At 43.2% G+C, this 115,343-nt stretch carries 73 protein-coding genes and 5 pseudogenes (2 of these 78 running past the window's edge); 34 read left to right on the top strand and 44 right to left on the bottom strand.

Annotation, left to right across the window (positions count from 1 at the left end):
* Positions 1-1,562, bottom strand: partial view of a phage tail sheath family protein gene (locus NSTC745_RS19740; protein WP_445632447.1) — the 5' portion only. It extends 97 nt beyond the left edge of the window; the window shows 1,562 of its 1,659 coding nt (coding positions 1-1,562); the start codon lies at positions 1,560-1,562; its stop codon lies beyond the left edge, outside the window.
* Positions 1,563-1,592: 30 nt separating this feature from the next.
* Positions 1,593-2,438, bottom strand: a complete 846-nt coding sequence (locus tag NSTC745_RS19745) for a Pvc16 family protein (protein WP_445632448.1) — start codon at positions 2,436-2,438, stop codon at positions 1,593-1,595.
* Positions 2,439-2,836: 398 nt separating this feature from the next.
* On the opposite strand from NSTC745_RS19745, the gene NSTC745_RS19750 reads away from it, so the two are divergent.
* Entirely contained in the window at positions 2,837-6,121 is a 3,285-nt protein-coding gene (locus NSTC745_RS19750; protein WP_445632449.1) for a hybrid sensor histidine kinase/response regulator, read from the top strand.
* Between the two features lie 428 nt (positions 6,122-6,549).
* On the opposite strand, the gene NSTC745_RS19755 is transcribed toward NSTC745_RS19750, so the two are convergent.
* Positions 6,550-7,854, bottom strand: a complete 1,305-nt coding sequence (locus NSTC745_RS19755; RefSeq protein ID WP_445632450.1) for a hypothetical protein — start codon at positions 7,852-7,854, stop codon at positions 6,550-6,552.
* 138 nt (positions 7,855-7,992) lie between these two features.
* Positions 7,993-9,066 carry an undecaprenyldiphospho-muramoylpentapeptide beta-N-acetylglucosaminyltransferase gene (gene murG / locus NSTC745_RS19760; protein ID WP_445632451.1) on the bottom strand — a complete coding sequence of 358 codons (1,074 nt, stop codon included), beginning with the start codon at positions 9,064-9,066 and terminating at the stop codon, positions 7,993-7,995.
* Positions 9,067-9,150: 84 nt separating this feature from the next.
* Here murG and NSTC745_RS19765 point away from each other — a divergent pair, with 84 nt between their 5' ends.
* Positions 9,151-9,981 carry a nuclear transport factor 2 family protein gene (locus NSTC745_RS19765; RefSeq protein WP_445632452.1) on the top strand — a complete coding sequence of 277 codons (831 nt, stop codon included), beginning with the start codon at positions 9,151-9,153 and terminating at the stop codon, positions 9,979-9,981.
* A 444-nt stretch (positions 9,982-10,425) separates the two neighbouring features.
* The gene (gene fni / locus NSTC745_RS19770) at positions 10,426-11,475 is read left to right on the top strand and encodes a type 2 isopentenyl-diphosphate Delta-isomerase (RefSeq protein ID WP_445632453.1); all 1,050 of its coding nucleotides are present in this window, start codon (positions 10,426-10,428) and stop codon (positions 11,473-11,475) included.
* Between the two features lie 365 nt (positions 11,476-11,840).
* On the opposite strand, the gene NSTC745_RS19775 is transcribed toward fni, so the two are convergent.
* Entirely contained in the window at positions 11,841-15,458 is a 3,618-nt protein-coding gene (locus NSTC745_RS19775; protein WP_445632454.1) for a HEAT repeat domain-containing protein, read from the bottom strand.
* 256 nt (positions 15,459-15,714) lie between these two features.
* Positions 15,715-17,874 carry an NACHT domain-containing protein gene (locus NSTC745_RS19780; protein WP_445632455.1) on the bottom strand — a complete coding sequence of 720 codons (2,160 nt, stop codon included), beginning with the start codon at positions 17,872-17,874 and terminating at the stop codon, positions 15,715-15,717.
* Positions 17,875-18,245: 371 nt separating this feature from the next.
* Here NSTC745_RS19780 and NSTC745_RS19785 point away from each other — a divergent pair, with 371 nt between their 5' ends.
* The 3 genes from NSTC745_RS19785 to NSTC745_RS19795 all read left to right on the top strand — a co-directional run bounded on the left by NSTC745_RS19785 (position 18,246) and on the right by NSTC745_RS19795 (position 21,215).
* Entirely contained in the window at positions 18,246-18,386 is a 141-nt protein-coding gene (locus NSTC745_RS19785; RefSeq protein ID WP_445632456.1) for a hypothetical protein, read from the top strand.
* A complete protein-coding gene (sppA, locus tag NSTC745_RS19790; RefSeq protein WP_445632457.1) occupies positions 18,379-20,214 on the top strand; it encodes a signal peptide peptidase SppA in 1,836 nt (611 codons plus the stop codon). Before NSTC745_RS19785 ends, sppA begins: the two co-directional genes overlap by 8 nt.
* A gap of 221 nt (positions 20,215-20,435) precedes the next feature.
* Positions 20,436-21,215 carry a hypothetical protein gene (locus tag NSTC745_RS19795; protein WP_445632458.1) on the top strand — a complete coding sequence of 260 codons (780 nt, stop codon included), beginning with the start codon at positions 20,436-20,438 and terminating at the stop codon, positions 21,213-21,215.
* Positions 21,216-21,382: 167 nt separating this feature from the next.
* On the opposite strand, the gene NSTC745_RS19800 is transcribed toward NSTC745_RS19795, so the two are convergent.
* Positions 21,383-21,913 (bottom strand): pentapeptide repeat-containing protein, encoded by a 531-nt coding sequence (locus tag NSTC745_RS19800; RefSeq protein WP_096534255.1) that lies wholly within the window; start codon positions 21,911-21,913, stop codon positions 21,383-21,385.
* Positions 21,914-22,167: 254 nt separating this feature from the next.
* Between NSTC745_RS19800 and NSTC745_RS19805 the strand changes: the two genes are divergently transcribed.
* Entirely contained in the window at positions 22,168-23,058 is an 891-nt protein-coding gene (locus NSTC745_RS19805) for a hypothetical protein (protein WP_445632459.1), read from the top strand.
* Positions 23,059-23,666: 608 nt separating this feature from the next.
* On the opposite strand, the gene NSTC745_RS19810 is transcribed toward NSTC745_RS19805, so the two are convergent.
* Both NSTC745_RS19810 and NSTC745_RS19815 read right to left on the bottom strand, forming a co-directional pair.
* Positions 23,667-24,038 carry a response regulator gene (locus NSTC745_RS19810; RefSeq protein WP_445632460.1) on the bottom strand — a complete coding sequence of 124 codons (372 nt, stop codon included), beginning with the start codon at positions 24,036-24,038 and terminating at the stop codon, positions 23,667-23,669.
* Between the two features lie 176 nt (positions 24,039-24,214).
* The gene (locus NSTC745_RS19815) at positions 24,215-25,756 is read right to left on the bottom strand and encodes an ATP-binding response regulator (RefSeq protein WP_445632461.1); all 1,542 of its coding nucleotides are present in this window, start codon (positions 25,754-25,756) and stop codon (positions 24,215-24,217) included.
* A gap of 205 nt (positions 25,757-25,961) precedes the next feature.
* Between NSTC745_RS19815 and NSTC745_RS19820 the strand changes: the two genes are divergently transcribed.
* The 4 genes from NSTC745_RS19820 (at position 25,962) to NSTC745_RS19835 (ending at position 29,271) form a co-directional block, all read left to right on the top strand.
* Positions 25,962-26,414 carry a cupin domain-containing protein gene (locus tag NSTC745_RS19820; protein ID WP_445632462.1) on the top strand — a complete coding sequence of 151 codons (453 nt, stop codon included), beginning with the start codon at positions 25,962-25,964 and terminating at the stop codon, positions 26,412-26,414.
* A 106-nt stretch (positions 26,415-26,520) separates the two neighbouring features.
* Positions 26,521-27,045, top strand: coding sequence for a hypothetical protein (locus NSTC745_RS19825; RefSeq protein ID WP_445632463.1), 525 nt, complete (start codon positions 26,521-26,523; stop codon positions 27,043-27,045).
* 249 nt (positions 27,046-27,294) lie between these two features.
* Positions 27,295-28,218 (top strand): FTR1 family iron permease, encoded by a 924-nt coding sequence (locus NSTC745_RS19830; protein WP_445632464.1) that lies wholly within the window; start codon positions 27,295-27,297, stop codon positions 28,216-28,218.
* Between the two features lie 114 nt (positions 28,219-28,332).
* Positions 28,333-29,271, top strand: a complete 939-nt coding sequence (locus tag NSTC745_RS19835; RefSeq protein ID WP_445638647.1) for a 1-aminocyclopropane-1-carboxylate deaminase/D-cysteine desulfhydrase — start codon at positions 28,333-28,335, stop codon at positions 29,269-29,271.
* A gap of 374 nt (positions 29,272-29,645) precedes the next feature.
* On the opposite strand, the gene NSTC745_RS19840 is transcribed toward NSTC745_RS19835, so the two are convergent.
* The gene (locus NSTC745_RS19840; protein WP_445632465.1) at positions 29,646-30,305 is read right to left on the bottom strand and encodes a class I SAM-dependent methyltransferase; all 660 of its coding nucleotides are present in this window, start codon (positions 30,303-30,305) and stop codon (positions 29,646-29,648) included.
* A 218-nt stretch (positions 30,306-30,523) separates the two neighbouring features.
* A complete protein-coding gene (locus tag NSTC745_RS19845) occupies positions 30,524-30,916 on the bottom strand; it encodes a VanZ family protein (RefSeq protein ID WP_445632466.1) in 393 nt (130 codons plus the stop codon).
* A gap of 918 nt (positions 30,917-31,834) precedes the next feature.
* Between NSTC745_RS19845 and NSTC745_RS19850 the strand changes: the two genes are divergently transcribed.
* Positions 31,835-37,258, top strand: a complete 5,424-nt coding sequence (locus NSTC745_RS19850; protein ID WP_445632467.1) for an ATP-binding sensor histidine kinase — start codon at positions 31,835-31,837, stop codon at positions 37,256-37,258.
* Between the two features lie 56 nt (positions 37,259-37,314).
* On the opposite strand, the gene NSTC745_RS19855 is transcribed toward NSTC745_RS19850, so the two are convergent.
* Entirely contained in the window at positions 37,315-37,452 is a 138-nt protein-coding gene (locus NSTC745_RS19855) for a hypothetical protein (protein WP_445632468.1), read from the bottom strand.
* Positions 37,453-37,855: 403 nt separating this feature from the next.
* Between NSTC745_RS19855 and NSTC745_RS19860 the strand changes: the two genes are divergently transcribed.
* Together NSTC745_RS19860 and ftsH4 are read left to right on the top strand one after the other, a co-directional pair.
* Positions 37,856-38,071, top strand: coding sequence for a DUF2949 domain-containing protein (locus tag NSTC745_RS19860; RefSeq protein WP_445632469.1), 216 nt, complete (start codon positions 37,856-37,858; stop codon positions 38,069-38,071).
* Positions 38,072-38,156: 85 nt separating this feature from the next.
* The gene (ftsH4, locus tag NSTC745_RS19865; protein WP_445638648.1) at positions 38,157-40,028 is read left to right on the top strand and encodes an ATP-dependent zinc metalloprotease FtsH4; all 1,872 of its coding nucleotides are present in this window, start codon (positions 38,157-38,159) and stop codon (positions 40,026-40,028) included.
* A gap of 160 nt (positions 40,029-40,188) precedes the next feature.
* Here ftsH4 and NSTC745_RS19870 read toward each other — a convergent pair whose 3' ends face one another.
* From NSTC745_RS19870 to NSTC745_RS19880, 3 genes are all read right to left on the bottom strand, one after another.
* Entirely contained in the window at positions 40,189-41,388 is a 1,200-nt protein-coding gene (locus NSTC745_RS19870; protein WP_445632470.1) for an MFS transporter, read from the bottom strand.
* Between the two features lie 110 nt (positions 41,389-41,498).
* Entirely contained in the window at positions 41,499-42,671 is a 1,173-nt protein-coding gene (moeB, locus tag NSTC745_RS19875; RefSeq protein WP_445632471.1) for a molybdopterin-synthase adenylyltransferase MoeB, read from the bottom strand.
* A gap of 71 nt (positions 42,672-42,742) precedes the next feature.
* Entirely contained in the window at positions 42,743-43,201 is a 459-nt protein-coding gene (locus NSTC745_RS19880) for a Mov34/MPN/PAD-1 family protein (protein WP_445632472.1), read from the bottom strand.
* Positions 43,202-44,554: 1,353 nt separating this feature from the next.
* On the opposite strand from NSTC745_RS19880, the gene NSTC745_RS19885 reads away from it, so the two are divergent.
* From NSTC745_RS19885 to NSTC745_RS19925, 9 genes are all read left to right on the top strand, one after another.
* Complete coding sequence (locus NSTC745_RS19885) at positions 44,555-46,243, top strand: beta strand repeat-containing protein (RefSeq protein ID WP_445632473.1); 1,689 nt, start codon at positions 44,555-44,557, stop codon at positions 46,241-46,243.
* Between the two features lie 1,127 nt (positions 46,244-47,370).
* Positions 47,371-49,254 carry a calcium-binding protein gene (locus NSTC745_RS19890; RefSeq protein ID WP_445632474.1) on the top strand — a complete coding sequence of 628 codons (1,884 nt, stop codon included), beginning with the start codon at positions 47,371-47,373 and terminating at the stop codon, positions 49,252-49,254.
* 2,174 nt (positions 49,255-51,428) lie between these two features.
* Positions 51,429-53,795 (top strand): beta strand repeat-containing protein, encoded by a 2,367-nt coding sequence (locus NSTC745_RS19895; RefSeq protein ID WP_445632475.1) that lies wholly within the window; start codon positions 51,429-51,431, stop codon positions 53,793-53,795.
* Positions 53,796-54,633: 838 nt separating this feature from the next.
* Complete coding sequence (locus tag NSTC745_RS19900; protein ID WP_445632476.1) at positions 54,634-57,174, top strand: beta strand repeat-containing protein; 2,541 nt, start codon at positions 54,634-54,636, stop codon at positions 57,172-57,174.
* An 839-nt stretch (positions 57,175-58,013) separates the two neighbouring features.
* The gene (locus NSTC745_RS19905) at positions 58,014-60,053 is read left to right on the top strand and encodes a beta strand repeat-containing protein (protein ID WP_445632477.1); all 2,040 of its coding nucleotides are present in this window, start codon (positions 58,014-58,016) and stop codon (positions 60,051-60,053) included.
* Positions 60,054-60,412: 359 nt separating this feature from the next.
* Positions 60,413-62,890: a beta strand repeat-containing protein gene (locus tag NSTC745_RS19910; RefSeq protein ID WP_445632478.1), complete on the top strand. Its 2,478-nt coding sequence runs from the start codon at positions 60,413-60,415 to the stop codon at positions 62,888-62,890.
* A gap of 788 nt (positions 62,891-63,678) precedes the next feature.
* Positions 63,679-66,453, top strand: a complete 2,775-nt coding sequence (locus NSTC745_RS19915) for a beta strand repeat-containing protein (RefSeq protein ID WP_445632479.1) — start codon at positions 63,679-63,681, stop codon at positions 66,451-66,453.
* Positions 66,454-67,178: 725 nt separating this feature from the next.
* Positions 67,179-68,897, top strand: a complete 1,719-nt coding sequence (locus tag NSTC745_RS19920; protein WP_445632480.1) for a calcium-binding protein — start codon at positions 67,179-67,181, stop codon at positions 68,895-68,897.
* Positions 68,898-69,790: 893 nt separating this feature from the next.
* Positions 69,791-69,970 carry a hypothetical protein gene (locus NSTC745_RS19925; protein WP_445632481.1) on the top strand — a complete coding sequence of 60 codons (180 nt, stop codon included), beginning with the start codon at positions 69,791-69,793 and terminating at the stop codon, positions 69,968-69,970.
* Between the two features lie 89 nt (positions 69,971-70,059).
* Here NSTC745_RS19925 and NSTC745_RS19930 read toward each other — a convergent pair.
* Both NSTC745_RS19930 and NSTC745_RS19935 read right to left on the bottom strand, forming a co-directional pair.
* Positions 70,060-70,872 (bottom strand): annotated as a pseudogene (locus tag NSTC745_RS19930) (IS701 family transposase); the annotation flags it as partial.
* A gap of 38 nt (positions 70,873-70,910) precedes the next feature.
* On the bottom strand, positions 70,911-71,249 hold the full coding sequence (locus tag NSTC745_RS19935; protein WP_445632482.1) for a hypothetical protein: 339 nt from the start codon (positions 71,247-71,249) through the stop codon (positions 70,911-70,913).
* A 1,272-nt stretch (positions 71,250-72,521) separates the two neighbouring features.
* Between NSTC745_RS19935 and NSTC745_RS19940 the strand changes: the two genes are divergently transcribed.
* From NSTC745_RS19940 to NSTC745_RS19950, 3 genes are all read left to right on the top strand, one after another.
* Positions 72,522-76,835 carry an SDR family NAD(P)-dependent oxidoreductase gene (locus NSTC745_RS19940; protein ID WP_445632483.1) on the top strand — a complete coding sequence of 1,438 codons (4,314 nt, stop codon included), beginning with the start codon at positions 72,522-72,524 and terminating at the stop codon, positions 76,833-76,835.
* Complete coding sequence (locus NSTC745_RS19945; RefSeq protein WP_445632484.1) at positions 76,832-77,956, top strand: thioesterase domain-containing protein; 1,125 nt, start codon at positions 76,832-76,834, stop codon at positions 77,954-77,956. The genes NSTC745_RS19940 and NSTC745_RS19945 overlap by 4 nt, the downstream gene beginning before the upstream one ends.
* Positions 77,957-78,084: 128 nt before the next feature.
* Complete coding sequence (locus tag NSTC745_RS19950; protein ID WP_445632485.1) at positions 78,085-79,341, top strand: glycosyltransferase; 1,257 nt, start codon at positions 78,085-78,087, stop codon at positions 79,339-79,341.
* Positions 79,342-79,393: 52 nt separating this feature from the next.
* Here NSTC745_RS19950 and NSTC745_RS19955 read toward each other — a convergent pair.
* The 3 genes and pseudogenes from NSTC745_RS19955 to NSTC745_RS19965 form a co-directional block, all read right to left on the bottom strand.
* A pseudogene (locus NSTC745_RS19955) lies at positions 79,394-79,537 on the bottom strand (IS4 family transposase); the annotation flags it as partial.
* A gap of 40 nt (positions 79,538-79,577) precedes the next feature.
* Positions 79,578-79,754, bottom strand: coding sequence for a hypothetical protein (locus tag NSTC745_RS19960; RefSeq protein WP_445632486.1), 177 nt, complete (start codon positions 79,752-79,754; stop codon positions 79,578-79,580).
* A 264-nt stretch (positions 79,755-80,018) separates the two neighbouring features.
* Positions 80,019-80,528: a helix-turn-helix domain-containing protein gene (locus tag NSTC745_RS19965; RefSeq protein WP_445632487.1), complete on the bottom strand. Its 510-nt coding sequence runs from the start codon at positions 80,526-80,528 to the stop codon at positions 80,019-80,021.
* A gap of 209 nt (positions 80,529-80,737) precedes the next feature.
* Between NSTC745_RS19965 and NSTC745_RS19970 the strand changes: the two genes are divergently transcribed.
* Complete coding sequence (locus NSTC745_RS19970) at positions 80,738-81,226, top strand: ParA family protein (protein WP_445638649.1); 489 nt, start codon at positions 80,738-80,740, stop codon at positions 81,224-81,226.
* A gap of 307 nt (positions 81,227-81,533) precedes the next feature.
* Here the strand turns inward: NSTC745_RS19970 and NSTC745_RS19975 are convergent, their stop codons facing one another.
* The 17 genes from NSTC745_RS19975 to NSTC745_RS20055 all read right to left on the bottom strand — a co-directional run bounded on the left by NSTC745_RS19975 (position 81,534) and on the right by NSTC745_RS20055 (position 100,542).
* Positions 81,534-82,130 carry a nucleotidyltransferase family protein gene (locus tag NSTC745_RS19975; protein WP_445632488.1) on the bottom strand — a complete coding sequence of 199 codons (597 nt, stop codon included), beginning with the start codon at positions 82,128-82,130 and terminating at the stop codon, positions 81,534-81,536.
* On the bottom strand, positions 82,109-83,269 hold the full coding sequence (locus NSTC745_RS19980) for an XdhC family protein (protein WP_445632489.1): 1,161 nt from the start codon (positions 83,267-83,269) through the stop codon (positions 82,109-82,111). The genes NSTC745_RS19975 and NSTC745_RS19980 overlap by 22 nt, the downstream gene beginning before the upstream one ends.
* A gap of 57 nt (positions 83,270-83,326) precedes the next feature.
* Positions 83,327-85,594, bottom strand: coding sequence for a xanthine dehydrogenase family protein molybdopterin-binding subunit (locus NSTC745_RS19985; RefSeq protein WP_445632490.1), 2,268 nt, complete (start codon positions 85,592-85,594; stop codon positions 83,327-83,329).
* 18 nt (positions 85,595-85,612) lie between these two features.
* The gene (locus NSTC745_RS19990) at positions 85,613-86,605 is read right to left on the bottom strand and encodes an FAD binding domain-containing protein (protein ID WP_445632491.1); all 993 of its coding nucleotides are present in this window, start codon (positions 86,603-86,605) and stop codon (positions 85,613-85,615) included.
* Complete coding sequence (locus NSTC745_RS19995; protein WP_445632492.1) at positions 86,583-87,434, bottom strand: 2Fe-2S iron-sulfur cluster-binding protein; 852 nt, start codon at positions 87,432-87,434, stop codon at positions 86,583-86,585. The genes NSTC745_RS19990 and NSTC745_RS19995 overlap by 23 nt, the downstream gene beginning before the upstream one ends.
* A gap of 157 nt (positions 87,435-87,591) precedes the next feature.
* Positions 87,592-88,146 (bottom strand): hypothetical protein, encoded by a 555-nt coding sequence (locus NSTC745_RS20000; protein ID WP_445632493.1) that lies wholly within the window; start codon positions 88,144-88,146, stop codon positions 87,592-87,594.
* Between the two features lie 80 nt (positions 88,147-88,226).
* Positions 88,227-89,489 (bottom strand): RNA-guided endonuclease InsQ/TnpB family protein, encoded by a 1,263-nt coding sequence (locus NSTC745_RS20005; RefSeq protein ID WP_099070185.1) that lies wholly within the window; start codon positions 89,487-89,489, stop codon positions 88,227-88,229.
* 233 nt (positions 89,490-89,722) lie between these two features.
* Positions 89,723-90,283 (bottom strand): HdeD family acid-resistance protein, encoded by a 561-nt coding sequence (locus tag NSTC745_RS20010; protein WP_445632494.1) that lies wholly within the window; start codon positions 90,281-90,283, stop codon positions 89,723-89,725.
* Between the two features lie 105 nt (positions 90,284-90,388).
* Positions 90,389-93,010, bottom strand: coding sequence for an ATP-dependent chaperone ClpB (gene clpB, locus NSTC745_RS20015; protein ID WP_445632495.1), 2,622 nt, complete (start codon positions 93,008-93,010; stop codon positions 90,389-90,391).
* A gap of 44 nt (positions 93,011-93,054) precedes the next feature.
* Positions 93,055-93,372 (bottom strand): chaperone modulator CbpM, encoded by a 318-nt coding sequence (locus NSTC745_RS20020; RefSeq protein WP_445632496.1) that lies wholly within the window; start codon positions 93,370-93,372, stop codon positions 93,055-93,057.
* Positions 93,369-94,376 carry a DnaJ C-terminal domain-containing protein gene (locus NSTC745_RS20025; protein WP_445632497.1) on the bottom strand — a complete coding sequence of 336 codons (1,008 nt, stop codon included), beginning with the start codon at positions 94,374-94,376 and terminating at the stop codon, positions 93,369-93,371. Before NSTC745_RS20025 ends, NSTC745_RS20020 begins: the two co-directional genes overlap by 4 nt.
* Before the next feature lie 356 nt (positions 94,377-94,732).
* Positions 94,733-95,689, bottom strand: coding sequence for a YfdX family protein (locus tag NSTC745_RS20030; RefSeq protein WP_445632498.1), 957 nt, complete (start codon positions 95,687-95,689; stop codon positions 94,733-94,735).
* A 456-nt stretch (positions 95,690-96,145) separates the two neighbouring features.
* Positions 96,146-97,048 (bottom strand): YfdX family protein, encoded by a 903-nt coding sequence (locus tag NSTC745_RS20035; protein ID WP_445632499.1) that lies wholly within the window; start codon positions 97,046-97,048, stop codon positions 96,146-96,148.
* A gap of 329 nt (positions 97,049-97,377) precedes the next feature.
* A complete protein-coding gene (locus tag NSTC745_RS20040; protein WP_445632500.1) occupies positions 97,378-98,217 on the bottom strand; it encodes an aldo/keto reductase in 840 nt (279 codons plus the stop codon).
* Positions 98,218-98,375: 158 nt separating this feature from the next.
* Positions 98,376-98,519 (bottom strand): hypothetical protein, encoded by a 144-nt coding sequence (locus NSTC745_RS20045; protein WP_445632501.1) that lies wholly within the window; start codon positions 98,517-98,519, stop codon positions 98,376-98,378.
* Between the two features lie 85 nt (positions 98,520-98,604).
* Entirely contained in the window at positions 98,605-99,276 is a 672-nt protein-coding gene (locus NSTC745_RS20050) for a BON domain-containing protein (protein ID WP_445632502.1), read from the bottom strand.
* 96 nt (positions 99,277-99,372) lie between these two features.
* Positions 99,373-100,542 (bottom strand): alcohol dehydrogenase catalytic domain-containing protein, encoded by a 1,170-nt coding sequence (locus NSTC745_RS20055; protein WP_445632503.1) that lies wholly within the window; start codon positions 100,540-100,542, stop codon positions 99,373-99,375.
* A gap of 233 nt (positions 100,543-100,775) precedes the next feature.
* Here NSTC745_RS20055 and NSTC745_RS20060 point away from each other — a divergent pair, with 233 nt between their 5' ends.
* Positions 100,776-100,901: a hypothetical protein gene (locus NSTC745_RS20060; protein WP_445632504.1), complete on the top strand. Its 126-nt coding sequence runs from the start codon at positions 100,776-100,778 to the stop codon at positions 100,899-100,901.
* On the opposite strand, the gene NSTC745_RS20065 is transcribed toward NSTC745_RS20060, so the two are convergent.
* The 6 genes from NSTC745_RS20065 to groES all read right to left on the bottom strand — a co-directional run bounded on the left by NSTC745_RS20065 (position 100,874) and on the right by groES (position 107,631).
* A complete protein-coding gene (locus NSTC745_RS20065; RefSeq protein ID WP_445632505.1) occupies positions 100,874-101,647 on the bottom strand; it encodes a ChaB family protein in 774 nt (257 codons plus the stop codon). The two genes, NSTC745_RS20060 and NSTC745_RS20065, sit on opposite strands and share 28 nt — an antisense overlap.
* Before the next feature lie 185 nt (positions 101,648-101,832).
* Positions 101,833-103,722: a molecular chaperone DnaK gene (gene dnaK, locus NSTC745_RS20070; protein WP_445632506.1), complete on the bottom strand. Its 1,890-nt coding sequence runs from the start codon at positions 103,720-103,722 to the stop codon at positions 101,833-101,835.
* 271 nt (positions 103,723-103,993) lie between these two features.
* Positions 103,994-104,536: a DsbA family protein gene (locus tag NSTC745_RS20075; protein ID WP_445632507.1), complete on the bottom strand. Its 543-nt coding sequence runs from the start codon at positions 104,534-104,536 to the stop codon at positions 103,994-103,996.
* A 45-nt stretch (positions 104,537-104,581) separates the two neighbouring features.
* On the bottom strand, positions 104,582-105,052 hold the full coding sequence (locus NSTC745_RS20080) for an Hsp20/alpha crystallin family protein (RefSeq protein WP_322721359.1): 471 nt from the start codon (positions 105,050-105,052) through the stop codon (positions 104,582-104,584).
* A 477-nt stretch (positions 105,053-105,529) separates the two neighbouring features.
* Positions 105,530-107,167 (bottom strand): chaperonin GroEL, encoded by a 1,638-nt coding sequence (gene groL / locus NSTC745_RS20085; RefSeq protein WP_445632508.1) that lies wholly within the window; start codon positions 107,165-107,167, stop codon positions 105,530-105,532.
* A gap of 152 nt (positions 107,168-107,319) precedes the next feature.
* Positions 107,320-107,631: a co-chaperone GroES gene (gene groES, locus NSTC745_RS20090; protein WP_445632509.1), complete on the bottom strand. Its 312-nt coding sequence runs from the start codon at positions 107,629-107,631 to the stop codon at positions 107,320-107,322.
* 779 nt (positions 107,632-108,410) lie between these two features.
* Between groES and NSTC745_RS20095 the strand changes: the two genes are divergently transcribed.
* Positions 108,411-108,860 carry a DUF1931 family protein gene (locus NSTC745_RS20095; protein ID WP_445632510.1) on the top strand — a complete coding sequence of 150 codons (450 nt, stop codon included), beginning with the start codon at positions 108,411-108,413 and terminating at the stop codon, positions 108,858-108,860.
* A gap of 45 nt (positions 108,861-108,905) precedes the next feature.
* Here the strand turns inward: NSTC745_RS20095 and NSTC745_RS20100 are convergent.
* Positions 108,906-110,031, bottom strand: a pseudogene (locus NSTC745_RS20100) (RNA-guided endonuclease InsQ/TnpB family protein).
* Positions 110,032-110,289: 258 nt separating this feature from the next.
* On the opposite strand from NSTC745_RS20100, the pseudogene NSTC745_RS20105 reads away from it, so the two are divergent.
* The 5 genes and pseudogenes from NSTC745_RS20105 to NSTC745_RS20125 form a co-directional block, all read left to right on the top strand.
* Positions 110,290-110,397 (top strand): annotated as a pseudogene (locus NSTC745_RS20105) (IS982 family transposase); the annotation flags it as partial.
* Positions 110,398-110,871: 474 nt separating this feature from the next.
* Positions 110,872-111,384 (top strand): flavodoxin FldA, encoded by a 513-nt coding sequence (gene fldA / locus NSTC745_RS20110; RefSeq protein WP_198123750.1) that lies wholly within the window; start codon positions 110,872-110,874, stop codon positions 111,382-111,384.
* 170 nt (positions 111,385-111,554) lie between these two features.
* The gene (locus NSTC745_RS20115) at positions 111,555-113,777 is read left to right on the top strand and encodes a response regulator (protein WP_445632511.1); all 2,223 of its coding nucleotides are present in this window, start codon (positions 111,555-111,557) and stop codon (positions 113,775-113,777) included.
* A gap of 434 nt (positions 113,778-114,211) precedes the next feature.
* Positions 114,212-114,595, top strand: coding sequence for a response regulator (locus NSTC745_RS20120; RefSeq protein ID WP_445632512.1), 384 nt, complete (start codon positions 114,212-114,214; stop codon positions 114,593-114,595).
* A gap of 348 nt (positions 114,596-114,943) precedes the next feature.
* Positions 114,944-115,343 (top strand): annotated as a pseudogene (locus NSTC745_RS20125) (hypothetical protein); its annotated part runs 5 nt beyond the window's last position; the annotation flags it as partial.

Here is a 115,343-nt window from a genome sequence, read left to right on the forward strand (position 1 = left end):
CCTAAAATTATGGTTTCTGGTGGATTCAGTTCGGCATCGCATTTCACATAAAATGCTTGTTCTGGTGAATCGCCAAATAAAGCACCTTCACGCCAAATTCGTTCTAAAAAGTTGCTGACGGTACGTCGGACACGCGCCCATAAATCTTGGTCGTTGGGTTCAAAAACTACCCATTGAGTACCTAGTTCAATTGATTTTTCTAGGTAACTAATTAACCGCCGGACGCTGATATAACGCCACTCTGTTTTATCTGGTTCGACTAAAGTACGCGCACCCCAGATGCGGATACCCCGATTTGGGAAGCTGCGAATGCAGTTGATACCAAGGGGGTTCAATAGTTCCTGTTCGCGGAAGTTGGTGTCGTAACCCAGACCTATTACACCTCTGGGTACTTCGTTTGCAGGTGCTTTGTAAACTCCTCTGGTTTCATCGGTGCGTGCCCAAACACCCATCACGTGACCGCAAGGAGGTACTAAAATAGGATTGCCGCGATCGCGTGGATTTGGAACTTTGATCCAAGGATAATAAAGGGCACCAAACATCGAACGACGGTTAAATCTATTCAACCAATCCACCGCTTGTTGCGGTTTCACAGCATCGGGTGGTGTATCAAGCACAACCATGCGGTTGGGTGGATTGGGAATATCGCCACTGGCGGAACCTTCGCACATGCTAATCATCAGTTCCATGATGCCGTGGACTTGATCCAAATTTAGGATTTGCTCTTGATAAGCCCGCATCAAGTCAGGGCAAGCCAGCATCGTGATTTCATCAATTTCAAAGATACCGCGTACCCCGGTGCGATCGTCCCTTACCCCTTCTAAATCTCGTGAAAATCTGTCTGGTGTGGCAGCAACTATTGGCGGTGCTAGTTCGTACTGACCGTTAACCGGACGGCGAGTTAAAGGCTGTCCGCTTTGAGTCAAGTCTTCTACGGTGACATACATAGAATTTCTCAAAGCCGCCAACGCATAAGTCGCAACCTGACCGGGTTCGCGGTTCATGGTCAAGTTTTCGTATTGCTCTAAAACCTCATCTCCCCGACGAATTTGGACGGTGAAGTATTCTCCGGTATTTGGAGGAGCTTCTCCTTCAGTACCTTCAGGTAAAGCACGAGGAGAACCGTCAGAAATTATAATATTTACTAATCCGCCTGCTGCTTGTTCGGGACGCAAAGTAAGGCGTAAGGCTGGACGATTGCCACGAGAGTTGATTCGGAGATTAGCCGGTTCTGGAGTTGCGGGTTTGGGTGCGCCTGGTAATTCAGTACCGATGCTTGTTACCCAGCAGCGACCACCACCATTCATGAAATAGCCATAAACTGCAAAGGGTAAGTAGGCATTAAAATCGGTGAAACCATCAGAATTAGGACGAGCAAAATAATTAAGATATTGCGTCCAATTGGTCACCAACATCGGCTTAAATAGCTCAGCATCATCTCGAATAGCTTCTGTAAAACCTACAAATCCGGCAACTGCTGTGCTAACACCTTCAATCGGTCGGCTCCCTCGGTCAAATTCTTCGATATAAACACCAGGAGCAAAGTAATCAAGTCGAGCCATGAAAATGCCTCCAAGTCTGTAAAATCTTAATTATTCAGGAGTTAGAAATATTTCTTTGAAAGTATGGCTTTGGTCATCTACCAATGCATTAACATTCTGGGGTAAATAGCCAGGACAATCTATATTTAAAACATAGTTACCCATCTCAAGGTTTTCAAAAAAGAACAGCCCTTCTTTATTGCTTTCCATGAATTTTTTACTTCGCAGCAGAGTAACTTTTGTCCCCATTAATGGCAGATTTGTGGTTGCACTCTTGACAACACCTGCAATTACAACTCGCCGAGTCATAATTTGGGTGCTACCATTACCACTGCCGTGCATTTGATTTCGCAGATCGAAAATTCGTTCCCAAACTAAAGGTACTGTAGTTGCTTGGGTATCAAGAGGCACGGTAACTGTTAAATATAAAGCTGAGCGCAAAGGTACATTGAGAGCGCTCCATAAACTGCCCGGTTCGAGTGACGGCTGTAATCCAACCATCATTGGTAAACTACCGTAACCCCGCAATTCCGGAACTAAAAACTCCTCCTCTAAAGCTCGATGGCGCATAAGTACCGTCAATGCTTCACCGAGGAAGTGATGCTCGCCTAAAGTCGTCCTATCCCAAGCTGTTAATAGCAGCGAAACATCAAACCAAACAGGTGCCCAATTGACGATGCCGGCTTGCAAATGGCGTGTAATATTACGTTCAACTTGCCTGCCGGCCTGTTGGAACTGCTTACTCTCACGAATATCATAAATATATAAATTGAGAGTCGGACCGGCTCCTTCTTCCCTGCGATTACTGGGATGGCTGAAGTCAATCTGCTCCGTACTGGTAAGTGAAGTTCCTCCAGCTAGAATTTCCGCTAAAGTTTGAAGAACGAAGATAAGCATGAAGGTGTTGTGCTGGTAACTAAATCCAGATGCATCTAGGTTATCTGTATCACCCTTGTAAAGTAATTAGACTTTTGTCGATATTTTTTTATTGGGCATTGGTCATTTGTCATTGGTCATTTGTCATTGGTTATTTCTCTCCATCTCCCGATCTCCCCACCTCCCCATCTCCCCGTGTCCCCTCGTCCCCCGAAGTTCTGATCGGCGGAAGCCGCCGCTCAGACTTCTCTCCGTGTCTTTGCGTCAGCCTTAATGATAAGTCTTCAACTTGATACCATATAAAAGGTAAATAACAGCTTTAAAAACACAATTTTGTCACTAAAAAATCATCCTTTTGATATATTTATTTTGATATATTAGGATGCTAGGTCAATCTATGAGAGTAGAGTAAAAATATCATGAACCGTTCCACTCCCATGAGTGACCCGGAGTATGCAGCGATTCGACGGAGCGAGGAGCGATCGCGGCTGGCAATTCGTATCGCTCAACTTGGGACGTGGTACTACGATCCTGGCACGAATATCGTCGAGTTAGACGAACGGATGCGGGAAATTTGGGGTGAATCAGAGGATGTTGTGGTGTTGCCGCTGTCGCGGATGATGCAGCGTATTCACCCAGGCGATCGCCCCCGGGTGGCCAATGCCATCAGTGCTGCCCTCGATGCGAGATCGTCGGGAACTTACGAAATTGACTACCGCATCGTTTGGGATGACGGTACGGAGCGGTGGATATCCGCTAATGGGCAAGCAATATTCGCCGGTGAAGGAGAGTTGCGGCAAGCTGTTGAGTTTCTAGGAACCGTCCTTGATATTACCGATCGCCAACGAGCCAAAACCGCACTGGAAGAAAGTGAAGCCCGATTCCGAACTTTTGCCGAGAACAGCAAGGATGTAATTTGGATTACCGATGCCCGTGAAAATCGGCTAATTTATATCAGCCCTTCCTACGAGCAAGTGTGGCATCGCTCGGCCGCACAGATTTATACAGACTTAACTTGTTTTATTGAATTTATTCATCCCGACGATCGCCAAGCCATTCAAGCTGGATGGCAGCGGCGCATTCAAGGCGGATTGAGCCAGGAGTATCGGGTAATTCGTCCGGATGGATCGATTGTCTGGATTCGCGATCGCGGTTTTCCCATACATGACGCCCAAGGTGAGTTGCTGTATCTGGGCGGAATTGCTGAGGATATTACCGAACGCAAACAAACAGAACTGATGCTGGTGGAGCAGAAGAAACTGCTGGAGTTAATCGCATCAGGGCATCCGTTGGATGAATGCCTAAAAGCCGTGTGTGTCTCGGTTTCCCATCTCAATCCCCGCACCCGTGCTTGCATCCTTGTGACCGATGCTCAACGAAAGAGGTTTCAGTATTCGATCGCTTCAGACTTTCCCCCATCTTTCGGCCAGGGGCTTCAGGATACCCCCATTAATAACGTGTGTTTGAGCACCTGCGCTCAGGCGGTCTTTAGCGGACAACCTATTATCTGTGCAGATATCGCCAACGACAAAGGATGGTCGCGGGAATGGCGGAACTTATGTATGGCTCATGGTGTGTTGGCGTGCTATTCTCAGCCCGTGCTGGACGCGAACAACGCTCCAGTCAGTTCCCTGATGCTTTGCTTCGACGAAGCGCGAATGCCGAGTGATTGGGAACACCAATTAGCTGACTTCGGCACTCAAGTCGCTAGCATTGTATTTGAACGCGATTGCTCTATCCTGGCACTACAAGAAAGCGAATATCGCTATCGCATCTTGTTCGATTCTATTGATGAAGGCTTTTGTTTTTGCGAAATGTTGTTTGACGAGAACGGTAAACCACATGACTATCGGTTTCTCGAAGTCAATCAAGTATTTGAAAAGCTGACGGGACTCAAGGAAGTAGTGGGGAAAACAGCGCGGGAACTCGTTCCCAATTTAGAAGAGTCTTGGTTTGAGATTTACGGCAGAGTCGTACTCAAAGGCGAACCCGTGCGGTTTGAGGATCGATCGGTGGCAATGAACCGCTGGTTTGATGTTAACGCTTTTCCTGTCGGCGACCCACACAACCGTAAGTTTGCGATTTTGTTCGCCAACATTAGCGATCGCAAACAAGCAGAGAAAGCACTCTTGGAAAGCGAAGAACGCTTCCGCAACATGGCAGACAACGCTCCTGTGATGATCTGGGTCACCGATGCTACAGGTTATTCCACCTACCTCAGCCAAAGCTGGTATGAGTTTACAGGTCAGACCGAGGAAATAGGTCTGGGGTTTGGCTGGACTAATGCCGTACATCCCGAAGACCGGGAATCCGCCAGAAACATCTTTCTGGGCGCAACCGACCGCCACGAGGCTTTCAGCTTAGAATATCGCTTGCGGCGCAAGGATGGTGAATATCGTTGGGCGATTGATGCTGCAAGTCCTTGGTTCGGGGTAGATGGTGAATTTAAAGGATACATCGGTTCGGTCATTGACATTAGCGATCGCAAACGTGCCGAACAAGAACGAGAACAGCTTTTGGTACTCGAACAAGCGGCACGGGAAGAAGCCGAACGAGCCAACCGCGTCAAAGATGAGTTTCTCGCTATTGTCTCCCACGAATTGCGATCGCCTCTGAGTCCTATTCTTGGCTGGTCAAAGCTGTTGCAAACTCGAACGCTAAATCCAGCTAAAACTGACCAAGCCTTGAGTATTATCACCCGCAATGCCACATTACAAGCTCAACTGATTGAAGACTTACTAGATATCTCCAAGATTCTGCGAGGCAAACTGAGCCTGAATTTTTCTCCGGTGGATTTAGCATCGACGATTCTAGCGGCAATGGAAACAGTGCGGTTGGCTGCGGAAGCTAAGTCCATTGAAATTCACACAATACTTCAACCGGATTTAGAGCTAGCATTGGGTGACGCCAGCCGATTACAGCAAGTAGTTTGGAATCTACTCTCGAATGCTATCAAGTTCACGCCAACAGGTGGTCGGGTTCAAATCAAGCTGTCATCGGTAGCAGACGAACGATCGCAAATCACAAATGAAAAATTTGCCCAAATTATCGTCAGCGATACGGGTAAGGGAATTAACCCAGACTTTCCGCCTCATGTGTTTGAACACTTCAGCCAAGAGGATGGCGCTACAACTCGAAAATTTGGGGGACTGGGGTTAGGATTGGCCATCGTTCGTCAGTTGGTGGAGTTGCATGGCGGAACTGTCCAGGCACAGAATCTAGGGCAAGGGCAGGGGGCAACTTTTACAGTGAAACTGCCCCTGATGGTAACCTCACCCCAAATCCATCGGGATATTGGAGTGTCTGAGCCAGCTTTGGATTTGACTGGTATCATGGTTTTAGTCGTGGATGACGATGCCGATACACGGGAGTTTATAGCTTTTCTCATTGAAGAGTATGGAGCAAAAGCGATCGCCGTTAACTCGGCAATAGAGGCGCTGATTGCTTTAAAGCACTCCCAGCCAGATGTGTTGCTCAGCGATATCGCAATGCCAGAGGTAGACGGCTATATGCTAGTGCGACAAATCAGAGCTTTACTACCAAACCAAGGCGGACAAATTCCAGCGATCGCTCTGACTGCATACGCAGCGGAAATCGACTATCAACAGGCAATGTTAGCAGGTTTTCAACGCCATATTCCCAAGCCAGTCGATCCAGCCAACCTCGTTGAGACAATTGCAGATCTAGTTAGACATAAATATTAAACAGCGTTGCTGAATTGCGGTATACCCCGCATTTGAAGACAGCAAACGCTCCCCTACCCTTGCTAAGAAGAGGGGTGTTAAGGAATTTTGTAAGAGGTCTAATGTGTCAACTTACAGCAATTTGCAGTTGAATAGACCACAGTAGGGGCTTTAGCATTGTTCATTGGTGTCAACTTAACGTAAAACCCTTATAAAGATGTGATATTCAGTTCTCTCACTTCGCATCAAGATCCGCGTTACCCCACCCCGATTTTGTCTAAAGCCAAAATCGCCCCTCCCCTTGCCAAGGGGAGGGGTTGGGGGTGGGGTAAAACGCTTGTGGGATAAGTGTTTGAACTTAAGTTGACACCAATGAACAATGCTAAAGCCCTTACGATAATTTAGTATTCAAGCATTTATTCTGACTTCTGAATTCTGAATTCATTAGCTTACTTTTTCACTAAAAAATATGCTGTAGCATAATCAGGTAATTGGCTGACATACTGCCCAAATTCTTTTTGATTCTTAAAAATGCCTGCCAAAAAATCGAGCTGATAAAGATTGGGTAAAAATGCTCCGCCTGTATCAGCCATTACTCCCATTTGTAGATGTTTGCGCCCTCCCCTAGTCTGCTCAATTACAATCACTCTACCTAAACCAACATTTAGAACATCTCCAGCAAAGGTAACTCCTGGTTTGATGGAAATTTTGGCATCTATTTTGTATCCATAGCCTTTAATGGCATCAACTTCTCTAAAGTACCAATAACGTTTTTGTGCTGTTGGTTTTAATCCGCGGATATAAGCCATACCATTATTTCTGTCTACATTAAAAAATGCCTTATAACCATCTGTAAAATTAATCAGAACTGTTCCCTGCATCAGGGCTTCTTCTAAGCCAGTTCTGGTGAGATAAGCAAGACTTTGAACTTTACCAAATTCTCTACCGCCTGGTTCGTAAATACCTGACAACACATCTTGCTTTGTGTATCTAGTGTAGAATTTATCGTTATTAGAGTTGTCTTTGAGGCTATAAATTCCTGTGTTGAAAGTAGAAGTTTTCTTCCGAGAACCAGTATGAGTAAAAACGGCGTATTTAGTAATTCTTAATTGTTTTTGTTGTTTATTTTTGGGGTTGTAGGCAGTCCATTTAATAACTTTAAAATTGGCATTGATAAACTTAGGATCTTGTAATCTAGTGGCTCGACCATTAGCAATATCTTCTTTTAAGATAGCACTCATGAAGTCCAAGGTTTTGAGGACATCTTCGACAGTAACTCCCTGAGTAGCAAGGACTCCTGTACGCTGAATATCTGGATCTTGGGAAGCGTAGTCTTGAAAATATTTTCTAGTATTTACGAGAACAGTTAATAAATCTTTTTGATTGAAGTTAACTTTATTACCTGGGAGTTGGACTGAAGAAAAAATTTGGCTGGCTTGAACGCTATATTTATATTTTTTAAATTCATCAACAACTGGATAGGGTGTAGATGCGGCTAACAAATCTTCTGGAGAAGAAAGAGCATTTTGATTGTTTATTTTTTCTTTAGTAACAAAAGAATTTGGAAACTTAGAGGTGAGTGCTTGAGCAGTTTGATTTGAAGCCAAAGAAATATGTGGCTGTGAAGCCGGATTTTCTTGTGGGACTAGCTGTTTAGTTTTTGATTGAGTGTATAGATAGCTACTGGCTAAGCTGACAAGTATTAAACCAGCACAACCTAATGTCAGCCGGAATTTTTGGTTAAATAATACCATTTTGAGATTTTAAATTTTAAATTATGCAAGAGTTAGCAAATCAGGTTTTTGGCGATTTATTTTTGTACAAGATATCCCTAATTTTGAAAATACATTTTTCTTGTTTGTTACTATTCTCAACTTTTAGTTTTGAGTTTTTTAGGTTTCTACCACCTCACGCACTAACTGTGCCAATTTTTCGGCACTATCGGGAACTGCGATCGCCTTTGCTTTTTCCCCCATCTTGGCTAACTCTTGGGGCGATTGCAATAAATTCAACACATTACTTTGCAATTCTTGGGCTGTCAACTGCGATTGCTTGAGGGTTATGGCCGCACCAGCTTTGGTGAATACTTCTGCATTGTAGGATTGGTGGTCTTCTGCGGCAAAGGGATAAGGAATCAAAATCGCTGGCGTTCCACACACTGCCAATTCTGTCAAGCTACCAGCACCAGAACGACTAATGGCAATAGTAGCCCGCCGCAACAATGGCGCCATATTGTTGTAAAAAGGTAAGGCAATGTATTGTGGATGTTTGAGGCTATCAGCTTCGGGATCGCGATCGCCAGTTAAGTGTACTACATAAGCACCAGCATCAAACCAAGCATTGGCCGCTTCGCGCACTAATTTATTGATACCAACTGCGCCCTGGCTGCCACCAAAGACGACAATTAAAGGAACGTTTTCGGGAATCGTTAAATCCAACGCTGCATTGATTCCGCCATCGAGGAATTGCGCCCTCACAGGAGTGCCAACGCAGACATTTTTAGCACGGGGTAAATACTTAGCTGCAACTTCAAATCCCAAGGCTACCACACTACACCAAGGGCCAAAAAAGCGAGTTACTTTACCAGGCAAAGCGTTAGATTCGTGAAAGATCGCGGGTAAACCAAGCGAACGCGCCGCAATTACCGCAGGGCCAGCAATATAACCGCCTGTGGTAAACACTCCTTGAAAATTTCCCTGTTTGAGAATTCGCCTGACTTGGAAAATCGAACCCGCGAGTCTGACTAAAGTGCGAATCGAAGCAATGCTAAACCCTTGCTGAAACCCTTCAACTGCAATAGTATTCAAGGGATACTCTTTAGGGACAAGTTCAGTTTCTAGCCGATTGGGTACTCCCAGCCATTCTATTTGATAATCTGGCAGTTTTTCGGCTAGTGCGATCGCTGGAAACAAATGTCCGCCAGTTCCACTGGCAGCTATTAATAATTTGATTGGTGTGTTTGCCATCAAACCTCTACCGTTTAGCGTCTAGGTTAACTAAGATAAAGCAATTTCCTTACCTTCTCTAATCAAATCAGTAAACTCTTACCAATGAGTAACATTTTAGTGAAACGCAAACTTAGATTATCAACCAGCATCGGGCTGATTTCATTCCTGCTGACACTTGGTTTAACAAATGCTTGGCAAGCCACTCAAGCCAGTACACCACAACAATTAGCCCAAGCAACTACAGCCCAAAATGCACCAGCCGAACTGAAAAACTTGTTAACACAAGTTGATGCTGCTGCAAGCAAAGGCGATGCCAAAGGCGTGTTACAGTTTTACGCCCCCAATTTCACTCATGGAGATGGGTTAAATCTCCAAACCTTGGAAAAATCGCTGGTTTCACTCTGGCAACGATATCCAAAATTGCAATACAGTACTAAACTGCTGTCTGCAAAATCTGAGGGTAACGCCATTATCGCCGAAACAGAAACCAAGATAATCGGCTCACCCTCGGCAAATAGTAAGAATTTGGCTCTTAATGCCACAATTAAATCGCGTCAGCGCGTCGTTGGTGGCAAAATTGTCCGCCAAGAGATTTTATCAGAACGCACGCAACTTACCTCTGGAACCAACCCGCCGCAAGTTGATATTAAATTGCCACAGCAAGTGAAAGTCGGAGAGAAGTATAATTTTGATGCGATCGTTCAAGAACCACTTGGTGATGATTTTCTCTTAGGAACGGCACTAGAGGAACCGATTCAACCAGATAAATATCTCAGCCCTACATCCGTGGATTTGCAATTACTCACATCTGGTGGAGTGTTTAAAGAAGGACAAGCACCATCTATTCCTGGGAACCAATGGGTTTCTGCCGTGATCCTACGAGGTAATGGAATGACGATGGTAACTCAGCGCCTGCAAGTGGTGAAAAAGTAGTTAGCAGTTAAGAGTTAAGAGTTAACGTAAATTCGACGAACCTCACCCACCCAGCCTCCCTCTCCTTCAAGGAGAGGGAAGAGTAACGAAAGATTAGGCTTTTTACTCCCCTCTCCTTGAAGGAGAGGGGCTGGGAGTGAGGTCAAAATCCTATACATCGAATTCACGTTTTCATATCGTGTTCGGGTAATTAGTTATGATTTTGGTAATCATTAGACCCCACCCCTTAATCCCCTCCCCGCTTGCGGGGAGGGGAGACAAAGCACCGCTTTGGCGGGGTGGGGTTCTTCGGGTTTAGTAAGTAATTAACTGGAAATGATATCATTAAAGCCTTTGGCGAGTAGCGATCGCTCTTTGATTCTCGGATATTGCCTATTCCCTGCTATACCTTAGGCTGTAACAATGTAACAATAGCGATCGCAACCCAACAAATCGTCATCACCAGTGAACGCACCTACCAACGTCTCCGCCCAAACTCAAAATCGCAAAGCAGATCACATTCGCATCTGTTTAGAAGAAGATGTCCAGTGTCATGAAGTCACCAACGGACTAGAACGCTATCGCTTCACCCATTGTTGCTTACCGGAACTAGACTACACCGACATTGACATCAGTACAAATTTTTTGGGCAAACACCTCGGCGCACCTTTGTTAATTTCTTCCATGACTGGCGGAACCGAACAAGCAGGAACGATTAATCAACGCTTGGCGGAAGTCGCCCAACACTACAAAATTGCAATGGGTGTCGGTTCCCAGCGAGTAGCGGTGGAAAAACCCCAGGTAGCTGATACTTTTGCTGTCCGTAAGTATGCACCAGATGTTTTACTGTTTGCCAACTTGGGCGCTGTGCAACTTAACTATAAATACGGCTTGGATCAATGTCTGCGGGTAGTCGATATCCTAGAAGCTGATGCGTTGATTTTACATATTAACCCCCTGCAAGAGTGCATTCAACCAAAAGGCGATATTAATTTTAAAGGTTTAATTGACAATATTTCTAAAGTATGCTCTAAAATGCCAGTACCAGTAATTGCTAAAGAAGTGGGTAATGGCATTTCAGCTGCGATCGCCAAGAAACTTTTAGATGCTGGAGTCACGGCCATTGATGTCGCTGGTGCGGGCGGTACTTCTTGGGCGAAGGTAGAAAGCGAACGGGCTGAAAATGCCTTGCAACGTCGCTTAGGCAGGACATTTGCCGATTGGGGTTTACCGACAGCAGAGTGCATTACGAGTATTCGAGCGATCGCGCCCGATGTGCCTTTGATTGCTTCGGGAGGATTGCGTCATGGATTAGATGCAGCAATGGCGATCGCTTTAGGAGCAGACATTGCCGGTTTTGCCATGCCCTTCCTGAAAGCCGCAGCAGTTTCACAGACAGCAGTTGCGGAACTCGCTGAAGTATTAATTGCCGAAATCAGCACAGTATTATTTTGTACAGGCAATGCCACCTTGTCTGAGTTAAAGCACTCTGACAGTTTACAGCGTATAAAATAATTCGTAATTCGTAATTACGACTTACGCATTATATAAATTGGCTATGATGTGCATGATGATTGGTTAACAACACAAGTTCGTAGCGATCGCGTGAAGAAACCCTAATACAGTTCAGATAAAACCAAAACACTTGTAGAGAGGGCGATTTATCGCGTCTGGTAAAACCCACAATTTTGTAGAATTAGCCTTTAACTGAACCGTATTGGAGTAAAGCCACCATTACCCGGTCTGAGACAACCAAATATCCTTATGCACATAATAGACAATTTGTACAGTGCGTAAGTCCTAGAATTATGTTTTTTATCTCCATCAATAAACTCAGTAGCTTGTACCATTAATTACGAATTACGGATTATGATTTTTATCTACCCACACACCAAATCCCACAGCAAATTAATTGCATTTCCTACATATTTTGAATTTTCGTGTTTTCTAATCCATTCGGCAAGAATAGTGACCAAACTAGAAGTTTTTTTGCCGATTTTACCCAGCGCATCTGCGGCACTAGAACGCACATCGGATTCTCGGTGTTCTATGAGTTTAATTAACCCAGGAATTGCCGCTTCTAAACCGATTTGACCCAGCGCATCTGCGGCACGAGAGCGCACAGAGTATTCTGGGTGTTCTATGAGTTTAATTAACCCAGGAATTGCTGCTTCTGAACCGATTTGACCCAGCGCATCTGCGGCACGAGAACGCACATCGGATTCTCGGTGTTCTATGAGTTTAATTAACCCAGGAATTGCCGCTTCTGAACCGATTTGACCCAGCGCTAATGCGGCACGAGAACGCACATCGGATTCTCGGTGTTCTATGAGTTTAATTAACCCAGGAATTGCCGCTTCTGAACCGATTTGACCCAGCGCTAATGCGGCACGAGAACGCACATCGGATTCTCGGTGTTCTATGAGTTTAATTAACCCAGGAATTGCCGCTTCTGAACCGATTTGACCCAGCGCTAATGCGGCACGAGAACGCACATCGGATTCTCGGTGTTCTATGAGTTTAATTAACCCAGGAATTGCCGCTTCTGAACCGATTTGACCCAGCGCTAATGCGGCACGAGAACGCACATCGGATTCTCGGTGTTCTATGAGTTTAATTAACCCAGGAATTGCCGCTTCTGAACCGATTTGACCCAGCGCTAATGCGGCACGAGAGCGCACATCGGATTCTCGGTGTTCTATGAGTTTAATTAACCCAGGAATTGCCGCTTCTGAACCGATTTGACCCAGCGCTAATGCGGCACGAGAACGCACATCGGATTCTCGGTGTTCTATGAGTTTAATTAACCCAGGAATTGCCGCTTCTGAACCGATTTTACCCAGCGCTAATGCGGCACGAGAGCGCACATCGGATGCTGGGTCTTCTATGAGTTTAATTAATCCAGGAATTGCCGCTTCTGAACCGATTTTACCCAGCGCTAATGCGGCACGAGAGCGCACATCGGATGCTGGGTCTTCTATGAGTTTAATTAATCTAGGAATTGCCGCTTCTGAACCGATTTGACCCAGCGCATCTGCGGCACGAAAACGCACATCAGATTCTGGGTGTTCTATGAGTTTAATTAATCCAGGAATTGCCGCTTCTGAACCGATTTGACCCAGCGCATCTGCGGCACGAAAACGCACATCGGATTCTGAGTGTTCTATGAGTTTAATTAACCCAGGAATTGCCGCTTCTGAACCGATTTTACCCAGCGCATCTGCGGCACGAAAACGCACATCGGATTCTGAGTGTTCTATGAGTTTAATTAACCCAGGAATTGCCGCTTCTGAACCGATTTTACCCAGCGCATCTGCGGCACGAAAACGCACATCGGATTCTGGGTCTTCTATGAGTTTAATTAACTCAGGAATTGCTGCTTCTGAACCGATTTGACCCAGCATAAATATGGCACGAGAACGCACATCGGATTTTGGGTGTTCCATGAATTTAATTAACGCAGCAATTGCCGCTTCTGAACCTATTCTACCTAGCGTAAATATGCTATCAAAATGCCTATCATAGCTAGTGTTTTCTATGAGTTTAATTAAGCCAGCAATTGCCGCCTCCGAACCGATTTTACCCAATGCATCTGCGGCACGAGAACGCACAGAGTATTCTGGGTCTTCTATGAGTTTAATTAACCCAGTAATTGCCGCTTCTTTCTCTCCCAATGCTGCACGATATTCTTGAAATCGTACTTGATTTATTTGTTTTTCTCTATCTTTTAATAATTGCAAAGCTTGAGTTTCAAATGCTGTTTCATTCAAACTACAAAGAATTTGAAAAACTTGTAATTTAATCTTAGAACTGATTTGTGGTGAATCGCTTATTTCCAGTTCTACTAAAGCCTGTAAAATTTCATCTGCCAGTTGGTTATCTGCAACTTTCAAGTCTTTGGGATTTTCGGCAAGGCAATTGCCAGCAAAAAACAAATCGCGGTGTAGCCACTGCTCATATTCGCTATGCTGGTTTAAAATTGCCTGAATTGCTTTGGCCGCTGGTTTTGGTTTTTGTTGAGCAATTAGCAGCAACAATACTTCTCGCCAATGAGCATCGTGAAGATGGTCTTTGATATGGTTTAGAACAATGCCGAAATCATCCTCATTGTACCGCTGGTAGATAATTTCTTGGCTGCAAAGATATTCTTGAAAAGTTTTATGCACAAAGGCGTAGCAGTCTTGTCCTTGTTCGTTTAGCAACCCTGTGCGCTCTCTAATAAACTTTACGAAGCGTTCTGCTTCATATTTAGCTTCATCACTTGCAACTTGTTTTAGTGTTTCTATATGTCTGGTTAATTGAGATATTAGCTGATCGCAATCTATTAGCGTACCGCCTTCTTTATCTCCTGTATTTCCTTGGGTATGAATCCAGTAAGCTAGACTTTCTAACAAACGACGCAAATCATCTAGCGATAAATATTTAAAGACCAAATGATTGGTAAATTCTTTGTTTGAATCCCAAGAAGTTAATAAAGTTTCTACTGCTTTTTCATATAGCTTATGGCGCTCTTTTGGTAAAATAGCTTCGTAGCGATGAATTAAAGCAATAATCGTTAATAGTAACGGATTTCTTGCTAATAGCTTAATCCGGTCATTATCAGAAAGCGCCTTTTTCAGGCTATCCTTGCGTCGTTGCGCCTCTAGGGAATCTACAATGCGGTTATCATACCAACGTTTAATAAACTCTTCTATTTTAGGATCGTCAAATGGCTGGAGTTGATAGTGAGGAAAATCTTCTGTGTGGAAAAAGTCACGTCTGTAGCCAGCAGGACGAGAAGTAATAATTGCTTGATTTTGAGGAAATTGTCCTAAAAATTCTTCAATCTGCCTAACAACTTCATACCGCTTGACTGAATCTGCAACTTCATCCAAACCATCTAATATAATTAAAGCTTGTCCATTTTCGAGCCAATGCTCAAAAAAATTAGGTGGTAGCTGTTTTTTAATGAAATTGCGTTGGGTAAACTGATTTACATACTCTAAAATGTTGCTATTCTCTTGTCTTGCAAAGTCACGAATTTTAATCAAAATTGGCAGTAAATCTGTATCTCCTTTTAGTCCAAGCTTTTCTCGGTTGTTTTGAGCCAGCATCACAGCAAAATAACTCATCAAAGTAGTTTTACCCGAACCTGGTGCGCCTAATAAAACTAATTTACGAGAAGAGGTTGTGCTTAATAGCTGTTGTGCAGAAAACTTTTTTCCGGTTTGATTTTCTAATTGCGCTAGTTGACGTTGCTGGCGGATTAATTCTAGCTGACGCTTGCTTGATAATTCATCAGCTACAGATAAATCAATATCCGTTTGAAAATCTATTTGTTTCTGACTAGTTTTGATTTCCTCCACTACATCAGGCATGACAAAAATCTGGCTAGATTTTGCAGATTTATCCACCTCTTGACCAGCAACCGCAATGCCAGCAAACTTAATATCATCAAACCAGTTTGCCAGTTGTCTGCAATATTCTTCTTTGGTATGTTGAAATATTTCTATACTCATGCTGCCCTTATTCATCTATTGTGGACTGCATTCTGACTCATCATTAGAGGATGTTTGAAAAATTATCTTGTTGGTATCAAAAGTTTTAGATCCCTCTAAATCTCCCTTTTTAAGGGAGACTTTGATTCCGGTTCCCACCTTAAAAAGGGGTGTGACTTTGATTCCAGTTCCCCCCCTTTTTAAGGGGGTTAGGGGGGATCTAGAAGTGCCTAAAGTCACAGCAAAATCTTTTTGAAACAACCTCTTAGTGGGAGTATTAAACTTTTGATTTTTCCAGTTTATTTCGATATTGCTGCATTCTCTCTTCATCTATACGATCTTCCTTTTCCTCTAAAACTTCAAGTGCTAATTGTGCAAACTCTGTTTGACTCAAATTACAGAAGGTTGAAAATACCTCTAAACGAATTGTTTCATCCAAGCCAGGTTTGATTTCTAGCTTTACTAATTCCCTCAAAATATGCAACGAGGGGTCATTGTCTGCTGTTTTTAAATTATTTGGATCTTCAGCTAAACAGCTACCAGCAAACAATAAATTATGATAATACGATTTTTCGTTATTTTTATCCTGCTCTAGAATAGCCCAAATTGCTTTAGCGATGGGTTTGGGTTTTTGAATTGCAATCAACAGTAATAATACTTCTCGCCAGTGAGGATTATAGAGATGTTCTTTGATATGATATAATACTATTTCTTCATAGCTACCTTCGTCGTCTTGATAACGATAATCTATTTCTTTAGCGCATAGGTATTCCTGAAATGTTTTATGCACAAATGCATAGCAGTTTTTTCCTTGTTCATTTAGCAAACCAGAACGAGCAGAAATATAGTCGATAAAGTTTTCTGCTTCTTGCTTCGCCTCATAAAGTTCAATCTTTTTCAGATTTTTAATATCTTTAGTTAATTGCTCAATGATTTCATCTCGTTCAACTATTGTACTGCAATTCTTATCTTGCGTTGCAATTTGCTGGCAATGAATCCAATATGCCAATTTTTCCATCAACCGTTGCAAGTTTGTAAATTTTATATGTTCTAATTTTTTATAAATAGGTGCTTGTTTTTCTTCAAATCGAATCATTTCCCAATTCAAGAGTAGGGTTTCTATTGCTGTTTCATAAAGTTTGTCGCGCTTTTGAGGCAAACGCACTGCATCATATCGGTGAATTAAACAAACAAGTGTTAATAGTAGCGGATTTTCTACCAAGATTTTAATCCGTTCCTGCTTGTTTAATAGCTCTTTTAGGCTAGATTGCCGACGCTGTGATTCTTCTGAGTCTGAAAAACGACTATTATACCATTTATCGATAAATAAATTAATTTTAGGCTCGTCAAATGGCAGTATAAAATAGTGGGGAAATTTTTGAGTCTCAAAGAAATCTCGCTTATATTCCGCAGGACGAGATGTGATAATGACTCGGTTTTGAATATACCGATTATTTGTGACAAAATAAGAAAGATGCCGTGCAACTTCTCTTTGCTTATTTTCATCGGCAATTTCGTCCAAACCATCAAGTAATATTACTGTTTTTCCTTGTTTGAGCCAATAATCAAAAAATCCCTCTGGTATATCTAAAGTGTATTTGCGAGGAATACGGTCTTGTAAATATGTCAAAATATTAATTTCTGGTTGATTTGCTAAATCACGAATCCGAATTAAAATTGGTAACAAATCTTCCGGTAACCCTAACTCTGCGAACTTCTGCTGAGCGACTTTAGCAGCAAAATATTGCATTAAAGTACTTTTACCGGAGCCAGGATCGCCCAAAATGACCATTTGTTGTGAGAGACTAGAATTCAACAATTTATTTGCTGAAATCATATCTTTGGAATTTAATGAAACTCTATTAGCTTTTTGTTCCTCATTAATTACATCTGGAATAACAAAAATTTTTTCTAAAGGTTCGGGAATATCCCAGTCCTGCCCTTTCATTTTAATTCCAGCAAAATGTATCTTTTCGGAATCTTTAATTATTTGATTTAAATAATTATCTTTAGCAGCCTGATATCTTCCATAAACTGGAAGTTCTTGAAAATATGTATTACTAAATGTCCATAACCAAGGTTCAAGATCGGGTTCATTCAGTTCAATGTTTTGCTTTTGCGCTACCTGCTTAAATGCCTCAATTAGATTCTGTATATCTGGAAATCTATCTTTTAGCGCTTTCTCTAATTCTGTCTGAACTCCTGAATATTCAACTACTTTAGCAAGAAATGTATCAATTTGCTTATCATCACAAGCAGACAAAAGCCCTTTTTGTTTCTTACTATCTGCATCTTGAGCAGCTTTTATCCCTGTTTTGATAGCTTTCTCTAACTCTGTTGGATTTAATTGACTTTGAGCTTTTTTAATAATTTCTTTTACAACCGTGGGTAAAGTAGCTTTGAGTGCAATTGTGCCAAAACCCAAAATATCTATCATATTATTTTTTTGCTAGAGAAATATAACTGTTTTTGACTTCATAATAAATAGTACTACAATATTATTTAATTTGTATTACAAAATAGACACGATTATGCTTCATAATTTGTAAACATGTGGCTTCAAGTAAAAGCTAGCAAAGTTCAGAGTCTAACTGGAGTACTCTTTCAGGCTCCGATCGCCTAATCGCCAATGGAAGCGATCGCAAATATCAATTAAGCCTAAAATTCACCGCAATTATCTTTTGCTTCGATCAAAATTAGCACTATCTAAAATTAAAATAATCTTAAGAAGATGCTTTTAGAAATCCTCAGAGCAGTTTACTTTGCTTAGCTACTCTTGTTTAATGAATTGAATTATTATGTAAAATTGTGCCTTACTACTGCGATCGCAACGTAGTTGATGCTGAGTATCCTGATTTGCGATCGCCAGACAAGACAAGCTGCAACTTAAATGCTACTTATAAGAAAATGAATAAACCAGTAGAACATAGATTTACGGGATATGACTAACTTTATTAAACAAACTGTTGCTAGTTTAATTGGCACCGTACTAGGGCTAATTGTTTTCTGCGGTTTGGGAACCACTGGACTGTTCCTGCTGCTGTTGGCTGCTACTTCCACCAAAGATACCGGGCCGGAAGTGAAAGATAAGTCAGTGCTGGTTTTTGACTTGTCGATGAAAATTACTGATGGCGAACCCAATTCTGGCGAATTCTTTCAAAATGCATTCTCCGGTGCAGGTGAAGAGAGAATGACACTGCGTAAAGTTGTGGAAACCTTGGAAAAAGCGCGGCGCGATCCGCGAATTGTGGGTATCTATCTCGATGCTAGCCGCGAAAGCGCAACTAGTGATGTCGGCTATGCCTCTCTCAAAGAAATCCGCAAAGCCTTAGAGGAATTCCGGGCTAGCGGCAAAAAAGTTGTTGCCTATGGCAGCAATTGGAGCGAAAAGGAATATTATATCAGTTCAGCGGCAAATTCCATCGTCCTTAATCCCTTGGGATTGATGGAAGTCAACGGTTTGAGTTCGCAAATGATGTTCTTAACGGGAGCATTGCAGAAATATGGTATTGGCGTTCAAGTCGTGCGGGTGGGAAAATTTAAGGGAGCAGTTGAACCGTTGATTCTCACAAAGCTGAGTCCAGAAAACCGCGAACAAACTCAAAAATTATTGGATGATGTTTGGGGAGAGTGGCGTGATGCTGTTGGTAGCAGTCGGAAAATTCAACCGCAACAGTTACAGGCGATCGCAGATAATCAAGCTTTGTTAGAAGCAACACAAGCAAAAGATAGCGGTTTGGTAGACCAAGTAGCATACCCTGATGAAGTGGTAAGCGACCTGAAAAAGCTTACAAAGAGCGACAAAGACGACAAAACATTCAAGCAAATTAACTTGAATGATTACGCACAAGTTTCCGGTAAATCTTTGGGTGTAGAACGCGACTCAAAAAATAAAATTGCCGTTGTTTATGCTGAAGGTGAGATTGTCGATGGTATAGGTGAAGATGGACAAGTAGGAGGCGATCGCTTTGCTAAAATCTTTAATAAACTGCGACAAGATAAAAATATAAAAGCAGTTGTGCTGCGAATTAATAGCCCCGGTGGTAGCGCCACCGCAGCCGAAGTCATGCAGCGAGAAGTGAAATTAACTCGCCAAGAAAAGCCAGTTGTAGTATCGATGGGCGATACCGCAGCCTCCGGTGGTTATTGGATTGCTAGCGACTCTAACCGGATTTTTGCCGAACCAAATACAATTACAGGCTCAATTGGCGTATTTGGGATATTACTCAATGGTCAAAAGTTGGCAAATGACAACGGTATCACCTGGGATTCAGTGAAAACCGGACAATATGCCGATTTTCAAACAGCTTCTCGCCCGAAATCGCTCCAAGAATTAGCGCTTTATCAGCGCAGCGTTGACCGAATTTACAACATGTTTCTCAATAAAGTTTCCCAAGGTCGCAAACTCCCAGAACAAAAAGTAGCAGAAATCGCCCAAGGACGGGTTTGGTCGGGTGTAGCGGCCAAGGAAATTGGTTTAGTAGATGAAATTGGCGGTTTGAATAGTGCGATCGCTTATGCTGCTAACGAAGCGAAACTAGGAGAAGATTGGGAATTACAAGAATATCCCCGCTTTAGTACCTTCGGAGAACGCTTTTTTGGCAAAGTAACTCAAGAGGTGCAGGATACTTTAGGAATTGAGCCAACGCAAGCCCAAAAATCTAATCCCCTCACCGCCGAATTCCAAAAACTGCAACAAGAAATCCAAATTCTGCAAAAAATGAACGACCCACAGGGAGTTTATGCCCGCTTACCTTTCAACTTGAAAATTGAATAGATGGGCATGGGGCAAGCCGGAAGTGTGGGAAGTGTGGGAGGTGTGGGAGGATGGTGAAGAAATCTTTCCCCGGACACTCCCCACACTCCCCCCTCTCCTCATCTCCCCATCTCCCCATCTCCCCCTAAGACACCCTGTCAAAGATTTTTTAATTCTGTGGAGAATACCGAGAAGGGATTACTTAGTGTAAATTACATAAAAGTCTTAAATGGAGATTGTCGATGCAACTTCTCGAATGTCCTCGTGTTGCAGTCATCGCCGGAGAAAATGCGGTTGAGGTTTCTCAACTACCCGCTATATGGCAAGAGATTGCGAGAGGAACCACGAGTGTGGGACTTTCCGATCCCCAAAGTTATGTTGAGATGGCACAGTTATTTCTATACAAATTAGAGCATGGTGACGTTGATTTATTTAGCGATCGCCCCCAACTAGCTCACTTAATACCGTCCTTCTCCCAAATCTTTGCACAACTAGCGTGGGAAACCCTGGAATTTTTTGGACAAGACTTTAAAAAAGACAGCTATCCGAATTTTGCAAAAATTCTCCAAGATTTAGAATCAAAGGGAATCGAGTATGCCGAGCAAGTAAAAGTAGCTCGTATTGGTATAGATTTATTCAATGAATTTGGTTACGAACTGCCTGCTAGCTTCTATCACGTGCATTTAGCACCAATCTACCGGGATTATGTTTTTGAAGAACGCGCCTTACGATTCGATCCCCGCGATATAGAACATAAGCGTTCTTGGGATGCCATACTCCATGCAGGCAAGGTATTTGCAATCCAGATGAAGGTGCAAAGTATTGCCTCAAAATACGGTTTTACTTATCAACACGGCTGCGGTTGCAACTCTCACCTCTCTTCCATCGATACGGCACGTGGGTCATTTGAGTATGAATTGAGTCTCGAAAAACGCCAGCGATGGATTCGCAGTTTCATCTGGACTGCTTGGTATGAGTATGCCTTCTTTGCGATCGTACCGAATACGACCTACTTAGTCTAAGAGGGATTGGGGAGAGAGGGGAGTGTGGGGAGTGTGCGGGAAAGGAGGGATGGGGGAGTGTGGGGAGTGTGGGGGGAAAGAAAATTTATACTTCCGGCTTTTTCCCCTCCTCCCACACCTCCCACGCCTCCCACACCTCCCACACTTCCTGCCTGCCCCCTGCCCTTTTACCCATTCTCATCCAAAATTGTCCCCTCTATATTGGCTCCCTCTAAATTTGCTCCGCTTAGATTTGCCTGGTTTAAGTCTGCTTCGCTAAGGTTTGCTTGAGACAAATCGGCTACTGTTAAATCTGCGCCACTCAAATCGGCTCCATTTAAATTAGCAGCAATTAAGCTTGCTTGCTGCAACTCCGCCTCGGTTAAGTTAGTATCAATCAGCTTGGCAACTGTCAAATCAGCCTGACTCAAATTAGCTCCATCTAATGTTGCTCCATCTAAGATGGCTCCATCTAAGATTGCTCCAGTTAAGTTGCTACCACTAAGATTTGCATCACTCAAATCTGCTCCATTCAAATCTGCACCAACAAAACTAGTTTGTGCTAAATTTGCGTGACTCAAATTAGCTCCGTCTAAGATGGCTTTATCTAAAATTGCGCCTTTGAGGTTAGCTTCCCTGAGGTTTGCCTCACTCAAGTTGACACCAGTAAAATCTCTTATGCCCGCGGCATAATTTTTTAGGAGTTGTTCTGCTTTCATATCTGTTTTGTGTCTGTTCCTGTGCTAAAGAACGTTGAATTGAAGCTACCCAGACAGGCAGAAAACCGCAGCACGCGCTACATGAAGATCTATTTGGTAAATCAGATTTATCTAGTTTAGCCATTCTTAAGGGTCAGCGCTACTACCTAGAGTAATGAAATATTTTCATACTTGAGAGAGATGTTTAGGAATTATTTAAGCATTAATGCAAAGCGATCGCTATACTCTATTGTGGTATTCGTCTGGCACAGGTTATGGCAAAACCAATTCGTATTCTTTTGCAGACTACGATTCCTACGACTGAAGATGATTGGAGCATTTTTCGTTTCTCGATGTTGCAAGATTACTTAGCATCAATTAAAGATGAAGCGGGAAATTCTTTATTTGAGGTTACGGGACGCGATTACGAGCCTAATACAGTTGGGGGTGACCCAGTATTAAGTACTCTTGATAAATCAGATTTTGATGAACTTTGGCTATTTGCCTTAGATGTCGGTGACGGTTTAACCGATAAGGATATTGCTGGGATTAATGCTTTTCGACAACGCGGCGGTGGGATTCTGACAACACGCGATCATCAAGATATGGGTTGTTCGATGTGCGGTTTAATTGACATTGGAGATGTCCATTATTTCAACACAAAAAACCCCGACCCCGATGAATCTCGTTGGAGTCGAGATGATTCATATACAACTTATATTTCTTGGCCTAATTATCATTCTGGGGCTAACGGTGATTATCAAAAAATTACCATTATCGAACCCATTCACGAACTTTTAAAAAACCCCAATTCTCCTTCAGGATATATCGAATTTTTTCCTGCTCATCCCCACGAAGGCGGGATTGGCAAGCCTTTAGCAAATGAAAATGCACGAGTAATTGCTTTAGGAAAAAGTTTAATTACTGACCGTAAGTTCAACCTTGTTGTAGTAATTGAACATCATCAAGATGCACGGGGAAATGTATTAGGAAGAGCAGTAGCTAATTCCAGTTTTCACCATTTAGTAGATTACAACTGGGATATTGAAAAAGGCTGTCCTAGTTTTGTAGATGAAGCACCAGGAGATGGTATGAAAAAAGAGCCACGCGCTTTGGAAGATATCAAAACCTATGTGCGTAATGTGGCTTTCTGGCTAGCAAATTAAACAACAATATACCCTATGGAATTTTGGATTTTAGATTTTGGATTTTGAATCTTCAATCCAAAATCTAAAATTTAGGGTGTGTTGTCGCCCAATACGGTTCGGTTAACGTGTTTATTCCTCGAAGATCCCCCCAACCCCCCTTAAAAAGGGGGGCTTATACCAATTTTCTATAAACTCGCACTAAATAATTTAATCTCTCTTCTTGCTATTTTCTTGGCGCTCTTGGCGTTCTTGGCGGTACCCTGCGGGAAGCCGCTACGCGTCTACGTTTTAAAAATAAAGTGCATTTTCACAGAGAATTGGTATTACAAACTTCTTTCACCCCCTTTTTAAGGGGGTCGCCGTAGGCGGGGGGATCTTAACCGAACTGTATTGTGTTATCGCCAAGAATTGAAGGTGCGTTAGCCTCCGGCATAACACACCCTACAGAATTGGTAATGTTGAAAAAAGAGATTTTGATTGTAGTAAATTTTTAAGCGATCGCTCTAATTTATCAACAGTTAATTAAACTGATTTTTGGGGAATTAGTAATTATTTGAAATTGCGTCCCCTGCCACGTTTTTCTAGTGAGTTGAACTATGCAATTTAAAAACCCATCAGCTTCTTAGCTACCAACCCAATGCTTCGCTGATTTGTCCTGCCAGTTTCAGGGGACGAAAAGGCTTGGCAAAGACAGCAGCTACATCTAAGCCTGTAAAGCTATCCCGGTCTGAATCCTGGACTTTAGCAGTTAGTAAAATTACTGGAATTGACTGAGTGACAGGATTAGCCTTGAGTTGTTGCAGAGTGGCACGCCCATCCATATCAGGCATCATCATATCTAATAAAATAACATCAAGCTTAAAGTTGGCAGCTACATTCAAGGCTTCGCGACCAGAACAAGCAGTCAACACGTTCCAACCAGCACCCATTTCTAATCCTAATTTTGCGATCGCCTGCACATCTTCTTCATCATCAACAATCAAGATACTTTTGTTCATTATGTCACTCTCGCATGATATGTGATGCTGGTTAGCTTGACCGTTCTGGAATTATTCTAAAATGCGATCGGGGAAAAGTAGGGTAAACTTGGTCATTAGTTATTTGTCATTAGTCATTAGTCATTGGTCATTGGTGATTTGTAAACGACAAATGACAAAGGACAAAGGACTAATGACTAGCCAGTTAAAGGTAACAGCACATAAAATGTACTGCCTTGCCCTAAAATGCTCTGAACCCAGATTTTACCGTTATGTTGCTGCACAATATTCCGACAAATAGCAAGTCCTAAACCCGTTCCTCCTTTGTTACGGGAATCAGATGCATCTACCTGCTGAAAACGCTCGAAGATAATTTGTAATTTATCTTCAGGAATTCCTCGTCCTTCATCTTGGATGGTAATCAAAACGTAGTTGGGTGAGGAAGTAAGGGAATTCTGGCTTTCTTGAGAGTCAACGGTTTTAGATTCCGAGAGAATAGCACTAATCCACACGCGATCGCCTGGTTCCGAAAACTTGATAGCATTACTGAGTAAATTTGTCAATGTTTGTATTAGGCGATCGGAATCTGCCCAAAGTTCAACTGTCAAGGGATTGACAATTAGTTGGACTTGTAATTTATCTGCCATTGCTTGCATTGCTTCGGTTGCCGTAATTAGTAATTCGGCAATATTGCATTTGGCGCTTCGCATGAATATTTTGCCCGATTTCATCCGCTCTAAATCGAGAATATCGTTCACCAAGCGCATTAGGCGTTCAGTATTAGTTGTGGCAATGCTCAGGACTTTTTGTCCTTGTGGGGTGAGAGTTCCTAATTGTCCTGCACCCAACAAATCTAATGCTCCCATTGTGGAAGTCAGAGGTGTACGCAATTCATGACTGACTAAAGAGATAAACTCGTTTTCTAGACGTTTGCGTTCGGTGATGTCATTGGCAATTAATAAAGCACACGGAACTCCGGCTAAGTCAATCAACTCGATAGATATTAATATAGTTTTTACTTCACCAGATTTCGTAGAAAATTCAAATTCTTGATTATATAGCGAGCCAGTTTCCGGCAGAAGTTGGATTTTTTGGGCGAATGCTACTGTATTTTTACCCAAATCAAGTTCAGTCGCCGTGTGTCCGATTACTTCCTCTAGAGAATAGCCACCGATCCTTAAGAAACTGGCATTGACATCAAGAAAACGAGCTTCCGAAACTGTAGCGATGGCGATTGGATTGGGACTAGAGCGAAAAACGATAGCAAACTTCTGTTCTGCTTTAGTGCGATCGTGGATTTCCTGCTGCAACTGCTGATTTTGGGCTTGGAGTTGTTGTTGCAATTGCCGAATCGTCAAATGATTTTCAATCCGCGCTAAAACCTCTTCTAATTGAAAAGGCTTAGTGATGTAGTCTACCCCGCCAACTGCAAAAGCTTTGATTTTATCTAGAACATCACCCAAAGCACTGATAAAAATTACCGGGATTTCACGGGTGCGATCGCTTGCCTTCAAATTTTGACAGACTTCATAGCCATTCATCTCAGGCATATTCACATCCAACAAAATCAAGTCTGGAGGAACTGCATTTGCTCCCCGTAAACCCGTAGAACCTTTAGTAACACTTCTTACTTTATATCCCTGCTCCGTCAGCATAGCAGATAGGAGGTTTAGGTTTTCTGGTGTGTCATCAATTACTAAAATGTCAGCTTTGGGAAATTTGAGTGATTGGTTAAGCATCACAATATCGACTTTCGCCAGAATGGGTTACTTATTATTCTTAGAAAATTTTATGTTAGTTCAGTTTCTTAATAATCAGTTACAAAAAAAATATCAATTATCCAATTGTCTCCCCTAGTTCTACCCTATCTATCGCTAATCTAATAAACATCAAATCAAGTTTGTAGCTGAAATCTACTAAATTACACAACAAGGAATAGCTTATATGCAAACTTCAACCATGCGTCAACCAATTATTCTAACACCAGGAGAAGGCAATAAATTTTCAGTTCTTGGCGCACATTTTACAACCAAAGCAACTGGCGAAGAAACAAACGGAACTTGGGCAGTTTATGAAATTACAGATACACAAGAAAATGGCCCGCCACTGCACACTCATCCTTGGGAAGAAGCGTTTTATATTCTAGAAGGTGAAGTAGACATCCAAATTGGTACAGAAACAATTTTGGCATCACCAGGCTGTTTCGTTAACATTCCTCACAATGCACCGCACGCCTTCAAAGTTCGTTCTGCTACTACTAAATTCTTAGTTTTAATTGCGCCCAAGGGAGCGAAAAAGTTTTATGAAGAAATGGGCGAAGTAGCAGATAGTCCACTAGTAAACATGGAAAAAATACAGCCTGTTTTCAACAAATACGGATTGCAGTTTGCTGGATAAATTGGAAACTGCATCGAGTAAACACAAACAATATATAGAGCATAATTCAGAATTCTCCTTCATAAAAAGTCATATGTACTCAATAACAAATCAGCAACTCAATTCTATGTCAAAAGCTACTCGTCTCTTAGCTGCTAGTGTCCTCGGTTTAGGTCTCAATGCCAGCCTTGTTTTTTACCCAACCGCCAGTCACGCTCAAAATGATGCTGGAGTGCCTAACGAACTCCAAGGGGAGTGGCGCTATGGTCGAATTTCATCCATCCAATACCAAGACAGCTACACAGGACGCCCAGCAGCCCCGAACGGTTCTAGCGATGAATTTCAACTGGCCTCTAACGGTAACTACCAACGAAGAAGGCTGATTCAAATCACCACCTACAACTGCACATCTAACCTATTCATAGAGGAAAAAGGCAAAGTCAAAGTTGAAGCCGGCCGTTTGACCTTCCAACCTAGCGACAGCACCTCCCAAGGGCAAATCTGTAATAGCGGACGCACGTACTCCAGTCGCAATTCAGCAAAGCCTGAAACCTACCAGTGGGCGATTGAAACTAATGACTACGGACAGCAAGTTCTAGTACTTGAAACTACAGACGGTCAAGGTAAAGCTCATTACGGACGACCCCAGTAGGGGTACTGAAGAAAGGCAGGGGAAAAGGTTAAAGGTTAAAGGGAAAAGGAATAAATTTAATCTTTCCCTTTTTGCCCTTCCCCTTTCCCCTTTCCCCCTTCCCCTTTCCCCCTTCCCCTTTCCTTTATAACTGCGATCGCTGCTAGCATAGCTTTGGCAGAACCTTGTGAGAGATTGTTTGAAAATTCAGCAAGTATACTCAAAAGCTCTCGCTAAACCTCTGTTAGTGAAATTATTAATTAACGTCCTATGAATTGGAGTGCTGCATTACCAACTTTTTTTATCACGTTAAGGGAAGGCGTTGAAGCCGCTTTAGTTGTGGGAATCGTCTTCGCGTGTTTACAGCAAGCTCAACAACAAAAATTGCAGCGTTGGGTTTATTTAGGAGTTCTCATCGGTATCTTAGCGAGTTTTGTATTTGGTTTGCTAATTCATGTAGGGCTACAAGGATTGCAGACATCTAAGCAGCTATATGCACCTGTTTTCAAGCAACTTTTTGAGGTTGGATTAGGTGTCATTGCGATCGCCATGCTCAGTTGGATGCTAATTTGGATGACACGACAAGCGCGATTTCTCAAAGCTGAGATTGAAGGTTCTGTCAAAAGTGCTTTGGGCGGAACTGATAGCGCAGGTTGGGCAATTTTTAGCTTAATTTTTATTGCTGTATTTCGCGAAGGTTTAGAAACAGCTTTGTTTATCGTCGCTAAGTTTCAAGAAGGTTTGACACCTGTTTTAGGTGCAATGGGAGGATTAGCGATCGCTGTTATTATCGGTATGCTGCTGTTTAAATGGAGCATTCGGATTAATCTAAGTCGATTTTTCCAAGTGATGGGTGTATTGCTGCTGCTGATTGTTTCCGGGTTGGTAATTTCTGTTCTGCGCCATGTTGATGCTGCGGCGATCGCTTTTAGCCAAATCAACCCCGAAGTCTTGGGTATTTGCGGACAAGGAAATACATCTTGCCTTCTAGGCCCCCAAGTTTGGGACTTTTCAACCATCTTACCTGACCGTCAGTTTCCCGGTATTTTGCTGAAAACTTTATTTGGCTATACCCAAAAACTGTATTTAGTTCAAGCGATCGGTTATCTGCTTTTTTGGATAACCGTAGGCGGACTTTATTTCCGCAGTCTCAGTCAACCGACACAATTAAAACCAGCCGCCAAATCTAGTTAATCTTAAAATACTATTTTGTAATTCAGATGTTCCTGAATTGCGGTATGTAGAGACGTTGCAATGCAACGTCTCTACAAAAATTTTGGTTTATATAATTACGAATTCTTTTGCACGATGCCATTAATATTTATTCCTCCATTTGTACAACAAATCAACAGCAAAATTGCCCGTGAGGCTGGTGTTAATTTATCTGTACTACGCCTTGATGTAATGCATCCGTGGGTTAATGGGAATAAATGGTTTAAGTTGAAATATAATCTTTTGGAAGCGAAGCAGAAAAATTTCACGAGGCTGCTTACCTTTGGCGGTGCTTATTCCAATCACATCTATGCAACCGCAGCCGCTGGTAATCTTTTGGGATTTCATAGCATTGGCGTAATTCGTGGGGAGGAAAATTTACCGCTAAATCCAACGTTGAGTTTTGCTGTGCAGCAGGGTATGGAACTTGTATATCTCTCACGTCAGATGTATCGCCAACGCAACACAGCAGGGTTGGATGAATATCTGCGACAGCGTTTTGGCGAGGTGTTTATCATTCCTGAAGGTGGTAATAATTTAAACGGCGTGCGCGGTTGTACAGAGATAATTAGTGAAGCGATGCCCTTTGATTATATTTGCCTAGCCTGCGGTACTGCTACAACGCTGGCTGGAATTGCGCTTTCGTTGCATGAAGGACAAAAAGCGATCGGTTTTCCTGTGTTGAAAAATGGAGGTTTTCTTGGAGAAGAAATCGAAAATCTCTTGACAAATTACCTTGCCTCTGGTTTACCAACTCCATATAATTCTCCAGGTGATTGGGAATTAATGTGCGATCGTCACTTCGGCGGCTATGCAAAAGTGAATCAGGAATTGCTACAATTTAGCCGAGAATTTAGCGAGACACACGGCGTACCTCTCGATTACGTATATACTGCAAAAATGTTTTATGGAGTGATGGATTTATTACAGCAGGGATTTTTTGCTAAAGGCAAAAGTTTGCTGCTAGTACACACAGGTGGCTTACAGGGTAATGTTGGTATAGAACAAAGGTTGCAGAGATTTTCTAAAATTTAAGTTGCCACTGAGCTAAATATCAGTTAACTTGGTATGGAATTTGACTAAATTACAGCGTTTTTCATCTATTTAAACCACAATCCCCAGTAGGGGCGCACAGCTGTGCGCCCCTACAACGTGGTCTATTTACATGAAAATTGCTGTGAGTTAAATAGGACTTACGCAAAAAACCTCTCAAACTCTTATTTCTCCGTGACCTCTGCGCCTCTGTGGTTCGATTTCCGTAGCCTGTGCGTAAGTCCTGTTAAATTCAAATACCAACCTTAATATTTACTCAAAATTAATTTAGGTCAATTTAATGTCTACATTTCGATATGGCCAAGCCAATAGATAATGTGCGTTTTTAAATAAGCTATTTTCTATAAAAGGGTATTTCATTTTGTTGCTACGCCGATAATATGAGGGCTAACAATTGGTAATCCCACTTCAAAACGATCGTAATTTATGCTGGAAAAACCAGCTTTTTCTAAAGCAATGTCAATTTCTCTATTTGGATAACAATTATCGGCTAAGGTTTTCCAAACTGGACTAATTGTATTTTGCACTTTTCGCAAAAAAGTTCCTTGAGGTGCGGCGATGTGTTCAATAAATAAGAAACGTCCACCTGGTTTGAGTATTCTTAAAATTGCCTGTAATGTGTAATTGATATTAGGCACTGAACATAAAAGTAATGTAGTGACAACGGTATCAATGCTGTTATCTTCAACGTCTAGCCATTCACCGTTACCAAAGCGAATGTCCATGTTTAAACCAAGTTCTTTTGCTTGTTTGCGGAGATAGGAATGCATCTCTATATCTGGCTCCATTCCTATTAAGTCAATATTGGAAGGATAATAACGTAAATTAGAACCATCTCGCGGACTAATTTCTAATACTTTACCTTGGAGATTGGCAAAAAGTGAGCGTTTGCGATCGCCTAGTTCTTGATCGTAAGTGCTGCTACGTTTAGCCATCATCCAGGCAAAAAAACTTTTACTCAATTTTACATAAAATTGATTTGGTAATTCTCCACAAATTTGGTTTACACTCATCATCCACTTCCTAATTTTTGAGGCTATAAATTGGTGTGCCAGTTAACCATTTATAGCCTCAAGATATGATATTTATTTTTCTCGGACTTCACCCACTTTACTCACCTGATTGGGTGATTTTCACCAATTTAAATGCATTTTTGTTGGAAGCTACCACCTCAGACATAACTGCAATTGCTTACATATCGGATTCCACTAAAAAGCTTTTGCCTATTGACTTTTCAAATTTCACTCTTTTGAGATTTGTTCAGGTTTTGTTTTTCTGCTAACCAAGTAAATAGTACAACACCGCATAAGTCAGCTGCTAAGTCAACTAAATCAAAGCTGCGATAGGGTGAAAATAATTGCAGTATTTCGTCGATGATACAAAAAAAGATGACAATAAATGGTGTTAAGGGCAGTGAAATGTTAAATATTTCAATCTTACGTTTGTTTAATGCTAAGTGCCCCAAGTATGCAGCAATTCCTAACAACAAAAAATGCATAATTGTATCAAAATACGGAAATTGAGAAAGTTCAACTGGAATGATTTTTAAGTAGGCTGATATGGATATAGACATTAAAATTCCAAAGTAAAACCAAAACGCAAAAACCCAAAGTCGGTTAGATTTCATTTTAATTATTTGAAACAGTACTGTCGGAATTCAAAATTAATTAGCTTTAAAAAGTTAATAAGCCGTAGCAGACTAGATTTTTCAATCATTCTGAATTCTTACATAATTACTACAAACATAACAAAGAGCATTCCGCAATTGGGAACGCTGGATTCTGGTAAATTCTGTTAAGATAATGTGAATTTTACGGATTTGAAAAAAGATTGCAATATTCGAGTTGATTAAACACAAAACAATATATAGAACTCATATTTGATTTTTGAAATATACGTAGAAATATACGTAGGGTGCGTTAGCCTTTGGGATAACGCACCATTATTAAGGATTTGGTGCGTTATGCTTCGCAATAACGCACCCTACAGATACTTAAATTTTTTCAATAATCAAATCGGATTCCTATAGGACTTACGCAACAACTCTCTGAAACTCTTATCGTAATATCAAGGGTTTAAGACCCCAACCATTACACGTAGTATCACTTGAGTCGGGGTTTACAGCGCTTTTCATTTGGATGGAATACATGCTTGAATACTAAATTATCAAGGGCACAACATTGTTGTGCCCCTACTGTGGTCTATTCAACTGCAAATTGCTGTAAATCCCCAACTCCAACTGTCTTTAATGCGTGAATTTTAAATTGTTAATTCTTTGTGTCCTACCCTGCGGGAAGCTACTTCTCTACGAGACGCTCCGCGTAGCTTGCTTCCCGAAGGGTACGTGTCTATGCGTCCTTTGCGGTAGCCTGCGGCAAGCCGCTCCGCGTCTACGTTTTTTCATGATTTTGCGTAAGTCCTGCAATAGTAGAGTGCGTTGTCGCCAAGCACCACACCATCTTGATATTAGACCTCTTGCATAAATCGAAAAAAGCGTTAGTGATTTGGGAATACTAACCCCAGAAATCACAAAAAAGTAGTCAGTATGGTCAGTACTCTTATCAAGATTCCTGAATATAGCATTACAGAAGAACTCTACAATGGTTCAAGAACTTTAGTTTATCGGGGATATCGAGAGACAGACTCATTAGCTGTGGCGATTAAACTGCTGAAAAATCCTTATCCCAGCTTCAACGAACTGGTACAGTTTCGCAATCAATATACAATTGCTAAAAATCTTAACTCACCCTTAATTATTCAAACCTATAGCCTAGAAGCTTACCAAAATGGTTATGGGTTGATAATGGAAGACTTTGGCGGAATTTCTGTGAAACAATGGATTTCTCAAAGAAAAACCGCACTATATATGGAGGAATTTTTACAAATAGCGATCGCTATGTGTAAAACTTTAGAAATCCTCTATCATCAACGGATTATTCATAAAGATATTAAACCAAGCAATATATTAATCAATCCAGAAACTCAACAAATTAAATTAATAGACTTTAGTATTGCATCTCTGCTACCACGAGAAACTCAAACTCTCGTTAATCCTAATGTACTAGAAGGAACGCTAGCTTATATTTCTCCAGAACAAACCGGAAGAATGAACCGGGGAGTTGACTACCGCAGTGACTTTTATTCTTTAGGTGTTACTTTTTACGAATTACTCACTGGTGAATTACCCTTCCAATCAAACGATCTGATGGAGTTGGTGCATTGCCATATTGCTAAAATGCCTACACCTTTGGAAAAGAAGAAAGAAATTCCCAAGGTACTTTCAGATATTGTCATGAAGTTGATGGCGAAAAATGTTGAAGACCGCTATCAAAGTGCATTGGGACTGAAGCTAGATTTAGAAAATTGTTTAAATCAACTCCAGTCAACAGGCGAAATTAAGAGTTTTCCTATTGCTCAACGAGATGCGTGCGATCGCTTTATTATCTCTGATAAACTCTATGGTCGAGAAGTAGAAATAGAAACCCTTCTACAAGCCTTTGAAAGAGTTAGCCTTGGGGCAACAGAAATTGTGTTAGTGGCAGGTTTTTCCGGAATTGGAAAAACAGCAGTAGTCAACGAAGTGCATAAACCAATTGTGCGGCAACGCGGCTATTTTATCAAAGGCAAATACGACCAATTTCAACGTAATATCCCCTTGAGTGCTTTTGTTCAAGCATTCCGAGATTTAATCGGGCAATTATTAACAGAAAACAATGTCCAACTCCAGCAATGGAAAAACAAGATATTAGAAGCGGTTGGCGAAAACGGACAGGTCATTATTGAAGTTATTCCAGAACTATCAAAAATTATTGGTCAACAACCGTCTGTACCAGAATTATCAGGAATAGCGGCACAAAATCGTTTTAATTTATTATTCCAAAAAATTACCCAAGTTTTTACTAGTGCCGAACATCCATTAGTAGTATTTTTAGATGATTTGCAATGGGCAGATTCGGCATCACTGATGTTGATGCAGTTATTAATGGCTGATACAAAATATCTTCTATTAATTGGGGCTTATCGCGATAACGAAGTTTCTCAATCGCACCCCTTAGTGTTGACTTTGAATGATATTCAAACAACAAAAGCCACGATTAATACAATTACTTTAGCACCACTAGGTCAAGGTGAAGTTGAGCAATTAATTAGCGATACACTCAAATGTCCAGAAAATTTGGCATTACCTCTGGCTCTACAGGTATATCAAGAAACTGAAGGTAATCCTTTTTTTACTATACAGTTTCTTAAAGCATTACACCAAGATGAATTAATTACATTTAACTTGGAGTTAGGGTATTGGTCATACAACATTACACAAACAAATCATCAAGCAATTGCAGATGATGTTGTAAAGTTTATGGTAGCTCAATTACAAAGATTGCCTCAATCAACTCAAAGAGCGTTGCAATTAGCTGCTTGTATTGGCAATCAATTTGACTTATCAACTTTGGCAATTGTTTTGGAAGAAACAGAAATTGAAACGGCAGCTAGTTTATGGAAAGCTTTGCAAGAAGGTTTAATTTTACCTATTAGCGATGTTTATAAATTTTATCAAGGAGACGCTCCTGATACAGTAGCTCAGTCAAATGAAAATCTCGATAAAAAACTAGCTAAATATAAATTTCTACACGATCGAGTTCAACAAGCTGCTTATTCTCTAATTCCCGATCGCCAAAAACAAGCAACTCATCTCCAAATTGGACAATTGCTGTTGCAAAATTATTCCTTGACAGAAAAAGAAGAAAAACTGTTTGATATTGTTGGGCATTTAAATCTAGGACAAGAGTTAATTACCGAATCCCAAGAGCGAGAAACCTTGGCTCAACTTAACTTAGCAGCAGGGAAAAAGGCTAAAAATTCTACTGCATACACCGCGGCCAGAGCCTATTTTCAGACTGGGATAGAACTACTGACAACCAAATGCTGGCAAGAACAATATAAATTAACTTTAAATCTTTATGTAGCCGCCGCCGAAGCTAGCTATCTAAATGCTGACTTTGATGGGATGGAAAAAATAGCGCAACAGGTGTTGCAATCAGCCGAGAGTATTTTAGATAAAGTAAAAATTTACGAAATTCAAATTGCTGCCCAGACAGCCCAAACCAGACATTTAGAAGCGATCGCAGTGGGTAGAGATGCGCTCTTACAATTGGGAGTGGCACTACCTATCGAGCCAAATGATGCTGAGATTGGTAAGACTCTACAAATTCTCGCCAGTCAACTAGCAGGTAAACGAATTGAAGAATTGATCGACTTACCAGTAATGAGCGATCTGCAAGCGCAAGCAGCGATGCAACTGTTAGGAATGTTGTTTGCTCCTGTTTTTCAAGGAATGCCTGGTTTATTGCCATTAATTAGCTCTACAATGGTCGGTTTATCTCTACAGTTTGGTAATGCGCCCGCCTCCACAGTAGGGTATGTGCTTCACGGTATGGTGCTGTGTGCCTTTTTAGGAGAAGTTGAGACAGGCTATAGCTTTGGACAGTTGGCATTGCATTTACTAGAGCGTTTCAACCTGCCGGAATTAAAATCAACAATTTTAATTTTGTTTGGTGGTTTTATTCAGCATCGTCAAGAAAGCTTTTTGGCGACTATCCCGACGCTAAAAAATGGTTTTGCCTCTGGTATGGAAACTGGCGATTTTTTACACGCTGGTTACAATGTCTGCTGTTATAGCTATGCAGGCTTTTGGGGGGGTACGGAACTCAGCAGTTTAGAACTAGACATATCCTCTTACAATGCTGCCTTGACTAACGCCAAGCAACATTCTGCCCAAACTTATGTAAGTTTAATGCGGCAAGCGGCAGAAAACTTTAGGGAACCCCGAATTCAGCCGGATTGTTTGAGTGGCACTATCTATGATGAAACTGCAATGTTGCCCAAGCACCGCCAAGCCAACGAACTGACGGTGATTGCCGAGCTTTATACCTACAAACTGTTGCTGGCTTATTCTTTTGGTAATTACAAAGCGGCAATAGACTATATTGACGAAGGTAAGCAGTATTTACTGGCAGTATCAGGATTAATTTTTATACCGATTTTCTCTTTCTATACAACTCTGACATACTTGGCAGTATCTCGCACTCTGCCAGAAATTGAAAAAGCCGAAATTCTCGCCCAAGTGGAAATCCATCAAAATTCTCTGCACCAATGGGCGCAATCTGCTCCTATGAATCATCTGCATAAATGGCATTTAGTTGAGGCAGAAAAACAACGAGTGCTGGGCAATAAAACCGAAGCAATTGAAAATTACGATCGCGCCATCTCTCTAGCTCATACCAACGGCTACATCCAAGAAGAAGCACTAAGCAATGAACTTTGCGCTCAATTTTACTTCGACTGGGGTAAAGAAAAGGTAGCTGAAGTATATATCCAGCAAGCATACTACTGTTATGCTCGTTGGGGAGCAAAAGCTAAAGTTGTTGAAATTGAAAAACGTTATGCCTCATTACTAGCTTCTATTATCCAGCAGGCTTCTTCTTTCTCAACTAACCAAACACTTTTTACTTTGGGGAATAATACCGCCATCACTTCCTATACTTCCAACAGTAGCAGTGTTTCTTCAGCTTTAGATTTAGGTACTATTCTCAAAGCTTCTCAAACTATCTCCAGCGAAATTGAACTTGAAAAACTGCTGTCATCATTGCTGCATATTGTTATTGAAAATGCTGGAGCAGATAAGTGCGTATTAATGTTGGTAGAGTCAGACAATTTATTGATTAGAGCATCAGCCGAACTGAATGTTAGTGCTATTGAAGGTAAGGAAAATACAAAAGTCAAATTTTCTTCAATGTTGCTCAAGTCACAGCGTGTTGAAGAGTCACAAAATGTACCAATTGGTTTAATTAACGCTGTTAAACGCACTTTAGAACCAATAGTAATTGTGGATGCTAACGAACATTTGCAATTAATTAATGACCCCTATATTCAGCAACAGCAACCTAAAAGTATTTTATGCAGTCCGATGCTAAATCAAGGAAAGTTGCTCGGCGTATTGTACCTAGAAAACAATGTCGCGGCTGGAGCATTTACTCACGATCGCGTTAAAGTACTCAATCTGCTGTGCGCCCAAGCCGCCATCTCATTGGAAAATGCCCGACTCTATCAACAAGCTGGGAAAGCACTAATTGATTTACAACAAGCCCAATTACAAATAATCCAAAGTGAAAAGATGTCTGCACTAGGTAATTTAGTGGCTGGGGTAGCGCACGAAATGAATAATCCCCTTGGTTTTATCGCTGCTAGCCTCAAACAAGCTAAACCTAGTATTAACGATCTGATCGAACACTTGAAACTATACGAGCAAAGTTTCCCCGCACCGGGAGATGAAATCAACGACCATGCCGAAGACATAGATTTAGAGTATACTTTAGAAGACTTACCTAAAATAATTGATTCCATGACTATGGCGTGCGATCGCCTCAAGAATATTAGCACTAGTCTCCGCACTTTCTCTCGTGCAGATAAAGATTATAAAGTCCAGTTTAATATTCATCACGGTATTGATAGTACAATTCTCATTCTCAAACATCGCCTAAAAGCAAACGAACAACGTCCGGCGATTGAAGTTATCGCTGAGTATGGAAATTTACCCCAAATAGAATGTTTTCCCGGTCAATTAAATCAGGTATTTATGAATATTCTTGCTAATGCGATTGATGCTTTAGAAGAATCAAATACTGGCAAGAGTTTTACAGAAATTCACAGTCATCCTGGGTGCATTAAAATTAGAACATCGATTGAAGATAAATCTGTCAAAATCTCAATTGCTGATAATGGGAAGGGAATGAGTGAATCCGTCAAACAGAAAATATTTGACCATTTATTTACTACCAAAGCTGTCGGAAAAGGAACGGGATTGGGACTAGCGATCGCTCGTCAAATCGTCGAAGAAACTCATGGTGGAAAACTAAGTTGTAAATCTGTTCTGGGAGAAGGTACAGAATTTACGATCGAAATTCCAGTCTGAGCTTTTAAAGTTTAAATTCCTAATAATTCTTCCTAGTCCTTAGTTACTTTGTTTGTTCAGATTTTAAATCGAGCGATCGGCATATTGTAACTAGCTGATGAGCCTTGATATTGGGTTAATAGCCAGAGGCGTTGTTGAGCAAAGGAAAGACGCTTCGGGGCATCATCTGGTAAGGTGGGAATTTCCTCTGCCATCACAGCTTTGGTGGCAGAATTTAAGAATGCTAAAATATCCGCTTTGCTGCTTTGAAGACTCTGAGTACGGTAAACCGTATTTGCTCTTAGTTCCCAAAGATTAATTTAATTGTTAAGTTTAATTACATAAATTAAAAATCGTAGCCAAGCTTGCTGGAAGGGAGAATCGATCGCTCTTGAGGATGGATACAACACGAACGACTTGGCACAGGCGCGGTCTGTCTTAGATATCGCCTCTGTTGGTCAGATACCTTATTGCACCTGGATTTACGTCAAACAACAGCTGTCAAAAGTGTGATGGTTTTTGGCAAACTATTTTGTATGTAGATATTTTAACTAGCCTTTTGTCAAGTTTCTCAAATTCCATCAAAAATAAATTTATTTAATATTGCTTAAGATTGCGATGACCGCCACAAATCAATTAGTGAATTTTTTAGAAAAAGAGTTGGCTATTTCTGGGAAAGCAATTTCCCTAGCCTTGCGACATTGCGAACAGACTCCCAATTTCCTAGCAATGACCCTCTGGCAATATGGATTGATAACCCTAGACCAGTTAGCCCAAATTTTTGATTGGCTAGAGGAAGGTGGGGAGACAAATCAATTAAAAATTCAAAATTAAAGAACTTCTTTGTGCCTCCTCTTTCCAATGACCAATGACCAATGACTAATGACTAATGACTAATGACCAATGACTAAAAGGATTAATAACACTTATGTCAATTAAAAAAGAACAGCCTAAGCCACCCCGTTCTAGAATTATTGCCAATGTATTGTTAGCAGTATCAGGGTTATTCCTGCTTTTAAATTTGTTTTTGCCTGGTTTGTTTGGTTCTCGCCCTGCTGGCGTTCCCTATAGCTTATTTATTCATCAAGTACAGGAAGGGGAAGTCAGCCGCGCTTCGGTTGGTCAAAACCAGATTCTTTACGAATTAAAAACAGAGAATGGCCAACCAGGGCAAGTGTTTGCAACTACACCAATCTTTGATTTGGAATTGCCCAAACTCCTAGAACAAAAAGGAGTTGAGTTCGCGGCTGCACCTCCACCGAAGAATACTTGGTTTACAACCCTTTTGAGTTGGGTTATCCCACCACTGATTTTTATTGGCATCTGGCAATTCTTTGTTTCCCGTGGTGCTGGTGGTTCTCAAGGTGTTCTCTCTATCGGTAAGAGTAAAGCTAAGGTTTACGTTGAAGGTGAATCTGCTAAAATTACCTTCCAAGATGTGGCTGGGGTAGAAGAAGCGAAAACTGAGTTAGTGGAAATTGTAGATTTTCTCAAGACTCCGGCACGTTTTACGCAAATTGGTGCGAGGATTCCCAAAGGTGTACTGTTGGTTGGCCCTCCCGGTACTGGTAAGACACTTTTAGCCAAAGCTGTCGCTGGGGAAGCAGGAGTTCCATTCTTCAGTATCTCTGGTTCCGAGTTTGTGGAACTGTTTGTGGGTGTGGGTTCTTCCAGGGTGCGAGATTTATTTGAGCAAGCAAAGAAGCAAGCTCCTTGTATTGTATTTATTGATGAATTGGACGCCATCGGTAAGTCTCGTAGTAGTAACGGTTTCTACGGTGGTAACGATGAACGCGAACAAACCCTCAATCAATTACTGACTGAGATGGATGGGTTTGCGGCGGGGGATGCAACTGTAATTGTGCTTGCAGCTACCAACCGTCCCGAAAGTCTAGACCCTGCATTGCTGCGTCCGGGTCGCTTTGACCGTCAAGTCTTGGTAGACCGTCCTGATTTATCTGGTCGTGAAGCAATTCTCAAGATTCACGCTCAAAAGGTGAAATTAGGAGATGATGTAGATCTTAAAGCGATCGCCACTCGTACTCCTGGTTTTGCTGGTGCAGATTTAGCAAACTTGGTAAATGAAGCCGCATTATTAGCAGCCCGCAATCAACGCCAAACGGTTGCTCAAGAAGACTTCGCCGAAGCAATTGAGCGGGTAGTCGCCGGTTTAGAAAAGAAGAGTCGTGTATTGAGCGATACCGAGAAAAAGATTGTTGCTTACCATGAAGTCGGTCACGCAATGGTCGGGGCGCTAACCACAGGAAACGGTCGTGTAGAAAAGATTTCCATTATTCCCCGTGGGATGGCTGCTTTAGGCTACACCTTACAATTACCCACCGAAGACCGCTTTTTGATGAATGAAGGAGAATTGCGCGGTCAAATTGCAACTCTGTTAGGAGGACGTTCCGCCGAAGAGATTGTGTTTGGCAGTATTACAACAGGTGCATCTAACGATTTGCAACGAGCAACAGACTTGGCAGAACGAATGGTGACTACCTATGGTATGAGTAAAGTCTTAGGGCCGCTTGCTTATCAACAAGGACAACAAGCAATGTTCTTGGGCAATGGCGCTCCTAATCCCCGGCGGGCGGTGAGTGAAGATACAGCCAAAGCCATTGATAGCGAGGTCAAGGAAATCGTGGAAACTGCCCACGAACAAGCGCTACAGATTCTTAAGGAGAATCGAGATTTGTTAGAAGCGATCGCAACTCAACTTTTGGAAACAGAAGTTATTGAGGGAGAAAAACTGCATAATCTCTTGAGTCAAGTAAAACCTGTAGGTCATTAGACTTCTTGCAGAAGTCGGGAAAAGGGCAAGGTGGGGCCCCCTCTGGGGATAAGGGGCGGGGGAAAGGGGGAAAGGTTTGGTATTTTCCCTTTCCCCTTTTCCCCTTACCCCTTTCCCTTTCCCCATGCCCTTTGCCCAATGCCCAATTCCCATCTCTGCTTTAAATCTCTGCGTTACTTGGCGTTTGAGAAATGCCACTCACTCCAATGCAAATACCAGCGAGGAAGAATGCGAATGCCCCCGCAGCTGCGCCTACAAAAGGTGTTATGGTTTGCGGTTGGGGAAATATGACACCAAACAAACTCATGGCCGCAGCAAACCCCCCAAAATAGGTACCAATTCCCAATCCCGCCCATCTTTGGGGTACTAGTCCTAAAGCAAAGGGAACTGCCCCGTTAACAATTAAACTAAAGCCAGCAATGATTAGCGCAATGATGGGAATTTGTACGCCGATAAATACCATCATGAGTAACGCCGGAATAATTGCACAAATACCACAAAGCATTGCTTGACGATTGCCAATTTTGACGGCAAACATCCCAGCTGGTATGTTGGCCAAAGCGATCGCAATTCCAATCCACACCATTTGCATATCGATATTATCAGTATTAAGTTGGGCTTTGAGGACTTTGCCCAAAACATCCATCAAAAATCGAATACCCCACGCTACACTAAAACCAGTTCCTAAAATTAAAGTTAATTTTTGTAAAGGAAACTTTACTATTTGTGCATTGTGTCGATCTACAGGTGTTTCTGGCTGATTAACTAACCGCAACACGGCCCCCGCACCCAACAACACAAAAGAACCAATTGCAAAGGTCAAAACTGGCCCTAAACTGAGAATATACTTGTTGGCGATCGGTCTAAAAGCGCCAATAAATCCTCCTACCAAAGTTACAACACTGGCAGCCAATGGTAACTCGGCTGGTGTAGAATACATTCCCAACAGGCATATGGCTGGAGAGCGAAATACTGTCATTGCTAATGCCCAGGCTACCAGAGTTATGGGTAAGAGCGATCGCAATATCATAGTAGGCGGGATCGAGCTGACAACACATGGTATTGCAATAAACAAAGCTGATGCCAGAATTACACCTACTGAAATGAAGGGAAATCGAGTTCCTACCCAGCGCCTACTTTGGTCTGAAAGTCCCCCCATCAAAGGTTCCAATACCGCAGCCAAGGCATTTTCCACCAGTAATAAACCAACAGCGAAGGAGGCAGGAAAACCAAACTGGGTCAAAAGTTGGGGCAAGTATATATTATAAATTAACCAACTCAGGGTAATTGCCCCCTGCACCGCTGCCAATACCCAAACTTGCACCCATAAAATATTGAAAGAAGATTTTGAGGTAGTCATAAGCAGAGGCGAGTAGGGAGTGGGGAGTGGGGAGGTGGGAAGATGGGGTGATGGGGTGATAGGGTGAAATTCTCTCCCCATCTCCCCATCCCCTTATCTCCCCATCTCCTTTAATACTCCGGAACTGAGGAATCGATTTCCCGACTCCAAGCGGTAATTCCGCCTTTGACATTCGTCCCAACGATCCCGGCTTCTTTGAGGATAGCGAGGGCTTTTGCCGATCGCCCGCCCATCTTACAATGAGCAATTAAATGGTGACCGTTTAATATTTCCTTCACCTTGGCAACGCCATCACCGTTTTCAATTTCTGGTAACGGCACCAAAACTGAACCAGGAATCTTCGCAATCTCGTATTCATTGGGGTTGCGGACATCTAGTAGTACAAAATCCTTCGCACCACTATCTAGCAATTCCTTCAAATCTGTAACGGTCATTTCTTGAATTTCCATCTGCTGTTTTGCCTCCTCTGCCTTAGCTTGTGGAATTCCGCAGAATTGTTCGTAGTCTATCAGTTTTTCAATGACTGGGCGAATGGGGTTAGGACGCAGTTTTAACTCCCGGAATTTCATGTCTAAGGCGTTGTAAAGCAGTAAGCGTCCGCTCAAGGTGTTACCCTGCCCGATAATAATTTTGACAGTTTCCGTTGCTTGGATAACACCAATAATTCCTGGCAAAATTCCCAACACCCCACCTTCTGCACAAGAGGGAACCATTCCTGGTGGTGGCGGTTCTGGGTAAAGGTCGCGATAATTCGGCCCGCCTTCGTAATTAAAGACAGTGGCTTGTCCTTCAAAGCGGAAAATGGAACCGTAGACGTTGGGTTTGTTTAACAATACGCAAGCGTCGTTAACTAAATACCTCGTGGGGAAGTTATCGGTGCCATCCACCACGATATCGTAAGGTTGAAAAATTTCGAGGGCATTTTCGGAACTCAGGCGAGTTTCGTAGAGATCCACCTGACAATAGGGGTTAATCTCGTGAATGCGGTTTTTTGCGGATTCAATCTTGGGTTTACCCACCCACGATGTACCGTGGATGACTTGACGTTGCAAATTGGAAGTATCAATAACATCGAAATCCACGATCCCAATGCGTCCAATACCTGCGGCGGCTAGGTATAAAAGTAGTGGCGAACCTAGTCCACCAGTACCGATACAAAGTACGCTTGCAGCTTTTAGGCGCTTTTGTCCTTCCAATCCTACTTCCGGCAAAATCAAGTGTCGGGAGTAGCGTTCGTAATCATCTCTGGTCAACTGGATTTCATCCAGATTCGGATTTAACATAGCAGTTGTCTTGTGCAAGAGCGGGAATATTAATCCTATCGAAAAATGATATCTATCTTGAAATTAAGCCGTTAAGTTATATTTTCAATGCTCTCTGCTTGGAACTGATGAGTATCATCAAGACTCCAGCTTCGCACTTGGGTGGCTTTACCGTTTTGGACGGAAACTATTATATACGAGTATCCTTGCCAAGCGTACAGGCGATCGCATTCTGAAGGTATGGCAGGGTTATCTGGGTGTGAGTGAAAAATGCCGATAATACTCAATGAGCGATCGCGTGCTTGTTTTTGTGCTTGTAACATCACTTCAGGTGCGATCGTATATTGCCGTTTTTTACTTTCTCCTGTGCGTTCGCCTGAAAATTCAGCACCTGCCTCTGTATTCCAGGCATTTTCTGTTGGCATCACTTCTACTGTCGTTTTGCCTTCACTAGCAAGATAGCCAAATATTATACCACAGCATTCTTCTGGGTAGATATTTTCGGCATGGGTGCGAATAGTTTGCAAGTGTTGTTCGCTAAATTTAATCATGTCTGCGTTTGTAATTTTATTTACTCCTAGCAGTTTTTGCTTGGGTACAAGATAATGCTACCGAATGATTTTATTTTCATGATAGCGATCGCCAGAAAATCCTACAACCAAAAATTAACAAGGTTTCTTCCCCTATCCTCGACTCCCTTTTTCAAGTTAGCGATCGCTGTAAACATCCTCTTAATATTTACTTAAGATTCTACTTATGAGGATCTGATTTATTCAGCTGCACCCAATTTTTGGTAGTTTTTTATGTCTCTCAGAAGAGAAAAATAAGATATCGATCTGGATTTTTTTCAAAGGCTCGCTTTGTCAGTGAGTCAAAAGTTTTTTTTCAACAAGCAAAGAAAAATCTTGTTTTAAATATTATCTAATCAGAGTAATAAAATAGCGGCATTACCGAATTTACAGTCCCTTACTGCTTAAGGTATTTGTTTGCTGATTGGGTAATTTATCTACTATTAAAGTATAAACAATACATAAATATTATTATCACCAAAGGATAAGTTTTTAGCCAAAAATATAAAGAATCTGCAAAGATATGCTTTTGAGTGTAGACATTCATTTGAATGTTTAGTATCTAATTAATATCAGCTTATTTAAGTGTTCCCTGTTTTCAAGCTAAAAACGCATCGACAACAGCTCCTAGTAAGGGCTGGCAAATATTTTTCCCGCTTCCCTGTTAAAGGTTCCCTATTCTCAAGACAGCGGGTATTCTCGATAGGCAAAACACAACTCAATCCAGCATTTTGCAACTAAAGAAAAGAGGTGAGGATTTCAAATCAGATATGGAGTCTGTCTGAATTTTGGCTCCTGATTCTGCTAAGTTTGATGTCTTAGACTTTTCTTTAAATTCTGCTGTATCAAGTATGGATTTTAAGTATTTCAGCTTGATTCCTCCATGCTTTTTCAGCGATCTCTGAGTTGAGTTAGAGCTGCATTACTAAATCTGAGGATGCTTAAAAAACCTGAAACATCCTATTTGTCTGAATTCATAAGCTGATAAACTTTTCTGCCATCTAAGACTTAGATTCTCCTAAACAGGTAGATAAACCACGTCTATTTTGAAAACTGTAGATTTTTGTAATGAGTGTAAAACTTAAAATTACAGCCCAAGCTGAATATTATACTCTCGTTACAAACTTGCGGTTTTAAAATTAATCGGGTTTAATTGCAGCCTTGCAAACTGAATAACATCGTGAATTTTTGGGAAAAATCGCTGTTGAAGAACAGCGATATATAAGTGTGTCGAAAGCGTCAAATTTTAGCTAGTTGATTTTGCTCTCAAACAGCACTAACTCCAAATTGGCGATTTCAGTTACTCAAAAAATTGATTTAGGTAGGTAAAAAATCATGGCAAATATCAATGGTACTACTGGAAATGATTTTCTAGCAGGGACAACGAACGATGACCTGATTCAAGGCTTATCAGGTAATGATAATATATCTGGTAATGGAGGTAACGACACTCTAGATGGTGGTTCCGGTAACGATCAACTGAATGCTTCCTTTTTTACTGGAAACAATATCCTCAAGGGCGGAAGTGGATCTGACGTTTTAGATATTTCCTTTTCCTTGGGAAATAACACCCTCAGTGGCGATGCGGGGGCTGACACATTTTTTATTACTGCCTCCACTGGCAACAATGCTGTTTCAGGTGGAGATGGGAGTGATACTTTCTATGCCATTGAAGTTCAGGGTACAAACACCCTCAATGGAGGGGATGGCGATGATTCCTTCTATTTTAGCGTCCCATTTACAACCCCTTTTTCCTTAGTGACTCAAACGGTAGATGGAGGAACAGGTAATGATTACTTAAACGTCGATTTCAGCAATGCTAACGTCGGAATCACTACGACCATTGGTTCGATTAAAGTGGGTAACAATCAGGTTAGCTACAAGAGTATTGAACGGTTACAGGTCAGAGGTACAGCCTATGATGACAACATTGTGGGCATCAATGGCAACGATGTGCTTTACGGTGGTAGTAGTGGCAACGATACGATTATCGGCGGTACAGGTAACGATACCTTAAATGTTGACTATTCCACAGGCGATAATTCCCTCAAAGGTGGCATTGGTAACGATAGTTTGAGTGCTATCTCTTCAAATGGGGATAATCTGTTGGATGGTGGAGATGGCAATGATGCGATCTCTGCGTCTGCCTACTACTACGACCCCTTCGGTAACTACTACAGTATAGGCAGTCCCTCCTCAGGCAATAACACCCTCAAAGGTGGGGCTGGCGACGATAACTTGAGTGCCAGCTATTCAAAAGGTAATAATCTCCTGGATGGAGGTGATGGCAATGATTTTCTCTCTATCTCCGCCTATAGTACTTTCGACTACAACTCTGGAATCACTTCTTTCTATAGTAGTTCAGGCAATAATACCCTCAAAGGTGGGGCTGGTAATGATAACCTGAGTGCTGAGCGTTCAACAGGCAATAACCTCTTGGATGGGGGTAACGGCAATGATATCCTGTCTGCCTTTGGTGCCTCTGGTAAGAACACCCTCAATGGTGGCGTTGGTGATGATTCCATATTTGTTGAGAATTCAACAGGCAATAATCTACTTTCTGGTGGCGATGGCAATGATTTTCTGTTTGCCTTTGGTGCCTCTGGTAAGAACACCCTCAATGGTGGCGATGGCAATGACAATCTCAATGGAGGAGATGGCAATGATATTCTCACAGGTGGTAACGGTAATGATATCGCTAATGGCAATGGCGGTATTGATACCTTTGTTTTCAATAGTTTCAATGAAGGTGTAGATACTATTAATGACTTCAACGCCACTAACGAACTGATTGGGGTATCTGCTGCTGGTTTTGGTGGTAGCTTATCAACAGGTGTACTATCTGCTAGTCAGTTTACTATCGGAACATCCGCAACCACTAGCAGTGAGCGATTTATTTATAACTCCACTACAGGTGGATTATTCTTTGACCAGGATGGTAGTGCTGGTGCATTTACTCAGGTACAATTTGCACAACTATTTGCTGGGTTGTCACTAACTAATAACAATTTTGTTGTTGTTTAATCGTAATTACGATTCCATCAGTTAGTAGGACAGTACAAGAATAAATTTTTAGAATGCGAGGTGTTGAACATAGCACCTCGCATTTGATTGCTGAATTATAGTTAGATTAACGAATAAAAGTGAGCATATTGCTGTTTTTTAGTTTCTACTGTGCGATTGCCTAAAATTTCAGCACCTGCTTGTGTATTTCAGGCATTTTCTGTTGGCATCACTTCTCTGTTGTTTTGCCTTCACTAGCTAGATAAGTCAAAGTTATACCACAGCATTCTTCTGGGTAGATATTTTCAGTATGTGCGAATTATTTCTAAATGTTCTCGGCTCAATCGGATCGTGTCTACGTTTGTAATTTTGCGACCTCTAGGGATTTTCGTTTGGATACAACACTTCACAACCTATTGAAAATATTACATTTTTATTAAAAAATAGACATCCTACTCAATATTTCGGTATTTACTTATTATAGGGTTATTGAGATGTTTTCTATTTTCAGGCTAGATGTTCAGGCGATTGATTGCATAATGAGGGCATGAAAGTATTCTTTTTCCAGTCCGCAGATCCTATTTTGAAAACATTAAGACTTATGCATTGACAAACCAATTAAATTATAGGTTGTGGGTTGAGGGCATTCCAGCCAGATTGATTTTCAACTATTTTTCAGCAATGCCTACGGTAACTACTTCCCTGAGCTAGTGATGAAGCATGGTTGAAATCAGCCCAAAACTAATTCTTTTAGCACTTAATCCCAACTATGAAAAATTTGTACAGTGCTTAAGGCTTAGATAGTTCGAGATAGTTCGATAAATACTACTTGCAAGTTCCTCACAATCAATCTTATGCAAAATTAAATCTGCCGAAAGCGTCAACTTTTAGCAAACTCTCTGGCTTTCAAATTATTATTAACCCGATTATTGGCAACTGAAATTATACAGGTTCGATTGAATACTTAATAATTAAAGCTGACGCCAAGAGAAGTCTGTAGCAAGATCCCACAGGGTTTCGCAAGTACTCTTGGGGAGCGCCAAATGCGAAGAGAACTTTCGAGAAGGACATATGCGGAAAACTTTGAATTATAGGTGATTTTCTGAACTTGATATTACTCTAAAAATTCTTTTAGGAAGGTAAAAGTTATGGCCAATATCAATGGGACTAAAAATGATGATACTCTCAATGGCAGCAACTTACCAGATACCATTAACGGTCTATTAGGCAACGATACCATTACAGCTAAAGAGGGAAACGACACCTTAACTGGTGGAAGCGGCAAAGATACATTTATTTACAAATTGGGCGATGGCACAGATTTCATCAGCGATTTTGGTGGCATTGGTAAAGGAACAAACCCAACAGCAGCGGTTATTGCCGAAGTTGATACGCTAATATTCCAAAGCTATGGCTTAACAGCAAGAAATTTGCTACTTACCCAGAATGGCACAAATTTGGAAATCACCTTTGAAAGGGTGGATGATGCCAAAGTCATCTTGCAAAACTTTGCCCTAGAAAACCTGGATAATCTCAGCAAATCCACTACAGCCACTGTAGACTTGGGCAATATTGTGTTTTACGAACAAACTAGCACCACGGACAGCTTTGATGTTTTCGATGCTAACTCCAACCAAAGCACTATTTTCAACAAGAATACAGTTACTTTCCTTAACGACCTGAACAATAATGTTAAAGGCTTTGATACCTCAGATGATGTCATCAATGGTCAGGGAGGTAATGACAAAATCCGGGGGTTAAGTGGCAACGACCTTTTGAGGGGTGGAACAGGCAACGATACTCTCATTGGTGGTGCGGGGAATGATACTCTCGTTGGTGGCGCAGGTAATAACTTGCTCAATGGTGACATTGACAATGATTTACTCTCTATCTATAGCTACTACGACATCTATGACTACCCTCCCTATAAAAACAACCCTCGTTCAGATGGCAATAATACCCTCAACGGTGGTGCTGGCAATGATACTTTGATTGCTAGCCGTTCAACAGGCAAGAACTTGCTTGATGGTGGCGATGGCAATGATTCTCTAGACATCTCTGGTTATGACGAGTATGTGCTACATAGCGAGTATAGCTCTTTAGGCAATAACACCCTTAAAGGAGGTACTGGTTTTGATACCTTAAATGCTAACTATTCAGCGGGTGATAATCTACTCAGTGGTGGCACTGACAACGATCGCTTAAGTGCTAGCGGTTCAAAAGGCAATAATCTACTTTCTGGGGGCGATGGCAATGATTATGTCTCCGTCTCTGGTCAGTACCAGTACGAGTTCGACTCATACGGACGTTTCCCTACCTTTAATTTCGACTCTCGTTCCTTAGGCAATAACACCCTCAACGGTGGTAATGGCAATGATACCTTGAGTGCTAGCGGTTCAAAAGGCAATAACCTGCTCGATGGTGGCAATGGCAATGATTATCTCAGCATTTCTGGCTCGTATTCTTATACCTACAGCGAATATGAAGACACATATTACGAAGCTAGAAATGACTCTCGCTCCGTTGGCAATAACACCCTTAAGGGTGGTGCTGGTGACGATACCTTAGATGCTGGCGGTTCAACAGGCAATAATCTGCTCTCTGGAGGCGATGGCAATGATTATATCTCTGCCTTGGATGCCTTTGGTAATAACATCATTAAGGGTGACTATGGTAATGATACCCTAAATGGTGGTTTTGGTAATGATAGCCTCTATGGAGGAAGCGGTATCGATACCTTTGGTTTTAAGAGTTTCAATCAAGGGGTAGATACTATTTATGACTTTAATGCAGCTAATGAGGTGATTAGCATAGCTTTTGGCTACGATTTTGGTGGTAAAGGTGTACTTTCAGCTAGCCAGTTCATTATTGGAACATCTGCAACAACAAATGCTCAACGATTAATTTACAACTCTACGACAGGTGCATTGTTCTTCGATGAAGATGGCAGTGGAAGTACGTTTAGCCAGGTACAATTTGCACAACTATCTGCCGGGTTGTTACTAACTAACAACCATTTCGTGATTATTTAAGCTTAATTTGAAAATGCTAGTAGCCCTTTCAAGGTGGCCAACGAAGATACGTTGTTTCAGTGCTACCATCTTGAATCCTGCGCTCAGATTTTGGGCTTTTTGAAGGTAGAAATAACCAATTCTCGTTCTAAATTTCACCACCTTGAAAGGGCTAATGCTAGGACTTACGCATTGACAGAAAATACCAAATATGGATGTTTGAAAAACCATATCTGTGGTAGGGGCACAGCACTGCTCATTGGTGTCAACTTAACGTGAAACCCTGATAGAAAGGTGATGAGCGAGTTCTACTCATTTACCATCAAGATCCGCGTTACCCCACCCTGGCTTTGCTGACGCAAAACCTCCCCTCCCCTTGCCAAGGGGAGGGGTTGGGGGTGGGGTAAAACGATTGTGGGGCAATTTGAGCTTAAGTTGACACGTATGAGCACTGCTGTGCCCCTGCTCCCCTGTGGTCTTAATGATAAGTCTTTAACCGGACACGATATTACCCTCATCAGCCAGATAACCCAAGATTGCATCATAATATTGTCTGGGTAGATGTTTTGAGCATAGGTGCAATGAGTTTGCAAGAGTCCTGTTGACTAAATTCAATCATGTCTGCGGTTGTAATTTTATCCTCCTCTAGCGGTTTTCGCTTGTGTACGAGATGTGGTATTCTCTAGTTTTTTCCGATCGCCAAAAAATCCCACAAATTAATCAAAAAGTTTTCCTCCACTATTCCCTACTGTCAATTACCTAAGGAAGTTGGCACGATAAAACCAAACTCTACGAAGAAAAATCAACTCAGTTAAAACCCTTATTCCTATTAGCTATTTGCCATTTATTATTGCCTTATTTTAACGATAATTATTGACGCCGACTACATGTTTTCAAAAGAGCGATCGCCCAGTTAATATGTATTTTTACTGAATGTATTTCTACTCATTGCCTCGGTTATCTGTTTCCTGAGATGAGTATGAAGAATACACAAAGATAAGTAAACCTTGATTTAAATTAACAACGCTCTTTGCCCCATAAGGAATTCCAGGCTTACTCAGAATCATCTGTTTAGCAAAATTGACGAAATCTCAGGGCTTTAACACCTAATTTTCATGGAACATCAGTACTTAAGCATATACTTTTTTCAGGGAATAATATGAAGAGTATGCAAAGATATGCTTTTAGGCATAGACATCTAAGTAAATATTCAGTATTTAGTTAGTATGGTGTTACTTAAATGTTTCCTATTCTGATAGTTAAACACCCACAGGTAATACTTTATAAGCAATGCAAAAAAATTTCTTTGCTTATTCGTTTTTACCTGTAAACTGTCTCCTATTTTCAAGCTAGACGTTAGTGCGATCGCTCGCATAACTATCGCATGAAAATATTTTTTGCTGAGTTACAATTACCCAGCCACCAATCTCCATTGTCAAAACAGCCGCTCATGGAAAAAACTCACAATCAACAAACTTCTCTTACTACTCCCTGCTCCCTTTTTCAAGCTAGATCTTGCAAACTAGCATTATTGAGAGTTCCAGCAGAAGACAACTAGAAATTCTGAGAATTAATGTGTTTTCAATATCACTTTGATTTCAGGATTTTTACATAAATTTTGTGGATGTAAAATAATGTAAAGAATGTGCAAAGATATTTGTTGAAATATAGACATCTAAGTAAATATTTACTATTTAATTAGTACGATCTTATTTATATGTTCCCTATTCCGAAGTTAAACACTCTGGGGCGATCGCCCATAAGGAAAGCATAAAAATTTGCTTCTTTATTCCCTGTAGACTGTTTGCTATTTTCAAGCTAGTCGGGCTAGACCTTTCAAAATAGCTAAAAACTTTGCTTAAAAAATCCTTTTTAACCTTCTGTCCGCCGAAATGATTATGCCTTTGGTTAGACATTGATGGCTGTGCCAACATCAAAGCTAAGAAAATCTTCGTGGTTACAGAGTGGAAAAAGAGATTTACTTGCATAGAAATAGCTGAACTTAAATAACCCCAAATAGTTTGGATAGTTCCTACTTCCAAGCTAGTCAACAAGGCGATTATTAGAAAAATTGCTAACCACGCTCGTAGAAAGTATGCCGAATTTATTTAATTTTCGGCAAATTCTTGATGCTCTAAAACAGGAGCGATCGGTAATTCAAGTTAGGACAAAATTGATTTAGGCAGGAAAAATTTATGGCGAATATTATTGGAACCATTGGTAACGATACCCTACTGGGCACTAACAGTGCAGATACAATTAACGGTAAAGCTGGCAATGACACCTTAACTGGTGGTGGTGGTAACGATATATTTGTTTATAAGTTTGGTGACGGCACTGATACGATCGCTGATTTTGGTGGAGTGGGTAAAGGCACAAATCCTTCCGCAACAGTCATTGCCGAAGTGGATACTATCAAATTTGAAGACTTCAGTGCCAGAAATATGCTGCTGACCCAAAATGGCAGCAATCTAGAAATCACCTTTGAAGGAGTAGATGATACAAAAGTCATCTTACAAAACTTCAAATTAGAAAACTTGGAGAACCTGAAAGCTTCTCCAACAAAACCAGCGATCGGCAACATTCTTTTTTATAACCAAACTAATATCACCGACAGTTTTAATGTTCTCGATGGCAACTCGACTGAAACTAACCTGGGTATCAAGAACACGGTTACTTTTCTTAATGACCTCGCCAACAATATTACGGGTTTAGATAACTCAGATGATGTTGTCAATGGTCAAGGGGGCAACGATAAAATCGACGGCAAGAGTGGCAACGACCTTTTAAGGGGTGGTATCGGCAATGATACTCTTATTGGTGGTGCAGGCAATGATACTCTCATTGGTGGTGCAGGCAATAACACCCTCAAGGGTGATGCTGGTGACGATTACTTGAAAGCTGACTTTTTAACAGGCAATAATCTGTTGGATGGTGGCGATGACAATGATTCTCTCTTTGCATCTGGAAACCAGTACCTAAATACTATTGCCTCAGGTAATAACACTCTTAAGGGTGGTGCTGGTGACGATTTCTTGAATGCAGACATTTCAACAGGCGATAACTTCCTGGATGGAGGGAATGGTAATGATAATCTCTCCGCTCAAGGCCAGGAGTACTTCGGCGAAGGTGGATATTTGCATCTCTATTTTGCCTCAGGCAACAACACTCTCAAAGGCGGTGCTGGTAAAGATTACTTGAATGTTAACATTTCAACAGGCGATAACCTACTCTTTGGGGGCGTTGGTGACGATTTCTTGAGCGCTAGAGATTCAACAGGTGATAACCTACTTTCTGGGGAGGATGGCAATGATGCACTCGTCCTTTCTAGCTCATATATTGATGGGGTGTCTGGTAATAATACCCTCAAAGGTGGCGCTGGTGACGATGACATTGAAGTTAGAAATTTAACAGGTAGTAATCTACTAGATGGTGGCGATGGCAATGACATCTTCATTTTAGATGAATTATCTACTGTCGTTCCCTCCTTAGTAACTCAAACGGTAGATGGAGGAACAGGTAACGACGATGTTTTATACATCAATTTCTACTATGGCGATTCTACTGAGGCGATCGCATCTACTTTCAATGCCAGTACTAACACTGGCTCAATTACGGCGGGTAAAAATCAGATTAACTACAGTAATATCGAACGATTAGGTATTAGAGGTACATACGAGGACGACAATATTGTCGGCACTAATGGTAACGATACACTTTACGGTGGCAGTAATGGCAATGATACGATTATCGGTGGTAAAGGTAATGATTACTTAGATCTCGACGCTTCAACAGGTAATAACCTGCTCTCTGGAGACGATGGTAATGATTCTCTGTTTGCTGATGGCTCCTTAGTATACTACCGCGACTATTTGGTGTCTGCGGATGCTATCTCTGGCAATAATACCCTCAACGGTGGCGTCGGTAACGATATCTTGAATGTTAACTTTTCAAGTGGTAATAACCTGCTCTCTGGAGGTGATGGCAATGATTCTCTCTTTGCCTCTGCCCAGTTCGACTACACCAGCAACGATAGATATGACTCCTCTGGTAATAACACTCTTAACGGTGGTGCTGGTAACGATCGCTTGGATGTTAGCTACTCATTAGGTGATAATTTACTTAATGGTGGCGATGGCAATGATACTCTCACAGCCTCTGCTGCTACTGGTAAAAACACCCTCAAAGGTGGAAATGGCAACGATATCCTCGCAGGCGGCAAGGGTAATGATAGCCTAATAGGAGGAAGTGGTACTGATACCTTTGTTTTTAATAGTTTCAATGAAGGTAGCGATCGCATTTATGACTTTAACCCCACAAATGAAGTAATTCAAGTATCGGCTCTCGGTTTTGGTGGCGGTTTATCAGCAGGTGTACTTCAAGCGAGTCAATTTACAATCGGTGCATCTGCAAGCACTAGTACTCAGAGATTTATTTACAACTCCACTACAGGTGCATTGTTCTTTAACCAAGATGGCAATGCAGGTGGGTTTGCTAAAGTACAATTTGCCCAACTATCTACAGGCTTGTCATTAACCAACAACAATTTTGTCGTTGTCTAAAGATAACTAGGCTTCTATTACTGAGCTTATCGCTCAGTAATCTTGAGAATGCGGGGTGTCGATAATTGCACCTCGCATTGCACGATCTATGTGTTAATAGTTGAATAATATGAAGATTATGCAAAGATATTAATTAAAATATAGATATGTAAGTAAATATCCGATAATTATTATTGGGCTAATTAGATATTTTCTATTTTAAAACCAAGTACCAAAGGCATTAGCGTACTCCTACGGGTAAGCAAGCTACGCGGTAGCGTCTGTAGAAACAGAAGGCATCGTCCACAAAAAAAGCATAAAGATCGTTTTCCGTATCCCTGTCAAGTGTTCCCTATCTCTAAACTAGTACGACTTACGCATTGAACCAACCAAAGAGTAAATTTTGGTTTGGAAAATTTCAGCTTGACTTTTCAACCGTTCTTCAGCAATGTCTAGGCTCAAAGTTTGCCAACACTACTGATAAACGATGCTTGAACCAAGCCTGAAACTAGTTATTTTTGTAAATCCAAATGTTCGGATATTTATACCAATTCTCCAAAATCCTGCAACAGATTCAAATTCCCAAACCCTTGTAAAATCAAGCTTTCTCAATTGCGAATTGCGAATTGCGAATTGCGAATTGGTATTAGACAGTGCTTAAGACGTAGATAGCCCCAGATAGTTGGATAAATACTACTTGCAAGGAAATCAAAAGGAGATTTGTCATCAAAAATTCCTAATCTTCCAAGGTGATATCACGTATGCCGAAAGCATCAATTTTCGGCGAAATTTTCTGCGCTCAACAGCACTAACAGCAACTTAATTTACTGCAAAACATCGATTCAGCAAGGAAAAAGTAATGTCAAATATCATTGGAACCAACGGTAACGATACCCTCGTGGGTACTTTCAGTGCGGATACAATTAATGGTAAAGCTGGCAATGATACCATCACAGGGGATGAAGGTAACGACACCTTAACAGGTGGGGGCGGCAAGGATACATTTGTTTACAACGACAACAAAGGCTTTATCGTCAGAGTTACCGATGGCATTGATACGATTACCGATTTCGGTGGCGTCGGTAAAGGAACAAACCCAACAGCAGCGACCATCGCCGAAGTTGATACCATCAACTTCTATGGCTCTGACTTAACTGCCCGAAATCTGATACTCACCCAAAATAGTAACGATCTGGAAATCACTTTTGAAGGTAATTATGATACCAAACTCATTCTGCAAAATTTCAAGCTAGAAGACTTGGATAATTTGAAAGCTTCTGGTACAAGACCAGCCATTGGCAATATTATCTTTGATGGAGAAACTAGCATCAGCGATAGTTTTAATGTTCTAGATGCCAACTCTACTGATACAACTATCGGTATTGCCAATACAGTTACCTTCTTTAATGACTTAGACAACAACATTACCGCTTTAGACAACTCAGATGATGTGATTAATGGCCAGGGGGGTAATGACAAAATCAATGGCTTAAGTGGCAACGACTTGCTGCGGGGTGGTGCGGGCAATGATACTCTCATTGGTGCTGTAGGTAATGATATCCTCGTTGAGGTTAGCGGCAATAACTCCCTTGTTGGTGGTATTGGTGACGATGCCTTGAATGTTCGCTTTTCAACAGGCAATAACACCCTCGACGGTGGTGCTGGTAAGGATACCTTGAATGCTCAAGCTTCAAAAGGTAATAATTTACTCTTTGGGGGAGATGGGAATGATTATCTTGACGCCTCTTTCTTTCTTGATGCTGAACCATATACTGGCGTATATAACTATACTTCTTCATTAAGCAATAACACTCTCAACGGTGGCGCTGGAGATGATATATTGCTTGCTGAGTCTTCGACAGGCAACAACTTACTCTCTAGTGGCGATGGCAATGATTATCTCTCCATCTCTGGCTATACCATCGGAACCAGGAGTGGAGAGTTTTTATACTTTGGCACCTCAGGCGATAACACCCTCAATGGTGGTGCTGGTAACGATACATTGTATGGTGAGTATTTAACAGGCGATAACCTACTCTCTGGTGGCGATGGTAATGATTCCTTCTACGTAAACATCTTACCACCAGATATTGCCCCTTCTTCTTTAGCAACTCAAACGATAGATGGAGGTCAAGATGACGACTTCTTGTCCATCGATTACAGCAATGCTAAAGGAGGAATCACCTCAACATTCAATGCCACTACAAACCAGGGAGTAATTACCGCAGGCAACTATAGAGTTAGCTACAAGAATATAGAACGATTAAATATCATAGGTACAGCCTACGATGACAAGATTGTCGGGAGTAATGGCAACGATACGCTCTCTGTGGGCAGCAGTGGCAAAGATACCATAGATGGGGGTAAGGGCGATGATTTATTGACAGTCGATTACAGCAATGCTAACGCAGGAATCGCTTCGACATTCAATGCCACTGCTAACACTGGCTCAATTACAGCAGGCAGCTATCGAGTTAGCTACAAAAATATCGAAAGATTAAACATCTCAGGTACAGCCTACAATGACAACATTGTAGGAAGCAATGGTAATGATACGCTCTCTGTGGGCAGCGGTGGCAAAGATACTATAGATGGGGGTAAGGGCGATGATTTATTGAGAGTCGATTACAGCAATGCTAACGCCGGAATCACTTCGACATTCAATGCCACTGCTAACACTGGCTCAATTACAGCAGGCAGCTATCGAGTTAGCTACAAGAATATCGAAAGATTAAATATCTCAGGTACGGGCTACAGTGACGACATTGTGGGGAGCAATGGTAATGATACGCTCTCTGTGGGCAGTGGTGGCAAAGACACCATAGATGGGGGTAAAGGTGACGATTTATTGTCCGTCGATTACAGATTTGGTGAGAAAGGAATCACTTCGACATTCAATGCCACTGCAAACAAGGGAGAAATTACCGGAGGTGGAGAAATTCCGGGGAGTACATCTGAAGTTAGCTACAGGAATATCGAAAGATTAAATGTCTTAGGTACAGACTACGATGATTACATTGTCGGGAGCAATGGCAACGATACACTTTCTGGGGGCTATCAAAGCCGCGGCAATGATACGCTTGTTGGCGGTGCAGGTAATGATACCTTTGTTTTAGATATTAGTACAAGCGTTGATAATATTTCTGACTTTAACCCCACTAACGAGCTGATTCAGGTTTCAGCTTTCTATGATAGCGGGTTATCACCAGGTGTACTCAAAGCCAATCAGTTTGTAATTGGAGCATCTGCAACCACTAGTAGTCAGCAATTGATTTATAACTCAACTACAGGTGGATTGTTCTTTGACCAAGATGGCAGTGGCAGTAAATTTACCCAGTTTCAATTTGCTTTACTTACTACTGGCTTGGCATTAACTAACAACAATTTTGTTGTTGCCTAAAGGTAATTAGGCTTCTATTACTGAGCGATAAGCAATATCAGAAATCTTTAGCTTGCGGGGTGTCTAGAATAGTACCCCGTTTTGCTTTAAATAGATAGCAATGTTGGCTGGAATACAATTTATTTGCATTATGTCTAGGCAGAAATAATGTAAAGTTATGTATTGAGATATCAGTATGTTGTCAAATATTTTGTATATTAAATTATTAACAGGTTATTGCAATATTCCTCAAACTTGATATTTTTATTCTTTGTAACCTGTTCCCTATTTTTCAGCTAGATAATAAAAGCGTTGGCGAAACCCGCCATTCGCGCAGCGTCTCGTAGAGAAGGCATTGCTCATCACAAGGGCATCAAGATAACAGATTTCAAGAAGCGCGAACTAGACTGTCTAAGCCTTGTAGCTAAATAGAGAGTTGATTGTAATTTTGTAGCGATCGCTGGAATCACAGCAAGGTCTTTGTCTTTGCTGCTGTATTTGTTTATTGCTTTTCAACCTAGTAAGACTTATGCATTGGCAATCAAATAAATATTAAGTGTAAATCTCAGCCATCCCAGCTTAATTTTGATGCTTTTTGAGCAATTATCAAAAGCTGATAATGGAAAAAATTATACACTCGATAAAATTGTCAAATGCTTAAGACTTAGATAGCTTAAGATACTTGAATAAATAATAGTAGCGACTAAATCAAAAGGAGAATTTCTCAAAAATTAATGATTCTCAAGCTTGACATATAAGTATACCATAAGCCTCAAATTTTGGAATCATTTGTCTGTTTAAACAACCTAACATTAAGTAACTAAAGAATCGTCAAAAATTGATTCAATTCGGAAAAATTCATGGCAAATATCATTGGAACCAACGGTAACGATACCCTATTGGGTACCAACAGCGCCGACACAATTAACGGTAAACTCGGCAATGACACTATTACAGGCAAACAGGGCAACGATACACTGACTGGTGGCGGTGGCAAGGATAAATTTGTTTATAACTTGGGTGACGGCACTGATACTATTACTAATTTCGGTGGCGTCGGTAAAGGCACAAATCCAACAGCAGGCGTTATTGCCGAAGTTGATACTATCAAATTCAATGGTGCCGGTTTGACTGCACGAAATTTGTTGCTGACTCAGAATGGCACAAACTTGGAAATCACTTTTGAAGGGGTGGCTGGTACAAGAGTTATCTTACAAAACTTCAAATTAGAAGACTTGGAGAACTTGAAAGCTTCTGGTACTAGACCCGCCATAGGCAATATCTTGTTTAATGGCGAAACTAGCATTATTGATAGTTTTAACGTTCTAGATGCCAACTCTACAGAAACAACTATTGGCATTGCAAACACAGTCACCTTCCTCAATGACCTTGCTAACAACATTACTGGTTTAGACAACTCAAATGATGTCATTAATGGTCAGGGGGGTAATGACAAAATTGATGGCAAGAGTGGTAATGACATTTTGCGGGGTGGTGCAGGTAATGACTCTCTTATTGGTGGTAATGGCAATGACCTACTGCAAGGTGATGCGGCGAATGATACTCTCGTTGGTGGCACCGGTAATGATACCCTCAAGGGTGGTATTGGTAAGGATTTCTTGAATGTTGACTTTTCAAGCGGTAATCATTTGCTAGATGGTGGTGATGGCAATGATACTCTTTCTGCTTTAGGTAACTCCAATGGCCCTGTGGTTTTTGGTAATAACATACTCATTGGTGGGGCTGGTGACGATTACTTAAGTGCTCTATACTCAAAAGGCAATAATACCCTCAATGGTGGCATTGGTAACGATAGGTTAGATATTTTACTTTCAGAAGGTGATAACCTACTGAATGGTGGCGATGGTAACGATTTTCTCGTGTCCTCTCGCCAACTGGATGATAACTCACCTGTCTCCAGCGCCTCAGGCAATAACACGCTCAACGGTGGTGCTGGTGACGATGGCTTGAATGTAGAGGCTTCATCAGGCAATAACCTGCTTGATGGTGGCGATGGTAATGACAATCTCTCAGCCTCAGGTGGCTTCATCGGGTCTGTGTCGTCTGGAAATAACACACTCATTGGTGGCGCTGGTAATGATAGGTTGGATGCCGGTCTTTCATTAGGTGATAATCTACTTGATGGTGGCAATGGCAATGATGATATCTCCATCTCTGGTGAATTTAACCAACTTGGAATTAACGCTAGTGGAAATAACACCCTTTACGGCGGCGCTGGTGACGATACCTTAAGTGCTGACTATTCATCAGGCGATAATCTAATTGATGGTGGCGATGGCAATGATATTTTTTCTGCCTTTGATGTCACTGGCAATAATACGATAAATGGCGGTACAGGTAATGATTTGCTGAACATCGATTACTTTTATGCTACCGAAGGAATCACTTCGACTTTTAATGCCACCACCAAGATTGGATCGATTAACCGGGGTGCGAATCAGGTTACCTATAAAAATATCGAACGATTAGATATCACAGGTTCAGCCTACGATGACAAGATTGTGGGGAGCAATGGCAACGATACCCTCACTGGTAGCAACGGTAATGATAGCCTTTTTGGAGGAGCTGGCACTGATACCTTTGCTTTCGATAGTTACATTGAAGGTAGCGATCGCATTTATGATTTCAACACCACCAATGAAGTAATTCAAGTATCGGCTCTTGGTTTTGGTGGCGGCTTATCAGCAGGTGTACTGTCAGCGAGTCAGTTTAAAATCGGTACATCTGCAAGCAGCAGTACTCAAAGGTTTATTTATAACTCGACTACAGGTGCGTTGTTCTTTGACCAAGATGGTAATGCAGGTGCGTTCGCTCAAGTACAATTTGCACAACTTACTGCTGGGTTGTCACTAACCAACAACAATTTTGTGGTTGTTTAAAGGTAATTGGGGTTCCATTACTGGACGGCAAGTAACATCAGAAATTATGAAAATGCGGGGTGTGTAGAATCACATTTCGCATTCATTATTGTCAGTAAAAGGTTTCAAGATTATGTAAAGTTATTGAGCGTTTATAAAAGCATAATAATGACTAATTTTGCACCTCCTTAAAAATTTGTAAAGTGCTTAAGGCTTAGATAGCTTTGATACTTAAATAAGTAATACTTGCAAGCCAACAAAAGGAGAATATCTGCGAAAATTAGTTACTCTTAAGGATGAGATAAAAGTCTGCCAAAAGATCGACTTTTGGTGACTTATTTCTACGCTCAAACAGCACTAACATCAGGTAGGAAAAAGTTATGGCAAATATCATTGGCACCAACGGTAACGACACCCTACTGGGCACCACAAGCGCTGACACGATTAACGGTAAACTTGGTAATGACATCATCACAGGAAACCAAGGCAACAACACCCTAACTGGTGGCGGTGGCAAGGATAGATTTGTTTACAACGTCAGCGACGGCATTGATACGATTACCGATTTTGGTGGAGTGGGTAAAGGCACAAACCCAACAGCAGGCGTTATTGCCGAAGTTGATACCATCAAATTCAATGGCTATGGGTTGACAGCGCGATATTTATTACTGACTCAAAATGGTACAGATTTAGAAATCACCTTTGCAGGCGACACGAGTCCAAAAGTCATTTTGAAAAACTTCAAGCTAGAAGACTTGGACAACCTGAAAGCTACTCCAACAAGACCAGCCATAGGTAATATCTTGTTTGATGGGGAAACTAGCATCGTTGATAGTTTTAATGTTCTGGATGCCAACTCCACAGAAACAACTATTGGCATTGCAAATACAGTCACCTTCCTCAATGACCTTGCTAACAACATTACTGGTTTAGACAACTCAAATGATACGATCAATGGTCAAGGAGGTAATGACAAAATCTACGGCTTGGATGGCAATGACTTGCTGCGGGGGGGTGCGGGCAATGATACTCTCATTGGTGGTGCAAGAAATGATACTCTTGTTGGCGATGCAGGGAATGATAGTCTTGTTGGTGGTACGGGCAATGACAGCCTCATCGGTGGTATTGGTAATGACCTGCTGCAAGGTAATGCCGGAAATGATACTCTGAGTGATAGTGTAGGAAATAATACCCTTGAGGGTGGCGCTAATGACGATTATTTAGATGTTTATAGTGTTTATGGTTCAGAAGGCTATAACCTGCTGTGTGGAGGCAATGGGAGTGATTTTCTGAGCGCTTTTCGTAGCTCAGGTAATAATACCCTCAATGGTGGCGCTGGTGACGATACCTTGAATGCTGACTTGTCAACAGGCAATAATCTGCTCTCTGGGGGCGATGGTAATGATTCTATCTCTATTGCAGACAATCAAGGCAGCTTTTTTACCACTGGTAATAATACCCTCAATGGTGGCGCTGGTGATGATATCTTTGATGCTTTCACTTCAACAGGCGATAACATTCTCAATGGAGGGGATGGCGACGATATGATGTTTGTCAGTGGCTACAGCGACGAGAACAACGGAACTTCCCTATTTGGTAATAACATCTTTAATGGAGGGAATGGCAATGATTCCTTCTATATTGTTTTATTTCCCTCCCCCTCTGACATAGCAACTCAAACAGTAGATGGGGGGACAGGTAATGATTCGTTAGGCCTCACATTTATCCAGCCTCCTGGGGCAATTACAACGAGTTTCAATGCTGCTACAAATACTGGATCGATCGCCGGAGACAAGAATCTGATTAACTACAAGAATATTGAAAGCTTAGTGATTACAGTGGGTTCAGATCTAGCAAAGTACAATGACTTGATTGTGGGCAGCAATGGCAATGATACGTTGTCTATAGACACTAGTGGCAATGATACGATAGATGGCGGTGCAGGCAACGATTTATTGATTGTAAAAACATTAGGTAGTTATTATAATACTCAAGGAATCACTTCCACTTTCAATGGTACTACTAACACTAGCTCAATTACGCTAGGTACGAATCGGATTAGCTACAAAAATATCGAACGATTAGATATCTCAACTACAGATGGCAATGATTTGATTGTAGGCAGCAATGGCAACGATACAATAAGAGGAGCGGCATATAGAAGCTTGAATGGCAACGATACGATAGATGGCGGTGTAGGTGACGATTTGTTGTTCGCCGATTACAGCTATTCAAGTGGAAATACCCCAATTACCTCAACTTTTAATGCTACTACTAACACTGGCTCAATTACTTTAGGTACAAGTAAAGCTATTTACAAGAACATCGAACGATTAGAGATCTCAGGTACCTTAAACGATGACTTGATTGTTGGTAGCAATGGCAATGATACCCTCGACGGAGGCAGTAATGGCAATGATACCCTCGACGGTGGTGTAGGTAACGATTATTTGGATGCTTTATCAGGCAATAACCTGCTTGATGGTGGTAATGGTAATGATACCCTCAGAGGTGGCAAGGGTAATGATAGCTTCTATGGGGGAAGTGGTACTGATACTTTTGTTTTCAATAGTTTGAATCAAGGGAACGATCGCATTTTTGATTTCAATGCCACTAATGAAGTGATTCTGGTATTCGGTTCTCTTTTTGCTGACGACTTATCACCAGGTGTATTAAAAGCTAGTCAATTTACAATTGGTACATCTGCAACCACTAGCAGCCAGCGATTTATTTATAACTCGACTACAGGTGTATTGTTGTTCGATCGAGATGGTAATGCAGATGGGTTTACTCAGGTACAATTTGCACAACTTACTGCTGGGTTGTCACTAACCAACAACAATTTTGTGAGTTTTTAAAGGTAATTAGGGTTCGATCGCTGGCAACAAGCAAAATAATAAACCTTAAGAATGTGAGGTGTCTAGAATAGTACCTCGCATTCAATTCATCTGTGCATTGGTAATGAATCATGATATTGCACCTTTACACCAGTCTCAACATACAACCTTTGTGGGTAAGTCCTGAATTTAGTCCGTATTTATGTATACATTAATCTGTGAATCAGATAATAGAGTATGCAAAGATATTTGTCTAAATATAGACATGCCAGTAAATATTCGGTATTGAATTAGTAAGATGTTATTTAGATGTTTCCTATTCTCAAGCTAGAAAATCAAGAGCGATCGCGCACAACCAAGCCATAAAAATTACTTCTGTTATGCTCTATTAAGTGCTCCCTATTTTCAAACTAGTAAGACTTACGCATTGACAAAATAACTAAATTATAGTGTGCAGTTTTTAAGCATTCAAGTCTGATTTTTCAACTGTTTTTCAGTGATGTCTATGGTAAATGCTTGCCTGGTTGACTGATGAATGATGACTCAAATCATCTTGAAACTAGTTTTTTGTGAATCTACACACTGATGAATTTGTACAATGCCTAAGACTTAGATAGCCATCAATACTGGGATCGGTAATAGTTGCAAGCCAATCAAAAGGAGAATCTCCATCACAAAGCTGTAATGCCCAAGGGTGAGATGCAAGTATGCTGAAAGCATCAACTTTCAATAGCTCTTTCTAAGTCTAAACAGAACTAAAAACTGAGAACTCAATTTACTTCAAAAATCGATTCAACTAGGAGAAAGTTATGGCAAATATCGTTGGAACCAACGCAAATGATACTCTACTAGGCACCACTACCGCCGACACAATTAACGGTAAACTCGGCAACGACACGATTACAGGGAACAAAGGCAACGACACCCTAACAGGTGGCGGTGGCAAGGATAGATTTGTTTACAATTTGGGTGACGGCATTGATACGATTACTGATTTTGCTGGAGTGGGTAAAGGCACAAACCCCACACCAGGAGTTATTGCCGAAGTTGATACCATTAAATTTGTTGGCGCTGGATTAACTGCACGAAATCTACTCCTCACCCAGAATGGCACAAATTTGGAAATCACCTTTGAAGGTGTGGCTGGTACAAAAGTTATCTTGAATAATTTCAAACTAGAAGACTTGGAGAACTTGAAAGCTTCTGGAAGTACGCCAGCTATTGGCAATATTATCTTTGATGGACAAAGTAGCATTGTCGATAGTTTCAATGTCCTAGATGCCAACTCCACAGAAACAACCATCGGCATTAAAAACACAGTCACCTTCCTCAATGACCTTTCTAACAACATTACCGCTTTAGACGACTCAAATGATGTCATTAATGGTCAAGGGGGTAGCGATGTCATCAATGGCTTAAGCGGTGACGATCTTTTGAGGGGTGGTAGTGGCAATGATATTCTCTTTGGTGGTGATGGCAATGATACCCTCATTGGCAATGAAGGCAGGGATTCTTTGTATGTTGGCGACTTTTCAACAAACTTTTTAACAGGCAATAACATCCTCGACGGTGGTGCTGATAGCGATGAATTGATAGCTAATGGTTCAACAGGTAATAACTTACTTCTTGGGGGTGACGGCAATGACACTCTCTCCATTTCTGGCTCATCTGGCAGCAACACTCTCAACGGTGGCGCTGGTGACGATACCTTGGATGCTGCCTCTTCAACAGGCAATAATCTGCTCTCTGGGGGCGATGGTAATGATTCTATCTCTACTTCAGACAGTGGAAGCTTCTTTCTTACCACTGGTAATAACACTCTTAATGGTGGCGCTGGTGACGATACCTTGGATGCTAACCTTTCATTAGGCGATAATCTCCTCAACGGAGGGGATGGCAACGATGTGATGTTTGCTAGTGGCTACGGTGACCCCGAAAGTTCCGTATTTGGCAATAACACCCTCAATGGAGGAAATGGCAACGATTCTATCTCTATTGTCTTCTATCCTTCCCTTTCTTCCTTAGCGACTCAAACAGTAGATGGCGGGACAGGTAATGATTTGTTAGACCTCAGATTTATTGAGCCTGGTGGGCCAGTCACTACGACTTACAATGCAACTACAAACATCGGAACGATCGCACTAGACAAGAATCTAATTAACTACAAGAATATTGAAAGCTTAGTGATTACAGCAGGTTCAATAAAGAACGATGTCATTGTAGGCACTAATGGCAATGATACGCTCTCCACGTTCGTTGGTGGTAATGATACGATAGATGGCGGCGCAGGTGATGATTTGTTGGAGGTCTTCGGTTATGTTCCTATCGCAAATACCGGAATCACTTCAACTTTCAATGCTACTACTAAAGTTGGCTCAATTTCGGTAGGCACGAATCGGATTAACTACAAGAATATCGAGCGATTAAATATTACAGACAGTCAATACAATGACTACATTGTGGGAAGCAATGGCAACGATACGATAAATGAAAGCTCTGGTGGTGGCTATCAAGGCCCTGGTGGTGGCTATGATACGGTAGATGGCGGTACTGGTGACGATTTGTTGAACTTCCTTAATGTTCCTGGGAAAATCACTTCGAGTTACAATGCTGCTACTAACACTGGAGTCATTACTGCTGGCACGAGTCAAGTTAGTTACAAAAATATCGAACATTTAAATATCTCAGGTACAACCGACGATGACTTAATTGTGGGGAGCAATGGCAATGATACCATCTACGGAGGAGGTGGTAGCGGCAATGATACCCTCAACGGTGGTGCAGGTAACGATAACTTAAGTGCTGACAATTCATTAGGCAATAACCTGCTTTCTGGTGGCAATGGCAATGATTTTCTTAGTGTCTCTGGGGACGTGTTCATATACCGAGGTGAGGCTTCTGTAAATTATGTCTCTGGCAATAATACCCTCAACGGTGGTGCTGGTGACGATAACTTAGTTACTCAGTTTTCAGATGGTAATAACCTGCTTGTTGGTGGCGATGGTAATGATTCTCTGTTTGCCTTTGACCCATCCTCTTTATATGTTTCCTATGGAGTTGATGCTATCTCTGGCGATAACACTCTTAATGGTGGCACTGGAAATGATTACTTGGATGTCAGCAATTCATCAGGTGATAATCTACTCAATGGTGGCGATGGCAATGATATTCTCACAGCTTCTGGCGGTCTTGGTAAGAACACCCTCAAAGGTGGAAATGGCAACGATACCCTCACAGGTGGCAAGGGTAATGATAGTCTCTATGGAGAAGGCGGTATTGATACCTTTGTTTTCAATAATTTCAATGCAGGTAGCGATCGCATTTATGATTTCAACACCACTAATGAAGTAATTCAAGTCTCGGCCGCTGGCTTTGGTGGCGGTTTATCGGCAGGTATACTTTCAGCTAGTCAGTTTAAGATCGGCGCATCCGCAACCACCAGTACTCAAAGGTTTATTTATAACTCAAGTACAGGTGCATTGTTCTTTGACCAAGATGGCAGTGCAAGTACTTTTACTCAGGTACAATTTGCTTTAGTTACTATCGGCTTGTCGTTAACCAACACCAATTTTGTGCTTGTTTAATTGTAAATTAGCCGCACATAACTAAACAGTAGACAAACATCACAAATTTTTTAAGTTCGAGGTATAGCAGGAAACAGAGTTAACCGTTAGTTTATGTCCTCATCTATCTGGTAACTGCTATACTACATATCTGTTTTTATACTTTAACTTGCAATTAAATGCTGAGACAAAAGAATGTGAAGACTATGTAAAGATATTTCTTGAAATTTTAGAAATCTACGTAAATATTCTACATTTAGTTAGTAAGATGTTATTTAGATGTTTCCTATTTTTCAGTTATACAGCTAAGGGCGATCGCCTACGACAACGGGATGCAAATTATTTTGTGTATCCAGGTCAAAGTTCACTATTTTTAAATTAGGAATACTTACGCATTGACAAAAAACCGAATCTGAAGTGTGTATTAAACATTGAAGCTTTAAATTTTTGATGTTTTTTGAGAGATACTTGGGTTTAATTAATTAAAAAAGCCTGAAGCCATCATTATTACTCAATACACAGCCTCATAAATTTGTATAGTGCCTAAGGCTCAAATAGTCCTATTTGGATAAGTTCTATCTGCAAACCATTAAAGATATAGAACTTCTCGAAAAATTGCTAACCCTGAAGGGTGAGATTCAAGTATATCGAAAGCATCAACTTTCGAGACATTTTTGTGCGTCAAAACAGCGCTAACAACCGAGAACTTAATTTACTTCAAAAATCGATTCAGGTAGGAGAAAGTTATGGCAAATATCATTGGAACCGACTATTACGAAACCCTACTGGGCACTAAGAGCGCCGACACAATTAGCGGTAAACTTGGCGACGACATTTTAACTGGTGGCGGCGGCAAGGATAAATTTGTTTACAACTTGGGTGATGGCATTGATACGATTACCGATTTTGGTGGAGTAGGTAAAGGCACGAATCCAACAGCAGGAGTAATTGCCGAAGTTGATACGATTAAATTTATTGGGGAAGGGTTGACTGCGCGAAATTTGTTACTGACACAGAATGGCACAGATTTGCAAATCAGCTTTGAAGGGGTGGCTAATACAACAGTCGTCTTGAAAAACTTCAAATTAGAAGACTTAGAGAACTTGAAAGCTTCTAGTAGTACGCCAGCCATTGGTAATATTATCTTTGATGGACAAAGTAGCATCATTGATAGTTTTAATGTTCTGGATGCCAACTCTACTGATACGACCATCGGTATTAAAAACACGGTGACCTTCCTCAATGACCTTGCCAACAACATTAAGGGTTTAGATAACTCAAATGATGTAATCAATGGTCAAGGGGGTAACGACAAAATCCAGGGCTTAAGTGGCGACGACTTGCTGCGGGGTGGTGCAGGTAATAACCTGCTTGATGGTGGTGCTGGTAATGATACTCTTTCCATCTCTGGCTATGAAGATGAGCAATACGACTATCGCTTGTCTGGCAAAAACACCCTCAACGGTGGTGCTGGTGATGATAACTTAAGTGCTAGTGGTTCAACAGGCGATAACCTGCTCTCTGGAGGCAATGGCAATGATTCTGTGTCTATCTCTGGTTACTATACCTTTCTATACTTAAACGATATCTTCAACTCTCGCTCACTAGGAAAAAACACTCTCAACGGTGGTGCTGGTGACGATAACTTGAGTGCTAGTGGTTCAACAGGTAATAACCTGCTGTCTGGAGACGATGGTAATGATACTCTCTCCATCTCTGGCTACTATAACGGAGATAACTACGAGGAATACAACTCTCGATCTTCAGGGAATAACACCCTCAACGGTGGTGCAGGTAACGATATTTTAAGTGCTAGTGGTTCAGATGGCGATAATTTGCTCTCTGGGGGAGATGGCAATGATTCTCTGTCCATTTCTGGCTACTATGAGTACACTCCCGACGATTACCCGTTTTACCGCGACTTATCGAGCACATACGATTCTCGCTCCTCAGGCAAAAACACCCTCAGCGGTGGCGCAGGTAACGATACCTTGAGTGCTGGCGGTTCAACAGGTGATAACCTCTTGGATGGTGGCAATAGCAATGATATTCTCATAGCTTCAGATGCCACTGGTAAAAATACCCTCAAAGGTGGAAATGGCAATGATACCCTCACAGGCGGCAAGGGTAATGATAGCCTAATTGGAGGAAGCGGTATTGATACCTTTGTTTTCAATAGTTTCAATCAAGGTGTTGATAAAATCTCTGATTTCAACGCCACTAATGAAGTAATTCAGGTATCCGCAGTTGGTTTTGGTGGTGGTTTATCGGCAGGTGTATTAAAAGCTAATCAATTTAGAATCGGTGCATCTGCTACCACTAGCGCTCAAAGATTTATCTATAACTCAACTACAGGTGCATTGTTCTTTGACCAAGATGGCAGCGCGGGTGCATTTGCTCAAGTACAATTTGGACAACTATCTACTGGCTTGGCATTAACCAATAATAATTTTGTAGTTGTTTAATCGCGATTAAGGCTGTATTAATCTAGGTAGAGAAAATTGCAAATCTTGGGAATGCGAGATGCCTGAAATAGCAACTCGCATTCAACTTATCAATGCAATGATAAAATCTCTCTAGAGAAAATACATCCCCATCAATTTGGATTATTGCGATCGCTACTTACACCAAGTCCGCCGTCAGCATTGCTGCAATCAAGAAATCAAATATGTATTGTTGTCTCATTCCTTCATTCCTTCCTTGAAAGCATCTGTCCTGTACTTTCTGTAAAGAATTAGCTAGGAAAATATTAAGGTTATATAAAAATGATCTCGGTCGATAATTATCAGTAAATAATTTTTCAATATGTAAAGATATTTTTTTCAGTGATTAATTACTCAGTAAAGATTCTGTATATTAATGATGAAAGCTTTGTTTGAATGCTTCTGAAAGTTTATTTATGCCCTGTAATTTGTTTACTATTGCTATAACCGAGAACAAGGGCATAAATATCTGTTGTCCTATTTTGAGGCTAGTAAGACTTACGCATTGACAAAAAATAGAAATGAGGTGTGTTTTTAAACTCTAGCTGGCTCGTTCAATGTTTTTGAGCAATGTTTGAGTTCAGGTTAAACCTGAGTTATTGCTCATAAAGATAATTGGAAAAAGCCGGAAATGAGATTTACTTGAATCCACGCATTCAGAAATTTGTACAGCGCCTAAGACTTAGATAGCTTAAATATTTTGCTAGTACTGCCTGCAAACTATTGAAGATGTGAAACTTCTCAAAAAATGGCTAATCCTCAAGGGTAGCATCAAGTATATCAAAAGCGCCGACTTTTGAGAGATTTTCCCGTGCCAAAACACGACTAACAACTAGTTAATTTACTTCAAAAATCGATTCAAGTAGAAGAAATTTATGGCAAATATCATTGGAACCGACAATTACGAAACCCTACTGGGCACTAAGAGCGCCGACACAATTAGCGGTATACGTGGCGACGACACTTTAACTGGTGGTGGTGGCAAGGATAGATTTATCCTAGCGTGGCAAAACTTACTAGAGAAGAGTGAAAATCCTGTAATCTTGACCTTGTAGTAAAATAATGGTGCAAAAACTTGGCATGAAACTGTCTAAAACCAGAGGCAACATCGTTTGAAGTACTCGATTGTGTTCAAAAAAATCTCACTATCTGTGGTAATCTGCCAATATCTTTTTTCTTGTCGTTTGCCGTGAATTATTTCTCTAATAAATCGATTTTCATTTTTCAGGTCTGAAAATACTCTTTTAAACTTGTGCCACTTTAAATATTGAGTATGTTGTCTCGGAAGTAAATTCACATCATGGTTTGAGCGAATCGCCACTATATAATTTAGATTCATTTCATCTAACACAGATATGAAGTTAGTTCCACTTTCTCCATACAAACTGTCTGCCAGTACTAAGTTAAATTTAAAGCCCATTGACTTGAGCTTTCGCATTAGAATTGCTGCTATTTGTGGCTTGGTTAGGTATTTATCTTCTGGCTTTAATCTTTCACGAGGCTTATATATTTCAAATAGCAGTGGAAAAGTCATACCGCAGAATACGCCATACGCTGTTACTGCCACAATTCCATTCTCTACTTTTCCTAAGTTCCCTATATACTGCCGTTTTACGTAATCTGTTTTATTCCCTTTCTTTCTGTCTCCTGTTTCATCAATAATTAGAATGATTGGTCTGCCTTTTAGCACTTGTAAAATTAGTTCTAATCGCAACACTCTTAACTTTTCTATATTCCAAGGTGATATAGTTAAAAAATGATGCAACCCTTGCTGGTTATCCAATCCTACAATTTTTGCTATTTCTGGTAGGGTTTTCCGTTTTAGCTCAGAAACACAGCCTACATGAAGATATTTAAAAGCCTCAAAACTCCTAACATCTGGAAACAGGCTTTTATACCACTGGCAATATTCGTCCACAAATTTGACTGTAGGTGCGGCTGGACGGGGCTGTACCATACTCTGTGTCTTGGTTATAGCGTTTTTACGTTATTATACTACTGCCAGAGTGACAAAACAGGGATAATTTGCGATCGCTCGCTCGGCAATTTCTCAGCCCACGCCACTTGAGTACGCTGTGCTATTTGATAAATCGGCTGAATCAATATAGAAAATACATCAAATCCAAAGATGCTATATCGAGAACTTGGTAGTAGGGAAGAGAGGGTTTCTGCAAGACCAATGGAAACCAAAAGCATGGCAGGATGAATATCTAGAACTGCCAAATCTAGAGTCCCCTGGCCAAAAATGGTGGAATGCGGCAGCCTCAATGTGGGGGTACGATGTCCGCAATCGCCTTGTTGCTGATGTGTTTTATACGAGGGTACAGAGTTCATCAAATTCACCAACGGTAAGGAAATAACTGTAGAGACAGCATAGCGTTGGGGATGGGAACGAGTACTACAATATGTTAGTAGTTAAAATGGCGATCGCTACTCATCCCACTTCATCAGCACCCCATCCCCCGCCACCAACTCTCACTGCGGACACTTCGCCACCAGTTTCTTAATCGCAATCCGTAAAGCAGGGTCATCCGCCCAGCATTCCATCAAAAACTCAACCCCAGGATTTTCGTGCAATTGTTGCGCCATCTTCAATTTGTCCATACGCTAGGGTCGCACTCTCGATCGCTCGACGATAGCTTCATATGACCATTTTTCAGGGTTTGAGTCAGATGTCATAGTGCAAACACATTCATGATGTCCTTTTGATTTGTGAGAATACTTTTATTTTTAATAATCCTAAGTAGTAAAAGTAAGAAAAGTAAGAAAAGTGGGAAAAGTACTATATTTGAAATAAGGTATTGATAATTAAATTTTTATGGTGTAAATTGTTAAGTGATAGCTACTAATTGATAAGCAAATCACCATAAAAATCTTATTTGATTTTTCAAGTTGAAAAAGTCATATACACCTCAAAAATTATGATTTTTCAATATCTATGTAAGTAATTTTATAGGTCGAGTTAGATTTTAGTTTGTCATTTGAAGTAATTTTTAAACTTTAATCTTTTTCTTTACAAAAGCACTAGATAGCATCTAAAGTGTTATTTAGCTGTTGTTAAATAAATATTTGCTGCATAACAACCACCTAAAGACAGATTGTTTTACTTAATAGTTTGTAATAAACTTTTTAAATATAGGTAAATAACTATACCTATAAAATAAACTGATAAAGATGTATAGCTAACCATAAGGACAACATAGGCCAGTAGCAATGTAATACCATTTAACGAAAAATATGATACAGATATAAACCCTAAAAGCTTAGTAGCATCTAAGTTTTTTAATTGAAATTGCGTTAGCGCAGCGGGGCGTAGCCCATTGCGTTAGCGAAGCGGGGCGTAGCCCATTGTAAATTGGTATAACTCCACATTAAACGATTGGGAGGCTTAAATATGGAGGATTTCAAGTTAATAAAGTACATTATCTAAACCTGCTAGCTTGGCACAGAGGCTATTCTAATTCAGAATTATGCTGTGATTAACAAAAATGATTGGCTAGGAAATGATATTAAGGCAAGCCTTGATAGAAAAATTGTTATGACTATTGTTGATATATCAATAAACAAACGATGAAGAAATATTCTTTTAACCTTACAGTAAAACCAGTGAACAAGTGTTTACAAGATATTAAAAACACAGTGGAATTTATCTTATTAGAAGATGTGTCTGTTGAAGATTGTGCTGTATTAATTAGGGAAACGGAAGTATTTACCCCAGAATTAGTTGCTTATATTGTCTCACAACAGCCTATTGAATCAGAACATTTACAATTGCACGTGCAAAAGGCTATACCGTCAGCTTTGCTACCCAAAGCCTATATACAAGTATCTAATTTACCGTTGACTCCGACAGGAGAAGTAGATCGACAAGCTTTGATGAGTCTGCCAGTCTTAGATGTCCATCTCGCTGAACAAATAGAAAAGGAATTACAGTCAATACTAGAGATTGATAAGTTAGCAGTAATTTTGCAAGAAAACTCTTTAAACTTTCCTCAGTTGCACATAACAGATTTACTTCCGGAGGCGAAAAGTTTAAACACTTCTGTTATCAGACAGTTAACTTCCTCTAATATTGAGATAAAAACACAATTACAAAAATCACAGACTAAGCCATTAGCTATTAGCTATGGTGCTTTTTTATCACAGGAATTTAATATCCCCTCCACCTTACCAGAAGTTTTGCGAAAAGCAGCCCAACAGGCAAAAGGAGAGCGAATTATCTATTTATTGCCTGATGGAACAAAACTGTGCTGTTCCTACGCCGATTTACTGGAACAAGCACAGCGAATTCTCGGCGGTTTGAGAAATTTAGGGGTAAAACCACAAGATAAAGTCATTTTACAATTGGAACTTAATTGTGACATTCTCCCTGTTTTTTGGGGTTGTCTTTTGGGAGGCTTTATTCCTCTTATTACTGAAGTTCCTTCAACCTACAAGGAATCGAATAAGGGTGTAGATAAGCTAGTTCATATTTGGGAGTTCCTAGATAGTCCAATTATTGTAACTACGCAAGCACGGGAAAAGGAAATTGAATATTTATCCCAATGGCTACCAAAAGAAAAATTAAAAATTGCTTCTATCGAAGCTTTAAAAACTAGTTATCCAGATAAATTATATTATTTGAGTAAGCCAGATGATGTGGCATTTTTTAACCTAACATCTGGCTCGACAGGAGTTCCAAAATGTATTCAATTGACTCACCGCAATCTCATCACTAACGCCAGAGGAGAAAATCAACTCAATCAACACACTCCGGAAGATGTAATCTTAAATTGGTTGCCATTAGAGCATATTGGCGGTATTTCCATGTGTCATATTCGTGGAATGCTGTTAGGTTGTACGCTAATTTATGCTCAAAAAGAGTATGTGTTAGGTAACATTATTAACTGGTTAGATTTAATCGATAGATATCGCATTACCCATAGTTGGGCACCTAACTTTGCGTATGCTTTAGTTAACGAAGCCTTGAAGCAACAACAAACACAAAGAAATTGGGACTTATCTTGTGTCAAGTTTTTAGTCACAGGTGGGGAAGCGGTTGCTCCTAAAACAGTGGAGAATTTTTTGGAAAATTTGGTTGCTTATGGATTAAAGAAAACAGCGATTCGTGCAGCATTTGGCATGGCAGAGATGGCTTCAGCTATTACTTTTTATCAGCCTACTGAGAACGCATCAATAAAATTTCATAGGTTAGACAAATCGTACTTGCAGAAAACCATCAAAAGAGTTGAATTAGAAGATTCTAATAGTGTTGATTTTAGTGACTTAGGGGTAGTAATTCCTGGAGTAACTATTCGGATTGTAGACAGTCAGAACAAACTATTACCAGAAGATACTATTGGTCGCTTGCAAGTTAAAAGCGATGCTGTTTCACCTGGTTACTATAATAACCCACAAGCTAATTCTGAGTCATTTTTAGAAGACGGTTGGTTCGATACTGGAGATTTAGGTTTTATTAGTCAAGGACATTTGGTGTTAACAGGTCGTGCCAAAGAAATTATTATTATTAATGGCGCTAATTACTACAGTCATGAAATCGAAGCTGTAATTGAAGAAATTGAGGAGGTAGAGGCATCATATACTGCTGCTTGTGCAATCAAAGATGTAGAGGGTGCTACAGAGAAATTAGCTATCTTTTTCCATTCTTCGGTAGCGGAAGATGAACAACTACAAAAACTTCTTCACAAAATTCAGCAGACTGTAGTTAACAAAGTAGGATTGAATCCAGATTATTTAATACCATTAGCGAAAGAAGATATTCCTAAAACTGGGATCGGCAAAATCCAGCGTCGCCAATTGAGTCAGCGTTTTCAGACAGGAGAGTTTAATGCAGTTCTAAAGCGGCTCGATATTTTAATGGGTAATCACAACACCTTACCTGACTGGTTTTACCACAAAATTTGGCGATCGCAAAAACTCATATCCCAAGAGCTAGAAGTTTCTAAAGGACACACAGTCGTATTTCTCGACTCTTCCGGATTAGGTTCAATATTATGTCAACAATTAGAAGCGACTAATCGCTCATGTATCTGCGTTCAGATAAAGAAAGAATTTAGCTCAGTTGGTGACAAGAGCTACTATCTCAACCCGGAAAAAGCTGATGACTATCAACAACTGTTTGAGTCTATTCTTGATGACGGTCAACCTATCATCGAGATTATACATTTGTGGAATTACGATTCATTTACCGCAGACATTGACTCTTTAGAAGTCCTCCAGCAGATTCAGACACGAAGCATTTACAGTCTTTTGTACTTAATACAAGCATTGGCGAAGGTTCAAGGTTCTCAACAATCGGTACGCTTACTCTGTGTTACTAGTCAAACTCAGGCTACCTCATCGACAGATAAGATTGCTCCTGCCAAGTCCCTGATGTTAGGCTTGCTCAAAACTATTCCCCAGGAAATGCCCTGGTTACGTGTCCGTCATCTGGATCTCCAACTAGAGGCAGAACAGAATAATGTAGTCTATATTCTCCAAGAACTCCAGGCAAATTCAAAAGCCTTGGAAGTAGCTTATCGTCAGGGACAGCGTTTGATTCCTCGCCTACAGAAAGTCGATTGGAAACAACAACCAAAGCAAGAATTACCTTTCAAGCAAGGGGGCATTTATCTGATTAGTGGGGGACTTGGCGGTGTAGGAGTGGAGATTGCGAAATATCTGCTGCAAAATTACCAAGCAAAGTTGTTATTGCTGGGGAGGAGTCCTCTATGTGAAAAAATCGAGGTCTATAGAGAGTTAGAACAATTACCAGGAGAAGTCATCTATCAACAGATAGATATCTGCAATTCCGAGCAAGTCCAACAGGCACTTACACAAGCTTTATCCCAATGGCAAGGAGAATTAGCTGGAGTTATTCATCTAGCGGTAGTATATAGACAAAATTTACTCCTAGAAGAAACTCACGACAACTTAGAGGCAGTCTTACGTCCCAAGGTGCAAGGAACTTGGGTATTGCATCAACTGCTGCAATACCATCCCAATAGCTTGTTTATCAGCTTCTCTTCTTTAGCCGATTTATTTGGTGGCGCTAATATTGGTGCATATATTGCTGCGAACTGTTTTCTAGAAAGCTTTACACACTATCAACGCCATCAACAAGGAAAGCAAAGTTATTGCTTTGTTTGGGGTAACTGGGATAACTTGGGCATCAGCCAAGATAATCCGGCACAATCTTGGCTTTATCGCCGAGGTTCTTGTACTATTTCTACTACCCAAGGTTTGTATTCTTTAATAGCAGCTTTGCACCATGACCAAGAACATTTATTGATAGGTTTGGATGGCAGCAAACCCTATATTCAAAAGTATTTGGAAATGGAAACTCGTGGGTTACAGAAGTTAACTGCTTATTTCACCACCAACCGCGAAAATGCCGCTGTTTCAGACTTGACTCAAAAGATCGAAAAAGACTATGCGATCGCAGATTATTTTGGTATATCAGCTACTTGTGACTTGGTTGAACTAGCACAAATGCCATTGACAATTACCGGGGAAATCGACCGGGAGCAGCTACAACAAATTAGTCTTGGTAAAGACACTCAACCACGAGTCCTACCCCGCAATGAGTTAGAACGGCAAATATCATTAGTTTGGCAAGAAGTTTTAGGAATTGGACAAATTGATATTCACAGCAACTTTTTTGAACTCGGCGGTAGTTCAATCAAAGCCATTATTTTAGTCAATAAATTACAAGAGCAACTAGGACGAAACTTTCATTTCACAATAATGATTGAAGCTCCAACAATTGCTCAATTTTCATTGTATCTCCAGAACAATTATCCAGAGTTAGATTCTAGACCACAAGATTCTAATCTGGATCTAACAAACAGCAAAATAACGCTGTTAACTGAAAATAACACTAGCCAAATTGGGAAAACACTAGCCACTATTGCAAGCGATATGGAGGAGGGAGAAATATGAGAACAATTAATCAATTATTATCTGACTTGGAAAAGTTGGAAGTTCAGCTTTGGCTAGATACGCACAAAGATGATGTTATTACAGAAGAAGTTCGCCTGCGCTATACTGCCCCCAAGGGAGCTTTATCTTCAGAGTTACGTGACGAATTGCGACAACGTAAAATAGAAATTATTCAATATCTACATCACAAACAAAAAATAGCAAAGTCTCCACCGATTGAGTCTATTCTGGTCAAAATCCAGCCTAAAGGAAGTAAGCCGCCTTTGTTCTGCGTTCACCCAGCTGGTGGTAATGTCTTTTGCTATTTAGAATTATCTCGCCATTTAAGTTTGGATCAGCCTTTTTATGGCTTGCGCCCTCCTAATCTATACAGCAAAGAAGAACCTTTCACCTCTATCGAAGATATGGCTGCGGCTTATATCAAAGTCATGCAGTCTGTTCAGCCACAAGGGCCTTATTACCTTGCTGCTTCCTCTTTTGGTGGAGTTGTCATTTATGAGATGGCACAACAGTTGCATGCTAGTGGTCAAGAAGTTGCTTTTCTAGGAATGTTGGATATGCCTTTACCCACAGCTACAGATATGAAAAATCACATGGAAAAAATGGGGAACGAATATTATCTAGTGCTAACGGCTTTTGCTGAGAGTACGGCAGGGGCTTTAGGTCAGTATATGCCAACTACGCCTGAGGAATTGCGGAGTCTTTCGGAATTAGAAGCACAATTACAATACATTTTGCAGAAATTAATGAGGCATAAACTTTTACCTGCGGAATTCACATTTGAGCAGTTTCGCCATCTTTTTGAGGTATTTAAAAGCAATGTCACAGCTGGAATGCGCTACACAATGAAAATATACCCTGGTAAAGTTGTTTTTTTCCGCGCTAAAGTAGACATCATCAATATATTTGAGGAATATCAAGACATAACCAGAGGATGGTCAGAATTCGCACTTGGTGGAGTAGATGTCCATGAGATAGAAGGAGACCATTATTCTATGCTTCGTAGTCCGGTTTTAGCTGAAAAAATCAAGCCTTATCTGTTGAGAAAACAAGCGTCTACGTTAAAAAGAATGACTTTGACAAACAGTGCTAGCCTTAACGGAAGCAAAGCGATTTTCTGAAGTCGGATAAAAAACAAGCGATCGCGCTGTTATGCTCTTGATTCGGTACATTTGAATAAAACCAAAGTTGTCATTAAGGAAAGCATTTGAGCCAAAGTCTACCAAATCGAAAACTGAAGATCGCAATATTGGCAGTAGGGTCTAGGGGAGATATACAGCCCTACTGTGCTTTGGGCATTGGTTTAAAACGTGCGGGGCATAAGGTAACAGTAGCAACGCACAAAAACTTTGAATCCTTTATCGGGCAGTTTGATTTAGAATTTGCGCCCATAGCCGGAAATTTTCAAGAAATGTTGCAATCAGATGTTGGCATTCGATTGATTTCAGGAGAAAAAGTTCGGTTCGTAAGCGATGAATTATTTAAGCAGCTGTTGCAATCGGCTTGGGCAGCATGTCAGGAGGCTGAAGTCATCATCTATACACCATTAGCGAATTGGGGCCATAACATTGCCGAAAAATTAGAAGTCCCGTGTTTCTTTGCATCAGTTGTACCGTTGACTCCCACGGGAATGTTCGGGTTTTTTAGATTTGCTCTCTCAACAAAAAACCCGCTAAAGAAAGTCATCAACTATGCCACTTATTTCATCGCAGAGTTATTCTTCTGGCAGAGATCCCGAAAACTAGTTAACGAGTTTAGAATCGAGACTTTGAAATTGCCCCCACTGCCATATTTGGGTAGTCGGTTTAGGAAAAAGACTCCAGCTAACGTATCACAAATTCCTGTGTTGTATGGGTTTAGTTCGCACGTTATTCCAAAACCCCATGATTGGCCTGCGTGGGTGTATGTGACTGGTTTTTGGTTTATTGACCGAGCAGACACTTATGAGCCACCAAGAGAACTAGAAGATTTTTTAGGCAAAAAAGTACCAACTTTGTGTTTTGGATTTGGCAGCATGACCATGCTCCATCCAGAAGATTTAACGCACTACATCATAGAAGCTCTGAAGAAAACAAGTTTTGGCGGCATTATATTGTCAGGTTGGGGCAATGTTGGCAACGTAGTTAGCATTAAAGATTCGCCACGAGTGTTTGTTATCAAAGATGTTCCCCACGATTGGCTACTACCCCAAGTATCAGCAATGGTTCATCACGGCGGTGCTAGTACAACGGCTGCGGTATTACGAGCAGGAATTCCTTCAGTTACAGTACCCTTCTTTGCAGATCAACCAATTTGGGGTGAAAAGCTAACATATCTGGGAGTAAGCCCTGCATCAATTCCGTACAAAAAAATATCAGAAGAAAACTTAGCACAGGCAATAAAAATATTAATGGGTGATGAAGTCATGCGCTCAAAAGCACAAGAGTTAGGTGAAAAGATTAGGGCTGAGGATGGTGTAGCAAATGCCGTTGAAGCTTTTCATCGACATTTGGGCTTGATTACCTAACTGAATGTATGCACCCATAAAATAGATAACAGCATCCAATACCTCTGCCAATTTACGAGGGTTCAACGCCACCAGAAACGGGATGAATACGTCCTAAAGCAGTAAGCTTGGCAAAAATCTTGGTTAATAAAATAGGCTCAGGGATTTCGGGAAGCATTTTTAACATTTCATGAACATATCGAAAACCACGGTAGTAAGTAGGTGGGCGGGAAAATTTCTAGGTATGCGACGAAATGTTAAGCAGTAGCGTAAGAGTTAAATTTAACACGTTGTGTACTGTAATTTGCTTTTTCACTCCTAGCTTCAACACCATGAATTACGGCATAAGCAAGATCTAATTCATCGTCAAAATATCTCGCAGTTGTGGAATATCGACCAGATCCGAAATGCGATCGCAATCTGCAAAATTGCATAATCCAAGCCTAATTCCTGGGATAACCAGTCCAAGAATTGTTGAAAACACTCGCCATTTAATTTCGGATACTCATAAAGGAAATGATCTCCAGTTAACGGTTCAATGGCACCATAAATCCAAAAATTATCCCTGGGCCATTTCACCTCAACAGTTGGTTTGACCCCAGAAGCAGTAATCACTTTTCCTGTAAGAGTTTTAAGTCCAACCCTTGTTTCATCCTGACACAGGTAGCGAACACACTTGCCGGGTGCTAGATGTTCTTCTAGACAATTAAGAATGATGCCGAGTTTTTTTTAAACTCAGATACCAATTTCTCGTCTTGGTTGTTGCTTTGAGGACGAGGGACTTTTAGTTTTGCTTTTAATCGATATCTCACCCACGCATAAACCGTTGCATACTCTATGTCTTGTCCATGTTCTTTTTTCAACCACTCAACTATTGCACCGTAACTACTAAACCCTTTGCCTGTTTCCAGTTCTTGCTTGAGTGCAGCGAGTACCTTGGAGTTGATTTTTCGATTTGCTCCCGGTGCTTTTTTAATTTCTAGCAAGCCAGACAGCCCACTTGCTCTATACTTCTGCAACCATCTTGTTACTGTTGAAGTATCTCTAGCCAAACGTTTTCCAATTTCTTGGTGTTGATTGACTTGACCACTCTTGAGCCACCACAACATTTGTAATTTTTCTTTCTGGATTCCTGAAGATACTGTTTGTAAGCGTTGTTTTAGTTCCTCTTGGCTTTCAGCGATTTCAATCTTAAATGGGCGGCTCATGGCTACTAAAACTTATTGATTTTGGTTACCCCTATTATATGCAACTTCATATTAAATTGGTATAAGCCCATAACTAACAACTTAGGTTAAATAAGCATTTTTTAATAAGTAAAAATTTATACTGTTAAACTAACAATAAAATATTAATTATTGCTTCCCACTCAACTGACCTGTTTGATAAAACTCAAGCAGGTTAGGGAAAGCTTTTACTGCTTGTGGATATGGACCCACAAGCATCGCTAACAGCTTTTATGGGATTAGGGGAAGTCAAACTGCAAACTGAACAAACTATTTATGGTGCGATCGCTGAAGAAACTCCCCTGTATATATGGGAAAAACCTATTCACGGGATGCATCTGGTACCAACAAATATCCAATTGGCAGGTACGGAGCAAAAAATTTTTCATGACTTGACCATCGACAACCGCCAAGGTTTATCACTATCTGAAATTAGGATTCTAGTAGGAAATATTCTTCAGCAACAGTCAGAAAGTAAGCCATCATCTCATAACCAAGAGCAAAAAGAAAAAGCTGACAAAATATACAAAGCACTTAGAAAAAGTAAAATTTGGAATGATGAGAAAAAGCTAAAAAAAATTAATAAGCTTTTTGCTCAAATTGAAGCACTTCTAGAAGAAGAAAACAAAGATGATCCTTCTCTACAGCAAGGTAGTGTAGTCTCGGAGAACTCTTTGTAAAAGGTACTGGATGGCTATAAGTCAACTCATAAATTAAGTCATCATTAGAGAGTATGTTAACTGAGCTATAAAGACTAATATAATCAGAACTGTGAAAATCTCGATTTAATAGTATTTTTGAAAACGGGTGTGGTCAAAACCAGTTGTTGGCTAGTACTCAACGCTTAACCATTAACTGTCCGCTTGGCATAGATGTATGCCTGGACAACTACCTACTTCTGACTACACCCCTTACAGTCGTATGAGCATTCATGCTAGTATATTGCATACTTTTGCTTATTGACTAATAGCCCTAAAGCTTAACTTGTTAACGATGATAGTTGTGAAGTTGTTCATAATCCTCAAGAGTATCTACATCAATAACTCCCTCAGCAAAATAAATGCTTGAACAGTTTGAATAATGCTGACGAATGATTTTTCTAGCACCGATATCATCCTGAAGAAGAGCTAGTTCTGAAAATAACGTTTTGTGAAATATAGTAGGAACACCAAGGATACCCGCGTATTCCGAAGCAACTATCATCGAATTTGTAGCTTGATATCTTGTAACAAGTTGATTAATCAGGTCGGAGGAAACAAACGGTTGATCGCATAACATCAGTACGATCGCTTCAATCTCAGATGCGATCGCCCCAATAGCATTTAGTCCACATCGAATGGAACTGGCCATACCAGTTGACCATTTTTGATTATAAACAATGTGGATATCTAAATTTCTCAGATGCGGCTCAATAGTTTCGACGTAAGCACCCAACACAACAACAACTGGCCGACACTGAGAATTAATCGCCGCCTCCGTGATATGTCGAATTAGTGATTTACCTTGGTAAGCTAGGATCTGTTTAGGCTGACCAAGCCTTGTGGAAGCGCCTGCTGCCAAAATTATAATGCCAATGTTAGACATGGTTGCTCTAAGAGAGAATGGATCGAGCCTGGGCGATCGCGCAAGAAACTACCCCTACGTCCGCCAATTACAGCTTGAATTTCTGCCACGATGGACAGGGCGATTTCTTGGGGTGTTTCCGCAGCAATGTCTAGTCCTACAGGGTTATAAATTCGTTGTTCTTGTGCAGATGTGGTAATGATATTTTCTTCAGACAGATCGTCCCACAATTTTTGCATCCGGCGTTTTGGGCCTAACACTCCCAGGTAACGCACCTGGGACGGAATCAGAGTCTTGAGAAATGCTAGGTCGCTTAGATAGCGGTGTGTCATGACAACTGCTACAGTTTGCGGTGTCAGCAAATGTTTGTATGAGTGGGCATCATTGAGTTCGCACCAGAGAATTCGGTCAACTAGAGGAAAGCGATCGCCCCTCAAATACCCTGGTCGATCGTCAATTACGGTAACGTGCCAACCCAGATGTTTCGCCAAATGCACCACGGGAATCGTATCATATCCAGAACCAAATACGAGCAGTGGTACTAATGGATGAATTACTTCGATCGACACATCAACGCGTCCTTGAGGTAAAGTATATGATTGTACGCAAGTTTGTTTTTTTCTCAGTGCTTGGTGAGTGTCTATTTCTATCTTTTGAGCAATGAAAATGTTAGCAACGTGATTGATGACAGTGCCATCTGATTTCAGCATCATTCGAGAACCAACTGTAATATCTGACGCTCCCTCTATTTTAAAGACAGTAGCGATCGCTCCCACTTGCCCAGACTGCAAACAATCTTGAATGAAAGACATTTGGCTCGCAGCAGTTTCATCACCTAAAGATTCAATCAAAACATCGACAACGCCATTACACCCCAACCCAAAGCCAAATACAATGTCTTCATCCGATGTAGTGTCATATCTTACTACCATCGGTTCACTACCGCCAAACATCAGCGATTGCGCCCGTTCAAAAACATCACCTTCCAAACAGCCACCGCTAATCGCACTAATCATTTGTCCATCTTCAACCAGTAACATCCTCGCCCCTGGTCGGCGATAAACCGAGCCACTCGTTTGTACTACCGTTGCTAAAGCACTACGCTGTGCTGACTTTTGGCTATGTACAAATGCTTGCAGGATATGCTGTAACTCGTTCATATACTTATTGCTCACTTACAGAACTATGTAATAGCGCTAAATTTGCGGCAGCAAATTCTACAAGAGTTTGTCAGGCGTGATGGGCAAATCTCTGATTCGCTTGCCGGTCGCGTGAAAAACCGCATTGGCGATCGCCGCCGGAATTCCGACCATACCGAGTTCGCCCATGCCTTTAACACCGAGGGCATTGACGATTTTATCGTCCTCCTCAACAAAGATCGTTTCGATCTCCAGAATATCGGCATTAACCGGCACATGGTAGTGCTGCAAATTCGGGTTCATGATCCGCCCGTAACGATGGTCGATTTCAGTCGCCTCTTGCAGTGCCATGCCGATGCCCCAGACAACGCCGCCAATTTCCTGGCTGTGCGAGGCCTTCGGATTGATGATCTTGCCGCTGGCAGTCACTTCAATGGCCCGCGTAACTTGGACAGTCCCCACATCCGGATCGACCTTCACTTCAATGAACTGCGCGCCGTGCGCCAACGTCGCATACTTCTCGCGCTCCTCTGAGGGACGCGACTCGAATGTTTCCGTGATTGCGGTGAGACCATTACGCTTCATCACTCCGGAGATGTTGACGAAACGCGACGGGTCGCTTTTTAGTCGCAGTCTCCCGTCGAGCATCTCGACATCGGCGGCTGCTGCCCCCTTGAGCGGAGAATCCGGTTCCTGGTTCGCGAGTGCGAGCAACTTCGTGCCGATGGCCAGAGCCGCCCCGCGCACCGCCGAGCCGACGCTCGCCGTCGTCCAAGATCCCCCCTGCGACGGTGAGCGAGGGAACTTCGTGTCGCCGAGTTCAAATTTCACCTGCTCCAACTTCAGCCCCAGATACTCGGCAGCGATCGCGGTCATCACGGTGTAGGTGCCGGGGCCGATGTCACTGGTCGCACTAGCAACTTGCGCCGTGCCATCCACTCGCAGCGTGATGAGGGCGGCAGCAGGCATCTGGAAAGCGCCCCAGACGCCGGTTGCCATACCCCAACCGACGAGTAGGCGTCCGTCGCGCATTGAGCGCGGCTCAAACTGGCGCTTCTTCCAACCGAATTTTTCCGCGCCGAGCCGATAGCACTCCCGCAACGCCTTACTCGAAAATGGCTTGCCGCTCTCGGGGTCTACTTCGGCGTAGTTGATTAGCCGTAGTTCGAGCGGGTCGATCTTGAGCGCGTAGGCCAGCTCGTCCATCGCGCATTCGAGCGCGAACATACCGCTAACGGCCCCCGGTGCACGCATCCAGGTCGGGGTGGGGAGGTCAGTGTTGGTAATCTTCAGCGGCGCGTAGAGGTTCGGGCAGGCGTAGACCTGGCGCGTGAAAAGTGTGGTTTCGTCTGAGAACTCCTCGATGTTGGAGGTGTTGTGTACGACTTCATGAATCATCGTGGAGAGCTTTCCCGATCGCTCTGCGCCGAGCGCGACCTTCTGAATCGTGTACGGACGATAGCCGTGGCCAGTGAACATTTGTGTGCGCGTATAGACGACCTTGACTGGGCGTTTGAGTTCCCGGGCAGCCATCGCTGTCAGCGCCGGATAATAGTTCGGGCGCAGCGACGATCCGAAAGCCCCGCCGACGAAGGGTGAAAGCACGCTCACGTTTTCCTCGGGCACGCCGAAGCTCGAAGCCAAATGTGCGCGCACGCCATAGACCCCCTGCGTCTTGTCGAAGATCGTGAGCTTGTCGCCTTGCCAGACCGCGATGGCCGCGTGCGGCTCTATGGGGTTGTGGTGCTCGATAGGAATGCGGTACTCGGCCTCTACCTTCACAGCCGCTGTACGCATCGTCTCTTCGGGATTACCGCGCGTTAAAGTATGTTCAACAACTAACGGCTGAGTCTCTTCGGGATTACCGGGCGGCTCTAGAGGCGGCGCTTGGGTGGGGACGCGCGCGATCGCTCGCACCGCCTCGGTGTCGGTCGTGTGCGGCTCTGTGTTGTAGGAGACTTTGACCAGACGTGCCGCATAACGCGCTTGCTCGTATGTCTCGGCGACGACGAGTGCCACAGGCTGCATATTGAAGAAGATTTTGTCGGACTGGAGCGCCCGAAACGACTTGTCGTGCTCATCGGTAGCGCGCGACGGAGCCTGCACCATGGAAAACTTCGGATCGAGCTTTGGTGTGTTCAGGTGCGTGAAGACGCGAATTACACCCGCAGCGCGTTCAGCCTCACGCGTGTCGATTGATTTAATCGTGCCCTTTGCTACGGTTCCCAGCACGATAAAACCGTAAGCGAGATTGGAAACCTGAAATTCTGCGGCGTATTTTGCCTTGCCCGTCACTTTTGCGATGCCGTCTACGCGGCTCATTTCTTTTCCGATGTATCTTGCCATTTCTTTTATTCTCCCTACTTACGCAACACCGCCCGACATCGCTCGCTGCAAAGCGAGAACAATGGCGCGTTTTCCGAGTTCGACTTTATAACCGTTATGTTCAAGCGGTTTCGCATCTTTGAAAGCCACTTCGGCAGCAGCCCGAAAAGTTTCTTCCGTCGCTGGTTTTCCGATCAAAACTCTTTCCGCTTCGGCTGAACGCCAAGGTTTATGCGCGACGCTTCCCAAAACAACGCGTGCCTGTTTGATGTTGTTGCCTCTTGTTTCTAAAGCAGCAGCCACGGCAACCAGTGCGAAAGCATATGAAGTGCGATCGCGAACTTTTAGGTAATAAGACTTGTCGGCGAAGTTATTCCTCGGCATTTCGATGGCAACGATCAATTCCCCATGCTGAAGATTGTTATCTTTTTCCGGCGTGTCGCCCGGCAAGCGATGAAAATCCTGGATCGGGATTGTGCGTTCTTGCCCGTTCGTGCCGCGAATCCTCACTACTGCATCAAGCGCATAAAGCGCATTCGCCATATCGCCCGGGTAAGTCGCCACGCATTTATCGCTGTAGCCAAAAATGGCATGAATGCGATTAAGTCCCTGAATAGCTCCGCATCCGCTGCCAGGCTCGCGTTTGTTACACGGCATAGCGATGTCGTAAAAATACTGGCAACGGGTGCGCTGCATTAAATTTCCCCCGTTGGTCGCCATATTGCGAAGCTGTACGGTGGCACCAGCTAAAATCGCCATTGACAGAAGCGGGTAATTTTGCCGGACGAGCGCATGGTTAGCCGTATCAGTATTTTTGGCTAACGCGCCGATAGAAATTCCGTTCGAGGTCGATCGAATTTCCGCCAGATTCAAACCTAAGATGTCAACAAGTTCGCTGGGACGCTCGACGTATTCTTTCATCAAATCAATCAAATTTGTCCCGCCTGCGAGAAACTGTGCCGTTTGATTAGCGGAAACAGTGCCAACGGCGCTTGCTGTGTCGGTTGCGCTAGAATATTTGAACGATTTCATCGGCTTTGCCCTCATTGAATGCAATGGCAATTTCTTCATCGCTTGGAAAATGCCTGGTCTGGGCTGTTTCGCGCCCGGAATGAACTTCTCTGATTGCCGCAACGATTCCTGGATAAGCGCCGCAACGGCAAATGTTGCCGCTCATGCGTTCTCTGATTTCTTCATCAGAGAGCTCTAAATTCTGGGGACTCGTCCGCAAATTGTTAGTGACGTGACTCACGTCGCCGTTTTTAGCTTCCTGCAAAAGCGCCACTGCCGAACATATCTGCCCCGGCGTGCAGTAGCCGCACTGGAAGCTGTCGTGTTTGATGAACGCCGCCTGCATCGGATGAAGATTGTCGCCGTCAGCCAGCCCTTCGATGGTCGTCACCTCTTTTCCCTCGCAGCTCGCGGCAAGTGTCAGACACGAAAGCACGCGGCGTCCGTCAACGATGACTGTACAAGCACCGCACTGTCCTTGATCGCACCCTTTTTTGGTGCCGGTCAATCCAAGTCTTTCGCGTAGAGCATCGAGCAGCACCGTGCGCGAATCCACTTCCAGGTGTTGAGTAGAGCCGTTGATTTTCAACAGGACTTTAACGGCGTTTTCCACCCCAGCGGTCGAAGCGAAAACTGCGTCGGGCGAAGCGGCGAGCGTGGCAAAGACCTCCTCTTTAGCCAGCAGGTGGAAGGCGAAGGTGCCGAGTGTTGCAGCCATGTTCCCCCCCAAGAATTTTCGGCGAGCAGCACCGACAATACCGAGTTCGTCGAGTATTGTTTTTTCGTCCGCGCTGAGTTGCTCATCGCTTTCAGTTAGATCGAAGTCTTGTCGTTCTTGATTGTCGTCCATGATTCTCCTTGCAACATTCTCGAACAAGCCCTAGACAAGTGTTTGTTTTTCGCGCCGACTCTTCTCACGGTCTGCACCCACCAAAGGCGCAGAAGCACCTTCGCTCAATATTTCGCCAACGGTATCCGTATCTCGGCGGCCACCCAAGAAGGCTTATTTAAACCTGTGGTAGCTCATAGATACCCCAATAGTTAATATCATGCTTCTTCAAAATAACTTCAGCATTTTGAATCTCCTCATCTTTGCCTTTTAGTACTAGTAAATATTCACAACACTGGATGCGATCGCAATAACGTCTAGCTCGGTCTTCAGGAATACCTAAACTAGCTAGCACCTTTACTAAATGATTTGTGGCTATAGTACTAACTGCAACACCCGCTACACTGATAATGAATGCTGTTCCAACCGAACCGACTGCAATTATTACTCCAATACCGCCAGGAAGTACCAAACTGCTAAGACCAACTAATACGCTTCCCCAAAAACTTGTAGCTAAAGCGTCACCAACTGCTCCAGTTGTATCTACACTTTGATTGTTGATACGCGAACTGACTGATACTTCGCCAATAGGACTTATGCGATCTGCAAATTTTGCAAAAATCGCAACTTTTTCCATTGGAAAGCTTGAGGCTTTCAATTCATTAACTGATTGCTCCGCTGCTTTACGGTTAGTAAATACTCCAACAGCGTGCTTGTTATCTGTTGTAATCATATTATCCTTATTTCAGTGAGGCAGCACTAGCTCACCATTGACATCCTCCCCGACCTGAAAGGTGCGGGGATTCCCAACAATCACTTGTTGAGTTTTCTGCTTCGTCCCGTGCCAGCTAGACTAACGTTACTGCTAGTCCCCGCCGCATCCGGTCTACAGACATTTTGTTTTACTTCCACGACAAGACCTGCCGCAGAACTGGAAACTAATTCCAAGCCGCGATTTCTAACCACCTGTGCTGCCGCTACATCCCGCGAAGTAGTGTAGAAACACACCGGACAACAATGAATACGTTGGCTCAATTCCTTCTTGCCCGTATGCGTCCCACATTCGGGACACTGCTGCGAAGTATAGTTTTTATCTACCTTGGCAAAGAATACACCTCGCTTAAAACACACCCATTGTAGGATGTGAACGAATTGTCCAAAACCAGCGTCGGCACTATGTTTTGAAAACATCCCTCTCGCCCAACAACGAAAGTCAATGTCTTCAACAAATATCATTCCTGCACCATCACAAAGACGGTTAGCCAGTTTAAAATGCCAGTCTTTCCTCGTGTCAGTAATTCGCTGATGAATTCTCGCTATTTTACGATTGAGTTTGTGTCGATTATTAGACCCTTTTTTCTTATGCTTTAACCTACGTTGCAGCAATTGCAGCTCGCGTTGTAATGTTTGCAAAAAGCGAGGTCTATTAATTTGTTCGTTATCACTCGTGGCTACAAACTTATCAAACCCTAAATCTAACCCTCGGGGATGACCGGATATTGGTGTATCTGGTAGTGATACATCTAACTGTAATGCCAACATGACAAAGTAGCCTGATGCCCGTCGCACAATCCTGGCTTGTTTAATCTCAAACCCTTCTGGAATTGGACGGGACAAACGTAAACCAATCCACCCTAGTTGAGGTAGTTTGAGCAAACTGCCTTGAATTGGATTTTTGCCCAATTGAGGAAATACAATTGACCGCATTCGGTATTTATTTTTGAAGCGAGGAAACCCTAATTTCTTCGCTCTCATGTCCTCAAATGCCCTGTCCAATGTCCTTAAGACTTGTTGGAGGACTTGCGAATGTACTTGCTTGAGAAGGGGGAATTGCTCTTTGGCAAGAGTTAACCGCTTGGCTTGAGTGTGGTAACTAGGGTATGGTTCATCAGCACCAAGAATGTATTCCTGAACAATGGAACAAGCGTTAACAGGCGACTTGCGGGAATTTAACCAGTCCTTTCTTTCGCGTAAAGCAAAGTTCCACACTTTGCGACACACATCGAATATTCCTTCGATGATATCGATCTGCTTTGGAGTTGGTTTTAACTTAAATTCCCAGGTCATGTTTAGCATAGAAGTATTTTACACTAAGCCTATAGCTGTGTAATGCCGTCCTCCACTTCGTTAAAGGACGGGGTTTTAGACCCAAAATTTTCGATCAAACCGAAAGTTATTTCAACAAATTAGTAAATAGTTAACAGTAAACTGTTTTTCAGTTGGGAGTCAAAGTTCCTCACCACTATTGCGTGCTACGTTTGAGTTGGAGATTTAGACCCCAACTCAAACTTTGATAACTGATAACTCCTTTAAACTCTTGCCCTATGGTCAGTACGGCTACGAGAAGCTAATGGAAGCATAATCATCCAAACACCCGTAAACAAAAAATTAATCCCTACAAATACTCCCAATACCCAAACTGCGCTGACAGGCCATTGATACAGAATCAAAATCCCTAGAATAATAGCCATGATACCGCTAAATAGTACCCAACCCCAGTTTGGATCTCGACGCATTTGAAATGCTGCAATTACCTCCAATACACCCTCAATAAAAATGATAAATCCAAAAGCCAAAGTGAGAGAGAGCGCAGCACCAAAGATGTTGCTAAGCAACAAAATTCCACCAATTACGTATAGAATACCAACTACTAGTGTTGTCCAGAAGCCTCGTTTGTGACGTGATTGAAATGCATGAACAATTCGGACGATGCCAGCAATAATTAAAGTCCAGGAGAATACGATTGTGATGGCAATAGTGGCAACAAATGGTTCTGCGATCGCTGCAATTCCCAGCAGAATCATCAAAACACCTAAGACAATTGGCAATACTGAATTTGTTCTGGTTTCTCTAAAATCTTCAGAAGTCATAGCTTTTCAAAAAATGTTTTGATATGTTGTTAAATCTTGAAAGAGAGACGCGATTAACCCAAGTCTTTCCAAGAGTTATGTCTCCCTTGTACTCCTCTGCCCCCTCTAAGCATTGACCAGTTCAGGTGATAAGCGTTTCAACACCAGTCGTTCGTGTTCCACATGGACGTAGATTGTGTCGCCTTCGTGGAACTCGCCGCGTAGAATCGCTTTAGCAATCGGAGTTTCTAGTTCTCGCTGAATCGCCCGCTTCAAGGGACGAGCACCGTAAACTGGGTCATAACCGACCTGAACAATCCAATCGAGAGCCTCGTCGGAGATTTTGAGCGAGAGTTTACGCTCGCGCAATCGCTCCTCTAAATGCTGCACTTGTAGTTTGACAATTTCGCGCAACTCGTCCTTCCGCAAGCTATGGAAGATAATGATTTCATCAATGCGGTTGAGGAATTCGGGGCGGAAACTTTCTCGCACTGCTTCCATGACGCGATCGCGCATTTGTTCGTACTTGCTATCGTCTCCTGCCACATCCAAAATGTATATTGAACCAATATTGCTGGTCATAATCGCGATCGTATTTTTAAAATCTACTGTGCGTCCCTGAGAATCAGTTAGGCGACCATCATCCAGGATTTGCAGCAGGACGTTGAATACATCAGGATGAGCTTTCTCAATTTCGTCAAACAGAATTACAGAATAAGGTCGGCGGCGAATCGCTTCGGTGAGTTGTCCGCCTTCTTCATAGCCCACGTAACCTGGAGGCGCACCGATGAGACGGGCAACAGTGTGTTTCTCCATGTATTCGGACATATCGATCCGCACCAGTGCATCTTCGGTATCAAACAGATATACCGCTAAAGCTTTTGCCAGTTCTGTTTTTCCCACCCCGGTCGGGCCTAAGAAAATAAAGCTAGCAATGGGACGATTTGGGTCTGCCAACCCAGCACGGGAACGTTGAATTGCATCGGCAACAGCTCTTACAGCTTCTTCCTGACCAATCACACGTTTATGTAGCTCTTCTTCCAGATGCAAGAGTTTTTGCATTTCCGATTCAACCAGTCTGCTCAACGGAATACCCGTCCACTTGGAGATAATTTCGGCAATGTCAGCTTCGGTGACTTCTTCACGCAACAGAGATTTACCGCTAGTCTGGATTTGGGCTAGTCGCGCTTCGGCTTCTTTTAGTTGTCGTTGCAGCTGTGTGAGTTTGCTGTATTTCAGTTCTGCTGCCCGGTTGAGGTCGTAATCGCGTTCGGCTTGCTGAATTTCTACATTGACACGCTCAATCTCTTGTCTAATTTGGCGAATGCGATCGATAATTTGCTTCTCTGCCTGCCATTGAGCATTGAGAGCAACTTGCCGTTCTTTTAACTCCGCAAGTTCTCTTTCTAGGCGTTCTAACCGCTCTCTGGAAGCACTGTCTGTTTCTTTTTGCAGTGACAGCCGCTCCATTTCCAGTTGCAGAATTTTGCGATCGATTTCGTCTAATTCTTCTGGTTTAGAAGTAATTTCCATTTTTAGTTTAGCCGCAGCTTCATCCACCAAATCAATAGCTTTGTCGGGTAGGAAGCGATCGCTAATATATCTTGCAGACAGAGTAGCTGCCGCAACTAACGCACTATCAGAAATCTTCACGCCGTGGTGTAACTCGTAGCGCTCTTTCAAACCGCGCAGAATTGAGATGGTATCTTCCACACTGGGCTGATCGACATACACCTGCTGAAAACGACGTTCCAAAGCCGCATCTTTTTCAATGTACTTGCGGTATTCATCTAGCGTGGTGGCACCAATACAGCGCAATTCGCCGCGAGCGAGCATCGGCTTGAGCAAGTTGCTAGCATCCATCGATCCTTGCGTTGCACCCGCACCAACTACAGTGTGAATTTCGTCAATGAACAAGACAATTTGTCCCTGTGCTTCTTGGATTTCTTTTAAGACAGCTTTCAGGCGTTCTTCAAATTCTCCCCGGTATTTGGCTCCGGCAATTAACGCACCCATGTCTAAAGCTATTAGTTTGCGATCGCGCAATGATTCCGGGACATCACCACTGACAATGCGCTGCGCTAATCCTTCTACAATTGCCGTTTTACCGACACCGGGTTCACCAATCAGCACGGGGTTATTTTTAGTCCGACGAGAAAGGATTTGAATCGTGCGGCGAATTTCATCATCTCGTCCAATCACTGGGTCGAGTATGCCCTCATGTGCCAATTGAGTTAAATCGCGTCCGTATTTTTCTAGCGCTTCATATTTAACTTCCGGGTTTTGATCTGTCACTTTTTGACTCCCTCGAATCTGTTGAATGATGTTGCGGAGTTTTTTTTCATCCAGTCCAAATTCTTGAAACAACCCTTTACCAAAGCGATCGTCTTTGGCAAAGGCAAGTATTAAATGTTCAATAGAAATATATTCATCACCAAACTCTTTGCGGTATTGTTCGGCGCGATCGAGCAGCGTCTCTAAACTGTGTCCGATGTATACCGAACCACTGCTAGCCCCCGATACTTTGGGCTGACGGTTGATGAAGTCGATAGTGCGCTCGTGTAGTTTTTGAACATTTACCCCGGCTTTGTTGAAAATAGAACTGGCGAGTCCTTCCTGTTCCAGTAGCGCTAGCATCAAATGTTCGCTCTCAATCTGCTGATGCTGAAACTGCTTGGCAATTTCGGGAGTCCGAACAAGGGCTTCCCAGGCTTTTTCGGTAAATTGCTCGGGATTGGTTGGTTGCATAATCGTGCCCCTTAGCTGAGAAATAAATTATTTTGTTAACGCTCTTAATTACGAATTTGTAATTCAGCACGGTAGGCGTGCAGTTGCGCCTTGAGTTGGGCAATTTCAGTTACCATATCTAGCACCATTGCTGCTCCGGCCCAATTCAAGTTCAGATCGCGGTGCAACCTTTGAATCTGCACAACGCGAAACATATCCTGTGGGCGCAGCATGATTCCTACAGGTTCAATTAGTCCCAGGTGGGCAAATCGTTCTAGTAATAAAACCGAGGTTTGGGTGAGGTAGGCGGCTTGCTCGAAACTATAGAGGCGATCGCCTGCTTCTGACCACACCACGCAAGACAAGCTCAGGTTAGAAATCATAATCGCACCTCTTCTAAGCCTTGACGGGGATTAAAACTGCTAACTTGTCGCAATTTTTCATAGCACTCTCTTTCTTGGGGACTCAAATCTTTGGGTGTCACAATTTTTAACCGCACAATCAAAGCGGTACGATTGCCTTTTGGATCGCGCCAGCCCTTGCCACGTAGCCGGAGTGCTTGGCCGGAATCCACACCAGCCGGAATCTTCATCGTTACCTTGCCATCGGGCGTAGGAACATCTATTTGTACGCCAAGTACAGCTTCCTCTGGGCTGACAGGTACTTCGCAAGCAAGATTGTCGCCCTCAAATTTGAAGAAAGGATGGGGCAATAATTCAATTGTCAGATACAAATCGCCGCGTTGCTGACTAAAAGGACTCATCTGTCCTTTGCCTTTGACTCGAATGCGGCTTCCCGATTTTACTCCCGGCGGAATGCGAACAGTGATAGTTTCTCCATCAATTTGTAGCTGCTTCTGTGTACCGTGAAACGCTTCAGAAAAAGTGAGAGCGATCGCTGCTTCTGTATCCTGTGCGGGAACTTCAGTGAAGCGGCCGAAGGGGTCTTCTCCATAGCCAAAGCCGGCGTATTCCCGGAATCCTTCTGGTCTTCTTGTAGTGCGATAATTAGCTGTGCGCTGCCTTGTACGACCGCCACTGCGACCTAACCCTCCCAGCAATTCATCAATGAAATCATTAAAGTTGCCATACTGGCTAAAGTCATAACCTTGTGTACCCGCCCCTCTGGGTGGAGGCGCACCCGCCGCAGCCTGTTGCCAGTACTGACCATACTGGTCATACTTCTGGCGTTTTTCCGGGTCGGACAGCACTTCATGAGCTTCGTTAATTTCTTTGAACCGCGCTTCGGCTTGCTTATCGTTAGGATTTAAGTCTGGGTGATGTTTCCGTGCCAATTTCCGGTAGGCTTTTTTGATATCCTCCGGAGTGGCGTTCTTACTAACACCCAGAATTTCGTAATAATCTTTGAAATCGGTTGCTGCAACCATCAGCACCTCTTGAAATTAACGCGATGGGACGGGTGGGCAGAGGGGCATGAGGAAGATAAGGGGTAAGGGGAAAAGGGCAAGAAAGTAGTATTAATGTAATTTATTATGGCTTTACCCTTTACCCGAATGGCACGAAGAAAAGGTGAAACCTTGTCAGGGCATAGTGTTGGGTGTTGGGTGTTGGGTGTTGGGTGTAGTGTTTCAGATAATTGAATGCAACTGCGTCAAGGAGTTCAACATCTTCTTAATTCCCCACACCCTACACCCCACACCCAAAAGCCAGGAATACGAAGGATTTACGCTTTTCTTAGTGCCATTTCCCTTTACCCTTTAACCTTTTCCCTTTCATTCCTGGCTTATGCCCTATTTGAGGAATCATCTGGTTTAACGACTTCGGATACTCGGTTGAAGAAACTAGAGAATTGTTCTTGAAGCTTGGCAAATGCGCCTGCTGTGTTCTCACGTGCCTTAACTTGCCGCTCTAGATTTTTAATTGCTTTGTCAAATGCTGCATACTCGCGATCGCCTCTGGCATATCCTAGTTCTTGAGCTAACTTGAGTTGGTCACGAGCATCTTCTAGCAACCTCTGTGCTGCGTCGCGATCCTTATCTGCTAAAGTAACCGAAGTCACTAGATCGGTATGGGCTTTGACTAGCGGCAGGGGTCGAGCTTGTTCTGTCACCACTAAAGTTGAGAGCGCAAGTTGCAGCACGCCTTTGGCTTCATCAATTTTGCCTTCGTTCAACAACCGAGCTGCTTGCTTTGTTGCATCTGGATATCTCTCTAATGGCAGATTGACGATTGCTGTGCGAATCTCGCTTATCAGGTTGTTCAACAGTTCGCGAGCCGCCGGAAAATCTTCTGCAATTGCAACACCCTTAACTTGTTTGCGAATTCGGTCAACCAAATTAAAATCCTGAGGGGCAAAATCGATTATCGCTACCTCAGCCGCCACCGGAATTAGAGCTAGTTTAGGGTATTGTGCTACTAGAATGTCAATTTTTCCAGTTGCTCGTTCTAGGGCAGCAATTGCTTCTTGAGTCTTTCCCCGCTCAATGGCAGCGATCGCTTTTTTAGTTTCTTCGATTGCGGCGATCGCTTCTCGATCCAGTTTACTTTCAGCCTCAGCTGTTGCCTGTTGCCTCTCCTTTTCAATCTCCTGCTGAAGACTAGTATCAAGCTGATTCAATCTTTCAGGAGATACCGCAGCAGAGCTAACTGCATGAACGGGAGCGATGAATAAAAGCGTGGAGAAAAGAATACCCACTAACAGGACTTGCAGCCTTCTAAAGAATCTGTGATATTGGTTCACGATCGTTCTCCGGTTTGTAAACTTGCTTTGCGCCTGGAATAGATGCCTTTTTCGTCGCGATCGAACATCTGTACCTTTTTGGGTCTAAGGATTATTCAGGTTTTCCCCTACAACGCCACTTGATGCCAGTCGCTACAACGCGCTTAACCCGACGCTAGGTGCTTTATGCAGGGAAACCCTTTCGGCAGTTCCTTCTGGGGGACTCGGGGTCCCCACGAAGTGGGGATTGGGGGAGAACCCCCAAGACCGGACTGCCGACGCTCCTGCGTCGCTACCGCTACGCTAACACCACCGCAGTGGCTCCCCCACACCCTTATACCCTTTCTTTGGTCACAAGCGTGCTGTAGAGAATTGTTGCCGATTTGGAAACCTTATCCAAATCGGTGTTTTGCAAGTTGCCACTGTCGATCGGGGTTGCAGCATGGCTAACCCTCACCTTGATAGGTTTAAACCCAATCAAGCATTAGCTGTTTGCTGACTTTGGGTTTGCTGACTTTCATGAGATGGTCTGTTGACTCTGGACACCCGGTTGAAGAAATTAGAGAACTTTTCCCGGAGTTTGGCAAATGGACTTTCTGTTTTCTCCTTTGCCCTGATTTGCCGCTCAATGTCTCTGATTGCCCGGTCAAGTTCTTTGTACTCGGGATCGCGTCTAGCATAGCCCAGTTCTCTCGCCAGCTTGAGTTGGGTGCGAGCATCTTCCAGCAACCGCAGTACTTGGTCCCGATTTTGCTGGTCCTGATTCTGTTGATCCTGTCCTTGAGGGGCTAAAGCGATTGCAGCAGCTAGTTCAGTAAGGGCATTAATCAGTGGAATGGGTCGAGATTGTTCTGTCACCACCAGAGTTGAGAGTGCCAGTTGTATTACCGCTCTGGCTTCATCGGTTCTCCCTTGATGCAACAATCGGGCGGCCTCCTTGATGGCATCAGGATACGTCTCAAGTGGCAGATTGACGGTTGATGTGCGAATCTCGCTCACTAGGTTGTGCAACAGTGCACGCCCAGTCGGAAAATCTTCCTCATTCACAGCCCTCTTAGCTTCATCGCGAATTGGCTCAATCAAATCAAAATCCCGAGGAGCAAGATCGATAATGGTTATCTGAGTTGACACAGGAACCAGAGCCAGTTCAGGGTAACGTGCCAGAAGAATATCAAGTTTTCCAGTTGCCCGTTCCAGAGCTTGAATGGTTTCCTGAGTGTTTTCCCGATCGATGGCGTTGATTGCATTGCGAGTTTCTTCGAGCGCGGCGATTGCGTCCCGATCTAGGGAACTTTGAGCCTCATTCGTTGCCTTTTGCCTCTCCTGTTCAATCTCCTGCTGAGATTGAGGATTGGGCTGATTCAATGTCGTAGAGGTCATAATCTTCTCCTTGTTTGTTAATTTGTTTTGGGTTTGGAATAGGTGTTTTTTTCATCGCGATCGAACAATTGTTCGATCTACTTCTAATAGTTCACCAACCCAAAATTGCTATGTGGAGGTGGGCAGGGGAGCAGGGGAGAGTTGTTGTAAAAGTTGTTTCTCCTGTGCCCCTCTGCCCCTCCGCTCCTCTGCTGACCACAATGCAAAGTTGTCTTGGCGGACTAGTAAGCCTTCACTAGCCCATTAGTTTTTCCTTTGGTCTTGTACCAGAGGCTTCTCCCCTGCTCCACTTGGACTGCTCCCTTGCCTCTTCGTTGGTTGCAGGCCAGCTACAGCATTGGAAGCACGTGGGGACGAAGACCGGGCGGGAAAGCTTTATCGATCCGATCGAGCTCGGCTTCGGTCAACTGGAGCTCCCCAGCCCCGGCGTTTTCGGCTGCGTGCTCGGGGCTAGAGGCCTTGGGGATTGCGAAGAGCGAGGGCCGCCGCACTAGGAACCGAAGCGCAACCTGGCGAGGGGTCGCGTTGTGCGCGGCGGCGATTTCCTGCAGCACGCGGCCTCCGGTCGTGTGCGGATCTGGGAAGTGCCCGTGACCGAACGGGCTGTAGGCGACCACGGCGACGCCATGCTTCTCACACCAAGGAATCACGGCATGCTCGATCGCCCGCTCTTTCAAATGATAAAGAACCTGGTTGCAGACGAAACGACCCTCGCCGGCGATTGCCCGGGCATCTTCAAGGTCGGGTAGATCGAAGTTGCTCACTCCCCAGGAGAGAATCTTTCCCTCGTGCTGAAGCTGCTCGAAGGCGGCAATTGTGTCCTCCAACGGGTGCTGACTGCGCCAGTGCAAGAGGTAGCAGTCCAGTCGATCGGTTTTGAGGCGAGCAAGCGACTTCTCGCAAGCCGCCATCGTCCCGCGCCGAGAGGCATTCTCGGGAAGTACCTTGGAGACCAGGAAGACCTCATCGCGTCGCCCGACGATCGCCTCGGCGACCACTTCCTCGGCGATGCCGTACATCTCGGCGGTGTCAATATGGGTCATGCCGAGATCGAGACCTCGACGCAGCGTGGCGATTGCGGAGGCGCGATCGCTGCGATCGATGTACCAAGTCCCTTGACCGATCGCTGCCACCTCACGCTTTGTGGAACCAAACCGACGCTGTTCCATGCTTGTTCTCCTGATTAGATTCTTTTCTTTTGCAAGTTAGCAATTACACTTCGTGTACACTGCGCGATTACACTCTGTGTACGCTGCGCGAACGCGCCGATGCGATCCTCACTCTCCATCCTCAGGCTCGTTCTTAATGTCCTCGGGAGATCTCACGTTTATGCGCCGCTACGATACACTGGCTTTTTCGGCGGCAGCGTGTATAGTAATGTCAATCCCACGCATAACACCAATCCGGCGATACCGTTCCACAACGACAGCACAAGTGCTAAGAAGTACAACACGCTAGTTAATATGTACATGCGGGTGAGGTGAGCGATGAATTGACCGTCGAGATTTCTGTTCAGCAATCGATGATAGTAGAGGCGGCCGTTGTGACGGTCAGGCTTAGGGCGAGATCGCGATCCGGTTTTCCACCGAGGTGATTCCTGGTGCTGACCACGCTGCCCGCTCCGCCTCTTGCTTCTCAGCCCAGGAGCGCACCGTCCCCCTCAGGATGACCTTGCTCCCCTCCACCTCGACCGCGATCCGCAGCGCGTCGGTCTCCGCGCTGCGCACCAGCGCCTGCTCAATTTTCTTCTTGAGTTCCGACGGCGACACGCGGGGCTTGATGGTGAGCAAGTTGGTCACCCCCTTGACGCCTTTCAGGCGGCGGACAACCTGCTCGGCATCGCGCTTCTGGTACTCCCACTCGACCACACCCCTGAGCGTGACCCAGCCCTTGGAGACCGTGACGTCGAGATTATCGATGGACACGTCGGCATCCCACTCCAGCGCATGAATGGCGGCTGCGGCAATGTCGGCGTCAGTGCGCTCGGCAGAGACCGGCAGCCGAACCTCGATGTCGTTGGCCACAGCCAGTACGCCACGGACGCGGTGGGCAGCTTCTTCGGCAGCCCAGCGCTTGTAAAAGGAATCGACCCAGCCTGTGAGCGTAACAACACCGTCTTTGACGGCCACGCCGATTTCGGTAGACTGGACGCGGGGATCCCACTTCAACTCATTCAGCACATCCTTTTGGATTTCCTCGTCAGTTCGGGTTGCGGTTGCAGTTGTCATGGTTAGTTTCTCCTTTGAGCTACTCTTATGGTTTAAAACTGCTAAATTTCATTTCAAAGGCTCTAACACCTGCTTCTGCCACAGGATGATCCTGCTCTATGCAGCTTTCTTGGTGCTGTTGTGCGGGTCGATGACGAACTTTTTCGGTGCCCCTTGGTCGAATGTCCGGTACGCCTCTGGTGCTTGGTCGAGCGAGATGAACTCGATGTTTGTGACCTCGCTCAGGTAGTCCATCCGGCCCCCAAGGATGGCCAGCATCAGGAGTCGGTGGTACTTCATCACCGGGCACTGCCCCCACATGGCGAACTGCGACTTGATCCATGCCTTGCCGAAGTCGAGGATCAACTTCCCCTGCTTAGCCAGGTCCGTGGGACCACCGGGGTCGAGGCTAGTGTAAATGCCAGGGATGCCCATTCCCCCGCCGAAGCGAACCACCGACATCAGGTCGTTCAATACAGCCTCCGGCTGCTCGCCAGCGTCTTTCCCATGGCCGTGGGCTTCGAACCCCACGGCATCCACCCCGCAGTCCACTTCGCGAACGCCAAGGATCGACTCGATTTGATCGGCCAGCGGCACGTCTTGCGTCAGGTCCACAGTCTCGTAACCCGACTTCTTCACCAGCTGCAATCGGGTCTGGTTTATGTCCCCGACGATGATGGCGGAGGCCCCTAAGAGGCGGGCACTGGCGGCGGCACACCGACCCACCGGTCCTGCCCCTGCAATGTACACCGTGGATCCCGTTCCAACTCCCGCAATGACACACCCATGGTAGCCCGTGGGCAGGATGTCCGAGAGGAGGGTGAGGTCATGGATGCGCTCCATCGCCTGGTCCTTGTCGGGGAACTTCAGCAGTTGGAAGTCAGCGTAGGGGACCATGTGGTACTCGGTCTGCCCGCCTGGCCAGCCGCCCAGGTTGAAGCCGTAGGCTCCGCACGGGAAGTCAGGGTTAGTGTTCATGCAAATGTCGGTGTGTCGCTCCTTGCAGTTGCGGCAGCGGCCGCAGGCGACGTTAAATGGAACCGAGACGAGATCGCCGACCTGAATAAACTCCACGTCCCGGCCCACCTCGACGACCTCACCAGTAATTTCATGACCCAGCGTCATCCCCTCTGGAGCGGCGAAGCGGCCCCGGTAGATGTGCTGGTCGCTACCGCAGATGTTCGTGGTGACCACCTTGAGAATGACACCGTGCTCGCACTTCTTGCCACGAGGGTCAACTAGTTTTGGGAAGTCGATACTTTGAACCTCGACTTTCCGAGGACCCATATAGACTACTCCACGATTGCTTACCATAGCTTGTTTATCCTCTTTCTATGGTTTGAACAACTAAATTTCATTTCAGGCCCCCTCAGCTAGTTTCACGGGGCGCAAGAACATGGCATTGGCTCCCACAAGTACTCAAGGGAGGAAAAAAGAAAGCCCACGATCGAAACTTGCAGCCCTTTAAGGAGTCGGCGATCTCAGTTCATGATGGTTCTCCTAGTTTTTTAAGTTGTTTTGTGACTGGAATAAGTGCCTTGTTCGTCGCGATGGGCTACGCCCCACGCCCAGGCGATGGCGCAGAGCGCCCGCTGGAAGCGATCGCAACTCTGGAAATTTACGATCTGACTTTAGACCTGGAATAAGTGCCTTTTTCGTCGCGATCGAACATCTGTTTGACCCGATCCCAAGCTTTCGCCAAGGCATTATCTTTTCCATTGGCTTCTCTGAACGACCGATTGTAGGTATCAACAAAAGTTTTTTGCGCGTCGTCCGACAGATTTGCTCTAATTTCTGGTGAAATCTGCTCATCATCTGCCAGTTCACCTTTTGGTTGACGGGGAATCTTCATGTCAGTGATAGCGACTTCTTCCGCACCCGCACTTTCTAACAGTGAGACAACTTCGTCTGCTTGTTCTTGTGGCACTTCCGCGACCAGTAAAAACTCACCTGCTTTCAGGCGTGTTTCGTAAATAGTAGCTTTGTCCTCCGGCATACCCATTGCGATTAAGGCAGATCCAATGCCTGCTCCCAAGGAACCATATAAAGCACCGCCTGCCGCTCCTAATAATGCTGCTCCCAAAGGGCCTGCTGCTACTACGGTTCCCAAAAAGGGAATGAACAACACACCCACGCCCGTAAGTAAAGCCAACAAAGAACCAAATAGCGATCCGAAAATCGCTCCGGTGGCGAGTCCATCCAAGATCACATCTTCTTTAGTCACAAATCCGGAGATGCGAGTTTCGGCGTGGAAGTCGCGACCAATAATCGAAATGTTATCTTTGGGAATGCCGCGATCGATTAGACGCTCAACCACTTCTTGCATCTTCTTCTCATCTTTGAAGATAGCAGAGACACTTTTGAGGGCGGTTTTTTCAGATGTAGAAGTCATAAAAATTACTCCAAATCAAAAAACTACATAACATCACGAAGTGTGGAGCAGATTTAAGGACGCGGGGATAGGAAGAGAGTATTTGATAATTTCACTGCGTCACCCAGAGGATGACGCACGCAGGCTCGCTAAAGCAGTTCTTTTAACTCTGAGAACCAGAGCAACGGACTGCTTGCTGCGTCTTGTTACTTTTGTTCCACGAAGTCTGCATCAATGACATCTTCACCACTGCGTTGTCCGTCTGGGGAGGTACCGCCATCTGGAGATGCACCTGCTTGTGAGTAGACCGCAGTGCCGATTTGCATCAGGGCTTGTTGAATTTCGTTGGTGAGGGACTTCATACGATCGATGTTGTTCTGCTCAATTGCCTGACGCAAGTCTCGAATTAAGCCTTCCACGCGGGACTTGTCTGCTGGTGGCACTTTGTCGCCCAAATCTTGAAGCTGTTTCTCGGCTTGATAGGCGACGGAATCGGCCATATTTTTGGTATCAATTTGTTCGCGCCGCCTACGGTCTTCTTCCGCATTGCGCTCGGCTTCTTTCACCATCCGCTCGACTTCAGATTTATCGAGGGTAGACGCACCTGTGATGCTAATAGACTGTTCTTTACCTGTGGCTTTTTCTCTGGCAGTTGCTGACAGAATCCCGTTAGCATCAATGTCAAAGGTAACTTCGATCTGTGGCATACCTCTGGGAGCTGGAGGAATCCCATCTAGTCGGAAGGTTCCCAGACTCTTGTTGTCGGATGCCATTTCGCGTTCGCCTTGCAGAACATGGATTTCTACGTTTGTTTGTGCGTCAGCCGCCGTTGAGAACACCTCAGACTTCTTCACTGGGACAGTGGTATTGCGCGGAATAATCTTGGTCGTCACACCACCTAGAGTTTCAACACCCAGCGACAACGGCGTGACATCTAGGAGCAGTACGTCTTTTACCTCACCCCCAAGCACACCTGCCTGAATCGCTGCACCCACTGCTACGACTTCATCCGGGTTGACACCCTGGTGTGGGTCTTTGCCTATTATCTGCCGTACCAGTTGCTGGACAGCCGGCATTCGAGTTGCACCACCCACTAGGATTACTTCGTCAATATCTGCGGGACTCAGTTTAGCATCGCGCAGAGCTTGTTCGACAGGAATACGACAGCGATCGAACAAGTCGGCGCACATTTGCTCGAACTGTACCCGCGTTAAGGTCATATCTAGATGTTTCGGGCCTTCCGGGGTTGCGGTAATAAAAGGTAAGTTAATGTTCGTCTGTGTTGCGCTTGACAGTTCAATTTTGGCTTTTTCTGCTGCTTCGGTGAGGCGTTGCAGGGCTTGTTTGTCTTTACGGAGGTCGATGCCTTCGTTACGCTGGAATTCGGTTGCTAGCCAGTCTACGATTCTCTTATCAAAGTCATCACCGCCCAAGTGGGTGTCGCCACTGGTGGCTTTCACTTCAAACACACCATCACCCACTTCTAGGATAGACACATCAAACGTCCCACCACCTAAGTCAAATACCAAGACAGTTTCGTTAGTTTTCTTGTCAAGTCCGTAAGCGAGGGCAGCCGCCGTTGGCTCGTTGATAATTCGCACAACTTCAATCCCGGCAATTCTACCGGCATCTTTGGTGGCCTGGCGTTGAGAGTCATTGAAATAGGCAGGGGTGGTAATTACCGCTTGCCTCACTGGTTCCCCCAGATATGTGCTGGCATCATCTATCAGCTTGCGGACTACCTCAGCCGAGATTTCTTCCGGTGAAAATTCCTTGTTCAGAGCGGGACAGTATAGCTTGACATTGCCATTACTGTCACGTACCACTTTGTAAGTAACTTGTTTTGCCTCTTGGGTGACTTCATCATACCTGCGCCCAATGAACCGCTTCACAGAATAAAAAGTGTTTTCTGGGTTCATTACACCCTGGCGCTTGGCAATTTGCCCGACAAGTTTTTCGCCCTTCTTGGTGTAGGCAACCACAGACGGAGTTGTGCGACCGCCTTCTGTGTTCGGAATAACGACGGGTTGTCCGCCCTCTATTACAGCTATACAGGAGTTGGTAGTTCCTAAATCAATACCAACGATTTTTGCCATCGTTAGCAACCTCCTTCAAAGATTGGGATAAAAAATTAAGAGTCTGGATTCAAGACAAGTTGAATAAATGGTATTAAGAAGGCAGAGGGCAGGAGGCAGAGGGCAGGAGGCAGAGGGCAGAAGGGGAATCCCCATAAATAAATTTAGGGGATTTAACAACGGCTTCTGAAAGTAAGGATTTCCCGACTTGAGCAAACTGGCGTGGGCTTGTGACCTCTTGGCAGGGGGTAGAATCTATCCTTGAACCTTCTGCCCTCTGGCTCCTTAGCACTCAGGATTCGGCTGCGTTTTCAATCGCGGCTAACAATGAGCGGAGGTCGTAAGAGCCATCGTGGCGCACACCGTTGATGAAAAAAGTCGGCGTGCCGTTGACCCCGCTCTGGATTCCGCTGAGTAAGTCTTCGCGTATCTTGGGTACGTGGGCGTGCTCGGCGAGTTCGTGACTAAACCGAGGTACATCAAGACCGAGGTTAGCGGCATATTCTATTAGATGTTTGCGATCAAGCGCCTGTTGATGTTCAAAAAGATGGTCGTGCATCTCCCAGAACTTACCTTGCGCCCCAGCTGCCTCTGCTGCTTCTGCTGCCTGCTCGGCGTGGGGATGCAGGTTAGTTAACGGGAAGTGGCGGTAGACAAAGCGCATGAGATCCCCGGTTAACTGCTGGAGTTCTTTGACGATGAAATGGGCACGACCGCAATAGGGACACTCATAGTCGCCGTATTCCACGAGGGTGACGGGTGCGTTTTTTGGTCCTCGGATATGGTCGCGATCGCTAACTGGGAGGCTAAGTTCGCCTGTTGCTGTTGTGATCATGTTGTCACCTCCTGCTCTTAAGGGAGTGCTTTGGAAAACATTGCGTCACTGTCCTTGCCCGTTGCCCCTGTGCCCGTCACCTAAGTTTACTTTCACAACCTTGTTCCTATCTTCTTCAGCCTTGGGCAGCCTCAGCTTGAGAATGCCATCTTTGTATTCTGCTTCTACTTTGTCGTGCTGGACACGGGTAGGCAACGGAATTACGCGCTGAAACCTGCCATAGCGAAATTCGGTGCGGGTGATGCCTCTTTCTTCCGTTTTGATTTCTGACTTGCGCTCACCGGAAATAGACACTGCCTCTGGCGATACCTGCACATCTAGGTCTTTGGGGTCTACACCGGGAATTTCTACCTTGAGATGAACCGCATCGGGGGTTTCTTGAATCTCTGCGGAGGGAATAAAAGCAATGCCTTCCTCTTCTCTACGACCTGTCGGTGCTATCTCATCAAACAAGCGGTTTAACTGCCGCTGCAAACTTTCAACTTCTCGGAAAGGTTCCCAACGAACGAGTGCCATAATTTTAAGTCTCCTGACGATCTATACTTGGGTGTTTAGAATTCTGCATTAGACTGGGTTTTGTCAGTCGCTGAAACAGAGTTGCTATCATGCCAGTGCTGAACTCTGTTGACACTATAAAAAAGAAATCTAAGGGCTTTCTGAGGAAATTATGATGGTTGGGGATTGGGACAAGGCAAAATTGCAAGGGGAAAAACAAATAACTTCCCTTTAACCTTTCTTAGTCACGCCAGTTCGCTCAACGGGGGAAACCCTCCGAAGTTGCTCCACTTGGTGAGGAAGTTCAAGTCTTGGATGCCACATCCTCCACTTGGGGAGACCCCAAGACCGGAGTGGCTCCGGTTCCCGTCGAGTTGAAACTTCCGAACCCGAAGGGGCAAAGACGACACTTGCTACAACGCAGATTCCCTCCGCAACGCAGTGTCTCCCAAAGACCGCACTTCTCTCCGCACGCGACTGGCTCCCCAATACCCAGTCTCAATAATCGAAGCCTTCGCCAGGGCCAGGACCGACACCAGCTGGCGCTTTCGCCTGCTTGTCAGGTTTTTCTACCACAACACCCTCAGTGGTCAGCACCATACCACCAATAGATGCAGCATTCTGCAAAGCACTACGAGTCACCTTCGCTGGATCGACAATGCCCGCCTCGAACATATTCACAAATTTATTAGCAACGGCGTCGTATCCCTCATCAAAGGGCAGTTCACGGACGCGCTCCACAATCACCGCACCATTAGCACCAGCATTATCAGCAATGCGACGTAGTGGAGCATAAAGAGCGCGAGCCACAATCATAGTGCCCGTCAACTCTTCATCCTTCATTTGGCTCTTTGCCCATTCCTCAAGCTGGGGAGCAATGTGTGCTATTGTTGTACCGCCACCGGGCACAATTCCTTCTTCAACTGCGGCTTTGGTGGCATTAATTGCATCTTCTAGACGTAGCTTGCGGTCTTTGAGTTCAGTTTCGGTGGCAGCACCGACCTTAATCACCGCGACACCACCTGCCAGTTTCGCCAGCCGTTGTTGCAGTTTTTCCTTATCGTAGGAGGATTCAACTTCTTGGATTTGGCGACGAATTTGTTCGATGCGAGCTTTGACAGCTTCTTCGTTGCCTTCTGCCACGATGGTTGTGTCGTCTTTGGTAACGATCGCTCGCCGGGCTTTACCAAGCATTTCTAACCTGACATTTTCTAGCTTCAAGCCCGTATCTTCGCTAATCACCTGACCACCTGTGAGCGCCGCGATGTCTTCCAGCATCGCTTTACGTTGAGCGCCAAAGCCGGGAGCCTTCACCGCCGCAACTCGCAGCACACCGCGCAAATGGTTGACGACTAAAGTTGCCAAGGCTTCTTTTTCAATGTCATCCGCAATGATTAGTAGGGGTTTGCCCGTGCGAGCAATTTGCTCGAGAATCGGCACCAAATCTTGAACCATTGTAATCTTGCGATCGGTGATTAAAATGTGGGGTTCTTCCAGTACTGCCTCCATTCGCTCAGGATCGGTCACAAAGTAAGGCGAAATGTAGCCTCTATCAAAGCGCATTCCTTCAGTGACTTCCAGTTCGGTCGTTGTGGATCTGCCTTCTTCTAGAGAGATTACACCTTCTTTGCCCACTCTTTCCATCGCCTCAGCCACAATCCGACCCACTTCGGGGTCATTACCCGCTGAAATGGTTGCAACCTGCTCAATGTCCCTAGAATCTTTAATTGGACGGGCGTGTTCTTTAATTTTTTCGATGACGAATTCTGTAGCTTTATCAATCCCCCGTTTCACCGTCAGGGGATCGGCACCAGCCGTAACGTTGCGTAGCCCTTCTTTAAGCATCGTGTGAGCCAGCACAATTGCAGTGGTGGTTCCGTCACCCGCGACATCGTTTGTCTTGGAGGCTGCTTGACGTAGCAAGGAAATCCCGGTATTCTCAGTGGGATCTTCTAGTTCAATTTCTTTGGCAATAGTTACTCCATCATTGACGATTTGAGGAGCGCCAAATTTTTTCTCCAAAACTATATTCCGCCCTTTGGGACCGAGGGTGACAGCGACGGCTTCGGTCAGAGCGTCAAAGCCTTTTTCCAATGTCCAACGGGCCGTGTCCTTGTACAGAATTGTCTTTGCCATAGAAATGTTGTCCTTGTTAATTTTAATTAGGATGTTTTCAGTAGTGCTGAATAGAGATGCGATAAATCGCGTCTGTACAAGAGTTAGGAGTTTTATCTCCCCCTGCTCCCCCTGCTCTCTTTTCCCCAATACTCAGTCCCTTTGAAAGCTGCTTACTCCACGATCGCCAGGACATCTTTTTCAGACAACAACACGTATTCTTCGCTACCGAGTTTAATGTCGGTTCCGGCATATCTGGAATAGAGAACTCGCTCGCCAATTTTCACTTCCATTGGCTGACGAGATCCATCCTCATTACGCTTCCCCGGGCCGACTTGCACCACTTCTCCAACCTGTGGCTTTTCTTTGGCGGTGTCGGGCAATAAAATTCCCCCAGCAGTTTTTTCTTCCGCTTGCGCGACTTTAATAAAGATGCGATCGCCCAATGGTTTTACTGTCGAAATACTCAGCGATACGGCTGCCATAGGCTATTCTCCTGTTGAGAAGGCAGGAGGCACTAGGTACATTAGTGAGTGGGCTTTAAACCCACAACTAAAGTTTTTGTCATCTTTCTTCTGTACCCCGCAGTATGTCTCCTACCTTTTTTGTCAAAAATACTGCTCAGTGCTTATTACCTTAACCAAAAAATCTAAGGACTTTCTGAGGAAATCATGGAAGTTGCAAAACAGTTGTATGGCAAAAACCGGGCGTGCAAAAATTTCTGTTGAGGTTCAGCTTAATTGAGTACGATGGTGGGATGTACTGATAGTTGCAGATATCGGCTGAGTTGCAAAGCACCGCAAATGTGATTGGTTGTGAGATTTAGCTCACAGGCTAAAGGGTGCGGCTACTATTAACCGAACTGTATTGAATTGAAGAAGGCAGGAGGCAGAGGGCAGAGGGCAGAAGGTTTTGTTTAGAAGGGGATTCAGACCCCTCCTAAACAAGAGCCACCCTACGGGTGAATCCTACGGATACGCTACGCGAGCGCCAGTCGCCTACAGAAGGAAACCTTCTTGCAGCGCTGGCTCACCAAATTGAAAATTTGGTGGGGGTCTTAAACCCTTACTCCCTAAGGTCGTAGCAGAGGGCAGGAATCAGATTTCCTTCTGCCTTCTGCCTCCTGCCCTCTGCCTTTCTTGATAAAACCTCATTGGAGCGGACTGAAGAGAGTCGCCAGTACTAAGTTCAAGGTTATTAGCATCTGCTCAATTCAACCGTTAAACACTGAGGTTGTTTAATGTTCTCAAAGAGGATTTAAATCATGTCAGCAATCAGTATTTCTAAGTTCGAGCGCTTCTTCCGCACTGTAGCAGATCTAGACGTGGACAAGAACGACCTTAAGCGTTACAGCGACTTCGTTAATCATAAAACCTACGATCTTCTCCTTCGTGGCCAGGCTACGGCGAAGGCGAACGGGCGCGACATCATCGAACCTTTTGATGTACCTATTACAAAGGGACTGGAGGAGAGAATTCACAACTTCAAGGAGATCAACGAGGAGATTGAGCTAAAGCCCATACTGGACTACATAACGACGCGGCCACTGCTCGACCTGGACTACAGTAAAGAGACCGAGGCACGGCTTCCAGACATCGTGGGTGGACTTAGTGTGGCACTTGCCCGCACCTTCAAGATCATCGATCCCGATCTCAAGAACCCCCAGACGATGCAGTGGGAGCGCGCCTTCAGCATTTTTGACTTGCTGCTGTAGACTCATTGACATACTCCCCACCCTTCAAGGGTGGGGATTCTAGGCTCAAACAGCGATAGCAGGCTCCCGCCCGACTGACATCACCTAACCCAACAGTCGATGCCCCGACTGCACAAATTACCTCAGATGCGTTTTCATCCCTCCCGTTTACTGACTGACAGGACGGACAGCGCCACTCTCTAGTAGACAAATCAAGACTTTCTAAAACATGGCCGCAGCAAGAACAAGTCTTAGTGCTGGGATACCATTGGTCGATGAAAACAACCCTCTTTTTCTTCTTTTTGGCAACCCATTCTAGTATTTGTAGAAACTCTCCAAACGCCAAATCAGAGATTTTTCTCCCCCAAAGACGCTGCATTCCTTTCAGGTTTAGTGTTTCAAAACATAACACATCAAATTTATCAGTCAAATGATGTGCCAACTTCCAAAACCAATCATGTCGACGATGAGAAATATCCTCGTATCGACGTACTAAATTCTTTCTAGCTCGTTCACGATTAGATGAGCCTTTAAACTTTTGGGAATGCTGTCTGCTGGCTATTTTGATGGCGTTGAGTGACTGCTTGAAAAATTGGGGTGATTCAATTTTAGTCCCGTCTGAACAAGTGAGGAATGTTTTCAATCCAAAATCAAAGCCAGCGATTTTACCCGTCTTAACTTCAACTTCTGGTTTGTTCCCCTCATCAACCACCACAACCATAAACAACTCACCCAACGGTGTGCGTTTAATAGTTAGGGTTTTGACTGTTCCCTCAATCTCTCTAGACTTCCAAAATTGATATACTCGATTCCCAATTTTTACTCTGTTGCCATTTAAAAACTTATAGCCAGCTTGTTTGAGGGTGAATGATTTGTATTTTTTAACTTTCTTAAATCCCGGTGTTCTAACTCCTTTGTTATTATGTTTAAAAAACAATTGATAGGCTTTTTCAATGCGTTGACAAATATCTTGTACTGCTTGAGAACCTACTGTTTGCCAGAATGGGTTACGCTTTCTTAATTTAGCAATATGAGACTGAAGTTTTGCACTCTTCAAATGCTTGCCCCACATTCTGTAGTAGCGTTTGTGTAGGGCAATACAATGATTGTAAATTACCCCGGCAGCATTTATTATGCGTTTGAGGTGTCTATTTCTTTTGTGTTGATATAGCTTAAACTTCAGTGTTTTCATATTAATATTTTACCAAAAATCTGAAGCTAAAAACTCAAATTCTTCTTAAATTAAGCAAAGTCGCCCTTGAAGGGCGTTCGCGTAGCGTCTCGCAGAGAGGCTTTAGACCCATGTTTTTGGTAAATAGATGGAACGGCATCGAACAATGGGCGGGGGCTACTTTCGCTTTTTTGATTGGCTAACTCTTAATCGTGACGTATTTGCTGCTTATCAAGCCAGTTTGGGCTACATTTGGGCTTAATTTTTGTCTAAGTCCCGTTAGTTAACTTAGTAGCTGGCTTGGTTGCTTATACCTACTTACCCAACAAACCGTCTATTGATATTTACCCTAAACACTTGCCTGCACTACCTCCTGCCCTGTTTTAGCTCCGTCGAACTCACGTTTAGTTAAAACCCTAAATCAGATGAGTATACCCAAATGAAATCAATATGAATTTACGTCATTAGGCATAAACTATTTTCAATCCATTGGATGGATGAAGCCTTATGTTAATTTATTTAAGCTTAGTTGCATTACAGATTAATACTTATTTTGTGTTATTAAGATTAATTGTAATCAAGATTCCAATTTTTATATTTATATAAATATAAAAATTGTTACGTTAACTTGAGATTCTATTTATAAATGAAAAACATATAAGAATATATTACAGCACAAGGCACTTCAAACATAAGACAATTCAATATTTTTGAAATAACGCAAAATAAAAAAGTTACATTTACTTTACCAATGTTTTTTATAATTATTACACTTAAAATTTTATTCCAAGATAGCTAACAACTAATTATTAATAACTATGTAGATTTAAATAATTTTGAAAATTTATAAAAGGAGTAAAAATGTCTAAAATTGGTTTATTTTTTGGTACTCAAACAGGCAATACCCAAACTGAATCAGAAATAATTCAGAAGGAGTTTGGTGGTGATAGTGTTGTAACGTTAAATGATGTTTCACAAGCTGAGCCAAGTGATTTTAATAACTACGACTATATCATTGTTGGTTGTCCTACTTGGAATGTTGGAGAATTGCAAAGTGATTGGGAAGATTTTTATGATGAGTTAGATAACATTGACTTCACGGGCAAAAAAGTTGCTTATTTTGGTCCTGGAGACCAGGTTGGTTATCCAGATACATTTCAAGATGCACTCGGTATTCTAGAGGAAAAAATTTCAGAAAATGGTGCTGAAACAGTTGGCTATTGGCCTACAGAAGGTTATGAATTCAGCGAGTCTAAAGCTGTTCGTGATGGTAAATTTGTAGGTCTTGCCCTTGATGAAGATAATCAATCCGATTTAACAGAGGAAAGAATCAAAGCTTGGGTTACACAATTGAAGCTAGAGTTTGGTTTGTAAAGCTTTATTCACTAAAATGCTTGTTACCTAATTAGGTAAATTTGAGAATTCTTTGCCCGTCTCAAAGATGAAACTGCGCGAGAGAAATTACTGAAAACCATTCTCTAAAACATAACTTGCTTGGGGTTGCCTTTGAAATACTTGGCTCAATTGCCTGAAAAATAGGTTTTATGAAACTGCTTATCGTTGAGAATGATCGAGATACGGCGGCTGCTCTCACCACTTCTTTGGTAGCACAGCAGTTTACAGTTGATACCGCTAGTGATAGTCGATCGGCACTAGAGTTAGCTGAGGCAACAGAGTATGACCTGATCGTGCTAGATGTCATGCTACCCGATGAGAATGGAATTCGTCTGTGTCGCCAACTAAGGACACAGAATCAGCAAGAGCCTATTTTGCTGCTCACAAGGAAAGTTGATCCGGCAGATAGAATAGCAGGCTTTGAGGCAGGAGCAGATGACTATATTACTAAACCCTACGAGCTATCAGAACTGCTAGCTCGGATTCGGGCATTACTGCGACGAAGCAGCACAGTATTAACCAAAGTACTCTGCTGGGGTCAGTTGCAGCTCGATCCGAATAATTGCGAAGTCATGTGTCAAGGCAAAGGCTTACATCTCACGCCTAAAGAATACAAACTGCTGGAGCTATTTTTGCGACATCCGCGGCGGATTTTTGACCGAAGGACTCTGCTCGATCGCATCTGTTCGATTGATGAATGTCCCGGTGAAGAAGCTATAACAACTCAAATTCGCGGGTTGCGGCGCAAACTCCAGATGGCTGGGCTGAATTCCGATCCAATTGAAACATTGTATGGGCTGGGGTATCGGCTGAAATCTGTGCCAGAAGAGCGGGAGCAGGGGTCGGAGCAAGGACACGGGGATACGGAGACACGGGGACAAGGGGACACGGGGAATATATTTGATAGGCTCTCCGCGTTACCCTTTGGGGCCACCAGTCGCCACAAGTCTTTGCCTTCTGGGTTCGGAAGTGACGCTCTTAACGTCGCTAACGCTGCGCTAACGGACTCGACGGGAAACGGAGCCACTCCGGTATTGGGATCTCACGCCACTCTCCTCAAGTCGGGAAACCCTTTCGGCAGTTCCTCCTGGGGGAAACCCCCAAGATCGGACTGCCTCACCACAGGGGTGGCTCCCCAAGTGGAGAATGCGGCATCCAAGACTCCGACTTCTTCACCGCAAAGCGGCTCAGTCCAAGGTGCTGGTTCACCGCATCTCCCCATCTCTGCGTTTTCCTCATCCTACCTGCTGAATGCAAATCGATATGATGCAGAGGCGGAGGCAGTGGCGGCAATTGGGCAGATGTGGCAGGATTCTCAGGAGCGATTGCAGGGCCAACTAGGAAAGCTGGAGGAGGCGATCGCCCACCTCTTTACTAATAGTCTCACGCTTGACGGAAGGCAGTTCGCCCAGACCATCGCCCATCGGCTGATTGGCTCTTTGGGGGCATTTGGTATGCCGCAAGCAGCAGAACTTGCCCGCCAGATCGAACGCACCTTGAAAACACCAACGGCTGCTGTCCAATCAGAGGAAGCGGTTCAACTAAAATCGCTGCTTGGGCAACTGAGGCAAGTTATCCAGCAGTTACCTACTTTTACTACAACAGCGCCCACTCCAGTACTGAAGTCTAGCGATCGCGTGGTTTTGTTGATTGATGATGATACTGACTTGATTGAGCGAATGCAGGCAAATGCCTCAAACTGGAGCATTCATCTGGAAACCGTCACTGACCTTACCCTCGCCCGCCAACGCCTTCAGTACCTCAGGCCCGATGCCATCATATTGGATCTTACCTTTCCCAATACCACCGAAAGCGGCTTGACCCTACTGGCACAGTTGAAGCACCAATTTCCCACTATTCCTGTGCTGGTGCTGACAGGACTTGGCGATTTAACCAAGCGCGTGGAAGTCACCCGTTTAAGAGCCAACGCCTTTTTGCAAAAGCCTGCCACGCCTACCGAAGTGTTTCAAGCCGTCAGCCAACTCCTCCACCGGATTGACACTATCAATGCCAGACTGCTGATTGTGGATGACGATCCGGCATTGTTGTCCGTGTTAGAAGCCCAACTGCAACCGTGGGGCTTTCAGGTCACAACCTTGGCAGATTCAAGCCAGTTTTGGCAATACTTGGAAGCCACCACTCCCGATCTGCTATTGCTGGATGTCGCTATGCCAGGGTTTAGCGGCATTGAACTATGCCAGGTAGTCAAGAGCGATCCGCGTTGGAGTCGGCTACCTGTGTTGTTGTTATCGGCTCATGCCGATGCTGATACCCTGTACCGGGCCCTAGCAGCGGGGGCAGATGACTATATCTTAAAACCAATCGTAGAAGCCGATTTGATTCAGCGAATTTTAAATTTCAATTCCTGGTAGGGATTTAAAATAAGGGACTTCCAAATAAAAAAATAACCAATCACTGTGTTATCAGGGGAGCAGGGGGAGTAAGAAAAATAGAATTATGAATAAATTGGATCATTTATTTCTTGGAAATTCCTAATTAGTAATTGATACTTCATCCCTTAGAGCTGATTCGTAAAGAAAATCTTAAGGGTACTTAACTCATTACTAGGTCTGAGTTTCAGCGAATAAGCACTTTATTAACTTAAATGCCTAAAACCCTTACTAGACAAGTAGTTTACTTTAGTTTACAAATTAGCTCTCAAGGGATTGATTCAAATAATGATGCTAGCGGCAATGCTACGCGAACGTACTTTGTTATTTTCCATCAATCAATTTAGAGAGAAGTTGTATTGCATGAAACCAGATTAAATCTGACGCCCCTTCATTACGAATAACGAATTGGTATTATGTCCTCTTATACAAATCGATGCATCCTGGTGATTGACGATGAACCTGACCTGTGCAGCATTGTCAAGTTCACGCTAGAACGCCTCAAAAGCTGGAAAATCCTCACAGCTGAGTCTGCACAGGCAGGACTGATGCAGGCACAAACGCAGCAACCAGACGTGATTTTGCTCGATCTGAGCCTGTATGGTCAAGATAGACTGACTATGCTGCAATCTTTGAAAACTAATCCGACTACGCAGTCGATTCCGGTTATCTTGTTTACCGCCACAGACCCGTCAGACGATTCGCTGGGATTTGACCCCTCTGAATTTGCTGGAGTGATCCTGAAGCCGTTCAATGTCTTGCAGCTTGGCGAGCAGATTATTGAGCAACTGGGGTGGTGAGGTTAGAGTGCAATGCCTTTTTTAGGCTTTGTTGCATGAAACAGAAAAAAGACACACCAACTATTAGCCATCCGTGATAGGTTAAGATAAAGCACATTTTGTCAACCAGTTAAAATACTCAAGATAATTCAAATAAGAATGATAATCGCGTGCGGGGGTAGGGAAGGAGGCGAGCGTCGCTTGCCTCCTTCCCTACTTATTTGATTATCATTATCAAGAAATTTTTGAATAGCTGAAATCTTCATTGACAAACTATTGTAACGACCAAATACTTTGATCAAAATTGGGCAACATTATTCGGTAAATTCAGTTATTAAACGAGTTCACAAAAAATTTTGGTTTACCGCCATGCCCAAGCGACCAAAACACAACTCTGACCACACACAAAAACATCATACCCCTACTATAGATAATGAAGCGATTGCTGCTCACTTAGAAGCTTTATTAACTCCGGCTATCTTTAATCAACAAAAATATTACAAGCAGTTAGGATTACGAGATAGAATTATCAATCTATCTCTGATGGTGGCAGCAGTATTAACTTTATTGTGGCGACAAGTTCCTGGAGTACAAGAATTAAATCGTTTATTGGCAAGAGAAGATTTATTATGGTGTCGTGCAACCAATGTGGCTCAACAATTTCTTTCACAAAGATTTTTAGTATTTTCATCTGAATTGCTTGAGCGAGTATTTAAAGATTTACTACCTCGGTTACAACTCAATTGGCAGCAAAGAATTAGACGACCTC

Source organism: Nostoc sp. DSM 114161 (genome assembly GCF_052692665.1).

Bases quoted from the DNA above. Each gene is read 5' to 3' on its own strand.
- NSTC745_RS19925 (WP_445632481.1), top strand. From the start codon at position 69,791: ATGGCAAATATCATTGGAACCGACAATTACGAAACCCTACTGGGCACT.
- dnaK (WP_445632506.1), bottom strand. From the start codon at position 103,722: ATGGCAAAAATCGTTGGTATTGATTTAGGAACTACCAACTCCTGTATA.
- NSTC745_RS19860 (WP_445632469.1), top strand. From the start codon at position 37,856: ATGACCGCCACAAATCAATTAGTGAATTTTTTAGAAAAAGAGTTGGCT.
- NSTC745_RS19935 (WP_445632482.1), bottom strand. From the start codon at position 71,249: ATGAACTCTGTACCCTCGTATAAAACACATCAGCAACAAGGCGATTGC.
- NSTC745_RS20075 (WP_445632507.1), bottom strand. From the start codon at position 104,536: ATGATCACAACAGCAACAGGCGAACTTAGCCTCCCAGTTAGCGATCGC.
- NSTC745_RS19795 (WP_445632458.1), top strand. From the start codon at position 20,436: ATGCAACTTCTCGAATGTCCTCGTGTTGCAGTCATCGCCGGAGAAAAT.
- sppA (WP_445632457.1), top strand. From the start codon at position 18,379: ATGACTAACTTTATTAAACAAACTGTTGCTAGTTTAATTGGCACCGTA.
- NSTC745_RS19805 (WP_445632459.1), top strand. From the start codon at position 22,168: ATGGCAAAACCAATTCGTATTCTTTTGCAGACTACGATTCCTACGACT.
- NSTC745_RS19880 (WP_445632472.1), bottom strand. From the start codon at position 43,201: ATGATTAAATTTAGCGAACAACACTTGCAAACTATTCGCACCCATGCC.
- NSTC745_RS20045 (WP_445632501.1), bottom strand. From the start codon at position 98,519: ATGTACATATTAACTAGCGTGTTGTACTTCTTAGCACTTGTGCTGTCG.
- NSTC745_RS19850 (WP_445632467.1), top strand. From the start codon at position 31,835: ATGGTCAGTACTCTTATCAAGATTCCTGAATATAGCATTACAGAAGAA.
- NSTC745_RS19745 (WP_445632448.1), bottom strand. From the start codon at position 2,438: ATGCTTATCTTCGTTCTTCAAACTTTAGCGGAAATTCTAGCTGGAGGA.
- NSTC745_RS19990 (WP_445632491.1), bottom strand. From the start codon at position 86,605: ATGAAATCGTTCAAATATTCTAGCGCAACCGACACAGCAAGCGCCGTT.
- NSTC745_RS19995 (WP_445632492.1), bottom strand. From the start codon at position 87,434: ATGGACGACAATCAAGAACGACAAGACTTCGATCTAACTGAAAGCGAT.
- groL (WP_445632508.1), bottom strand. From the start codon at position 107,167: ATGGCAAAGACAATTCTGTACAAGGACACGGCCCGTTGGACATTGGAA.
- NSTC745_RS19820 (WP_445632462.1), top strand. From the start codon at position 25,962: ATGCAAACTTCAACCATGCGTCAACCAATTATTCTAACACCAGGAGAA.
- NSTC745_RS19750 (WP_445632449.1), top strand. From the start codon at position 2,837: ATGAACCGTTCCACTCCCATGAGTGACCCGGAGTATGCAGCGATTCGA.
- NSTC745_RS20055 (WP_445632503.1), bottom strand. From the start codon at position 100,542: ATGGGTCCTCGGAAAGTCGAGGTTCAAAGTATCGACTTCCCAAAACTA.
- NSTC745_RS20005 (WP_099070185.1), bottom strand. From the start codon at position 89,489: ATGCTAAACATGACCTGGGAATTTAAGTTAAAACCAACTCCAAAGCAG.
- NSTC745_RS19840 (WP_445632465.1), bottom strand. From the start codon at position 30,305: ATGATGAGTGTAAACCAAATTTGTGGAGAATTACCAAATCAATTTTAT.
- NSTC745_RS20095 (WP_445632510.1), top strand. From the start codon at position 108,411: ATGTCAGCAATCAGTATTTCTAAGTTCGAGCGCTTCTTCCGCACTGTA.
- NSTC745_RS19985 (WP_445632490.1), bottom strand. From the start codon at position 85,594: ATGGCAAGATACATCGGAAAAGAAATGAGCCGCGTAGACGGCATCGCA.
- NSTC745_RS20025 (WP_445632497.1), bottom strand. From the start codon at position 94,376: ATGGTTGCAGCAACCGATTTCAAAGATTATTACGAAATTCTGGGTGTT.
- NSTC745_RS19915 (WP_445632479.1), top strand. From the start codon at position 63,679: ATGGCAAATATCGTTGGAACCAACGCAAATGATACTCTACTAGGCACC.
- NSTC745_RS20115 (WP_445632511.1), top strand. From the start codon at position 111,555: ATGAAACTGCTTATCGTTGAGAATGATCGAGATACGGCGGCTGCTCTC.
- NSTC745_RS19890 (WP_445632474.1), top strand. From the start codon at position 47,371: ATGGCCAATATCAATGGGACTAAAAATGATGATACTCTCAATGGCAGC.
- NSTC745_RS19980 (WP_445632489.1), bottom strand. From the start codon at position 83,269: ATGAACGAGTTACAGCATATCCTGCAAGCATTTGTACATAGCCAAAAG.
- NSTC745_RS19960 (WP_445632486.1), bottom strand. From the start codon at position 79,754: ATGCAATTTTGCAGATTGCGATCGCATTTCGGATCTGGTCGATATTCC.
- NSTC745_RS20080 (WP_322721359.1), bottom strand. From the start codon at position 105,052: ATGGCACTCGTTCGTTGGGAACCTTTCCGAGAAGTTGAAAGTTTGCAG.
- fldA (WP_198123750.1), top strand. From the start codon at position 110,872: ATGTCTAAAATTGGTTTATTTTTTGGTACTCAAACAGGCAATACCCAA.
- NSTC745_RS19905 (WP_445632477.1), top strand. From the start codon at position 58,014: ATGGCAAATATCATTGGAACCAACGGTAACGATACCCTATTGGGTACC.
- NSTC745_RS19810 (WP_445632460.1), bottom strand. From the start codon at position 24,038: ATGAACAAAAGTATCTTGATTGTTGATGATGAAGAAGATGTGCAGGCG.
- NSTC745_RS20020 (WP_445632496.1), bottom strand. From the start codon at position 93,372: ATGATTTCTAACCTGAGCTTGTCTTGCGTGGTGTGGTCAGAAGCAGGC.
- NSTC745_RS19920 (WP_445632480.1), top strand. From the start codon at position 67,179: ATGGCAAATATCATTGGAACCGACTATTACGAAACCCTACTGGGCACT.
- NSTC745_RS20040 (WP_445632500.1), bottom strand. From the start codon at position 98,217: ATGGAACAGCGTCGGTTTGGTTCCACAAAGCGTGAGGTGGCAGCGATC.
- NSTC745_RS19780 (WP_445632455.1), bottom strand. From the start codon at position 17,874: ATGATAGATATTTTGGGTTTTGGCACAATTGCACTCAAAGCTACTTTA.
- NSTC745_RS20050 (WP_445632502.1), bottom strand. From the start codon at position 99,276: ATGACAACTGCAACCGCAACCCGAACTGACGAGGAAATCCAAAAGGAT.
- NSTC745_RS19910 (WP_445632478.1), top strand. From the start codon at position 60,413: ATGGCAAATATCATTGGCACCAACGGTAACGACACCCTACTGGGCACC.
- NSTC745_RS19830 (WP_445632464.1), top strand. From the start codon at position 27,295: ATGAATTGGAGTGCTGCATTACCAACTTTTTTTATCACGTTAAGGGAA.
- NSTC745_RS19945 (WP_445632484.1), top strand. From the start codon at position 76,832: ATGAGAACAATTAATCAATTATTATCTGACTTGGAAAAGTTGGAAGTT.
- NSTC745_RS19800 (WP_096534255.1), bottom strand. From the start codon at position 21,913: ATGAAAGCAGAACAACTCCTAAAAAATTATGCCGCGGGCATAAGAGAT.
- NSTC745_RS19825 (WP_445632463.1), top strand. From the start codon at position 26,521: ATGTCAAAAGCTACTCGTCTCTTAGCTGCTAGTGTCCTCGGTTTAGGT.
- NSTC745_RS19965 (WP_445632487.1), bottom strand. From the start codon at position 80,528: ATGAGCCGCCCATTTAAGATTGAAATCGCTGAAAGCCAAGAGGAACTA.
- NSTC745_RS19775 (WP_445632454.1), bottom strand. From the start codon at position 15,458: ATGAGTATAGAAATATTTCAACATACCAAAGAAGAATATTGCAGACAA.
- NSTC745_RS20120 (WP_445632512.1), top strand. From the start codon at position 114,212: ATGTCCTCTTATACAAATCGATGCATCCTGGTGATTGACGATGAACCT.
- NSTC745_RS20010 (WP_445632494.1), bottom strand. From the start codon at position 90,283: ATGACTTCTGAAGATTTTAGAGAAACCAGAACAAATTCAGTATTGCCA.
- clpB (WP_445632495.1), bottom strand. From the start codon at position 93,010: ATGCAACCAACCAATCCCGAGCAATTTACCGAAAAAGCCTGGGAAGCC.
- NSTC745_RS19835 (WP_445638647.1), top strand. From the start codon at position 28,333: ATGCCATTAATATTTATTCCTCCATTTGTACAACAAATCAACAGCAAA.
- NSTC745_RS19815 (WP_445632461.1), bottom strand. From the start codon at position 25,756: ATGCTTAACCAATCACTCAAATTTCCCAAAGCTGACATTTTAGTAATT.
- NSTC745_RS19765 (WP_445632452.1), top strand. From the start codon at position 9,151: ATGAGTAACATTTTAGTGAAACGCAAACTTAGATTATCAACCAGCATC.
- moeB (WP_445632471.1), bottom strand. From the start codon at position 42,671: ATGTTAAATCCGAATCTGGATGAAATCCAGTTGACCAGAGATGATTAC.
- NSTC745_RS19870 (WP_445632470.1), bottom strand. From the start codon at position 41,388: ATGACTACCTCAAAATCTTCTTTCAATATTTTATGGGTGCAAGTTTGG.
- NSTC745_RS19895 (WP_445632475.1), top strand. From the start codon at position 51,429: ATGGCGAATATTATTGGAACCATTGGTAACGATACCCTACTGGGCACT.
- NSTC745_RS19900 (WP_445632476.1), top strand. From the start codon at position 54,634: ATGTCAAATATCATTGGAACCAACGGTAACGATACCCTCGTGGGTACT.
- murG (WP_445632451.1), bottom strand. From the start codon at position 9,066: ATGGCAAACACACCAATCAAATTATTAATAGCTGCCAGTGGAACTGGC.
- NSTC745_RS20000 (WP_445632493.1), bottom strand. From the start codon at position 88,146: ATGATTACAACAGATAACAAGCACGCTGTTGGAGTATTTACTAACCGT.
- NSTC745_RS20065 (WP_445632505.1), bottom strand. From the start codon at position 101,647: ATGACTTCTACATCTGAAAAAACCGCCCTCAAAAGTGTCTCTGCTATC.
- NSTC745_RS19885 (WP_445632473.1), top strand. From the start codon at position 44,555: ATGGCAAATATCAATGGTACTACTGGAAATGATTTTCTAGCAGGGACA.
- NSTC745_RS19755 (WP_445632450.1), bottom strand. From the start codon at position 7,854: ATGGTATTATTTAACCAAAAATTCCGGCTGACATTAGGTTGTGCTGGT.
- NSTC745_RS20035 (WP_445632499.1), bottom strand. From the start codon at position 97,048: ATGACCTCTACGACATTGAATCAGCCCAATCCTCAATCTCAGCAGGAG.
- NSTC745_RS19845 (WP_445632466.1), bottom strand. From the start codon at position 30,916: ATGAAATCTAACCGACTTTGGGTTTTTGCGTTTTGGTTTTACTTTGGA.
- groES (WP_445632509.1), bottom strand. From the start codon at position 107,631: ATGGCAGCCGTATCGCTGAGTATTTCGACAGTAAAACCATTGGGCGAT.
- NSTC745_RS19855 (WP_445632468.1), bottom strand. From the start codon at position 37,452: ATGGCAGAGGAAATTCCCACCTTACCAGATGATGCCCCGAAGCGTCTT.
- NSTC745_RS19975 (WP_445632488.1), bottom strand. From the start codon at position 82,130: ATGTCTAACATTGGCATTATAATTTTGGCAGCAGGCGCTTCCACAAGG.